Raw genomic sequence first — 113,700 nt, forward strand, 5'->3', positions numbered from 1 at the left:
GGCTGATTGGCGTGCCGATGATCAGATAGGTGAAGGTATTGCGGAAAACTTTCCAGAACTGCGGGTCATTATAAAGTTTCACGTAATTGGCGACGCCGATAAATTTTGGCGGCTTCATCAGATTCCAATTGGTGAAGGACAGGTAGAAGGCCTGCAGCGTCGGATAGAAGCGGATCACGCAGTAAAACAGGATCGGCAGGGCGAGGAATGTCCAGACCCAGACGAGGCGCTTCTGGCGCATCGTCAGCCGATCCCAGAACGATCCGGCGGGACGGCTGATAGCCGTCCCCTCCGTATTCGCGGGTGCGGAGCTCATGGCCGTCCCTTATTTGCTCTTGGCGTTGTCGATGATTTCCTGCTCGGCGGTTGCGGCCTGAGCAAGGGAATCCTCGGGCGACTGACCTTCCAGAAGAACTCGGTTGACCATATCGATGGCGTTCTGGCGCTGGCCGGCTTCATCCACGAAGAGCGAGGTGTGGGAATAAGCGAGGGCCTTCAGGAAGGGCGCATAGATCGGGTTCTTGAGGTTTTCATCGGTCAGAGCTGCTTCGCGACGTGCCGGCAGTTCGCCGACGGTGCCAAGCCAGATCTTCATGGCTTCCGGCGAAGTCACGTAAGCGAGAAACTTCTTGGCAGCTTCCAGCTTTTCGCCGGAGACCTTGGCGCCGATACCATTGGCGAAATAGCTCGCATAGTTGGAGCGCATGCCGTCAGCATTGGCCGGAAGCTCAGTGACGCCCCACTCGAAATCCTTGATGCTGCCGAAGGAGCCGAGACGGAAGGTGCCGTCGATCGTCATCGCTGCCTTGCCGCCGCGGAAGGCAGCCTGGCCTTCATCCATGAAACCGGTCTGGCCGACCTTCTTTTCCGTCTGCAGGCTGGTGTAGAATTTCAGCGCCTTCAGGCCGGCATCGCTGTTATAGGTCACCTTGGAATAATCGGCGGTGTAAGGCTCGCCGCCATACTGGCGGATCAGCACTTCGCGCCACCACTGGTGATCCTGGCCACCCATATCGAGCGTCGTGCCTTCGACGGCAATGTTGCCGGCGGCATCGCGCTTGACCGTCTTTTCGGCGGCAGCCACGAATTCGTCGATCGTCTGCGGCGGCTTGTTCGGGTCGAGGCCGGCCTCCTGGAAGAGCTTCTTGTTGTAGAAGAGCGCCAGCGAACGGACGGCGGTCGGCAGGCCGTAATAATCGTCGCCGCGCTTCATGGCGGTCACGATCGGGAAGAAATCCTTCTCGATCTGATCATGCGGGAAAGCGTCTGTCGGCAGCGGTTGCAGCAGCCCGCCGGCGATGAACTGGTCGAGCCAACCGTAGAAAAGCTGCATCACGTCAGGGCCATTGCCGGCAAGATTGGCGGCAACGACGCGTGTCTGATAGTCGGCGTAAGGAAAGGTCGTCTGCTTGACGGTAATGTCGGGATTGGCCTTCTCGAAATTGGCGATGAGTTGATCCATCGCCTTGACGCGCGTGTCGTAGACATACTGCCAATATTCGATTTCGACGGCCTGGGCGCTGTTGACCGCAACCATGCTGATGCCAGCAAACAGCCCGGCAAATAAGATTCCGCGACGCATATTATCCCTCCATTGCCGAGCCAGCCTTCATGCCGCTCGCGCTCATCCAGTTCCCCAGGGCATCCCGCAGATCAGCGGCGCCCCGATTTGATTGGCTCGGGAAGATGGAACTGAGGCTCCTCCTTCCTCGGCATCGCATTGCGACCCCTTCAGGCTGGTTCGGACAGGGCGTTTTGTCAATAAGATAATTTAGTTTAATTATTGTATTGCTCATTTCGTGATATTGGCGCTATCCATATCGGCAGAGGCGAGGGCGGAGAGATGACACGGCAATCCGGCAAGCAGCAGATCGCGATGGGGAAGAATCCCGAGCGCAGCCGCGATCACAATCGCCGTGTGGTGCTCGATGTCGTGCGCATGCACGGTTCGCTTGGCCGCATGCATATCGCCAAGCTCACGCATCTGACTGCACAGGCCGTCGCCAATATCGTCGACGAACTCGTCAGCGAGCAGTTGCTGATGGAGATTGGCCGGCTGCGCTCCGGCCGCGGCCAGCCACCGATCCAGTTTGCAGTCAATCCTGACGGCGCCGTAACCATCGGCGTCGAAATCGCTGCCGACCATATGGTAACGACGGTGCTCGACCTCTCCGGCAAGGTGCGCTCCGAGACCATCATGCCGGTGGAGAATACCAGCCCTGAACATATCGTTCCGCTCTTTGCCGGCGAGGTGAAGAAGGTCCGAAAGCGTTTCCCTTCCAAGTTGCTTGGCATTGGCGTTGTCATGCCCGGCCCTTTCGAAATCGAGGGCATGAGCTCGGTCGGTCCCACCACCCTGCCCGGCTGGAGCCGTATCAGTCCGGCTGATGTGCTGAGTGACGCCAGCGGCGAAACCGTGATCGTCGAAAACGATGCGAATGCGGCCGCCGTCGGCGAAAGGCTGTTTGGGGCGGGACGCGCGATCTCCAATTTCTGCATGATCTATTTCGGCGTCGGCGTCGGTCTCGGCCTCATCCATGATGGCGCGCCCTTCCGCGGCGCATTCGGCAATGCCGGCGAAATCGGCCATGTGGTCGTCGCCCCGCGCGGAAAACCCTGCCCCTGCGGCCAGCGCGGCTGCCTGGAACGTTACGCCTCACTACATGCGCTGAAGGAAAAGCTTGCCGAGGCCGGTTATGAGAATGCCGATTTTGCGGCGATCGAAGAGCTGCACCGGAACGGCAATCCTGTCGTGAAGGAATGGATCGCAGAGACGGCCGACTATCTTTCGCCGATGGTGGGGATGCTGGAAAACGTCCTCGATCCGGAAACCGTCATCCTTGGCGGTGCGCTCCCTGATGCGGTCATTGACGAGATCGTCGCCGCCATGCAGGCGCTTCCGGTTTCCGTGGCCAGCCGGCGTACGCGTGCGCTTCCCCGTGTCATTCGCGGCCAGACGGGCCAGCTGACCGCCGCACTCGGCGCGGCTGCCCTGCCGCTCTTCGAAGCCGTCACCCCAAAACTCGACATTTCACCGACCGCCGTCGCCGATAACGCAGCCTAAGAAAGCGCGCCGCCCGGTCCGCCCCAATGGAGGAACCATGCTGACCGATCGAGATCGTATTGAGAAACAGAAGCAGAGCCTTTCGCTCGTGCGGCTGCATCGAGCGCTGTCGCGTCTGACCTCGACCGTCACCATGATGAACACCGGCGCGCATCCGGACGACGAGCATAACGGCCTGCTCGCCTATCTGCGCCTCGGCCTTGGCATGCGCGTCATCGTTGCCTGCTCGACACGCGGCGAAGGCGGGCAGAATGCGCTCGGACCAGAGCGGCTCGGCGCACTCGGCATTGTGCGCAGCCGGGAGATGGAGGAAGCGGCGCGCGAGCTCGATGCCGATATCCACTGGCTCGGCCACGGTCCTGAAGATCCGATCCATGATTTCGGCTTCTCGAAGAATGGCGACCGGACGTTTGACCGCTGGGGCGAAAAGCGTATTGTCGAGCGGCTGGTGCGCGCCTATCGCGCAGAACGTCCCGATATCGTGTTGCCGACCTTCCTCGATGTTCCGGGCCAGCATGGGCACCACCGTGCCATGACGCGTGCGGCGGAAACCGCGATCCATCTTGCCGCTGATCCCGTCGCCTTTTCTGAACATTTCGGCGAGGGGCTGACACCCTGGCAGGTGGCAAAATTCTACCTGCCGGCATGGCCAGGCGGCGGCGATACCTACGATGACGAAGTGCCGCCTCCGGCCACGACGCTGCCACTCGACGCCGCGGGCCTCGAATCCGTCAGCGGCGTCAGCTACGCGCACATCGGCGAATGGTCGCGCTATTACCATGCCTCACAGGGCATGGGCCGCTGGCATGATATTGGCGACAATGAATGGCCGCTGCATCTGAAGCTCAGCGCCAGAGGCTCCGTTACGGAGACGTCCATCCTCGAATCTCTTCCCTCGACGCTCGCCGATCTTGCACGGGAGGCGGACCTGCGGCAAACCGTCGTCGATGCACTGATGAGAGCAGATGGCGCGATCAGCAAGGCGATCGAGCGTTTCCCGGAAAGATCCGCCATCGTGGATGCGCTCTTGAAGGCGGCTGCGGAAATTGAAAGAGCTCTCGCAGAGGCGCCTGCAGCATTCCTCGATGCACACGGCCATCGTCTGCGGCGCAAGCTCGTAGAAATCGATGTAGCACTTTGCGAGGCCGAGCACGTCTTCGTCCGGGCTGTTGCCGACCCCGCGGACCTTTCGCCGGGCTCAATCGGGAAACTGACGCTGCACCTCAGCGGCGATGCATGCACTGCGATATCAGATGCAGATATGAGATTGCCAGAGGGCGTTTCGGCGAGCCTGAAGGAAACCTCGCCGCACCGGATCGTTTACGAACTGAAATCGGCGGCAGATGCCCCCCTCACCCGGCAATTTCTGCCGGTATGGTCGAGCCTCGGCGGCAACGGCAATGCGTTCGTCGCTGTCAGGGCTCAAATCGGCAGCCGTCTGGCAGAGGTGGCTGTTGATCTCGAGGAACTACTTGTCGTCGCACCGCAGCACTCGCTGAGCCTTCAGCCCAATGCCTTCATTGTTCCCGTTGAAGGCGACAGGCAAGAGCTGCTGGTCAAGGCGGCATCAGCAGGACGCATCGGCTTTTCCGCTCCCGCCGGCTGGACGATCAAGGAAGAAAACGGTCTCCTCAGGTTATCGCCTCCGGCAATGATAACAGCTGGCCTCGTCGCGATCACACCGCTTGTAGACGGTCAACCGGCCATGCGGACATCGCCGATCGCCTATCCGCATATCGGTCGCACCAGCTTTCGCGAGCCGGAATTGCTGCGCGTTCTGGCGCTCGATCTTAAACTGCCTGATGGAGCGAAGATCGGCTATGTTGGTGGCGGCGCCGATCGCGTTGGCCTCTGGCTTGATCGTATGGGGCTCGATGTCACCGAGCTCGATGCACAGACTTTGTCGGGCGATCTCTCTCGCTTTACGACAATCGTCATCGGTATATTTGCCTTCGGCATCCGTAAGGATCTCGCCGCCGCGACAGCCCGCCTGCATCGCTTCGTCGAAGAAGGCGGACATCTGCTGACGCTCTATCATCGCCCGAGTGACGGCTGGCGGCCGGATGCCACACCGCCGCGGCGGATCGATATCGGCTCACCCTCTCTCCGCTGGCGCGTGACCGATCCGACATCGGAGGTCACCGTCCTGGAGCCCACGCACCCGCTGCTGCAAGGGCCGAACAGGATCACATCCGCAGATTGGGATGGCTGGGACAAGGAGCGCGGCCTCTATTTCGCCGCCCGCTGGGACGATGCCTATGTCCCGCTCGTTGCCATGCACGACCCCGAGGAGCAGCCGCTCAAGGGGGCGCTTTTATCCGCCGAAATCGGCAAGGGCCGGCATACGCATACGAGCCTCGTGCTGCATCACCAGCTCGACAAGCTGACATCGGGCGCCTTCCGGCTGATTGCCAATCTCGTGCAGCCCGCTTGAGGCAATCGAAATGGATCGCTCTGTCGCAGCCAGGGACAGCCATTTCGGCATCGTCTGGCTGCTTTCCGATACGACGCTAGTGACTGGCATGACAGTGCTGGTGAAGATGCAGGGCGCATCCTATCCGGCCATCCAGCTCGTCTTCGTTCGCGCGCTGATCGGGCTGATGCTCATCCTGCCGTTGATCTGGCGCCATCGCCGGCAGCTTGCCAGTTCCAGAGATCCGTTGCGCAACATCATGCGCATCAGCTGCAATGCGGTTGCGCTGACCAGCAATTTCGTCGCGCTCCCGATGCTGCCGCTGGTGCTGGTTAATGCGCTCGGCTTCACGCGACCGCTGGTCTCTATGCTAATGGCGGTCGTCATGCTCGGCGAGAGGGTCAGCGGCTGGCGGTGGATCGGCGCGGTGTTCGCCTTTGTCGGCGTGCTGATCATGCTGGCGCCAGATACGTTCGCGTGGAACATCGGGCTGATGGCAGTGCTGCTCTCGATCGTCTTCGGGTCATTGGCGACGATCCAGACGCGGATGCTGCATTACGAGAATACCACCGTCATGATGGTCTTCTACACGGCTGGCCTGACTGTCATCACCTTCATTCCTGCCCTCTTCGTCTGGCAACCCGTGCGCAGCGAAGACTGGCCCGCCCTGCTCGGCATCGGCCTTCTGGCGCAGCTTGGACAATTCTGTTTCCTGCGGGCCTATCAAGTTGCGAGCGCCAGCCTGCTTGCCCCGTTCGGCTATCTGTCGATCGTCTTTGCGACCGCCAGCGGCTACATCTTCTTCGATGAGGTGCCCGATCTTCGAACGCTTTTCGGCATCGCCGTGATCATCACCACCTTACAAGCGGTCGCTCTATTGGAGCGGCGCCGGCGCTAGCGCCTTTCGTCTATTTAGCGCAGCGTCATATCCAGCCAGTCGCCGACCAGGGATACCGAAAGCGTGGTGACGACGATGATGATAACTGCCGGCACCAGCACGATGCAGGGTTCGGACGCCGATCGTCGGACGAGCGGATCAAGGCTGTCGCCTGGGCTTCCGGCGCGCCAAGCGATCCACAAATCGTTATCTTTACTGCGGCGAAAAGAAAGGGAGTTATGGTGAGAGCGTCGGGGTTCGAACCCGAGACCTACTGATTAAAAGTCAGTTGCTCTACCGGCTGAGCTACGCTCTCCCGCTCCGCAGGTGCGAAGCACCCCGGCTGGAAGTGCGCGGAACATATGCAGGCGACCTATCGCGGTCAACCGAAAAATTTTTTCGTTCATTGTATTGGACACATTTCTTTGGCAGACATTTTCACAACCCGCATTCCTAACCCATCTCGATAAAGCGCACGGGCGATTATCGCTAGTGCGCACGTACGAAACGTTCTGTATCGCTGTCTTTGTGAGAATGATGCACCTTTCGGTGCTGGAGATTGAAATGACGAAAAAGACTAGAGAACCGAAACTCGAGCACTCCGATTTCTCCGGCGAGTTCGAAGACGGCGGCGTAACCGTGCTAGTCGATATATTTCGGCCGGCGGGCACCAATGGAGATTGGACCCTTGAAGTCATCTCCCAAACCGAAGTCGTAACGATCTGGGAAGATAAATTCGCCACAGATCTGGATGCATGGGAAGAGTTTCTGGCCACCGCTGAACGAGATGGCGTGCGAAGCTTTCTCGAAGAGGACGAGAATGAGCCGCAGCTGCACTGATAGCCGCTGCCGGGCTGCAAATGAGCGAGACGATGTTTTACGCGGCTCGCCGCAATCCCAGCAGGTCGATGTTTTGTCCGGTTACCATCAATAGCTGCAGGAACGGCCATCATTCGGCCTGAAGCCATCCCTGCAAGCGAGGTTCATCGAATCTCCCGGCACGTATCCCGATGCGGAGCCGTATGAATTCGGGGGAGTTGCACATGCCGTCAACACCGAAATACCAATCAGCGCTCCGGCTGCCACAAATGCCCGAAATCTGCTCATAAATACATCTCCTTATGGATCTCCGACGGCAATCTATCACGCGATCACCGCAACTTAATGCGCTTTATACCGGAAAAGTCTTACAGCCAATTCCTCGGCGCTGACCCCTGTGACCATTACGTATTTGCACCCCATGGCCGGGCACCGGAACTGCCAGTCGCAACTTCCAGCTTCACATCGTTAGTAGCGCCAGTAACGGGCTGGCGGCGCAGCGGGAGATCCGGCATCGGCCTCTCGCATACCTGGCCGGACCTCCCGGCATTTGCGGTGGGGTGTTCGCAAATGCCCGGCCATACCAGCGAGAGCGCCCGAGTCGATCCATAGACAGTGCCCGTTATGGTTTATGCCCAGTTAATATCCACATGTTCTGTCCCGCTTCGGATCGTACAGAGCCGCCGGCCAGCTCCGATCAGCGCAAAAAGGTGATTGGCAATCCCCCCGCTGCGGCGTTAGGAACATCACTCGATTGCTGCCGGAGAGAATGCGTGTCGATTGCCGATATTTCCCTTTGGAGCGCACTGCTTGCCGGGGCGCTTTCCTTCCTCTCGCCTTGCGTGCTTCCACTCGTTCCGCCTTACCTCTGTTATATGGCGGGAATTTCCGTCGAGCAGTTCCGCGGCGGCGGTGCCGTTGCCGCTGCTCCGGATGTCCGGCGCGGCGTACTTTTTTCAGCACTTTTCTTCACACTCGGCTTTGCGACTGTCTTCGTGGCGCTCGGCGCCGGCGCTTCCACAATCGGAATGGTGCTGCGCCAGCATCTCGACCTGCTTGCCAAGATCGGCGGCCTCATCATCATCATTATGGGTCTCAATTTCCTCGGGCTTTTCCGTATCGGCATCCTGGCGCGGGAGGCCCGCTTCCAGGGCAGCTGCAAGCCGGCGACGGTGACGGGCGCCTACGTCATGGGGCTGGCCTTCGCATTCGGCTGGACGCCGTGCATCGGGCCCGTGCTCGGGGCGATCCTCGGTGTCGCGGCATCGCGTGAAACTGTCGGCTCCGGCGCTGGGCTTCTTGCGGTCTATTCGCTCGGCCTTGCCGTGCCCTTCTGGATTGCGGCCGGCTTTTCAGGGGCCTTCATGCGCTTCCTGGCTCGCTTCCGCCGCTATCTCGGCACGGTAGAGAAGATTATGGGCGTCTTCCTCGTGCTGACAGGCCTCGCCTTCCTGCTCGGTTGGGTGAGCTATGTCGCAATCTGGTTCCAGCAGACTTTTCCGATCCTGATGCAAATCGGCTAGGGGTAAGTCTCTCCGCTCCGCGAAATGCCTAAGGTAGTGAGCAGGAACCTGCCGCGGCTACGAGCTCCCATCTGCCGCGGTACTCCGGCTGCGATAAAATCAGGCTTTCTTTCGCTTAAAGTATCCCGTGATCGCATCGGGAATGTCGCGAAAGCCTTGGCCCGGCTGGATGCCTTCGCGCATGACGATATTGCGCAGCGGCGGAACGACCGAGAGGACATGCAGGCCAGCGGCGCGCAGCATCTGCATCGGCAGGAAATCGGACAACAGAGATCGATTGAGGAGATCGACGCTAGCAGTGCGCGTCATGATGTCGGCGCGGCGCTTACGATCGAAGCTGCTGCCGGCGTCGGCAGGAATGGGCAATTCGGCTCGCGCGCACAAAAGGTCGGTCAACGCCATGATGTCGCGCAGGCTAAGATTGAGGCCTTGCGCCCCAATGGGCGGAAAGACGTGGGCAGCCTCACCGATCAGCGCGATGCGCCCCTTGCCGAAACGATGGGCCATCGTGCCTGACAGCGGCCAGATCTGTACGCCCTCCTCAACCTCGACCTTGCCGAGAATGGACTGCATGCGCTCTTCCACGACATTGCCGAGCTCGGCGAGCGAAAGCTCTATACGCGCCGTCGCATCTGACGGATTCTGCACCCAGACGAGGCTGGATCGGTTTCCCGGCAAGGGCACCTGCGTGAACGGGCCGTGCTCCGTGTGGAACTCTGTGGAGGTATTTTGGTGCGGCAATGTATGGGCGAAATTCAGCACCATGGCTGACTGCGGATAGGACCAGGTGCGCACATCTATGCCGGCGGTTTCCCTGAGCTTGGATTTGCGGCCGTCGGCACCGACAGCGAAATCGGCGCTGATCTCTTCGCCACCGGCAAGCATGATCGTCACGCCTTCTGAGGCGATGTCGATCGCTTCAGCCATGCCGGTGAAACAGGTGATATTGCTTTCGGCCGCGACTGCTGACTCAAGCACGTCCATCAATGCCTTGTTCGGAAAGTTATAGCCGAAAGCATCGAGTCCAACTTCTGTGGAGCGGAAGGTCGTGGTCGGCGCACGCAACAGGCGGTTGGTGCCGTCGATGATGCGCATGCTGGCGAGCGGTGCGGCTGCGGGACGCAGCTTTTCCCAGAGTGTGAGGCGATCCAGGAATCGAATCGACTGGTCCATCAAGGCCGTGGTGCGGCGATCTTCCTTGGGAGATGGAGGGGCGACCAGCGCCACGTCGCGACCGCCGCGTGCCAGGGCGACCGCAGCGATCATACCGGCGAGACCGCCGCCGATCACCGCCACTTCGAATTTGCTCATGCTATCATTCCGTCATCAAAAAGACGGCAACCCGGCAGCCTCAGGCAGCCGGCTTTGCCTGACGGCGCCAACTATAGCCCTTGCCGGCTTCGGCGTCACGCACCGCCGGCTGATAATGATGCGGAATGGACGGCAGGCGCTTTTCCGACAGACGGCGGATCGCCGTCTCGTTGGTGACAGCGAAACTGTCGATACCGACGCGCAACATCAGTGGCACCTGGTCGATCAAAACGTCGCCGACTGCGCGCAATTCGTTGGTGTAACCAAGGCGCTGACGCAGCAGCGAAGCATGGCTGAAGGCACGGCCATCGTTGAAGGCCGGGAACGCCACGGCTACGATTTCAAGGCGATAGAGATAGGGCTCGAGCTTCAGAATATTGTCGGCCGGCTTGATCAGCACACCAAAGCCACCATCATTGCTTTCATCGGCCTTGGCGATCAGTTCGTCGAGCGTCAGAAGCGGCTTCTGATCGCCCGTCGCCTTCACCTCGTCCGTCTCGATTACCCAGGGATCGTTCTCGACAAAACCGGTTTCTCTCCAAATCTTCGTCATCATCCCCTCCTTATGCCGCTTCCGCTGCCGAGCCATAGAGCGCATCCTTGAAAGGCTGCGGCCCGACGCGGCGATAGGCGGCGAGGAAGCTTTCTGACGGATCGAGGCGCAGGCCGAGATAGGTATCGACGATCGTCTCGATCGCATCTGTCACCTTGTCCGGCTCGAAGCCTCGACCGACGATTTCACCGATCGACGTATGTTCGTCACCAGAACCGCCGAGCGTTATCTGGTAGAGTTCGGCACCCTTTTTCTCAACACCCAGAAGCCCAATATGGCCGACATGGTGGTGGCCGCAGGCATTGATGCAGCCGGAGATCTTGATCTTCAGTTCGCCGATCTCGGCCTGGCGGGCCGGATCGCCAAAGCGGCGGGAGATTTCCTGCGCGACGGGAATGGAGCGCGCATTGGCGAGCGCGCAATAGTCCAGACCCGGACAGGCAATGATATCGGTGATGAGACCGGCATTGGCCTCGGCAAGACCAATAGCAACGAGGCCGCGATAGACGGCTTCGAGATCGGCGAGCGCGACGTGCGGCAGGATGAGATTCTGCTCATGGCTGACGCGAATCTCGTCAAAAGCATATTCCTCGGCGATATCGGCAACGGCGTCCATCTGCGCATCGGACGCATCACCCGGAATACCGCCGATCGGTTTCAGCGAAATCGTCACCATGCCGTAATCGGGGTTCTTGTGCGGCTGGACATTCTGCTGGACCCAGCGAGCGAATGCCGGGTCTGCCTTCTTCCAACGCGCCAGATTTTCCCAGCCCTCGGCACGCTCCGGCAGTGCCGGCGGCGCGAAGTAGGCGGCAATCGCCTGCACGTCCTCTTCGGGCAGCTTCAGCTCGGAATCCTTCAGCTGTGCGAACTCGGCCTCGACCTGGCGGGCGAGCTCTTCGGCACCGGTCTCATGAACGAGGATCTTAATGCGCGCCTTGTACTTGTTGTCGCGGCGGCCATGCAGATTGTACACGCGCACGATGGCGGTCGTATACGAGAGCAGGTCCTCCTCGGGCAGAAAATCCCGGATCAGCTTGGCAATCATCGGCGTGCGGCCCTGACCACCGCCGACATAGACGGCAAAGCCGATTTCGCCCTTGTCGTTCTTCTTCAGATGCAGGCCGATATCGTGAACCTGGATAGCGGCGCGGTCGCGCTCTGCGCCGGTCACGGCAATCTTGAACTTGCGCGGCAGGAAAGAGAATTCCGGGTGAACGGACGACCATTGGCGCAGAATTTCGGCGTAAGGACGCGGATCGGCAACTTCATCGGCAGCGGCGCCGGCGAAGTGATCGGCTGTCACATTTCTGATGCAGTTGCCCGAGGTCTGAAGGGCATGCATCTCAACGGTCGCGAGGTCGGCAAGCGCATCGGGTATTTCGGACAGCTTCGGCCAGTTGAATTGCAAGTTCTGACGCGTGGTGAAGTGGCCATAACCCCGGTCATACGTGCGGGCAATATGGGCGAGCATGCGCACTTGGCGCGAGCTCAGCGTGCCGTAGGGAATAGCGATGCGCAGCATATAAGCATGGAGTTGCAGGTAGACACCGTTCATCAGCCGCAGCGGCTTGAATGCATCCTCAGTCAGTTCGCCGGAAAGGCGGCGCTGGACCTGGTCGCGAAACTGCTCGACGCGCTCGGCGACAAAGGCGTGGTCAAATTCGTCGTAACGGTACATCGTCTTCCTCAGACTGCAATGAATTCTGGATCAGCCGGCTTGTAGCCCGGCGCATATTCCATGGTCGGCCCCTGGGCGCGGATGCGCTCGCGCAGGCGCAGCGGCCAGAGCTGACCGTTGGTTTCCTGGACGTCGACGACTGCAACGTCGACGACCTTGTTGTCGGCGTAGGATTTCTTGCCGATCTCCTCCAAGGCCGCAACGGCTTCGGCATGGCGAGCGACGAGCGCCTCCTGCAACGAGAGTACCCACTCGCCGTTGGCATTCAGCCAGACGGCAACACCGTCCGTCAGGCGGTTGGCGGTCAGAACCTTGTCTACCATGTCAGCTCCTTGCAAGTTCATCGAACCGGACGCGTTCTCGCACCAGCGGTTCGGACAGTTCGAAATTGGCGCCTGCGACTGCATCGCCGATAATGACCATGACCGGTCCGGTCAACTCGTCGCGATGTTGCAGGTCGGGAAGATCGCGGAGAGTACCGTGCAGCAGCCGACGATCGGCGCGGCTGGCATTCTCGATGACGGCAACCGTGGTTTCGGCGGGAATGCCCGCCTGCATCAGCCGCTCGGCGACGGAGGCCGCGACTGTTCGGCCCATATAGACAGCTATCGTGGCACCGGACACAGCAAGGCTTGCCCAATCCGGCAGAACGTCGCCGGTCAGATCGTGACCAGTCGTGAAGACCAGCGAGGAGGCAACACCGCGCAGCGTCAGCGGCAGCTCGAAATCGGCGGCAGCCGCAAAGGCAGAGGTAATACCAGGCACGATCTCATAGCAGATGCCGGCGGCGCGCAAAGCGGCCATTTCTTCCCCTGCCCGGCCATAAACAAGCGGATCACCGCTCTTCAGGCGCACGACGCGCTTGCCCTGGCGGCCGAGATCGACCAGGAGATCGTTGATCTCTTCCTGGGACTTCGAATGGCAGCCCTTGCGCTTGCCGACCGAAAGACGCTCGGCGTCGCGGCGGCCCATATCGACGATCGCCTGCGGCACCAGCGCATCATAGACAATGACATCGGCTTCCATCATCACGCGCTGGGCGCGCAAGGTCAAAAGATCCTCGGCACCGGGGCCGGCACCGACGAGCCAGACATGGCCTTCGACGCGATCCAGTGAGCGCAGCAGGCCATTAGCAGATCGGCGGGCCTGCGGGAGATTGCCGTTGGCAACGGCATCAGCGACCGGGCCGGAAAAGAAACGACGCCAGAAGATGCGGCGGGAAACACCGCGCGGAACGAGATGCTCGACCGTCTTGCGATAGCTGGTCGCAAGCGTTGCGAGGCGCCCCAGGGACGGCGACAGAAGCTGATCTATCTGGGCGCGGATCATCTGGGCGAGCACGGGACCCGCACCTTCCGTACCGATCGCAACAGCAACAGGCGCCCGATTGACGAGAGCCGGTGTATAGAAATCGCAATAATCGGGCTGGTCGACGGCGTTGACCGGAATCCGCGCGGCGCGCGCAGCTTCGACAATTCGGCGGTCCTGCTCAGCCTCACCAGTCGCGGCGAATACCAGTGCCGCGCCTTCGACCTGTTCGGGCGCGAACACTTCGCGGACGGTCTCGATGCGGTTAGCTATCAGAAACGCGTGGTAATCGGCTTCCGGGCTATCGGCATGCACGACGATACGCGCCTTCGTGTTCAACAGCAGGCGAACCTTGGCGAAAGCTTCATCGCCATTGCCGAAAACGGCCGCGATCTGACCTTCCACGCGAAAGAAGGCGGGAAACACCGAAAGCTGTTCAGTCCTGGAGGGCATTCTCAATCCACTTCGAAGATGGCCGAATATGCATTCTCCAGGCAAGCGAATGAAGAAACAGAATTCCAAAGGCCGGCCAGCGGCGTATTCTTTTACCCGGTTGATCAATGATTTGAGAAAACTGACCCGTGCGACGCAAAAAGCACATATCTTGAGGCCGCCGCGCCGGTTTCCCGAGAGGAACCTCGACCGCGAAGGGGATAAAGCCTGTGGCAAATTTCCGAGTGCCGGACTTATGCATTCCGCTTCATTCCAGACGGCGATAGGATGGACAAAACAGGAGATTTTCATGCCGGAAAAGACAATCGCCAACCGCCTCCTGCAGGTTATGGAAGACAATATCCTGCCAATGACAGAACTCGGCGTCGCCTCCGGCAACAAGGTGTTCGGCGCCGCAATCCTGCGCAAGTCCGATCTGGCGCTCATCGTTGCCGAAACCAATAACGAACTCGAAAATCCGCTCTGGCATGGAGAAGTGCATACGCTGAAGCGCTTCTACGAGCTTAACGACAAGCCGGCGACGAAGGACCTGATCTTTCTTTCGACGCACGAACCCTGCACCATGTGCATGTCGGCGATTACCTGGGCCGGCTTCGATAATTTCTACTATTTCTTCAGTCACGAGGATTCGCGTGACAGCTTCGCGATCCCGCACGATCTAAAAATCCTGAAGGAAGTCTTCGGGCTCGAACCCGGCGGCTACCGGCGGCAGAACGCCTTCTGGAAGAGCTTTGCAATCGCCGATCTGGTCGAGACCGAGGATGAACGGCTCAAAGCCGAACTCAAGGAGCAGACGGCGCGGATCAAGTCGCGCTATGCCGCCCTTTCCAACACCTATCAGGCCACCAAGAGCGCCAACGACATTCCGCTGAACTGAGAGACCATGGAACCTTCGAACGACATTTCGCGCCTGATCGAGATCATGGCGGCACTTCGCAATCCTGTGACCGGCTGTCCGTGGGACATCGAGCAGGACTTCGAGAGCATCAAACCCTACACGATCGAAGAAGCCTATGAGGTTGCTGACGCGATCGAACGCAAAGATATGGACGATCTTTGCGATGAGCTGGGCGATCTGCTGCTGCAGGTCGTCTTTCACGCGCGCATGGCCGAAGAGGCCGGCGAGTTCTCCTTCGGGGATGTCGTGGAGGCGATCACCCGCAAGATGATCCGCCGGCATCCGCATGTCTTTGCGCGTTCGGATGCGGACACGCCCGATGCCGTCAAAAAGCAGTGGGACGAGATCAAGCAGGCTGAAAAACGCGAGCGCTCGGAGCGCCGGGCACGCCGCGGCATCAGTGAAGATTTCAAGGCCGGTTTCCTCGGCTCGGTGCAGCGTAGTTTTCCGGCCCTGACCGAAGCACTCAAGCTTCAGGAACGGGCAGCCAAGGTTGGCTTCGACTGGTCGGCGCCCGAACCTATCCTCGACAAGATCGAGGAAGAGGTCGGTGAGCTGCGGGTTGCGCTGCGCGAAGGCGATAAGTCAAAGGTCAGCGATGAACTCGGCGACCTGATCTTCGCTGTGGTCAATATCGGGCGGCATGTCAAGGCCGATCCGGAACAGGCGTTGCGTGGCACGAATACGAAATTCAGGCGCCGATTCAACCTTATCGAGACGGTTCTTGACGCGGAAGGCGAGAGTCTCGAGGCAGCAAGCCTGGAGCGGATGGAAGAGATCTGGCAGGCAGCAAAAGCGATCGAGCGCGCCGTCGTAGCCGGGGCGGAATAACTCCGCCCAAACGGGCTTATCGCTCCCAATCTTCCTTTGCGGGCTTCGGACCGTTGCCGATGCGACGCTCAAGTTCGGCAGCCTCGGTTTCCGACAAACGCAGGTCCAGGGTCACCGAGCCGTCCTCGTTGTCCTCACGGCCGTCGACAACAGCGTGGTCGTAGAGCCATGGCAGCAGCGCCAGCTTATCGACGGGCAGCGTAATCGTCGTTTCCGTCATAACGCCGGAGAGACGACGGCTGATCTCGTCCATCAGCCTGTCCACGCCCTCGCCGCTGATGGCGGAAACGGCGATGACATTCTGTGTGCCCGAAGCCTTCTGCACGATGGCGTCATGGCTTTCCGGCTCCAGCCGGTCGATCTTGTTCCAGACTTCGAGAATACGACGCTGGCCTTCGGCTTCATCGATGCCGAGGTCGTTCAAGATGCGCAACACGTCGGCGCTCTGAGCCTGATTGTCCACATCGGACATGTCGCGCACATGCAGGATAAGATCGGCTTCCAACACCTCTTCGAGCGTCGCTCGGAAGGCGGCGACCAGATGGGTCGGCAGATCGGAAATGAAGCCGACGGTATCGGACAGGATGACGGTGCGGCCATGAGGCAGCTTCATGCGGCGCAGCGTCGGGTCGAGCGTCGCAAAGAGCATGTCCTCCGCAAGAACCCCTGCCCCGGTGATGCGATTAAAGAGCGTCGACTTGCCGGCGTTCGTATAGCCGACGAGCGCCACGATCGGATGCGGCACCTTCCTGCGCTTGGCGCGGTGAAGTTGCCGGGTACGGACCACCTGCTCAAGCTCGCGCTCCAGCTTGATGATACGATCCTGCAGCAGGCGCCGGTCGGCTTCGATCTGGGTTTCGCCCGGGCCACCCATGAAGCCACCGCCGCCACGCTGGCGCTCAAGGTGGGTCCAGCTTCGGACCAGCCGACCCTTCTGGTAGTTCAGATGCGCAAGATCGACCTGCAGCGTTCCTTCTTTCGTGGAGGCGCGGCGGCCGAAGATCTCGAGGATCAGGCCCGTCCGGTCAATAACCTTGGCGTTCCACTCCTTTTCCAGATTGCGCTGCTGCACCGGCGTCAGCGGATGATCGACAATGACCAGACCGGAATCGCGCTCATCGAGCAGGTGCTTAATCTCCTCGATCTTGCCTGTACCGAGAAGCGTTGCAGGACGCGGATCGTTGACCGGCACGATGGATGCATTGACGACGTCGAGGTCGATCGCCTGCGCAAGACCTGTCGCTTCGTCGAGACGGCTTTCAGGTGTACGGGTCGATGCCGACTCGGTCTGTCCACCGCGCGAGCGTGACTTTAGCACCGGCACGACGACTGTCGCGCGCATGTCATCCCTGTGCTTGGCGGCTTCAGGGATGATGGAATCGTTTTTTGTATCGCGTGTCGAAATGACGGCTGACCTTACTTAGGACGCAGCTTCTTCACTCTCGAACATCTGCATCGGCTGGCCTGGCATGATAGTCGAGATCGCATGCTTATACACCAGCTGCGAATGGCCGTCACGGCGAAGCAAAACACAGAAATTGTCAAAGGAGGTGACAACACCCGTCAGCTTTACACCGTTAATCAGAAAGATTGTCAGGGAAATCTTTTGCTTGCGTACAGTATTGAGAAATAAGTCCTGCAGATTCTGAGAACGTTCCGCCATCGCGCCGCTTCTTTCTTTATTGCCGACCTGATCAAGCCGGTAGAATATCAATCAACCTCTCCAGCAAGGCAGGTGGCACCCTCATTCCTCCAGCCCAGCAAATCTTGGTATCAAATCGCAATCTTTTCCGCAACGTCGAAAAAGGCTTCCCGAATATTCTGTGACAAGCTTCCCGGATGACCGTTGGCAATGGCCTGTCCGTCAATGGAAACCACTGGAAAACAAATGCTTGTGGCCGCGGTGATGAAGACCTCTCGGGCGGCCATCATCTCCGAAACGGAGAACTTCCGCTCGACGATTTTCACCCCCAGTTTGGCCGCAACATCGATGAGAGTGGTCCGCGTGATGCCGCGCAGGATGCCATGTTCGGCAGGCCGCGTTACCAGTGTACCATCAGCATCGACGATCCAGACATTGGTCGCCGCCCCCTCCTTCACCATGCCATCGACATCGATATAGATCGCTTCCTGAGCGCCGGCTTCCTTCGCCTGCTGGCGCGCAAGGGCGTTCGACAGCAGGCCGACGGACTTGATGTCGACACGGTCCCAGCGATTGTCGGGAACGGTGATTGCCTTGATGCCGGTGGCGTTCTTCCTGGCGATGACTGAGGGATCGGTGCTTTTGGCGGTCACGACGACCGAAGGCGGCGTGCCTTCGGCCGGAAAGACATGGTCGCGGCGGGCAACGCCGCGCGTCACCTGCAAATAGAAGAGACCGTTGCGGACATGGTTGCGGCGCAGCGTCTCGCGAATCACCTGCGTCAGAGCCGCACGGCTCATCGGCCAGGCGATGCGCAATTCACCCAGGGAACGATCGAGGCGGTTCAGATGCCGGGTGAGATCAACAATCTGGCCGTGGCGGACCTCGCATACCTCATAAACGCCATCGGCAAACTGATAGCCGCGATCCTCGACATGCACCATGGCGTCTGAATGCGGCAAGTAACGTCCATTCACATAGGCAATTCTTGGCATTGAAACCCTGTTTGGAAAACCTGCTTGGGGCAAAAGGAGGAGCCTGCGCGGCCGACCGCGCCGGAGAAAGTCAGACGCCGAGCGACTTCAGCTTGCGGTGCAGCGCCGAGCGCTCCATGCCGACGAATTCGGCCGTGCGGGAGATGTTGCCGCCAAAGCGGTTGATCTGGGCGATCAGGTAATCCTTCTCGAACATCTCGCGAGCCTCGCGCAGCGGCAGCGTCATGATGTGGTAATCGTTCTTGGCTGAAACCTTCGGCAGCATGTCGCCGAGATCGGTCGGCAACATATCTGCCGTGATCGGCGCATCCGGGCCGTCGGTGCGGGCAAGAATCATCAGCCGCTCGATATTGTTGCGAAGCTGGCGGATATTGCCCGGCCAATCATGGGCCTGCAGCACCGCCATGGCGTCATCGCCGATGCGGCGCGGCCGGATGCCTGCCTGTTCCGAAATCTGGCGCATAAGCTGATCGACGAGGAAAGGGATATCTTCGCGGCGCTCGGCAAGCTGGGGCACGCGCACCGGCACGACCGCAAGACGATGATAGAGATCTTCGCGGAACCAGCCCTCGGCGATGCGGCTTTCCAGATTATAGGCGGTTGAAGAGATGATGCGCACATCGACCTTTACGCGCTTGGAACCGCCCACACGCTCGAACTGCTGATCGACCAGCACGCGCAGGATCTTGTTCTGCGTCTCCCGCGGCATCTCGCCGACTTCATCGAGATAAAGGATACCACGATGGGCCTCTTCGAGGGCACCGATCTTGCGCGCCTGTCCTGGCCCGCCTTCCGTGCCAAAAAGCGCCACTTCCATACGGTCAGGTGTAATGTTGGCGGCATTCAGCGCCACGAAGGGACCGTTGGCACGAGCCGACTTCTTGTGGATCATGCGCGCCACCAGCTCCTTGCCGGAGCCGGATGCGCCGAAGATCATGATGCGGCTGTTGGTGGGGGCAACCTTTTCGATCGTCTGGCGCAGCTGCGAAACGGCAACCGACGTGCCGATCAGTTCCAGAGCATCACCGGTCCGGCGCTTCAGCTCGGTATTTTCACGCTTCAGCTTGGAATTCTCCAGCGCCCTTTCGGCGATCAGGATCAGACGGTCGGCCTTGAACGGTTTTTCGATGAAGTCAAAAGCGCCGCGCTTTATGGCGGAGACAGCCGTCTCGATATTGCCGTGACCGGAAATCATGACAACCGGAAGGTCGGGATGGCGCGTCTTGATCTCGTCCAGCAGCGAGAGCCCGTCGAGCTTGCTGCCCTGCATCCAAATATCGAGGAAGACGAGACGCGGCACGCGGTCAGAAATTGCCGCTAACGCGCTGTCGCTGTCATGCGCCATGCGGGTTTCGTGGCCCTCATCCGACAGGATACCGGCGACGATCTCGCGAATGTCATGTTCATCGTCGACGACGAGAATATCAGAGGCCATAAACGCTTTCCTTGTCACTAGCTGACGGGGTAGAGGAAGTCACATCCCGGCGCGGCAGATGCACGCGGATCATGGCCCCTCTTCCCTGGTCAAAATCTGCGGGCGCATCATGCAGTTCGAGCTGCCCGCCATGTTCCTCGATGATCTTCTTGACGATGGCGAGGCCGAGGCCGGTGCCCTTCTCGCGCATCGTCATGTACGGCTCCAGAATGCTATGGCGATTCTCGACCGGCAGGCCGCGGCCGTTGTCGATGATATCGACCGTGAAGCGGTCGCGCGCTTCATCCTTGGACGTGCGGACGAGGATCTTGCGCTCTTCGCGCTCCTCACTCGGCACGGCTTCGATCGCCTCCACAGAATTCTTGATCAGATTGCCAAATGCTTGCCCCAGCATGCGGCTGTCGAACAAACCTTCCAGCCGCTCTTCGCCAAGTTCCTGCAGGAAGGTGATATGGTTATTGCCCATCTCGCGCAGGAAGATTGCATCATGAAGAATGGCGCGCAGGTCGCTCGGCTCCTTCGTCGGCTTCGGCATGCGCGCAAAGGCCGAGAATTCATCGACCATGCGGCCGATATCGCCAACCTGTCGGATGATGGTGTCAGTGCACTGGTCGAAGACGGCGCGATCGTTCTGGTCGATCTGCTTGCCGTAACGACGGCGGATGCGTTCGGCCGAAAGCTGGATCGGCGTCAGCGGATTCTTGATCTCGTGGGCGATGCGGCGCGCAACATCGCCCCAGGCGGTGGAGCGCTGGGCAATGACGAGATCGGTAATGTCGTCGAGCGTAATCACATAGGATTCGCTGAGATCGCGCACTTCCTCGCGGGTCACCTGGACGCTCAGCGTGCGAACGGTGCCGCCACGCACCAGCGCTATCTGCTTGCGGAAATCACCGCGATAGCGTGAGGCAGCTTCCGTCAGCACCTGATCCACTTCGGGGGCGATTTCCGACAGCTGCTTGCCGAGCATTTCGTCGGCCTTCAGCGCCATCAGCGTCTCGGCCGAACTGTTGACGATGGTAATGCGCCGATCCTGCTCGACGCCGATGACGGCAGCCGTCACGCCCGACAGCACGGCCTCGATGAAGCGGCGGCGGTCATCCACTTCGTCCTTGGCCTCGAGGATCTCGTCGCGCTGCGTACGAATTTCCGAGATCATCTTGTTGAAGGTGCGCGACAAGCTGGCAACGTCACCGTCGACGGCATGGACGGGCACAACGATATCCATATTGCCCGATGCAACGCTGTCGGCAGCGGTAATCAGCAGGCGAATCGGCCGCACGATACGGTCGGCGACGGCAATCGCGGTCCAGATCGCCGCCAGCAGCACGATCAGCGCAAAACCGATATAGAGAACCGCAAAGGCGATCTGCAGCGAGACGCGACCGGCCTCCATCGAACGGTATTCTGTGGCGTTCTCCTCCATCATACGCATGGCGTTCATGACCTTGGGGTCGACTGCACGCACCGTATAGAGGAACGTTCCGGGGATCGCTTCGAGCCGGATAATGGCGCCGACAAGGTTGGTCACGCCGGGCGGAATCAGCGTCGGCTGACCGGCCGCGGCCTTTTCCAGCGCATCCTGCGGAATGGCGGGCAGCGGCTTTTCCGTCGTGATGTCGGCCTGAACATTGACCGAGCCGTCGCGCTCGACAAGGAAGGCGCCGAGCAGACCACGGCCCCTTGCCTGGCGCGTCATCAAGTCGGCAAAGCCGGTCTTGTCGAGGCTGTAGAGCGCGCGGTTGCGCTCCAGATCATTTGCCATCGAAACCGTCTGGCCCTGCAGATAGCTGGCATTTTCCAGCATGTAGGCCTGGCCGATATTGCGGGACGAGCTGACGATCGCCTGGGTTCTCAGCGCAAACCAGCGATCGAGACCGGCATTCAGCGTGATACTGGCAAAGATCGCCACCAGGATCGCCGGCGTAATTGCGACGATCGAGAAAAGCACGACGATACGAATGTGAAGGCGTGCTGCGGCGCGGCCACGTGTGCGGGCCTTGAAAAGCCGCGCGACCTCGCGACCGATCAGCGCGATCAGCCCGAGCACGAAAAAGGAATTGATGACGACGGAGCCGATGACGACATGCGACGTCGGCGCGATCGGTGTGACGCCGAGCAACACGAAGAGCGTGACGGTCGCGCAGACCAATGCGCCGCCGGCAAGCACCAGGCCAGGTACGGCAAACAGGGCACGACGGTCGGTCACCGTTGTCACCGCCTCGTTCGCCGATTCTGGCGATAGCCCTTCTTCGTCCATTCAGCCTCTCTTCGAACGGCATTTCTGCCGCCGCGCCCAACGGGAAATCGAACGGCATCGGCTTACGAAAACCGGCGTCCAAACGACTCGATCGTGGGCGAATGTCCAAACCTTATGCGTGACCTTTAAGCAACGCATTGTGGCGAAAATGCAACGCGGTCTGCCACAATGTCAAGGTCGAAGGTCAGGCAGTGCGCGAGCTTCTGTAGACGGAAACACCGAGTTCTCGGATCTTTTTGCGCAGCGTATTGCGGTTCAGACCGAGCAAATCGGCAGCCTTGATCTGATTGCCGCGGGTGGCCGTCAACGCCGCAAGTATTAACGGATATTCCATTTCCGTCAGCACTCGATCGTACAGGCCAGGCGGCGGTAGATTTTCGCCGAAACTTGCGAAATAGGTGCGCATATTTTCTTCGACCGCCTGGGCAATCGTCATCGTTCCGCTGCGGATCGGGCCCTTGTCGATCGGGCTGTCGGGAACGTCGGAGCGCAGCTCGGCATCGATGATTTCGCGGGTGATGACATCCTGTGGATAAAGCGCCATCAGGCGGCGGATGAGGTTTTCGAGCTCACGCACGTTGCCCGGCCAAGCATAGGCCTTCATCAGTTCCAGCGCTTCCTGATCGAAGCGCTTGGAGCCAAGACCCTCCTTCTCTGCCTGCTGGACGAAATGGCGAACGAGATCCGGGATGTCCTCGGCGCGGTCGCGCAGCGGCGGCAGACGCAGCGGCACGACATTGAGGCGATAGTAGAGGTCTTCGCGGAAGAGACCTTGATTGATCGCCTGCTTCAGATCCTTGTTGGTCGCCGCAACGATGCGCACATCGGTGCGGATGGGGGTGCGCCCGCCGACAGTCGTATATTCGCCCTGCTGCAGCACGCGCAGAAGGCGCGTCTGGGCGTCCATCGGCATGTCGCCGATTTCATCGAGGAAGAGCGTGCCGCCTTCAGCCTGTTCGAAACGGCCGGTCGAGCGGGTCTGCGCACCAGTGAAGGCGCCCTTCTCGTGGCCGAAGAGTTCGGATTCGATAAGGTCACGCGGGATGGCGGCCATGTTGATGGCGACGAACGGCCCGTTGCGGCGCTTGCCGTAGTCGTGCAGCGCGCGGGCGACAAGCTCCTTGCCGGTGCCGGACTCGCCAGTGATCATCAATGTCAGATCGGTCTGCATCAGGCGGGCGAGAACGCGGTAGATTTCCTGCATGGCGGCCGAGCGGCCGACGAGCGGCATGCCATCCTGCATGTCCTCGTCGAGCTTTGCAGGCTTCTTCTTCGGCTCGGCGAGCGCCCGGCCGATGATGCCGATCAGCTCCGTCAGGTCGAAAGGCTTCGGCAGATAGTCATAGGCACCTTTTTCAGAAGCCTTGATCGCCGTCATGAAGGTGTTCTGCGCGCTCATGACGAGAACCGGCAGTTCCGGCCGCGCCTTCTTGATGCGGGGCAGAAGATCGAAAGCATTCTCATCGGGCATGACAACGTCGGTCACGACGAGATCGCCCTCGCCGGCCGAAACCCAACGCCACAGCGTAGCGGCATTGGAGGTAATGCGCACATCATAACCGGCGCGGCTCAAGGCCTGATTGAGCACCGTGCGGATGGCCGCATCGTCATCTGCAACGAGGATCGTGGCTGTCATCTATTGGGTCCTGTCGAGCTTGCAATACCAGCATCATCAAGCGAGGCATCCTTGGAGGCCGGCATGAGGACGCGAAAAATCGTGCGGTTGTTCTGGCTGTCGCATTCGATGATGCCGCCATGATCGCCGATGATCTTGGCAACGAGGGCAAGGCCGAGGCCGCTGCCATTCGTCTTTGTGGTGATGAAGGGGTCGAAAAGATGCGGCAGAAGGTCCATCGGCACGCCGGGACCATTGTCGATGACGCAGAATTCCAGCGGCAGCGAGATCTTCTCGCGCGTACCGGCAACGGACAGCCGGATGCCCGGACGATAGGCCGTCGTCAGGATGATCTCGCCGTCCGGCCGGTCGCCGACGGCTTCGGCTGCGTTCTTCACCAGATTGAGGAAAACCTGTACGAGCTGATCGCGATTGGCATAAACAGCCGGCAGCGACGGGTCGTAATTCTCCGTCATACGGATATTGCGGGCGAAGCCTGCCTTGGCAACGGCCTTCACATGGTCGAGCACGGAATGGATATTGACAGGCACGCGATCGACCGGGCGCTCGTCGGAAAAGACTTCCATGCGATCGACCAGCGAGACGATGCGGTCCGTTTCGTCGCAGATCAGCCGGGTCAGGGCGCGGTCATCGTCAACTACGGATTGTTCGAGAAGCTGCGCAGCGCCGCGGATGCCGGAGAGCGGGTTCTTGATCTCATGTGCCAGCATGGAGGCCAGGCCCGTCACTGAACGAGCAGCCGCCCGATGCGTGAGCTGCCGGTCGATCTTGTCGGCCATCGACCGTTCCTGGAAGACCACAACGACCGAGCCTGGTTCGGTAATGACGGGGGCGACATAGATATCGACGAGCTTGTCCTGGCCGAGACGCGGCGAGCTCAGGTCCACGCGATATTCATTGACCGGTGCCTTGCGTTCGCGCACCTGGTCGATCAATGCCAGAAGCGGGCTGCCGAAGGGAATGAAGGTTGAAATGCGATAGCGGGAAAGGTGTGCGGCGCTGGCGCCGAAGAAGGCTTCGGCTTCCCAGTTGGCAAAGGCGATAAAGCCACCCTCATCCACCATGACAACAGGGTTCTGGATAGCGTTCAGCACCGACATTGCGACGGCATTGACTGCGCCCTCGGAAGAAGATGTGCCGTCCGTGCTCATGCTGCCTCCCGCTGTTCCCCTGTACCTGCCGCCATTGCATCGCCGAAGCGGGCAATCACATCGTCAGGATCGCGCGATGTCATGATGGCAGCCTTATGTTCGCCCGACAGGTCCGGCGCAAAGCGCTCCAGATACCAGCCGAGATGTTTGCGGGCGTGCCTGACGGCAACGGTCTCGCCGTAAAATTCCAACATCATGCGGTAATGCTCGATGGCAATTGCGACGATCTCCGAGCGCAACGGTTTGCGAGCGCCGGCAAGAACACCGGCATGCCACGGCCTGCCCTGACAACCGCGGCCAATCATGACCGCATTGGCGCCTGAACGGCGCAGGATCTCTTGCGCATCATCAGCCGTTTCTACATCTCCATTGGCGATCAGCGGCACGGAAATGACGTCGCGCACGGGACGGATTGCATCCCAGTCCGCCCTGCCCGTATAGAATTGCATGCGGGTGCGGCCATGGATTGTGATGAGCTGAATGCCCGCCTCTTCCGCGCGCTTGGCAATATGCGGAGCGTTAAGGGTGTTCTCGTCCCAGCCAAGGCGCATCTTCAGTGTCACCGGGATATCGACCGCCTTGACGGTTGCCTCGATCAACTCGAGTGCATGATCGGGATCGCGCATCAGGGCCGAACCAGAATAGCCACCGATGACCTTCTTGGCCGGGCAGCCCATATTAATATCGATGATGTCGGCGCCATTATCGGCGGCGATTTTCGCAGCTTCCGCCATCCAGTAAGCCTCGCGGCCGGCGAGTTGCACCATATGCGGACGGAAACCAGCGGCGCGCAGGCGCGCCCAGGATTCGGCGGTATCGTTTACCAATTCCCGGCTTGCCACCATTTCGGTGACGACGAGCCCGGCGCCATGGCGCCAGGCAAGTTCGCGGAACGGCATGTCCGTCACGCCGGACATCGGTGCAAGCACAACGCGGTTGCGCACGGATACGGATCCGATTCGAAAAGGCGTTGCGAGGTCCTTGGATATCAAATGATTATCTTTCAGGCACACGATGTAACTGCATTATTTTTAGCCATAGATCCATGACTTGCCAAGAGGGTCGGGCTCGAATTGATATTTTTTGGGCAGATGCTGGAAAAGGGCCGAGCAAGACGATAGAGCAACTGACATCCATTCCGCATATTTCAGGGATTTATGCTGCAAATGCATAGTAAGCAACCGATATCGGCTGGAATTGTTGTCGTTGCGGCGGGCCGCGGCGAACGCGCCGGATCGCCCGAAGAAGGCCCTAAGCAATACCGGATGGTCGGCGGCAAACCGGTTATCGTCCATACGCTTGAAAACTTCATGACATGGGAGCCGGCAACTCGCATCGTTGTGGTCATCCACCCGGATGATGAGACGCTCTTTGCCAGAGCCTCCCGGCACATCATCTCAGCAATCCCGATCGACACCGTCCATGGCGGTCCCACGCGCCAGCAATCGGTGCTCGCGGGGCTGAGGCATCTCAAGGATAAAGGCATCAGCCATGTGCTGATCCATGATGCGGTGCGCCCCTTCTTCGATCACCAGCTTCTTGATCGGATCGCCGATACGCTTTCGGCGGGCGCACCCGCAGTCCTGCCTGCAGTCCCGGTGGCCGATACGCTGAAACAGGCCGGCAGCGATGGAACCGTGATCAAGACCATTCCGCGCAGTCAGCTCTACGCGGCCCAGACGCCGCAATCCTTCGATTTCCGCACCATTCTCGCAGCTCATGAAAAGGCAGCCGCCAGCGGCCGGACGGATTTCACCGATGATGCCTCGATCGCCGAATGGCTCGATATCCCCGTTGTTATCGTCGAGGGTGCTGCAACAAACGTGAAGCTGACGGTCAGGAGCGATATTGCCATGGCAGACGACAAGCTCTCGGGCGCCCGTATTCCCGATGTGCGCACCGGCAACGGCTATGACGTGCATCAACTCGAGCCCGGCGACGGCGTGACCCTCTGCGGCGTCTTCATTCCGCATGACCAGAAGCTCAAGGGCCATTCGGATGCCGACGTAGCGCTGCATGCGCTGACGGATGCGCTGCTCGCCACTTGTGGCGCCGGCGATATCGGCGACCATTTTCCGCCATCCGATCCGCAATGGAAGGGTGCGGCTTCTCGCATCTTCATCGAACATGCGGCAAAGATCGTGCGTGAGCACGGCGGCACGATTACCAACGCCGATATTTCGCTGATCGCGGAGGCACCAAAAGTCGGGCCGCACCGCGAGGCTATGCGCGCCAATCTGTCCGAATTCCTCGGCATCGATATCGAACGCTGCTCCGTCAAAGCGACCACCAACGAGAAGATCGGTTTCGTGGGCCGACGCGAAGGGATCGCCGCGATCGCGACCGCAACCGTCGTCTATGGAGGCATGAAGCGATGAGCCTATTCCCCGCAGATATCACTGCGACGGCGGAGAGCATCATCCGCGACTTCACGGCTGCGGGTCTGATGGTCTCGACGGCAGAATCCTGCACTGGAGGGCTGATCGCCGGAGCGCTGACGGAAATCTCCGGATCGTCTGCCGTCGTCGACTGCGGCTTCGTGACCTATACGAATACCGCTAAGATGCAGATGCTCGGCGTGCAGGAAGAAACGCTTGCCCGATTTGGGGCGGTTTCGGAGGAAACGGCGCGCCAGATGGTGCATGGCGCCCTCTTCCGCTCACGGGCTGATCTTGCGGTTGCCGTCACCGGCATTGCCGGTCCTGGCGGCGGATCGACGGATAAACCTGTCGGCCTGGTGCATCTTGCAGCGAAATCACGCTCAGGTAAGCTCGTACACAGCAAGATGCATTACGGAGACATCGGTCGCACAGAAGTGCGGCTGGCGACAATCCGGACGGCACTTCAAATGCTTATTAGAATCGCGTGAGATAGGGTAAAGAAATATAAGGCAGAAATTCCGATTTCTGCTCCGTCTAAAGCAAGATCCGGTTTGGGGACCATTCAGATGAAATATCTTGCATGCATCGGTGTTGTACTTAGCCTCGCCTGCGTATCGGCAGCAGAAGCCCCCTCCAATTATCAGGTCCGTGGCGGCGTCCGGGTGGATTCCGATCCGGTTCTGCTGCGCAAGTATGACCACGCACTCGGCCGCTGCGAGCCGGAAGCCATGGGCAAGCGCGGTTCGCCTGACACGAACGGTCTGATCTACAACGCCGCGCTCAGAGGCTGCCTCTATCGCCACGGCTTCACCGATCGTGGCGCCTTCGCTTATCCCGCGAACCGTGTCTTCGATCATTTCTTCGATCGCTGACCATCAACTGTAGATCGTCGCCGCCCGCTTTTCGAAGGCTTCCGTGAACATGCGGAAAGCCCTATCGAACATTGATCCCATAAGCGCACCGAGAATGCGGCTCTTGAACTCATAGTCGATGAAAAAATCGACCGTACAGCCGCCACCCTCTGCCTCGACGAACCGCCAGCGGTTATCAAGGTAGCGGAACGGGCCGTCGATATATTTGACGTCGATGATACGCTCCGCCCTGTTCAGCAGAACCTGGGTCGTGAAGGTTTCGCGGATCGCCTTGTAACCGACGGTCATGTCGGCAATCAGTAGTTCTTTGCCGTCGCGCTCCTTGCGGCTCTTCACGACAAGGGCCTCGCACAATGGCAGAAACTGCGGATAACGTTCGACGTCGGACACTAGGTCGAACATCTGGTCGGGCGTGTGCGGGACGGAGCGATGCGTTTCGAATTGCGGCATGAAGCGCAGTTAAGCCGGCACACCGAGAAGATCAAGAAGCGCGCGCATCTGGCGGCGGCATTTCACCTGCAAAACCGGCACCTGCGGCCCGTGGGCAGCAATCGCGGCAGTGATGCGCGGCGTAAATTTTTTCTCGAAAGTCCAGATGAACTCCAGAAACTGCCAGTCGACTTTTTCGACGCAGCCGAGTGCCATCTCCGGACGCGTGCGGCCAAGATGCTTCAGCCAGCGCGTCAGCACGCCCCAAACGCAAAGCAGGCGCGGCATTCGCACCCAAATGACGATATCCGTGCGCGGCAGGCGGATATCGAACGTGGACGTATTGGTGCCATCCATAATCCAGCGCTCATCGGCAATCCTATCAATGATACGCTGGCGCTGTTCCTCTTTGCTGCGTTGGACCCAGCCCGGCAGCCACAGGATGTCGCGGTCAATGGACAGGTAAGTCAGGCTGAAATGGCTTGCCAGCTTCTGGGCAAGCGTCGACTTGCCGCCGCCCGAACAGCCGATGACCATGATACGCTCGGCATGTGGAATGATATCGGCAGCCTCGGCAACAGAGACCGCACGAATGGGTTCAGGCGACGTCGTCACTTGATGCATGGCAGGCTCGCTTTCGACAGGATCGCCTTCGCGGACTGATCTATTTGCGAAGAGCGGCGTGCTGGCTAGCTGCTTCGCATGACCTAATGATGACAGTGAAGCGCACAAAGAAAAACCGCGGCGAAAATCGCCGCGGTCCTGTTAAAAACTGGGGGTAAGCTTTTACTCGGCTGCCATCAGCAGCTTCTTCTCGCGCGCAGCCTTCAGGCGGGCGAAATCGTCGCCGGCATGGTGCGAGGAGCGGGTCAACGGGCTGGAGGCCACCATCAGGAAGCCCTTGGTGTAGGCAACTGTCTCGTAGGACTTGAACTCTTCCGGCGTGACGAAGCTCATGACCGCATGATGCTTGCGGGTCGGCTGCAGGTACTGGCCGATCGTCAGGAAGTCGACATCGGCGGTGCGCAGGTCGTCCATCAGTTGCAGGACTTCGTTCCGCTCCTCACCGAGACCGACCATGATGCCCGATTTGGTGAACATAGTGGGATCGAGTTCCTTCACGCGCTGCAGCAGGCGGATGGAGTGGAAGTAGCGAGCACCGGGGCGAACCGTCAGATAGTTGCCGGCGACCGTTTCCAGATTGTGGTTGAAGACGTCGGGCTTGGCAGCAACGACCCGTTCCAGCGCGCCAGGCTTCTTCAGAAAGTCGGGGGTCAGGATTTCGATGGTCGTCATCGGCGAGGCGGCACGGATCGCCCAGATCACCTTCTCGAAATGCTCGGCGCCGCCATCTTCCAGATCGTCACGGTCGACGGAGGTGATGACGACATGCGACAGGCCCATTTCCTTGACGGCCTTGGCAACATTTTCAGGCTCTGCCATGTCGAGCGCATTCGGTTTGCCGGTGGCGACATTGCAGAAGGCGCAGGCGCGGGTACAAATCTCGCCCATGATCATGAAGGTGGCGTGTTTCTTGTCCCAGCACTCGCCGATATTCGGGCAGCCTGCTTCTTCGCAGACGGTGACAAGCTTGTGCTCCTTCACGATCGAGCGGGTTTCGGCGTAGCCTTTCGATGTCGGCGCCTTCACCCGGATCCAGTCCGGTTTTCGCAAGACTTCCGTATCGGGGCGATGCGCCTTTTCCGGATGCCGCACGCGCTTAACATCGGGATTGATCGTGTCGAGAATGGTGACCATGTCAGTTCAACTTTCCGCCGCCCCATGCGGCCCGGCTTCTCATATTGCGCATCGTCCCTTAATTCAAATCTTCGATCCGGAGGGATGCGCGCTATCTTCGCACTTCATCTTCGAACGAGCCGTGCAAAGAATATAAGCAGGCAGGCGCCGATGAAGCCCGTCACGAAATAGCCGAACCTTCCGCCGGCGACCTCGATATGGAACTGCGCCAGGATAGCGGTAGCGACAACCGAACCGACAATGCCGAGCACAATGTTCAGCAAGACGCCGTAACGCGCTTCCATCAGCTTGCCCGCAAGCCAGCCTGCAAGTCCGCCGATGATGATTGCCGAAATCCAGCCGACGCCTTCCATCCTATCTCTTGCCCTACGCTATCGCCCTTGCAATCAGCACCACGACAATGGCGCCGACTGTTGCATGGATGATCTGAACCACCAATGCATTTTCAATGCCCAGCGATATCCCCAGCGCATTGAACAGAAACCCGCCCACGAACGCGCCGATGATGCCGCTCAGGAGGCATCGTATCAACCCACCCCCGCCGACGACCAGGCTTGCGAGAAAGCCCGCGACCAGGCCGATCAGCAGAAAGATGAGAAGCGACTGCGTGCCCATAGACATGATGATTTCCTCTCGTTTTTTCCAGCCCGGGAAGGGATCGATTTCTCACCCCGGGCAGCGGCTTTCCGCCCCGCCCGGATAGAGGGCAGCTTAGGAAATTATCAAGCGTTCAGCACGCGGCCGTAAGCATCGAGCACGCTTTCCTTCATCGTCTCTGAAATTGTCGGATGCGGGAAGATCGTGTGCATCAGTTCTTCTTCGGTCGTCTCCAGATTCATGGCGACCACGAAGCCCTGAATGAGTTCGGTGACTTCAGCGCCAACCATATGGGCGCCGAGCAGTTCGCCGGTCTTCTTGTCGAAGATCGTCTTGACCAGCCCCTGATCCTCGCCGAGCGCGACAGCCTTGCCGTTGGCGCTGAAAGGGAAACGGCCCACGCGGATATCGCGGCCTTGCTCCTTGGCCTTGGCCTCCGTCAGTCCGACGGAAGCCACCTGCGGGTTGCAATAGGTGCAGCCCGGGATCTTCAGCTTGTCCATCGGATGAACATTCGGCAGACCGGCGATCTTTTCGACGCAGATGACGCCTTCATGCTCGGCCTTATGAGCCAGAAGCGGCGGGCCGGCAACGTCGCCGATCGCATAGATTCCGGGTACGTTGGTCTTGCCATAACCGTCGACGGCGATGAAACCGCGATCGGTCTTCACGCCAATAGCTTCAAGGCCGATGCCTTCGACGTTGGCCTGTACGCCAACGGCCGAGATCATGCGGTCGGCAGTGATCGTCTCGGTCGTGCCATCCTTCTTCTCGATGGTGGCGGTGATCGAGTTTGCCCCCTTCTCCACCTTGGCGACCTTGGCTTCCAGATGAATCTTCAGATCCTGGCGCTCGAACTGCTTCTTGGCGAAGGCAGAGATTTCCGCATCCTCGACCGGCATGACCTGGCTCATGATTTCGACCACGGTGACGTCGACGCCCATGGTGCGGTAGAAGCTTGCGAATTCGATGCCGATTGCGCCCGAGCCCATGACGAGCAGGGACTTCGGCAATTCGTCAGCCTTCATCGCTTCGAAGTAGGTCCAGATCAGCTTTCCATCCGGCTCGATGCCCGGCAGGGCACGCGGACGGGCACCGGTCGCGACGATGATGTGCTTTGCGGTGTAGGTGCCTTCGCCCAGCGCATTCTTCGGCACCGGACCCATCGGCTCCATCGGCTTCTTCGTCGTCTTGGAAACGACGATCTCGCCGGGTTTGGTGATCTTGGCTTCGCCCCAGATGACATCGACCTTGTTCTTCTTGAACAGGAAGCCGACGCCATTGTTCATGCGATGTGCGATGCCGCGCGAACGGGCGACGATCGCCTTGATATCAGGCCTGATCGTGCCTTCAAGCGTCAGACCGTAATCCTTGCCGTGTTGTGCGGCATGCAGGACGTCTGCGGAGCGCAGCAATGCCTTGGTCGGGATGCAGCCCCAGTTGGAGCAGATGCCGGCAAGATGTTCGCGCTCGACGCAGGCGACCTTGAGGCCGAGTTGTGCGGCGCGGATGGCGGCGATATAACCGCCGGGACCGGAACCGATGACGATGACGTCGTAGGATTGAGCCATTGCTTCCCTGCCTTTGTTACGCTCCCGCGCGGGTCATCAGAACCCAGGCGTGCTTCTTGCTGTTATCGAAGAACGGCACAGCGTCCATGCGCGCCGCTTCCGAAAATCCGTTTCTTCCGTAAAGCGACAGAGCCGCTTCATTATTATCGGAGGTGATCAGGCTGACCGGCAGCCCACTTGCCCTCTCTATCTGGTCCCCAAGCAATCTCTTGCCGATGCCGATACCGCGCATATGGCGATAGACCGCGAGACTGCCAATAAACCAGTGTCCAATCACCGATCTCTGCATCGCCAGCATCGGCGCTATGGCCGGATGCCGCGCTTCGAGATCGCGGATGCCTTCATCCACTTCATAACCGATCGCCATTCCGGCGATCTCGTCATAGGCCTCGCCGATGACCGCATTCTTCCAGCCGCCCAGCGCCTCGTCGCTCATCTTCAGCCGGCCCCGCTCGAGCGGCGTATCGCTCATGCCGCTTGCAACATCGGCAAACCAGAGCCACGAGGCAAAGCCATGTGAGGCAATGTCCGCCAGGATCGCCAGCTCCGAGGCATCCCTTCGGGAAGCTGTTCGGAGGGCGAGGAAGGCCACCACCGTCAGAGACCCAGCATCATCCGAACGATTGGCTCGAGACCGCGACCGAGCGCACGCGTATTCTCGGCATCGAGGTGGATACCGTCGAGCGGCGTGGTCCTTGCGACGGAATTGCCGTCGAAGAAGCCACATCCGAGTTCGTCGGCAAGGTCACGGTAAAGCGTCGGAAGCTTTGCCGATTCCTCGATGCCGCCGGGAAATGATGCTGCGAAGGGCACGTTGCCCGTCTCGCAGATCGCCGGCGGCGCCACGATCAGGATCTCCGGCCCGTCGAATTCGAAGGGCCAGGCATGGTTGCGGATCAGACGCACCAGACGACCGATGCCCTGGCATGCGGCAAAGGCGGAGCCGGCGACGACCGGCTTCATGTCATTGGTGCCGAGCAGCAGGATGACGAGATCGAGCGGCGCATGCGTCTGCAGTATAGTCGGCAGGATGCGTGCGCCGTTGCGATCACAATCGGCAAGATGGTCATCGAAAGCAGTGGTGCGGCCATTCAGGCCTTCCGCGATGACGCGAGCCTCGCTTCCGAGCGTTGCCTGAAGCACGCTCGGCCAGCGGTTCTCGTAGGCATGACGGCCGATCGTGTCGGCGTCATAGCCCCAGGTCAGCGAATCACCATAGCAAAGAACAGTCTTCGTCATGTCCGCCCTCCCGCGTCTTGCTTAGACCAGCATGCCCATCGGATTTTCGATGTAGCCCTTGAAAGCCTGCAGCAGCTCGGCGCCGAGAGCGCCGTCGACGCAGCGATGGTCGGTCGAGAGCGTCACGGTCATGACCGTTGCAATCGCCATTTCGCCATTCTTGACAATGACGCGCTGTTCGCCTGCGCCGACTGCGAGGATTGTCGCATGCGGCGGGTTGATGACGGCTGCGAAGTTCTTCACGCCCATCATGCCCATGTTGGAGACCGAAGTCGTACCGCCCTGATATTCCTCAGGTTTCAGCTTGCGGTCCTTCGCTCGTTTGCCGAGATCGCGCATCTCGTTGGAGATGGTCGACAGCGTCTTCTCCTCGGCCTTGCGGACGATCGGCGTGATCAAGCCGCCGGGGATCGAGACAGCCACACCGACATCGGCGTGCCTGTGCTTGACCATGGCGCTTTCGGTCCACGAAACGTTGGCGTCCGGAACATCGCGTAGCGCCAGGGCCATGGCCTTGATGACCATGTCATTGACCGAGAGCTTGTAGGCCGGAGCACCGTCCTTGCGGGGAGCGGCATCGTTCAACTGGGCACGCAGAGCCATCAGTGCATCGAGCTCGCAATCGACCGACACATAGAAATGCGGAACGGTCTGCTTGGATTCCACGAGGCGGCGGGCGATCGTCTTGCGCATACCGTCATGCGGTACGAGTTCGTAAGAACCTTGCTCGAAGAGCTTGAGGACGGCTTCGTCCGAAGCGCCCTTCGGAGCGGCAGCGGCCGGAGCCGGTGCAGCGGCCTGCGGGGCAGCCGCAGCAGCGGCGGCCGGGGCGGGCTTGGCTCCGCCGGCAACGGCGGCTTCGATATCGCTCTTGACGACACGTCCATGGGGACCAGTGCCGGCAACAGCGGAAAGATCGATCCCGGCTTCCTTGGCGAGACGACGGGCAAGCGGCGACGAGAAAGTGCGCGCGCCGCTGGACGAAACGGCAGCCGGTGCCGGAGCAGTTGTCGGAGCCGATTGCGCCGGCGCAGGTGCTGCCTCAGCCTTCGGCGCCTCGGCCTGCACCGGAGCAGCTTCTGCTTTCGGCGCAGGGGCGGCCGAACCAGCACCGCTTGCAGCAGCGGCGACATCTTCGCCTTCGCCTGCCAGAACGGCGATCAGGGCATTGACCTTGACGCCTTCGGTGCCAGCGGGAACGACGAGCTTGGCAACAGTGCCTTCGTCGACAGCTTCGACTTCCATCGTCGCCTTGTCGGTCTCGATCTCGGCGATCACATCACCAGATTTGACCGTATCGCCTTCCTTGACCAGCCACTTGGCCAGGTTGCCTTCTTCCATGGTCGGAGAGAGGGCGGGCATCGTGATATTGATCGGCATCGAAAGGCCCTCCCCTTATTTGTAGCAAACGGCTTTCACCGCATCGACCACTTCGCCGACATTCGGAAGCGCGAGCTTCTCGAGGTTGGCGGCGTAAGGCATCGGAACATCCTTGCCGGCAATCGTCAGGATCGGCGCATCGAGGTAATCGAAGGCCTGCTGCATGACCCGCGTGGCGATTTCCGTGCCGACCGACGACTGCGGATAGCCTTCCTCGACGGTGACCAGACGGCCGGTCTTCTTGACCGACTCGATGACCGTCGGAAGGTCCATCGGGCGGATGGTGCGAAGGTCGATCAGTTCGACGTCGATGCCGATCTTTTCGAGCTCGGCAACCGCCTTCGTCGCATAGGTCATGCCGATGCCGAAGGAAACGACCGTGACATCTTTGCCCGGACGGTGGATGCGGGCCTTGCCGATAGGCAGGACGAAATTGTCGAGCTTCGGGACATCGAAATGCTGGCCGTAGAGAATTTCGTTCTCGAGGAAGATGACCGGGTTCGGATCACGGATAGCAGCCTTGAGAAGGCCCTTAGCGTCGGATGCCGTGTAAGGCATGACGACCTTGAGACCCGGGACATGGCTGTACCATGCGGCGTAATCCTGGCTGTGCTGGGCCGCAACGCGAGCAGCAGCGCCGTTCGGACCGCGGAAGACGATCGGAGCACCCATCTGGCCGCCGGACATATAGAGCGTTTTGGCAGCGGAGTTGATGATCTGGTCGATCGCCTGCATGGCGAAGTTGAAGGTCATGAATTCGACGATCGGCTTCAGGCCGGCCATAGCCGCACCGACGCCGACGCCGGCAAAACCATGCTCGGTGATAGGCGTATCGACGACGCGGCGTGCACCGAATTCCTGCAGCAGGCCCTGGGTCACCTTATAGGCGCCCTGGTATTCGGCGACTTCTTCACCCATGACGAAAACGCTTTCGTCTGCGCGCATTTCTTCGGCCATGGCATCGCGAAGCGCCTCACGAACCGTGGTCGAGACCATCTCGGTGCCAGCCGGAATTTCCGGATCGTTCGGTACGAATGCCTTGGGCTCAGCCGGGACGGGAGCAGCGGCCGAACCGGTGTTGGTCGGCTTCTCTTCCTGGGCAACCTGTGGGGCAGCGGCCGGAGCCGGCTGAGCGGCAGCCGGCGCGGCGGAAATCGCGTCGGCGGATTCGCCGTCCTGCAGCAAGACGGCGATCTTGGCATTGACCTTTACGTTTTCGGTACCGGCCGGAACCAGGAGCTTGCCGATGATGCCTTCATCGACGGCTTCAACTTCCATCGTCGCCTTGTCGGTTTCGATTTCGGCAATCACGTCACCTGATGTGACCTTGTCACCTTCCTTCTTGAGCCACTTGGACAGCGTGCCTTCTTCCATCGTCGGAGAGAGGGCGGGCATGAGGATATCGATAGGCATGGGTTCCCTCCCCGATTAGAGCAGAATGTCGGTGTAGAGTTCGGATGCATCCGGTTCTGGATCGGCCTGGGCGAAATCGGCGCTGTCGGCGACAATATCGCGGACTTCCTTGTCGATCGCCTTCAGATCGTCTTCGGTCGCCCAGCCCTTTTCCATGACGCGCACGCGCACCTGCTCGATTGGATCCTGCTCGGAGCGCATCTTCTGCACTTCTTCCTTCGTACGGTATTTCGCCGGGTCGGACATGGAGTGACCGCGATAACGATAGGTCAGCATTTCCAGGATGATCGGGCCCTTACCGGAGCGGCAATGCTCAAGTGCTTCGTCGGCAGCCGCCTTGACGGCGCGAACGTCCATGCCGTCGACCTGAACGCCGGGAATGCCGAAGCCGGAACCGCGCAGCGAGTAGTTCGATTGCGCGGTGGCACGGGCCGTCGAGGTACCCATGGCGTAGCGGTTGTTTTCGACGATATAGACGATCGGCAGCTTCCAGAGAGCAGCCATGTTGAAGCTCTCGTAGACCTGCCCCTGGTTGGCCGCACCGTCACCGAAATAGGCGACAGCGACTGAATTGTTGCCACGATACTTGTTGGCGAAGGCGAGACCGGTGCCGAGCGACACCTGCGCACCAACGATACCGTGACCGCCGTAGAAATGCTTCTCCTTGGAGAACATGTGCATCGAGCCGCCCTTGCCGCGCGAATAACCGCTGCGACGGCCGGTCAGCTCTGCCATGACGCCGCGGGCTTCCATGCCGGTAGCCAGCATATGACCGTGGTCGCGATAGGCCGTGATGACCTGATCGCCTTCCTTCTGCGCCATCTGCATGCCGACGACGACAGCTTCCTGGCCGATATAAAGGTGACAGAAACCACCGATGAAACCCATGCCGTACAGCTGGCCCGCCTTTTCTTCGAAACGGCGGATGAGCAGCATCTCGCGATAGGCCTTCAGCTCCTCATCGCGATCGAAATCGGCGATGGGACCGCCATTCGACGCCTTGGCTGCAGATTTCGCACTGGTTTTGCGGCTGGAAACGGTCGCGGTTTTGCGCAACGCCATTCAACCCTCCCTATGGATTTATCGGTTCTCAGGTGGCGCGTACCATAGGGAAGAAAAATGACCACAGCAATGCCATAATTGCATGGCTCATATTCACCAGTAAATTATTGATAAAAAACAAAAATATTAAATTAACTTGAATTCGGTTAATTGCGGTAATGATTGTAAATGACAATCTCGTCCGCGCGCGACATATTGAGCTGATACCGGGCCTTTTCGTCAAGCATATCCTTGTCCAGCGAGCCGTCACTGAGCAACGCCACCTGCGCCTCCAGATGCTCGCGTTTGGCCTTTAACACGGCCAATTCCTTCTCGCGCGCGATACGCTGGCGCTCGAACGCCTCCGTCGCACGCAGACCATAGTCACCATGGATACAATGATAGCCGAAATAGGAGAGGAAGGCGACCGTCATGGCCGGAATGACGAAGCGACCGGTCTTTCTCTTCTTATGATGCTTTGTCCACATACACGCATGCTCTAACGCATTACCAATCATCTCAATTTAACGCGCAGAGATTAACCGTTCGTTGACTCTGAAGCTCTCCGGCACAGACTCAACAAAAAACCCGCGCCGGAGCGCGGGTTCCAAATCCCTGATTTAACAGTTCGTATTAGCCGCGGATGATGGAACGGCCGGCATACTGTGCCTGCGGACCAAGACCTTCTTCGATGCGGATAAGCTGGTTGTATTTGGCAAGACGATCCGAGCGCGACAGCGAGCCGGTTTTGATCTGGCCGCAGTTGGTGGCAACTGCGAGATCGGCGATCGTGGAGTCCTCGGTTTCGCCCGAACGATGCGACATGACGGCGGTGTAGGCAGCCTTGTGCGCGGTGTTGACCGCATCGAGCGTTTCCGTCAGCGAGCCGATCTGGTTGACCTTGACGAGGATCGAGTTTGCGACGCCCATGCGGATACCGTCGCGCAGACGCGCCGAGTTGGTGACGAAGAGGTCGTCGCCGACGAGCTGGCAATTCTTGCCGGCGAGATCGGTCAACGTCTTCCAGCCTTCCCAATCGTCTTCGGCCATACCGTCTTCGATGGAGATGATCGGATATTTGGCAACGAGTTCGGCAAGGTATTCAGCCATGGCGCCGGATTCGAGCGTGCGGCCTTCACCTTCCAGCACATACTTGCCGTCCTTGAAGAATTCCGTCGAGGCGCAGTCGAGGCCGAGGCAGATGTCATCACCCGGCTTGTAGCCGGCTTTCTCGACCGACTTCATGATGAAGTCGAGAGCCTCCGGAGCGCTCTTCAGGCCCGGCGCGAAACCGCCTTCGTCGCCGACGTTGGTATTGTGACCCTGGGCAGCCAGTTCCTTCTTGAGCGTATGGAAAACTTCCGAACCCATGCGGACAGCTTCGCGGAGCGAATCTGCGCCGACCGGCAGAATCATGAATTCCTGGAAGTCGATCGGGTTGTCGGCATGCGCACCACCGTTGATGATGTTCATCATCGGAACCGGCAAGACGCTTGCGGAAGCGCCGCCAACGTAACGATAGAGCGGCAGGCCGGCAGCCTGCGCGGCAGCCTTGGCGACGGCGAGCGAAACGCCGAGGATGGCGTTGGCGCCAAGGCGCGACTTGTTCGGCGTGCCGTCGAGTTCGATCATGATCTTGTCGATCTGGATCTGGTTTTCAGCGTCGATACCGCCGATCGCATCGAAGATTTCCGTGTTGGCGGCTTCCACAGCCTTTTCGACACCCTTGCCGAGATAGCGCTTGCCGCCATCGCGCACTTCGACGGCTTCATGCGCCCCCGTCGACGCACCCGAGGGAACAGCTGCACGGCCCATGCTACCGTCTTCGAGATAGACATCGACCTCGACGGTGGGGTTACCACGGCTATCGAGAATCTCGCGGGCGATGATATCGGTAATTGCAGTCATGGTTTTTTCCTGCTCGGTGGGTGGATAAATCGTTTGAAACCGTCTTAATCGAAGGTGCGCAAATTACAATGGCGGTTTGCGACACGTTCGACCTGCATCTCTGATCGTCGCTATAGCACGATCATGTCAGGCTTTTGACTGTCAGCGCTTGGCAACCGCGTCGAAGGCCAGGAGCTTTTCCAGAAGCCGCGGCATGTCCCTGAGGTAGACCATGTTGGGGCCGTCGCAGGGCGCATTGTCGGGATCCTGATGGGTTTCGATGAAGACGCCGGCGACGCCGACAGCCACGGCCGCACGTGCCAGCGTTTCCACGAATTGCCGCTCTCCCCCGGACGTTTCCCCCTGCCCGCCCGGCTGCTGGACCGAGTGCGTGGCGTCGAAGATGACCGGCGCACTCGTTGCTGCCATGATCGGCAGGGAACGCATGTCGGAGACCAGCGTATTATAGCCGAAGGACGCGCCGCGTTCGCAGAGCAGGATGTTGGGATTGCCGCTCTGGTTCAGCTTGCCAAGGACGTTCTTCATATCCCAGGGCGCCAGAAACTGGCCCTTCTTGACATTGATAACGCGGCCGGTCTTGGCGGCGGCCACCAAAAGATCCGTCTGGCGGGACAGGAAGGCGGGTATCTGCAGAATATCGACGACCTTGGCCACTTCGACGCATTGTTCTTCATTATGGATGTCAGTCAGAACCGGAATGCCGAGTTCCTTCTTCAGATCGGCAAAGATTTCCAGCCCTTTCTCAAGGCCGACGCCGCGCTTGCTCGACAGGGACGAGCGGTTCGCCTTGTCGAAAGAGGTCTTGTAGACGAGGCCGATGCCGAGCTTGGCGCAAAGCTCCTTCAGGGTCCCGGCAACCATGAACGCGTGATCGCGGCTTTCCAGTTCGCAGGCACCAGCGATCAGCGACAGGCGGCCGGTGTTGGAGAAGGTGACCTTGCCGGCACCCTCGCCGACCGTCACCACGGAATTGGTATTGGTGCTCATGATGTTTCCTCGAAAGCGAAGAGCACGCCCTGGCCGGGCGCGGGCTCCACCAGAATACGGTTGCCCTTGCGTGTATAGGTCACCCCGTTAGCAGCCAAATGCGCTTCTGTCACTGTCCGATCGCCGACAGCAAAGAGGATCGCCCGGCCACGCAGGCCGCGATCCGTATCCGGCGTGACCAAATCGAAATAGGCCTCCAACCCCTCCGGGGTCATCAGACTGATCTTTGCGTTATCGGTGGACACGTCGAGCCCAAAACTCGTTTCCTCGACAGAGGTGGCTTTTACCGTCGCAGTAACGAATTCGCTGAAGGCCGTAGGCTCCGGCGCCCCAAGCACAATTTCGGCAATGCCGGTCACGCCGTTGGCATGCGCCTCCAGCGCACCCCGGTCGGCTGGCAGCGGGTTGATGCGTTCAACGGCGAAGAGGAAGAAATCCGGCGCCCTGAGATCGCCGGCGAAGGCAAGCCGGAAGCCAGCAACGCTTTCGGCATCATCAGGCATTTTTACGGGGCGCTCGAACTGCAACACGGATCCGGCACTGACGCCGCCCTTAACGAATCGAGCATGATCGTGCTTGGCATCCCTTGTACTGAAGGCGATGGCAGACAGTCCCTCGCTGCCGCACCGGAAGCGAAAAGCCTGGTTGCGGGCGGTGAAGACGTTGCCTCTCCGCGCCGTCCTCTCGCTCTCTTCGACACTCGCAACGCCCAACGGCTCGAGGTAGGTTTTGTCCGCGAAGAAAACGCAGGCATTTTCCGTGCCGAAGGGATGACGTGCATCCGGCGCGACGGTGAAGCCCAGTTTGCCCAGCCTTTCGCGTGCGAGCGCAATGTCGGTAACCGGCAAAACGAGATGATCGATCGGATACGTGTCTTGGGTCATCAGCTGCTCTCCTGCCATCGTCAGGATGATGTGCTTCGACAGGCGTTCCGAAGCAAGGCCGGATGGCTTTTCCGGCGATAAAAATAAAATTCTCAGCAGAATGAACAGAAGTTTTACGAAAATTTAGCCACTTGCGGAACACATATGGAACATATAGTGTCTGTTCTGGATTTGTTTCAATACTGGGGTATACGCCATGCTCACGCGCAAACAACAGGAACTTCTTCTTTTCATTCATGAAAGGATGAAGGAATCCGGCGTTCCGCCATCTTTCGACGAGATGAAGGATGCCCTGGATCTGGCATCGAAATCCGGCATTCACCGGCTGATCACCGCGCTCGAAGAACGCGGCTTCATTCGCCGGCTTCCGAACCGGGCGCGTGCGCTCGAAGTCATCAAATTGCCGGAAGCCTATAACCCGAGCCTGCAGCCGCGGCGCGGCTTTTCGCCAAGCGTCATAGAAGGCAGCCTTGGCAAGCCGCAGCATGTTGCGCCTCCCGCTCCGGCAAAGCCGGCACCTGTTGCCGACAATGGCAATGCCGTCTCCGTGCCGGTCATGGGTCGGATCGCTGCCGGCGTGCCGATCTCGGCAATCCAGAACAACACACACGACATTACCGTTTCCTCCGACATGCTGGGCTCGGGCGAACATTATGCGCTCGAAGTTCGCGGCGACTCGATGATCGAAGCCGGCATCTTCGATGGCGACACGGTCATCATCCGCAACGGCAGCACAGCCAATCCAGGCGATATCGTCGTGGCACTCGTCGATGACGAGGAAGCGACGCTCAAGCGCTTCCGCCGCAAGGGCGCATCGATTGCACTCGAAGCTGCAAACCCTGCCTACGAGACACGCATCTTCCCGCCGGATCGCGTCAAGGTACAGGGCAAACTCGTTGGGCTTATTCGCCGCTATCACTGATCGGTGACGGTCTGTCGTCAGCAAATGTATCGCTGCGCCAATCATAGGCGCGGTGGCGCATCCAGGGTCGCAGTAAGGTATCGAATGCGGTTGCTACCTGCAGCCCCTTATCAGTGAAACGAAGTTCAACTGAACCCGTTTTGCGCAGCGTCTCGCCGGTGAAAAGCATTGCGCCGGAGCGGCAGCGGTCAAACCGCAGGTGAACAGGCGTGACGACGATATCCGCCGTATCGCAGGCAGGTCCGAGATAGGCTGCGTTATTGATGACCGTTAGTTGCTTCCCATTCTTGAGCGAGACTGTACACCAGGCACCCTTCAGGCAGGTGAAGCGCAACGGCGGGCCGGTGGCCACAGCCTGTATCATCACCTCTCTGGATTCATCCAGCTGATCTGGCGAGAACTTCAATCTTTTGCCTTCCGGCGCAGCGGGCGCGTTGGCATCCGTGATCATGATCGGCTTCTGGTGCTCCTCGATCGCAAGTGCCCGCTGCCATTGCTGAAAGATGAAGGAAGGCGGTTTTTCGCGGTTCGAAGCCATCGCCTCACCATCAACGACAGCGACCAAACCGCCGTCTTCGGCGATGGCGACATCAGGTGCAGAGTTTCCCGGCAGCAGCGCAACAGTTAGCGTTGAGGCCGCGACGATCGCCGTTCCGGCGTGCCGCAGCCGGCTTTTGAGCAGCGTCAACAGCAGGAAGCCGAAGACTGCCGTCGGGAAGTACCAGCCGGGCAAACGGCCTACATCTATGTTGCCGCCCCAATCCGATACCGTCTTTGCGATCTTGATCACAAGATCGAGACCGAATCCCGTGATCTGCCAAAGCGGACCGTCGAGGCCGAAGGGCATCAGCAGCATCGCCATCATGCCGGACGGCATGACAATGAAGGAAATGACTGGCATGGCCGCAAGGTTTGCGGGTAATCCGTAAGTGCTCAGCCGATGGAAATGTTCGATCGAGAATAGTGCGGTCGAGAAGCCGCCAATCAGCGAGGTCAGAAAGATGCCGCCAAAAAAGCCCCCGATCATGAAAAGAGGTTTCATGATCGGCAATTTGGCGAGGGCATTCTCTCGCATTGGCCGCCCTTTCCAGAGATCGTAGCCGGCAACCAGGGCAAGCGTTGCGGCAAAGGACATCTGGAAGCTTGGCCCGAGCACTTCAGATGGCGAGACTGCAAGAATTACGAGAGCGGATAGGGCTACGTTTCTGAGGCTGATCGACGGCCGATCAAAAAAGACGGCAATCAGCATGATCGCCATCATGATGAAGGCGCGTTCGGCGGATACGGCAAAGCCAGAGATCAGATAATAGGCCGTCACTGCGGCAAGCGCACCGGCTGCGGCGATCTTCTTCGTCGGCCAGGCCTGGGCAACGCTCGCAAACAGGCTGAGAATGACGCGCAGACCGACATAGAAGATTCCGGCCGACAACGCCATGTTGAGGCCGGAAATTGCAACGATATGGGCAAGCCCCGATTGCCGCAGCGCCTCGGTCGTTTCATCGGAGATTGCGCGTCGCTCATCGGTAACAAGAGAGGCAGCAAAGGCGCCGGTATCGCCGGGCAGGACGGAACGGATGCGATCGCCAATGCCACTTCTGAGACGAAAGAGCCATTCAAGGACGACCTCACCAACCGATCCCTCTTGCACCGGTTGCGATGCAACCTCCTTCGGCGCACCGTAGAAAAAGCCGTTGGCACCTATCCCATCGTAGTAGGCGCCGAAGGCAAAGTCATATAGCTGCGGGAGGGCTGGTCCCGCCGGAGGCGTCAGGCGTGCCCGGCCCTCGATAACGGCGCCGAGCTCGAAAGCCTCTTTGGCACCGCGTACGAGCACCGAAATGCGTTCAGGCGGACGCTTGACCTCAGGGGCATCCGTTCGGCTGACGCCAAGAATATAACGCCAGCGCCCCGGCCCATCACCTTCGCGGCGTTCGACACGGCCAGTGACGGTCGTCGTCACCGCGGAATCGAGGATGACTGTCCGAGCCCGCCAAGTTTCGATCTGTGCCGAAAGCATTCCTCCAACAAAGAGAAGGACGGCCATCAGCGTCGCCTGTAGCTTTGGGCGCTCATATCCGCAGAGCGTAACAGCAATGACGAGAACAAGCAGGCAGAGCAAAGCCGACGTGGCCGGAAAATCCGCAGCCATCAAAAACCAGGTTGCGGCACCTGCCCCGAGAAAGACCGGCGAGAACAGGACAAGGCGGCCATGCCCCGCCTCTTCCGACACCATCCGCATCGACGACTCGACGCATCGTTTCGCAGCGGCTGACAATCGCCATCGAAACGGGACTGATGCCTGCGTCCGCGCCGGTTGCGTGACAATGGCGCGCGGACCGACAGCAACAAAATCCATCTTTTCATCGATGGACTGGGCCTGCCGTTCTCTTGTCTCGAACCCCGTCATAATCGTCTGGACCCGCCCCCGGATACCAGCAGAATGCAACCTGGGATGAAAACGCGCAAACAATAATCGATTGAAATAGGAGGAAAATTCTGCTGGAGCAAAAAAACCAGCCAAATCATAGTGTTCTGATATGCATGCAGATCATCGCTGCAGTGCCTAAAAGATGATGCCGCGATGCACAAAATGGCATCAGGGTAACTTGGCATTAGCTTCCCGATCATATAGCTATCGGTTAGGACGCTTAACCCTTATGGCGCTTTTGCGGCGCCAACCGCCACCCCGGAGGATCAGCATGACGGATCAAAGCGCTACAATCAAAATCGGTGACAAATCAGTCGACCTCGCCGTTCGAAAAGGCACGGTCGGGCCCGACGTCATCGACATCGGTGCACTCTACAAGAACACAGCCTCCTTCACGTACGACCCGGGTTTTACGTCGACCGCATCCTGTGAATCGAAGATCACCTATATCGACGGTGACGAGGGCGTTCTGCTGCATCGTGGCTATCCGATCGAGCAACTTGCCGAGCACGGCGACTTCCTGGAAGTCTGCTATCTGCTGCTCTACGGCGAACTGCCGACGGCCGCTCAGAAGAAGGACTTTGACTACCGGGTCACGCACCACACGATGGTGCACGAACAGATGAGCCGCTTCTTCACCGGCTTCCGCCGCGACGCGCATCCGATGGCTGTCATGTGTGGCTGTGTCGGCGCGCTCTCGGCATTCTATCATGACTCGACAGACATCACCGATCCGCACCAGCGCATGGTTGCCAGCCTGCGCATGATCGCCAAGATGCCGACGCTTGCCGCTATGGCCTATAAATACCATATCGGCCAGCCCTTCGTTTATCCGAAGAACGATCTGGATTACGCATCTAACTTCCTGCGCATGTGCTTTGCCGTCCCTTGCGAAGAATATGTCGTCAATCCGGTGCTTGCGCGGGCCATGGACCGCATCTTCATCCTGCATGCCGACCATGAGCAGAACGCGTCGACCTCGACGGTCCGTCTCGCTGGTTCGTCGGGTGCAAACCCGTTCGCCTGCATTGCCGCAGGTATTGCCTGCCTCTGGGGCCCGGCTCACGGCGGCGCCAATGAAGCAGCCCTCAACATGCTGACGGAAATTGGCTCGGTTGACCGCATTCCGGAATATATCGCCCGCGCTAAGGACAAGAATGATCCCTTCCGCCTGATGGGCTTCGGTCATCGCGTCTATAAGAACTACGATCCGCGCGCCAAGATCATGCAGAAGACGACGCATGAAGTTCTCGGCGAACTCGGCATCAAGGACGATCCGCTTCTCGAAGTCGCAATGGAACTGGAGCGCATCGCTCTGACCGATGAATATTTCATCGAGAAGAAGCTCTATCCGAATATCGACTTCTACTCCGGCATCACCCTGAAGGCCCTTGGCTTCCCCACGACCATGTTCACCGTACTCTTTGCTCTGGCCCGCACCGTCGGCTGGATCGCACAGTGGAACGAAATGATCGAAGATCCGGAACAGCGTATCGGCCGTCCGCGCCAGCTCTATATCGGCGAACCGAAGCGCGATTACGTGCCGGTTTCCAAGCGCTAGGCGCTGCGACAAAGCAAAAAGAAAACCCGGTCAGTTCAGAAATGGCCGGGTTTTTTGTTGGCTAGAACATCGAGGAGGATCTGCGCCGCGTGTTCGCCAGGCGGCCTCTCAGTCTGCATGCGCTGCCAGATGAGCTCGTAGCCTTCCTTCATCGCTTTGAGCTGGTAGGTGTCGGCCGACAGTCGTTCCATCCAACGCGCAAGGCTTGCGCCGCGAACAATATCGTTCAGATATTCCGGCACGACCGCGTAGTCGGCAATCAGGTTCGGCAGCGCGCCAGTCCAGGTCTTGATGCCCGATGTCAGCATGCGCATGATCCAGTCCACCTTGTAGGCAGAAACGACGGGTACATCGGCAAGCGCCAGTTCGAGGATAACGGTGCCGGATGCCGCCATGGCCGCATCGGCTTCTGCGAAAGCTTTCCACTTCGCCTCGGCACCGACGACGATGTCAGGCTTGACCGTCCATCCCGCCGTTATTTCTCGCACAAGGGCTTCCTTGTGCGCCACGGTCGGCAGAATGAACCGCATCGGGCCATTGCGGGCGACGAGTTCCTGGGCTGCAACCTCGAAATAGGGCAGAAGCTTCTTGATTTCAGAGGAACGCGAGCCGGGAAGAAGCAGGATCGTGCCGTTGCCGGGCTGCCGACCGTCACGCAGGCGACGCGTCTCCAGAAGGGCTGGATCAGCAATCAGGCGATGTCCGACATAAGTGGTCGCCGGTCCATTGAGGCGCTGCATTGCTGCTGGCTCAAACGGGAGCACCGCCAGCACATGATCGACATAAGCGAGCATGCGCTGGGCCCGATATTCCTTCCATGCCCAGACACTCGGACAGACATAGTTGACGACGGGCAAGTCAGGCAGTGCCGTGCGCACGCGCCTTGCAACCCGATGGGTAAAATCGGGGCTGTCGATGATGAGGAGGATATCCGGCTTCGCCGCAATGATCGCGGCCGTCGTCTGGCGAATGAGCGACCAGAGCTTCGGCAGCTTTGCCAGCACCTGCGTGATGCCCATGATAGAAAGCTCGGAAAAATCGAAGAGCGATTTCAATCCTTGACTTTGCAGACCCTCGCCGCCGACACCAACCAGCTCTATCGATCCGGGGCGGATTCTCTTGAGCCCGGCAATGAGATCAGCGCCTAAGAGATCGCCGGAGACTTCGCCGGCAATGACGGCAATCTTCAGCGGTCTGTCATTCATTGAAGTCCCCATCCCGGTAAGCCCTTGTCGATACCGCAGACAAAAAGAGCGTTCTCGTCCGCCGCCTTGATGAGAGCGTCGCGATCGAGCACCAACGACCGACCGGCTTCGATTGCCACGCCTGCAAGCCCTGCGGCTTTGGCATTGAGCACGGTGGACACACCGATCGCCGGCAAATCAGCTCGGATATCCTGCTGCGGCTTGCAAAGCTTGACCAGCACGCCGCGCCGGCGTGGCGAAATACGGCCTGCTGCTCTGAGCATCGCTACGCGGTCAAGCATGCCGTCTGTGCCCTCGACGCCCTCGACTGCGACGATGCGTCCGCCTATCGAGACCGCGCCCTGGCCAATATCCAGACCACCAAGCACCTCCGCCGCATTGGCTGCGCGTTCTATATCACGACGATCCTCTTCGTTCGGCGAAACAGCGCCAAGGGGACCTGCAGCTGCCAGCAAATCCGGTGCAATCTCATGGGCACCGACGACGCGCAAACCTCGTCCCTCTATCAGCTTGATCACCATCTGCAGAACGGTATCGTCGCCTCCGGAAAGCAGCGTGCGGATGGCTGCTGGTACTTTGGCCAGTATGCGCAGCGTCGGCCGTACCTCACGCCATTCGGGCCGGCGGCGCACGCTGCCCGACATGACGACGCGGTCTATGCGATATTTCTTGAAAAGCCCGTCCAGGGCGGCGAAATCACCAATACCGATCGTGGCGTGGTCAAAGCCATCCCAGCGACGATCGCCTTCGTCCTTCAGAACGACGATGACAGGGTTTTCGCCAGCTGAACGTGCAGCCTCGGCGACATAGGACGGGAGAAGACCACCCCCGGCAATGATCGCCAGCCGGCCTTCAGCGGAGTCGCCAGCGGAAGCCACAGATCAGCCCTTCTGCCCCCGGCTCGGCGAAGACAGCGCGCGATCGCTTTCGGCGGCGATGAAATCAAGGATCTCGATCACCTGCTCGCAATCGGCATACTCATCGCGAATCTGGGCAGCATTCTCGCGGATCGAACCGGCACCCTCAAAGATCGCCTTATAGGCGCGGCGAACCGTATGAATGACAGCCCGATCAATGCCGGCACGCGTCATTCCGACAACGTTGAGACCGCCGAGGATACCAGGGTTGCCGTTCAGCATGCCATAGGGGATGACATCGTAACTGACGGCGGAAAGGCCACCGACGAAAGCGTATTTGCCGACGCGGGTAAACTGATGCACGGCCGCGCCACCGCTGATGATCGCGTGGTCGCCAATGGTCACGTGGCCAGCCAGCATGACGTTATTCGACATGATGACATGGTTGCCGACCCGGCAATCATGCGCGACATGCGAATAGGCAAGGAACAGGCTGTTGTCGCCGACAATGGTAGAGCCACCATGTTCAACGGTGCCGGTATTCATCGTAACGCCTTCGCGGATGGTGCAGTTACGCCCGATGATCAACGTCGTATCGACGTGGCTATGGCGAGCGCTCTGCGAGTCGCCGCCGATCACAGCCGAAGGAAATATCCGCGTGCCGGCGCCGACGGTCGTCACGCCGAGAACAACCACGTGGCTGATCAGTTCGACATTGTCGTGAAGCGTAACCTTGGGACCAACATGGCAGAACGGGCCGATGACCACGCCTTCACCGATCGTCGCGCCGTCCTCGACCACGGCCATCGGGTGAATTCTGGCGCTTTCGGCAATCATGCTCATGCGTTGTCCTTACGTACGATCATCGCGCCAATATCAGCCTCGGCGACAAGCGCGCCATCGACCTTTGCGTCGCAATGGAATTTCCAGATATTACCGCGTTGTTTGATTTTCTGAACGTGAAATTCAACGCGGTCGCCCGGCACGACCGGCTTACGAAAGCGGGCGTTGTCGATCGTCATGAAGTAAACGAGATTGCCGGTCTGACCTTCCTTCTTGGCACAAATCGCACCCGCAGTTTGTGCCATGCCTTCGACCAGCAGAACACCCGGCATAATCGGCGCTTCCGGGAAGTGGCCGGTGAAATGCGGCTCGTTGACTGTCACATTTTTGATACCCACAGCGGCGTTGTCGCCGTCGATGTCAATGATCTTGTCGACCATCAGAAACGGATAGCGATGCGGCAGCAGCTTCATGATCTCCATGATGTCCGCCGAAGAAAGCGTGCTGGCTGTTTCCTCAGTCATTCTTGCTCCCCTTTTTTCCGCGCGCTCCGGATTTTGCCATGAGCTGGGCGACTTCTTTCAAATATTCATTTAGAGGACGTGCAGGTATTCCGCCATAGCGGCCACCCGCAGCAAGGTCTGTCATCACACCACTTTTTGCAGCGATCTGCACGCCGTCGCCAATGGTGATATGGCCCTTCAGGCCGACCTGACCACCGATCTGCACGCCATCGCCGACAATCGTGCTACCAGCAAGACCGACCTGTGAAACGATGGCGCAATGACGGCCGATGCGCACGTTGTGTCCGACCTGAACCTGATTGTCGATCTTGGTCCCCTCGCCAATGACGGTGTCGTCCATAGCACCGCGATCGATTGTCGTATTGGCGCCGATCTCGACATTGTCCTGAATGATCACGCGACCGATCTGCACGATCTTGATCATGCCACGCGGACCCGGCGCATAGCCGAACCCGTCCTGGCCAATCCGAACGCCGTTATGGATGATCACACCATTGCCGATGAGTGCGCAGAGGATGCTTACACCCGTTGCAATCGATCCATTGCGGCCGATCTTGACATTGGGGCCGATGATCGACTGAGCGCCGATACGCGTGCCTTCCCCGATCTCAGCACCGGGGCCGATAATCGCCATCGGCTCGACAATCACGCCCTTCTCAAGTCGCGCGGTCGGATCGACGATGGCACTGGGTGCAATTTCCGTCTCCCCGGACGAAAAGGTCACCGGCTTCAGAGCGGCGGGATAAAGATACCCGCCGGCCATCGCGAAGGCCGCATGCGGATTGGAGGAAATCAGCACAGGGATATGCGATGGCACCAACTCCGCCAGTGCCTTGTCGCAGATCACGGCCGAAGCTTCACAACTCAACAACTCGTCACGGTTGCGACGAGAGAGGATATAACAGATATCGCCCTTCCGCGCTCTCGCTATCGGAGAGACAGAGCGGATGATGACATCGCCATGTGAGGAATTGCCAAGCTCTGCCCCAAGAAATTGTGCTAGCTCAACAAGCTTCACACCTTCATGGGGCAGAAAAAAACTATTTTGCTCCATCGGCAAAACTCCAGAACGGAATTGAAATTTACAGTTCCGGACTGCCGATATCAGAATTGATTGTTAATGCCAAACTTGAAGCGCTGGGTCTTGTCGAAGTCTTCCTTCACGACCGGGATGGCGTAATCGACACGCAGAGCACCGAAGGGCGACTGCCAGATCAGGCCAAGACCGACAGAAGCACGCAGCTGCGCGTCCGTACCCTCTGCAGTATCCGAACCAAGAAGCTCGACATCGTTGCCGAACAGCGTGCCGGCATCCGCGAAGACGGCGCCGCGCAGGTTGAAGTCGCGCGGGAAGCCCGGCATCGGGAACGTCGCTTCAGCAGACGCCGTGAAGTAAGTCGTACCGCCCAGCGGATCGTCCGGGTTGGTGATGCGTGGGCCGATGCCCTTGTTCTCGAAGCCGCGGATATCGGAATTGGTCAGCGTAAACTGGTCAAAGACATTCAGGTGATCGCCGAAGCCCACGACGTAACCCGCCGATGCGGAGAGCGAACCGATAATGTCGGCGTCGTCAGCGAGCAGATGGTAATAACGGGCTTTACCATAAATCTTGTAATATTGGGAGTCGCCGCCAAGGCCGGCAATTTCCTGCGTCGCGGTAGCGTAGATACCCTCACGCGGCAAGACGGTGTCATCCAGTGTGTTGTAAGTCAGCGTCTGAGACACCGACGAACGAGTCCACGGGCTGTCCTCGACCAAGTTTTGATACGTAGCGGACAGATCGCTCAGATCGCCGCTGGAATCATACTTCATCTGTTTGTAGTTATAGCGGAACGTCGTCGCCAGATCTTCCGTGATCGGCGCCGTTACGCGCAGGACCACGCTGGTTTCCTGATAGTCGTAGTTGTCGTTGCTCGACGTTTCACTGTGATTGACGTCGAAACCGGCGGCGAGGCGATAACCGAGGAAGTAGGGCTCGGTGAAGTTAATACCGTAAGCACGGGAACCTTCCTCACCACCACCGGCGGAAACACGGATATACTGGCCGCGGCCGAGGAAGTTCTTTTCTTCGATCGAAGCTTCGAGAAGCAGACCGTCGCCGCCCGCTGCATAACCGGCACCAATACCGAACGAGCCGGTCGACTGATCCTGCACATCGACAACGATGACGACACGGTCAGGCGAACTGCCGGGCTGGGTCGAGATATTGACCGAGGAGAAGTAGCCGAGCGCTTCGAGGCGGCGCTTTGCGCGGGTGATCATCTGCTGGTTGAAGGCATCGCCTTCGCTGAGATCGAACTCGCGGCGGATAACGTAGTCGCGCGTGCGGCTGTTGCCGCGGATTTCGATACGTTCGACATAGGCGCGCTCGCCCTGATCGACGAGATATTCGACACCGATCGTATTGTTATTCAGGTCGCGGTTGCCGCGTGGCGTGACGCGCGCGAAGGGATAACCGGCCGAAGCAACCTGATCCGAAATCGCCTCGATGGACTTCTGGACTTCCTTGGCGCTGTAGACCTGACCTTCGCGAGTCTTGACGAGCGACTGCAGCTGCTGGGCATCGACACCTTCAACAGTCGACTGGACGCTGACCGCGCCAAAATCGTAACGCGGGCCTTCCTCAATATTAAAGGTCAGCGTGTACTTGTTCGTCGCTTCGTCGAAAGCGGCATCGGAAGAGACGATGCGCATGTCGGCATAACCGCGATTGTAATAGAACTGGCGCAGCGCGTCTTCGTCAGCGTGCAGCTTGTCCTCGTTATAAACGTCCTTGCGGGTAAGGAACGAGAGGAAGTTCGAACGCTTGGTCTGGATGACGGCGGCAAGACGGCCGGCACTGTAGGCATGATTGCCGACGAAATTGATAGCATCAATCTTGGTGCGGTCGCCTTCATTGATGACGAAAGCAAGATTGACGCGGCCTTCACCGAGCGGAACGACCTGCGTCGTCACTTCGACTTCACTGCGGCCGGTCGCGGCATAGGCTTCCTTGATGGCGGCGATGTCGGACTGGATCTGCGCATCGCTATAAGGACCGGCGGCATGCGTCTTGACGACAGCTGCCAGCTTGTCGTCCTTGACCTTGCGGTTGCCGTTGAAGACCACCTGATTAACGAGCTGCGCTTCCTGAACGTTGACGACGAGCGTGCTACCGGAAACCGAAATCTTGACGTCGGAGAAATAACCGGTGCCGTAAAGCTGCTTCACCGAGTCATCGATATCGGTATTGGAGAAGCTCTTGCCGGGGGTAATGGTAAGGTTCGACCGAACAGCTTCGGCACCGACGCGATTTGCACCATGGACGTCAATCCGCTGAATGACAGCAGCTTCCGCAGCCGTAGCCGAAACGAAAGTCAGAGCACCTGCGCCAGAAACAACAACACCAGCAGACAGCGCAATCGCCGATACTGCGTTCAAAAACCTTGAACCAGCCTTCATTTCACCCATTACCTTTTTCCCTCGTCTCCGGTCTCGGGGAGCCCCGATTCCGGCCACGTGTGTCGTTTTACCCGCTTTTGACATACAAGCAAGGGAGCCAGTTAATTTCTGTTTACTTCATTTCGAAGCGTGACCCATTCGCCACTACAGCTTTGAAACATCGTAAATAAACAGTAATTTTCTCTCACTCTTACGCGCTAGCCGATGAGCGCGCTAATGTCATTCCAGGTCGCAAAAACCATTAATGTAAGCACCATGGCCAGGCCAATGCGAAACGCAATTTCCTGAGCCGAAGAACCAAGCGGCCTTCCCCTGACCGCTTCCACCGCATAGAACATCAGGTGGCCGCCATCAAGTACCGGAACCGGCATCAAATTCAGCAATCCAATCGAAACCGACAAAACCGCTGCAAGCTGCAGTAACGCGCCTATTCCAAGCGTAGCCATCTGGCCCGAAGCTTGCGCCACGCGGATCGGACCACCCAATTGATCGGCTTTCATCGATCCAGTGAGCAGATTGCCGATATATTTGAAGGTGCCGGTCACGATGTGCCAGGTCTGAGTCACACCCTCATGCAGCGCTTCAAGCGGCGTGAAGGTCTGTAGACGGAAGTGCCCCACCTCTTCGTTCGTGACGATTCCGATCAGGCCGACCTCGATCTTGTTGCCGAACTGGTCGGTGATATCGGTGCGCTGCGGCACCATCGGCAAATCCATCTTTTCGCCGTTGCGCTCGACAGTCACGACGATGTTCTGGTTCGGACGGATGCTGACATAACGACGCACATCGTCGAAGGTCTGAACCTTGGTACCGTCGATCGAGACGAGGAGGTCGCCCGGAAGTACGCCGGCTGCCGCCGCGGCACTATCCGGCTTCACTTCGGCGACGACAGGATCTGACACCGTGCGGCCATAGATCGCGAAAAGGACCGTGAAGATGGCAATGGCGAGGATAAAATTGGCAATCGGACCGGCTGCGACGGTTGCGGCACGTTTCCACAGCTTTGCGCCGGCGAAGGAACGCTCGCGCTCCTCGTCCGTCATCGCGGCGAGCCTGTCCGTATCCGGCTTGCTGGAGGCATCCTCGTCGCCGAAAAAACGCACGTAGCCGCCGAGCGGAATGGCTGAGATCTTCCAGCGCGTTCCGTGGCGATCGGTGAAACCGGCAATCTCCGGGCCGAAGCCGACCGAGAAGGCGAGGATACGGATGCCGCTCCAGCGCCCGACGAGATAGTGGCCCATCTCATGCACGAAGACGAGCAGTGACAGCACAATGACGAAGGGGACGATGTAACCCGTCAAAAAACCGAATATGCCGGTCACCGCTTCCATGAGTTCCTTCTTCTATCTGGCCGTAATGATCAAAGGCCGAACAATGCCGCACCGAGCGACGTCGCTCCACTCCCCTTTATCAGCGAAAAAAGGCCAGCAAGCAAGAACGCTGAAAAACAGGCGAAAATCAGTCCATCGACACGGTCCATGACGCCACCATGCCCCGGAATGAGACGGCTGGAGTCCTTCACGCCGAATTTTCGCTTGATGAAGCTTTCGAAGAGATCGCCCGACTGACTGAAAGCGGACAGAATGAGCGCGATCACCGCGGCGCGATCCAAGGCTTGCGGAATCAGGAAATGGACGAGGATGGCTCCGGCAATTACGGCCGAAATGGCGCCACCCACCGCCCCCGACCAGGTCTTGCCGGGCGATATGCGCGGAGCAAGCTTTGGCCCGCCAACCGCGCGCCCGACAAAATAGGCGAGAATATCGGTCGCCCAGACCACGGCGAAGATGAAGAGCATCGCATAGAGGCCAACGATATCATCACCGCGGATTGCGGCAAGCGCCAGCCCGGTGCCGCCGGCATATAAAAGCCCCGGCGCGAACCACCGGCTGGCACGGTGCAGGAAGATCATGGCGATGCCGACCGCGGTCAGAGCAATCAGCATCCCCAACGCATATTCGAACACGCCGGCCAGAACGAGCAGGGCGACCAGCACCTCACCCGCCCAGCCGAGCACGTTTGTGGCCGGGTCGCGCGCGATGCCTGTGATCGTCGACCATTCGTAATAGATCAGAAGCGCGATCACTGCCGCCAGGATGCGAAAAACGAAGCCGCCATACCAGGTGGCGGCAAGAACGATGATCGCGAGAATCAGGCCTGAAACGATGCGGAGCTTCAGTTCCTGCTTCATCAGGTGTTCACTGCGGCAGCCTGCGCGGACAGCCCGCCGAAACGGCGATCACGCGAGGCGAATTTCTCAAGCGCCGAAAGGAAGAGCTCCCGGCTGAAATCCGGCCAATATTCTGGCAGAAAAACGAATTCCGAATAGGCAGCCTGCCACAGCAGGAAATTTGAGAGCCGCTCCTCGCCGCTGGTGCGGATGATGAGATCGGGATCGGGGATGCCGGCCGTATCGAGCCGGGCGTTGATCAGCGCCGGCGTAATATCCTGCGATCTGAGACGCCCCGCCTCCACATCATTGGCGAGACTCACCATGGCGCGGGCGATCTCGTCGCGGGAGCCGTAGTTGAAGGCGATGACGAGTGTCAGCGCCGTATTGGCCTTGGTCGTCTCCTCGGCTTCGAGCAGAAGCTTGAGGATGTCGCTGCGCAGGTTGACACGGTCGCCGATCACCTTGATGCGCACATTCTGCCGATGCAGTTCGGCGAGATCGCTGCGGATGAAGGCCTTCAGCAGGCCGAGAAGATCACTGACCTCGGCCTCCGGACGACGCCAGTTCTCTGACGAAAAGGCAAAAAGCGTCAGATACTTGATGCCAAGATCGCCGGCCGTGCGTACGGTCTGGCGAACGGTCTCGACCGCCCTGCGGTGTCCCATCGTCCGCGGCAGGCCGCGCTGCTTTGCCCAACGACCGTTGCCATCCATAATGATCGCAACATGTTCTGGCGCAGTCAAAAATGAGGTTTCCGACATTTTCCGTCCGGTCTTTCTTGGCGGGGACGCAAGTATACTAGACTTGCATGATTTCCTTTTCTTTCTCGCCAAGCAAGCGGTCGATTTCCAAAATCGTCTCATCCGTCATTTTCTGGACGCGGTCCGACTGTGCCCGGCTTTCGTCCTGACCGATTACGCCATCCTTTTCGGCTTTCTTAAGGCCGTCCATGCCGTCGCGACGAACATGGCGAATCGCAACCTTGCTCTTTTCAGCATAGTCGTGCGCCACCTTAACGAGCGACTTGCGGCGCTCCTCGTTGAGCTCCGGCAGCGGAATGCGAAGGTTCTGGCCGTCGACGATCGGATTCAGGCCGAGATTCGATTCGCGGATCGCTCGGTCTACGGCGCCGACCATGCTCTTGTCCCAGACGGATACCGTCAGCATGCGCGGCTCGGGCACGGTAATATTGGCAACCTGATTCAGCGGCATGCGCGAACCATAGGCTTCGATCGTCACCGGATCGAGAATATTTGCCGAAGCTCGGCCAGTGCGCAGCGATGCAATGTCGCTCTTGAACGCGGAAACGGCACCGTCCATGCGGCGCTTCAGTTCCTTGACGTCGATACCTTCACTCATGTCTATGCTCCCGTCTCAGAGGATTTGCGCCTGCAGCGGCACAGCCCCCTATCAGTTGTCGGATACGATGGTCTTGAGACCACCGCCCGTCAAGATTTCACCAAAACGCCCCTTCTCGTGGATCGAGAAAACAATGATCGGAATGGAATTTTCTCGCGCCAGCGCAACGGCTGCGACATCCATCACGGCAAGGCCCCTGTCCAGAACTTCCTTATGGCTCAAGTGGTCGAAACGAGTCGCAGTCGGATCCTTCTTCGGGTCGGCGGTATAAATGCCATCCACCTGCGTGCCCTTGAAGATCGCCTCAGCGCCCATTTCGGCGGCGCGAAGTGCCGCAGCAGAATCAGTTGTGAAGAAGGGATTGCCAGTGCCGCCTGCGAAGATCACCACCCGGCCAAGCGACAGGTGATAGAGCGTGGCGCGCTGCGAGAAGCTTTCGCAAATTTCCGGCATGGAGATTGCCGACAGAACCACCGTGTCAATGTTCAGCTTGCGCAGCGATGTTGCCAGCGCCAGCGCGTTGATGACGGTGCCGAGCATGCCCATGTGATCGCCAGTGACGCGATCGCCGCCCTTGGATGCAACGGCCACGCCGCGAAAGATGTTACCGCCGCCGATAACCACGCCGACTTCGACGCCCATCTGCCTTGCATCGGCAATGTCAGACGCAATACGGTCTGCCACCGCAACATCGATCCCGAAACCCTGGGCACCCATCATGGCTTCCCCGGAAGCCTTGAGTAGAACACGTTTATAGATTGGTTCCGACGTCATGTTGGCTCCTCGTAAATTGCCGCAAATGCCCGATACACGAAGGGCATCGCGTTGTCACGCGATGCCCTTCGGTTTTCCCAAATATGGCTGAAGGATCAGCCCTTGGCGACAGCCGCGACTTCGGCTGCGAAGTCGGACTCTTCCTTCTCGACACCTTCGCCGAGAAGCAGGCGAGCCATGCCGACGACCTCGATTGCAGCGCCGGCTTCCTTTTCGGCTGCCTTGATGGCAGCTCCAACCGTCAGGTCCGGGTTGATGACGAAAGACTGCGAGAGAAGAGCGACTTCCTCGAAGAACTTGCGCATCCGGCCCTCGACCATCTTCTCGATAATGGCTTCCGGCTTGCCGGATTCGCGGGACTGCTCAATGAAGACGTTGCGTTCGCGTTCAGCGACGGCAGCATCGACTTCTTCAGCACGGATCGCCAGCGGGTTGGTCGCAGCAATGTGCATGGCAACCTGGCGGCCGATCGAGCTCAGAACAGCCTTGTCACCGACCGACTTCAGCGCGACGAGAACGCCGAGCTTGCCGATGCCGTCGCCGGCAGCGTTATGGATATAGGTCGCCACGACGCCGTGCTCGACTTCCAGCTTGGCCGCGCGACGAAGCGTCATGTTCTCGCCAATGGTTGCGATCGCTTCCTTGATGGTGTCGGCGACCGGCTTGCCGGATGCCGGATAGGTCGCAGCCGAAATGGCTTCGACCGTGCCGTCGGTGGAGAGCGCAACTTCGGCAATGCCGCGAGCGAGATCCTGGAAGGCATCGTTACGGGCAACGAAGTCGGTTTCGGAGTTGAGTTCGATGACAACAGCCTTGTGACCGGCGCCGGCGATGGCAACCAGGCCTTCAGCGGCGGCGCGGCCGGATTTCTTGTCGGCCTTGGAGATCCCCTTGGCGCGCAGCCAGTCGATCGCTGCTTCGATATCGCCGTTCGTTTCGGTCAGCGCCTTCTTGCAGTCCATCATACCTGCGCCGGACTTTTCGCGCAGTTCCTTCACCAGTGCAGCCGTAATCTCGGTCATAAGCTTCCTCTTGTCGGTTTATACGGTGGCCCGCAGAACGCGGTGCGGCACCGGATTGAGGCACGAAATGTACCTGTATGTATGACAGCGTTATGAAGACGCGTCATAACAGAACTCACGTCGGCAAAAGCAGTCACAGCTTCCGCCTGAAACAGGCAAGGCCGCCGAACTTCTGAGAGTCGCGAGCGGCCTTCCCCAATCTCTGCAAGCTTGGGCGGAGCTTTGCTCCACCCGCTTTTATCAGGCTTCGGCTGCCTCATCGAGCGCCGGCTCGAACGGAACTTCCGTCGATGCGCCGAGGTCGCGGCCAGATCCGCTCTGCTGACGAGCAATACCATCGATCGCAGCGCGGGCGATGAGATCGCAGTAGAGAGCGATGGCGCGCGAAGCGTCGTCGTTGCCCGGGATCGGATAGTCGATCAGGTCCGGATCGCAGTTCGAGTCGATGATGGCGACGACCGGGATGCCGAGGCGCTTGGCTTCGTCGATCGCGATCTTTTCCTTGTTGGTGTCGATGATGAACATCAGGTCCGGCGTGCCGCCCATGTCCTTGATACCGCCGAGAGCCTTGTCGAGCTTTTCGCGCTCGCGCTCGAGGTTCAGGCGCTCCTTCTTGGAGTAGCCGGACTGCTCGGAGGCGAGGATTTCGTCGAGTTTGCGCAAGCGCTGGATCGAGTTGGAGATCGTCTTCCAGTTCGTCATCATGCCGCCGAGCCAACGCGAGTTGACGTAGTACTGGGCAGAACGCTTGGCCGAGTCAGCGATCAGCTCGGAAGCCTGGCGCTTGGTGCCGACGAAAAGAACGCGGCCGCCACGGGCAACGGTGTCGGAGACGACCTGCAGGGCGCGCGACAGCATCGGAACGGTCTGAGCCAGGTCGATGATGTGGATGTTGTTACGATCGCCGAAAATGTACGGCTTCATCTTCGGGTTCCAGCGGTGCGTCTGGTGACCGAAGTGGACGCCTGCCTCAAGCAGCTGGCGCATAGAAAAATCAGGCAATGCCATGCCTTGTTACTCCTTTTCCGGTTGAACCTCCGCAAGGCGAACAGCATCCTCTTCGAAGATGCCACCGGGCGGAAAAGCCGGATTTCTCCCGGACGATCCCATGCCTTACGTGTGGAATGCGCGTGGCCTTACATTCGATTTTCTGCAAAAGCAAGGCTTGCGGCAAAAAATCTGCCTGGATCCGTGTGGCAACTATATAGACGCTAGCGCCTCAACTTGCCAGCATGTTCAATAGCGACAGCATCACGCCTACATCCGGAATCGGCAGCACGGCATCGATCTCGACCGGCAGGGAAGCATTCTGGACAGTTGCGAGATCGGTACCGCTCGTCTTTCTCGGCTTGTGGCGCAATTAGTCTAACGAATTACAAACCCATTGTCGGAGCAAATGGGCCTTCCACTATGCAGGACCGGAAAGGCAGATTTCCACAAAGGCCGGCCCGCGAAGACTCATCTGCGGGGCGACAGCTTAGCTGACCTAGAAATACTGTTTTATAACAGGTGCTTAAGCTTATCGCAGAAGCTGCCTTACTGGCAGGTCGGCGCGGGCTTTTTGTCGAGGAGCTCGAGTTTCGAGAGCTTGCCAGTCAAGACGAAATCGCCGTAATCCATCGTCAGATCCCGCGTAATGCCATTCTCATAGAGCTTGAAAGACATGCGGTAGACGGGCAGCGTATCGGATTTGGCGTTCTCGTTGAAATAGGAAATCGTCACCGGCCAGAATGCCGTCTTGGAGAACTGGCCGGCATTGCCGGCATCGGCCTCATCCGTAACCGGGGTTTCCAGCTTGCCGACGATGGTCGTGGTCACCAGGGATTTGTCGCCATCGTCGGAACCGTCGAAAACGCGAGCCTCGAAGAAGCGCTTGCCGTCCTTGGCGTTCTGGATGACATCGAGCATGTGCTCCGTCGGAAAGCGGCTTTCGGCGAGCTGCAGTTCGCGATTGGCCGGCTGCGTGAGATCGACCTTCACACCCTCCGGCTTGTCCTCGGCTGCGCCGTTGACTTCCTTGTCGAGTTGGTCGTCGGTGAAGGACTTGGTATCGAAGGTGAACTTGCCATCCTTCAGGCTTTCGAAAGTCTTTGTCTGCTGATCACTGACGCGCACGCTATCGCCGGTGTCAATTTGGGTGACGAAGCGGAAATTGGTGGTGAAGCCTTCGCAGTAGTTGCCGTCGAACTCATAGACCATGCGGCCGTACATGGCGGAAATGCCGGAGCGCTCCGAAGCGTCCTTCAGCTCCAGGTCATAGACGGCGCGGTGAGCGACGAGCCCGGTCGCGATCGCAGCACTCGTCGCCGGCGCGGCCGCCGATGCATTGGCGTAAACGCTTGCGAGGAGAAGAGCGGCAAGTGACGATCGGAACATTCATTAACTCCTGTTGAACTCGTCCGCGATGTTATAAGAACTGTTTCGGCCAAATCGAGGCGGCCAAGTCGAGGCTCGAAACTGTCACATTAAAGATTCTAGTCTTGATGCCTAATTTTTGAAGAATTGACAACAAAAGCGGAGACGAAAATGTCCGATCAAATCGCCGCGCGACTGTCGGAAATGGGGATAACCCTGCCCGAAGCTGCAGCACCTGCCGCCAACTATGTCCCCTATGTCATCAGCGGCAATCTTCTGACCATTTCCGGCCAGCTGCCGCTCGAAGCCGGCAAGGTCGCCGTGTCGGGCCATCTCGGCAAGGATGTCGATGTTGCTGCCGGCCAACGCGCCGCCGAGCTTTGCGCCATCAACATTCTCGCGCAGGCAAAGGCAGCGCTTGGCGGCGACCTCGGCCGCATCCGCCGCGTTATCAAGCTCAACGGCTTCGTCGCCTCGGCGCCTGAATTCATCGAGCAGCACCTTGTCATCAACGGTGCCTCGAACCTGATCGCCGGCGTGCTCGGCGAAGCCGGCAAACATGCCCGCGCCGCGGTCGGCATGGCAGCCCTGCCGCTCGGTGCCGCAGTCGAAATCGATGCTATCATGGAAATCGCATAATGACGAATGCCGCATGGATCAAAGAGCTGCCGATTGCACATCGCGGCTACCACGACCTCAACAATGCCATCTGGGAAAATACGCTGTCGGCTTTTTCACGCGCCGTCGAAGCGGGCTTTGCCATCGAATGCGACTTGCATTACGCCTCTGACGGCGTTCCGGTCATTTTTCACGATGAAGATTTGGAACGTCTCTGCAATCTCAAGGGGGACGTACGTGAGCGGACTTCTGGGGAGCTCGGACTGATCGCCGTCGGCGGCACCAAGGACAAGGTGCCGACGCTGAAGCAGCTCCTCGATCTCGTCCAGGGCAAGGTCCCGCTGGTGCTGGAACTCAAGGGGCGTGATGCCGACGATGAAGGCTTTGCCGAAACCGTTTTGGAAGTGCTTGAGGGCTATGAAGGCAAAGTCGCGCTGATGAGCTTCGACCATTGGCTGCTGAAGGACCTCAAGGATCTCAACGCGCCCTACCCGGTCGGTCTGACGGCCAACGGCAATACGCCGGAGGAATATGCCACGCATGAGAAGGCGATGAGGCTCGGTCTCGACTTCATCTCCTATTACTATGGCGACCTGCCGAACCCGTTCATCACCACTCAGCGCGATTGCGGCGTTCCGGTTATCACATGGACGGTGCGCGACGAAGAGGCACGCAAGCGGACTTTCGACCACGCCGACCAGATGACTTTCGAAGGCTTCGATCCGCGCGCGGCAGTTTGACGCTCGCTTTTTCGACAAGATCATGCGCAGACTAGGGAGGGAGCCCGCTCCCTCCTCCCAACGGCTTCGCATTGCTTCATGACAGACGAATCGTCAGACGAACTTTCCATTCGCATCGAGCGATCATTCACCGAAATCTCTCCCGAGCGCTGGTCCAGGCTTTCGGGGGCGTCGAGGGGCTGCGATACCATCGCGTATAACCCCTTCGTTTCGCATGCCTTTCTCTCGTCGCTGGAAGAATCCGGCTCGGCCACTGCGCAGACCGGCTGGCTCGGCCATCATATGCTTCTGGAGACGGGCAAGGGTGAACTGGTCGGTGCCCTGCCCGGCTATCTCAAGAACCACAGCCAGGGCGAATATGTCTTCGACCACGGCTGGGCCGACGCCTTTGAACGCGCCGGCGGCAGCTATTATCCGAAGCTGCAATGCTCGATCCCCTTCACGCCCGCAACCGGCCCTCGCCTGCTCGTGGCAGAAGGCTTTGCGCGCCTTCCGCTTCAGAATGCCATGGCGGAAAGCCTTAAGGAGGTCGTGCGCCGCCTCGATATTTCCTCGGCCCATATCACCTTCGTGCCCAAGGAGGAGATGTCGGTCTTCGAAACCGACGGCTATCTGCATCGCACGGACAAGCAGTTCCATTTCATCAATGAAGGGTACGCTAATCACGACGCGTTCCTGGAAACGCTGGCCTCCCGCAAGCGCAAGGCGCTGCGCAAGGAGCGGCGGGCAGCCGTCGAAAACGGCATTACCATCGATTGGTTGACGGGCAAGGATTTGACTGAAGGCATCTGGGACCAGTTCTTCGCCTTCTACATGGATACGGGAGGCCGCAAATGGGGCCGGCCGTATCTGACGCGTAAATTCTATTCGCTGATCGGCGAACGCATGGCCGACGACGTCCTGCTGGTGATGGCTAAACGCGATGGCCGTTATATAGCCGGCGCCATTAACTTCATCGGCGGCGATACGCTCTACGGACGGCACTGGGGCTGCATCGAGGATCACCCTTTCCTGCATTTCGAGGTCTGCTACCATCAGGCGATCGATTTCGCCCTTGAAAAAGGCCTGAAGAGGGTGGAGGCGGGGGCGCAGGGCGAACATAAGCTTGCGCGTGGTTACCTGCCGGTGACAACACATTCGGCGCACTATATTGCCCATGCGGGGTTGCGCCGCGCAGTTGCCGACTATCTTAAGCGTGAGCGCGAGGATGTCGAATATATGAATGAGATGCTGAGCGAGCATACACCTTTCCGCAAGGGCAAGCGTCTGCAGGAGGATTGACGCGATTGCCCCCGCCGCGCTACGCGATCAAGGCAAACACGAGGAGATTTCGCCATGACCAGCGCCGCCTATGACGACAACAACATCTTCGCCAAGATTCTGCGCGGCGAGATCCCGTCGCATCGCGTCTACGAAGACGACAAGACCCTTGTCTTCATGGATGTGATGCCGCAGGCGCCGGGCCATGTTCTGGTGCTGCCGAAGGCGCCTTCCCGCAATATCTTCGATGCCGACCCGGCCTCCCTTTCCCATACGATCACGGTCGTCCAGAAAGTCGCGAATGCGGTGAAGGACGCCTTCGACGCCGATGGCGTCTTCATCGCACAATTCAACGAGCCGGCAGCAGGTCAGACAGTCTTCCATCTGCACTTCCATGTCATTCCACGGCATGAGGGCGTGGCGCTGAAGCCTCATTCCGGCAGGATGGAAGATGGCGCAGTGCTGGCGGCCAATGCCGAGAAGATCAAGGCCGAACTCGCGTAACGCAGATACCGCCAGATTTGCGCGATATGTTTTAACGCAAATAAAAAAGGCCGCTTTCAACGGCCTTTTTTATTCTCTAGCGTCGAAGGCTTACTTCTTGCGCGGGACCTTCGGAACCGTCGAGCCCTTCTTGGGGGCGTCGCGAACTTCCGGTTCAGGCCGTGGCACGGTCTTGGCCTTTGTCTTCTTGACCGGCTTGGTCTTCAGCTCACCATCTTCATCGACCGCTTCCGGATGAACCAGTTCGGCTTCCGGCTTCGGCTTGATAGGCGCCGTATCCGGAATCGCTTCCAGGATGAGGCCAGGCTTGCCGTCTTCCTTCGGACCAACGGTGACGTTGACGACGCCGCCCTTCTTCAGCTTGCCAAAGAGGATTTCGTTCGCCAGCGGCTTCTTGATGTTTTCCTGGATCACACGGGATAGCGGGCGGGCGCCCATCTTCTCGTCGTAACCCTTTTCAGACAGCCAGGCGATCGCATCCTCGTGCAGGTCGAAGGTGACGTTGCGTTCGGAAAGCTGAGCTTCCAGCTGCATGATGAACTTCTGCACGACCTTGTGGATGACGGCCGTCGGCAGCGCCGCGAACGGGATGATCGCGTCGAGGCGGTTGCGGAACTCCGGTGTGAACAGGCGAGTCAGAGCCTCTTCGTCCTCACCGGTGCGCTTGGACGAACCGAAGCCGATGGCGGCCTTAGCCATTTCCGAAGCACCCGCGTTGGTCGTCATGATCAGGATGACGTTACGGAAATCGATCTTCTTGCCATTGTGGTCGGTCAGCGTGCCATGGTCCATAACCTGCAGCAGGATATTATAAATATCCGGATGCGCTTTCTCGATTTCGTCGAGCAGGACCACGCAATGCGGATGCTGGTCGACGCCATCGGTCAAGAGGCCGCCCTGGTCGAAGCCGACATAGCCGGGAGGTGCACCGAGCAGACGGGAAACCGTATGCCGCTCCATGTATTCCGACATATCGAAGCGGAGTATTTCGACTCCGAGCGAGGCAGCAAGCTGCTTGGCGACCTCCGTCTTGCCGACGCCGGTCGGGCCGGAGAAGACATAGGCGCCGATCGGCTTGTTCGGCTCGCGAAGACCCGCACGCGCCAGCTTGATCGAGGTGGACAGGGCTTCGATTGCCACATCCTGACCATAGACCACCGAGCGCAATTCCTGCTCGAGATTGGCAAGAACGGCTTCGTCGTCCTTCGAGACGGTTTTCGCCGGAATGCGCGCCATCGTCGCGATCGTCGCTTCGATCTCCTTTTCGGTGATCAGCTTGCGGCGCCTGGACGGCGGGAGCAGCATCTGGGCGGCACCGGTCTCATCGATGACGTCGATGGCCTTGTCCGGGAGCTTGCGGTCCGAAATGTAACGGGCCGAAAGCTCGACGGCAGTCTTGATCGCCTCGTTCGAGTAGCGCAGATGATGGTATTCTTCGAAATAGGGCTTCAGGCCCTTCATAATCTCGATCGCATCATCGATGGACGGCTCGTTGACGTCGATCTTCTGGAAGCGGCGGACCAGAGCCCGGTCCTTCTCGAAGAACTGGCGGTATTCCTTATAGGTGGTCGAACCGATGCAGCGGATCGCACCCGAAGACAGAGCCGGCTTCAACAGGTTCGAGGCATCCATTGCGCCGCCAGACGTCGCTCCGGCACCGATGACGGTGTGGATCTCGTCGATGAAGAGCACGGCACCCGGATATTCTTCCAGTTCCTTGACGACCTGCTTCAGACGCTCTTCGAAGTCACCGCGATAGCGGGTGCCAGCGAGCAGCGTGCCCATGTCGAGCGAGAAGATCGTTGCGTCGGCCAAAGCCTCGGGTACCTTGCCTTCGACAATGCGCTTGGCGAGGCCTTCGGCAATAGCCGTCTTGCCGACGCCGGGATCACCAACATAAAGCGGGTTGTTCTTGGAGCGGCGGCACAGGATCTGGATGGTACGGTTCACCTCTGCATTGCGGCCGATCAGCGGGTCGATCTTGCCGCCTTTGGCCTTTTCGTTGAGGTTCACGCAGTAAGCCTTCAGCGCATCCTGCTGCTTCTTCGACCCGCCTTCCTCCTCGTTGCCACGTGCGGTCGGCTTGGATTCGGACTCTTCTTCCGCACCGCGCGGCGGACGACTTTCGGAGGCGCCGGGGCGCTTGCCGATGCCGTGGGAGATGTAGTTGACCGCGTCGTAGCGGGTCATTTCCTGCTCCTGCAGGAAATAAGCAGCATGGCTTTCGCGCTCGGCGAAGATCGCGACGAGCACGTTGGCGCCGGTCACTTCCTCGCGGCCGGAAGACTGGACGTGGATCACCGCGCGCTGGATGACGCGCTGGAAGCCGGAAGTCGGCTTGGAGTCCTCGTCATAACCGGTGACCAGGTTGGAGAGTTCGTTATCGACGTATTCCAGGAGTGTTTTACGGAGTGCGTCGAGGTCGACATTGCAAGCACCCATGACCGCGGCCGCATCGGCATCGTCGATCAGGGCGAGCAGCAGATGCTCGAGCGTCGCATATTCGTGATGCCGCTCGTTGGCAAAAGTCAGTGCCTGATGGAGCGCCTTCTCAAGACTAGGCGAAAATGTTGGCACGTTCAGTTCCTCACTTCTTTTCCATGACGCATTGCAGCGGATGCTGGTGCTGCCTGGCAAAATCCATCACCTGACTCACCTTTGTTTCCGCTACCTCGTATGTGAATATTCCGCATTCGCCGACGCCGTGGTTGTGGACATGCAGCATGATGCGGGTGGCACTTTCTCGATCCTTCTGAAAAAAACGCTCCAGGATATGGATGACGAATTCCATTGGGGTGTAGTCGTCATTCAAGAGCAGTACGCGATAGAGATTAGGTTTCTTGGTCTTCGGCTTGGTGCGTGTGATGACCGAGGTTCCGCGATTTCCGTTGTCCCCGTTCCTTTCGCTATCGTTCTGCATCCGGATCGGTCTGGCGATCATTGTCATTCATTCCTCAATCAATCCGGCAGGCAGCATGGGAGGTGTGCTTTCCCGCCGAATATCTGAAACACTAAGGTAGTTCATAATGGAGCGATTTTAAGCCCCTTGTTTTTGACTGCAATCACAATTCCGCAGGACTTGACGCAAAGGCCAAAAAAGTCTGCGTAAAAACCGGGAGTGCTTCAGGAAACAAAAAAGACCGGCCGCAAATGCGGTGCCGGTCTTTGATTTTCAATAGGCGGCGCGCAGTGCGCCACAAGATTTATGCGGCTGCGGGGGTTACCGGAGCGGCCTTCGAAACTTTTGCCGCAGCAGCGGCCATCGGTGCTTCGTAGGGCTTATAAGCATTTTTGGCAAGGTCGGCATACATTTCGCCGAGCTTGGTCGCCTCGGCAACGAAAGCCTCATAGGACGACTTTGCATAGTTGCTCTGCAGTTCGAAGGCAGCCTCGAAGCTCTTTACGCCCGACAGCGTCTCGAAATGGGTGACAGCATCCTGGAAGGACTTCTTGGAATAATCGGCGGCCTCAGAGGCGATCGCCTGGAACCCCTTGGCGGTATCAGAATAGGTTTTGAGCATGGTATCCACTGCTTCCTTGCTCTTCCGGTTTGCGTCTTCGAAATTGAACATGGCCACACCATCCTCCAGTTGGCTGTTGTGAGCAAAGGGTAGCTGCAACGCACAAAGAGTCAAGTAGTCTTGTGCGACGCAAAACATCCAGTAGTTGCGCCAAGCATCGGCGTGAAAGACCGGTTTTCCGGGCACGTTCGTCTTTTATTGATTTTGCTAAAATATATCAGGTGGCTGCAACCAGAAGATTATCAGAAATTTTAACACCGGGATGGATTAGCATTCCATAACGCTAAAAAAGCCGGACATCAGCTAGCGATGCCCGGCTTTTCGATGAGGTCATAAATGGTCAGAGATCGACGTCGAGGATAGCCATCGAGAAATTGTAGGACCGGTCGCCGTCTTCATCATCGATATAGATGACGCCGAGAAATTCTTCGCCGAGATAGACTTCCGCGGAGTCATTTTTGCGCGGACGCGCCTTCACCACCATCTGCGGGTTCAGCGTGCGTTTGAAATAGGCGTCGAGTTTCTTGATTTCTTCAGGCTTCACTCTTTCATCTCCGTAAGCGATCTCGTTGGCCGCTTCTTGCACAGGTAAAGCAGCGCTGTAAAGGTTGCGAGATCGTATTAGCAACCACGCTCCCTGCCAGGATTTAGGCAGTTTTTCCCATTTTTCCAATGAAAGTTCAGATATCGGCGCCGATTACCTGATCCATGATGCGCGCTGGTTCTGAGCAGCCCGCCTCACCGACGACCTTGGCAGGCACGCCTGCTACCGTGGTCTTCGGAGGAACCGGCTTCAGCACGACGGAACCGGCGGCAACGCGCGAGCAGAAGCCGATCTCGATATTGCCAAGTATCTTTGCGCCTGCGCCAATCAGCACGCCCGTGCCGATCTTCGGATGACGGTCAGCGCCTTCCTTACCGGTACCGCCGAGCGTCACGCCGTGCAGGATGGACACATTGTCGCCAATGACGGCCGTTTCGCCGACGACGAGGCCGGTCGCGTGGTCGAGGAAGATGCCCTTGCCGATGCGGGCGGCGGGGTTGATGTCCGTCTGGAAGACGCTGGAGGAACGGCTCTGCAAGTAAAGTGCAAAATCGCGACGGCCGCGGTTCAGCAACCAATGTGCCAGCCGATGCGTTTGCAGCGCGTGGAAACCCTTGAAGTAGAGAACGGCTTCCATGAAGCGCAAGCAGGCGGGGTCGCGGTCATAAACTGCTTGGATGTCCACGCGCAGGATCGAGCCCCATTCCGGCCAATCCTCAAGCATTTCCTCGAAGGTCTGGCGCAGGAGATTTGCCTGCATATCGGGATGGTCGAGACGCTCGCATATGCGGTGAATGACGCATTCTTCGAGCGAGCGATGATTGATCACCGTCGAATAGAGGAAGGCGGCCAGCACCGGATCGCTTTCCGCGGCAAGGCGCGCTTCTTCGCGCAGGCTATCCCAGATGGGATCCATCACCTTCAGCGGATGGGCTGCGTCCAGCGTGCGGATATCCGTCTTCGCGACCATTGCCGGTCTCCTCATTTCCCGTTGGAATGCGATTATATAGAGGAAAACGCCGATAACATAAATGGGTGCCTCGGGCACGCAAGTTTAGCGCGTTTTTCCTGAAATCACGTTTATGTCACCTGCCGGTGACATCAGCCAACGGCAACCCTGGCGTAGAACTCCAGCACCGCCTTCTTGAATACTCGGTCACCGACGGCGAGCATGTGGTCACGGCCCGGAATATCCAACGCTTCGGCATCCGGCATCAGCGCCGCAAGCTCCTGAGGAGAACCGGCAATGTCGTCTTTCGTTCCAACGCCGATCAGCGTGGGCACGTCGATCTTGCCCATGTCGGCGCGGGCAACCAGATCGCGCGAACCCTTGATGCAGGCGGCAAGCGCCTGGCGATCACTCTTCGTCTGGTCGGCAAAGGCGCGGAACATCTGGCCGCGCTGATGGGTGACGTCGGCCAGCGAGGGCGCAAGCAGCGCATCGGCGATCGGGTCCCAGTCACCCACCCCGTCCGTCATGCCGATACCGAGACCGCCGAGCACCAGCGAACGAACGCGATGCGGATGGGCGAGCGCTGCAAAGACGGAGATGCGCGCGCCCATGGAATAACCCATCAGATTGGCTTCGGGAATGCCGAGATGATCAAGCAGAGCGATCGCATCGCCTGCCATCAACCACGGCCTATAAGCTTCGGCGTCGCGCGGCTTGTCGCTGGCGCCATGCCCCCTGTTGTCGATGGCGATTACGCGATAGCCGGCGTCGCCGAGCGTCTTCAGCCAGCCCGGATGAACCCAGTTGACATTGGCCGAGGAGGCAAAACCGTGGATCAGCAACACCGGCGGGCCGGATGGATCGCCTTCATCGAAAAAGGCGAGTTTTAATCCATCGTGAGTGAAGCTTGAAAATGCAGGCGTATTAAGGTTCATTGGGCCGTCCTTTTTGCGGCGACCATAGTCGAGCGGCCTTTCAGCGTGAAGCCAAAAACTCGCAACTGAGCCATGCTTTGGCACTACACTTTTGCTTCGAAGGCCTATAAGGTCCGCGCAGAATTTCAAAGCATTCGGAGACAGACATGGCCGGCCATAGCATTCCCCACTTCCAGAACGACGGCGGTCACCGGGTTATCGAAGTCGGTGTCAAGGAATTCATGTGCACCGGCGCATCCGCTCCCTTCGACCATCCACATATCTTCATCGATATGGGTGATGACAACGAGAAGGTTTGCTCTTACTGCTCGACCCTTTATCGCTACAATGCTTCGCTGAAGTCCAACCAGACCAACCCGCCCGGCTGCGTCTTCCACGTCAAGGCAGCGTAAAGTCGCCTCGTTAGATCGGACGTCCAATGCCGGTCGAACATGCCGCCATCATCGGCGCTGGAATTGCGGGCCTGACGGCCGCTCTTGCGCTCGCAAGACGCGGCATCAGCTCCGATATTTTTGAACAGGCGCCTGAGCTTGCCGAAGTCGGCGCCGGCTTGCAGATTTCCCCCAACGCATCGCGCGTGCTTTCCGAGCTTGGCGTGCTCGAAGGGCTGACGAGTCTCTGGCTCGAGCCGCAATCCATCCGGCTGATGTCCGGCAGCTCTCTGCGTGAGCTCGCGGCAGTGCCTGTGGGAAGTTTCGCCCGGAATCGCTGGGGAGCGCCCTACGGCGTCCTGCACCGTAAGACGCTTCAGAAGGCCCTTTTGGATGCAGTTTTCGCCAATCCGCTGTGCACGCTGCATCTCGGCACGCGTTTCGAATCGGATCTGCCGTTGGGTCGACGCCCGGCCGATGTGATTGTCGGTGCGGATGGCGTCTGGTCGAGATTACGGCAGGCAATAGCGGGCGCCCCTGCCCCCCGCTTTTCCGGAAATATCGCCTTCCGCTTCACTATCGCGGAGGCCGCGGCACCGGGCCTTGTCGACAGGGCGAGCGTTTCAGCGCTGCTCGGCTCCTCGGCGCATATGGTCTGCTACCCGCTCAAGGAAACCGGCGGCTTCAATATGGTGGCGATCACCGCCGGCAATATCGCGCCGGAGGCCTGGCAGGGTCAGCCGACGCTGGCGCAGCAGGAGCTTCTGCAGTCCCGCTTCCGGCGCTGGCACCCAGCGATTGTGGAGTTATTGAGAGACCGGAATGACATTACCTTCTGGCCGCTCTTCGAGGCGACACCAGGCAGATGGCAGGATGGAGACAAAACCGTGCTGATCGGCGATGCTGCGCATGCAATGATGCCCTTTGCAGCGCAGGGCGCGGCGATGGCGATCGAGGATGCCTTCGAGCTTGCGGCCTTCCTTGCCACCCGCCCGGTTTCGGAAGCCATTTCTGTCTTCGAAAGACATCGCACGCCGCGCATCACGAAGCTGCGTCAACGGGGCGCCTTCAATCGCTTTGCCTATCATGCGCGCGGCCCGATCCGTCTCGGCCGTGACATCGTGCTGTCGCTGAAACCACCGCAGAGCCTCGCGGCGGATCTCGACTGGATCTACGGTTACCGCCCGATCGGCTGACCAGATGGCGGCTAATCAGACGGCGTTGGCGGCGGCAAAACCGCGCTCGATATCGGCCTTGAGGTCAACGATATCTTCGAGCCCGATCTGCAGGCGAATAACCGGACCTTCGGCAGGCGCCTTGGCGATTTTCCGGTCCGAGAGATTGACCAGCACGGCAAGGCTTTCATAGCCACCCCAGGAATAGCCCAGTCCAAAATAGGAAAGCGCATCGAGGAAGGCGTGCGCCTTCGGCTTGGCCTTCTGCGCATCACCGGCCTTGAGCACGAAAGAGAAGATGCCGCTGGCACCCTTGAAGTCGCGCTTCCAGATGTGGTGCGACGGGAAGCTCGGCAGGGCCGGATGTAGGACGCGGGCAACTTCTTCGCGATTTTCCAGCCAGGTAGCGATCGCCAGTGCGCTTTCGTAGTGGCGCTCCAGCCGGATGCCCATGGTGCGAAGGCCGCGCAGGATCTGGTAGGAATCATCTGGCGCTCCACAGAGGCCGAGCGTGCCATGCGCGTCGATCAGTCGCGGCCAGTGTTCGGCGTTGGCGGAGATGGTCCCCATCAGAATGTCGGAATGACCCGATGGATATTTAGTCGAGGCATGGATGGAGACATCGACGCCGTGATCCAGCGGGCGGAAATAAAGAGGCGTGGCCCAGGTATTGTCCATCAGCACGACGGCATTGTGCTTGTGTGCCACAGCCGCGATGGCCGGGATGTCTTGCATTTCGAAGGTATTGGAGCCAGGAGCCTCGGTCAGCACGACCGTGGTATTCGGCTTGATCAGCGTTTCGATTGAAGCGCCGATCGCCGGATCGAAGTAGTCAACCTCGACACCCATACGCTTCAACATCGTATCGCAGAAATGACGTGTCGGGCCGTAGACGGAATCGACCACGAGCATATGATCGCCCGTCGCCGCATAGGCAAGCACTGCGACCGTGACGGCGGCAAGGCCGGAGGGCACCAGCACCGTGCCGGCAGAGCCTTCGAGCGCGTTGATCGCTTCGGCAAGGGCATCGGTCGTCGGCGTACCGCGCGTGCCGTAGGTATACTTCTTGTCGCGCGTCTCCATGGACTTGGCATTGGGAAAGAGCACTGTAGAAGCGCGCACCACCGGCGGGTTGACGAATCCGTGGTAATCGGTGGGATCGTAGCCGATGTGGGAAAGACGGGTGTTTACGCCGGCGCCCGGCAGGAGACTGTCTAGATCTTTCATGTGGGAAATGGCCTTTTGGCGAGGGTATGCAAAGGCCGAACTTTTGAACCCCGTCGCCATCGGGGTCAACCCCTACAACTTGACGTCATATTTCACCCTATGAAACCGGCGGCCTTTATTTCGGGATTTCCGCGCTATTTTTCGTCACCTTGGCGCTCAATTTCTAGCCAAATGCTCGTGCGTACGGCGTAATCTACCAAAATGCTGAAATTTCCCGCAATTATCGGCCGCGACACTTGACCATAGTGACATTTGCGACTGTGATAGACCCACTCGCGCCGGGAGGGTTGCGGGGAAACGGGGAGGTAAGCGGGTAATTTTAAGCCGGCCACTCCCCGAAAAGATAAAGATAAGACAACGGAAAAAGGTTGGGAAAAATGAAGTACAAGCTCCTGTCCGCAGCAGTCGGCGCAGCAGTTTTCGTTCTTGGCGCTTCGGCCGCTTCGGCCACGACTCTCGCAGACGTAAAGGCAAAAGGTTTCATCCAATGCGGCGTCAACACCGGTCTCGCCGGCTTTGCTGCCCCTGACGCGTCCGGCAACTGGTCGGGCTTCGACGTCGATTTCTGCCGCGCAATTTCCGCTGCAGTCTTCGGTGACCCCAACAAGGTGAAGTTCACCCCCCTCAGCGCTGCAAACCGCTTCCCGGCCCTTCAGTCGGGCGAAATCGACGTGCTCGCTCGTAACACGACGTGGTCAATCAACCGCGACACCGCTCTCGGCCTGAACTTCCGCTACGTCAACTACTATGACGGCCAGGGCTTCATGGTTCGCAAGAGCCTGAACGTGAAGTCGGCGCTCGAACTCTCCGGCGCATCCGTCTGCGTTCAGTCGGGCACCACGACCGAACTCAACCTCGCCGACTACTTCAAGGCCAACAACCTGCAGTACAACCCGGTGGTCTTCGAGAAGCTTGACGAAGTCAACGCCGCCTACGACTCCGGCCGTTGCGACGTCTACACGACCGACCAGTCGGGCCTCTACTCGCTGCGTCTGACGCTGAAAAACCCCGACGAACACATGATCCTGCCGGAAATCATCTCCAAGGAGCCGCTCGCTCCGGCCGTTCGCCAGGGTGACGACCAGTGGTTCGATATTGTCAGCTGGGTCGGCTATGCGATGATCAACGCCGAAGAGTTCGGCATCACAAAGGCCAATGTCGACGAGATGAAGAACTCACCCAACCCGGATATCAAGCGCTTCCTCGGCGTTGAAGCCGATACGAAGATCGGTACCGACCTCGGCCTGACGAACGACTGGGCCTACAATATCGTCAAGAACGTCGGCAACTATGGCGAAGTCTTCGAGAAGAACATCGGCCAGGGCAGCCCGCTGAAGATCGCACGCGGCCTCAATGCTCTTTGGAATAAGGGCGGCATTCAGTACGCTCCGCCGGTTCGCTAGTCGGCGCGACGCATGAAAAGCCGGAAAGGCGGGCGACCGCCTTTCCTCCTCTATAAAAAAGCTCCGAAAAGGAGCGCATAACGTGGGGAATTGGCCAGGCATGACGCATCAGGTTGCGGATCGAACACCTATACCCAAGAGCGGCTGGAGTTTTCAGTCCGCCCTTTACGACCCGAACGTTCGGGGCATCTTCTTCCAAGCTCTTACCATCATATTGCTGGTTGCCTTCATTTGGTCTGTTGCACACAACACGGCCGTCAATCTTGCACGCGCCAACATCGCATCGGGTTTCGGCTTTCTGAATGGCCGCGCCGGTTTTGAAGTCGGCCAGTCGCTGATCGCCTATTCGAGCGATTCGACCTATGGCCGCGCGCTTCTCGTCGGCTTCCTGAACACGCTGCTGATCGCGGTCACCGGCATCATCACTGCGACGATCATCGGCTTCATCGTCGGTATCGGCCGCCTGTCACGGAACTGGCTGATCGCCAAGCTCTGCACCGTTTACGTGGAGGTCTTCCGCAATATTCCGCCGCTGCTTGTGATTTTCTTCTGGTATTCTGGCGTTCTGGCGGTCCTGCCCAATGCCCGTGAATCGCTGCATCTGCCCTTCGGCTCGTACCTCAACAATCGCGGTCTTTCCTTCCCGAAACCGATCTTCGGAGAGAACTTCTGGTTCGTGGGTATTGCCTTCATCATTGCGATCATCGCCACAATCGTGATTGCCCGCTGGGCACATCGCCGGCAGGCTGCGACCGGCCAGCCGTTCCACACGATCTGGGCCTCGGTCGGCCTCATCATCGGCCTGCCGCTCATTGCCTTCCTGCTCGCAGGTGCGCCGCTTTCCTTCGATTTTCCAGTCGCCGGCAAGTTCAATCTGAGCGGCGGTTCCGTGGTCGGCCCAGAATTCATGTCGCTGTTCCTGGCGCTTTCCTTCTACACGGCTGCCTTCATCGCCGAAATTGTGCGCTCTGGTATCCGAGGCGTGCCGAAAGGCCAGACGGAGGCAGCAGCCGCACTTGGCCTGCATCCTTCATCGATCACACGGCTGGTGGTCATTCCGCAGGCCTTCCGTATCATTATTCCGCCGCTGAGCAGTCAGTATCTGAACCTCACCAAGAACTCGTCGCTGGCGATCGCCATCGGTTTTGCCGATCTCGTTGCCGTCGGCAGCACGACGCTGAACCAGACCGGTCAGGCCGTCGAAGTGATTCTCATCTGGATGGTCATCTATCTCGCCATCAGCATCGTGACCTCGCTGCTGATGAACTGGTTCAACGCCAAGATGGCATTGGTGGAGAGATAAGATGAGCGACAGTTTCGTCAGAACCACCATGCTGGCACAGGAACCGCCTCCCCCGGGCGAAAAGGGAGCGGGCGCCTGGATACGCCGCAACCTGCTTGCGACGCCGAAGGATATCATCTTCACCATTTTGGCACTGGCCTTCCTCGGCTGGGCGCTGCCGCATGCGATCAACTGGTTGTTCGTGCAGGCGGTCTGGAGCGGTCCGGACCGCACCTTCTGCGCCACGACTGTACAGGGTGGTATCCAACCGGATGGCTGGAGCGGGGCCTGTTGGGCCTTCGTCAACGCCAAGTTCGACCAATTCATGTATGGGCGGTATCCGCTCAACGAGCGCTGGCGGCCGACATTGGTCGGCATTCTCTTTGTGCTGTTGCTCGTGCCGATGCTCATCCCATCGGTGCCGCGCAAGGGCCTGAACGCCGTCCTGCTTTTCATCGTGTTGCCGATCGTCTCCTTCGTCCTGCTCTACGGCGGCTTTGGCCTCGAAACCGTGGAGACCCCGCTCTGGGGCGGACTAATGGTAACGCTGGTGCTTTCCTTCGTCGGGATCGTCGTGTCCTTCCCGGTCGGCATTTTGCTGGCGCTTGGACGACGCTCGAAAATGCCGGTCATCCGCATGGTCTGCGTCATCTTCATCGAAGTCGTGCGCGGGGTGCCGCTCATCACCGTACTGTTCATGGCAAGCGTCGTGCTGCCGCTGTTCCTGCCGGCGGGCTGGACGGTGGACAAGCTGCTGCGTGCGATCGTGGGTGTATCGATCTTCGCCTCCGCCTATATGGCCGAGGTCATTCGTGGCGGACTTCAAGCCATTCCGAAGGGTCAGTTCGAGGGCGCAGATTCGCTCGGCCTCGGCTACTGGCAGAAGATACGGCTGATCATCATGCCGCAGGCGATCAAGCTGGTCATCCCCGGCATCGTCAACACCTTTATCGGCATGTTCAAGGACACCTCGCTGGTGTCGATCATCAGCATGTTCGACCTGCTCGGCATCGTTCGCCTCAATTTTACTGATGCGAACTGGGCAACCGCTGTGACGCCGCTGTCCGGGCTGATTTTCGCCGGCTTTACCTTCTGGCTTTTCTGCTTCGGCATGTCGCGCTATTCAGCATTCATGGAACGTCATCTCGACACCGGCCACAAACGATAAGAACAGGAACACGCAATGGCAGAAGCCCAGACAAAGAAGTTGACCGTGTCGACGACCGAAGTTGCCGTCGAGATCATCAACATGAACAAGTGGTACGGGGATTTCCACGTTCTTCGTGACATCAACCTGAAGGTCATGCGCGGCGAGCGCATCGTCATTGCCGGTCCGTCGGGTTCGGGCAAGTCGACGATGATCCGCTGCATCAACCGTCTGGAAGAGCATCAGAAAGGCCAGATCATCGTCGACGGCACGGAGCTTACCAACGACCTCAAGAAGATCGACGAAGTGCGCCGCGAAGTCGGCATGGTGTTCCAGCACTTCAACCTCTTCCCGCATCTGACGATCCTGGAAAACTGCACGCTCGCGCCGATCTGGGTGCGCAAGATGCCGAAGAAGCAGGCGGAAGAAATCGCCATGCATTTCCTGAAACGCGTCAAGATCCCCGAGCAGGCTAATAAATATCCGGGCCAGCTGTCGGGTGGTCAGCAGCAGCGCGTCGCGATTGCACGCTCGCTCTGTATGAACCCGAAGATCATGCTGTTCGACGAGCCGACCTCGGCACTCGATCCGGAAATGATCAAGGAAGTATTGGACACGATGGTGGGCCTTGCCGAGGAAGGCATGACCATGCTTTGCGTCACGCACGAAATGGGCTTTGCCCGTCAGGTCGCGAACCGGGTTATCTTCATGGATCAGGGCCAGATCGTCGAGCAGAATTCGCCGGCCGAGTTCTTCGACAATCCGCAGCACGAACGCACAAAGCTATTCCTCAGCCAGATCCTGCACTGATCGAACATATATGGAATAAAGCCCGCCGGCTGATGGCCGGCGGAAGCTAAGAGCGTGGCAGCTACGGCTTCCTGAAGCGGCTGCGACGGTCACAAGCATCTCTGTCAGTTGCTTCCGTCATTCGCACGGGACTTCCGCGCCTCGGTACTACTGGAAGAGGCTGTTTTTCCGTCCGGCTGCTGGCCGAAATAAGTCCCGCCAAGGTGTCCTCCGGCACTGGTATTCTCCACCTGCCGCTCCGAGCGCTTGCGGATGTCGTCTACATTGGTCTTGCTCATTCCGATCTCCATTGTTTGAAATGGACATCTGGACAACCGATGCAGGCGGATACGGTTCCATCAAAGATGCCAGCGGCAGCGTCGCACAGGCAACAGCTGGAACCAAAATGAAGGCAGATAATTTACCGCCTTGGTTATGACAAAGCCGGCGCTATATCTTTCGTGCCATATCCAAAGGAGACGGAAATGAAAAAGATGATCGCGACCACAATCGCAGCAGCTTCGTTGCTTCAGGCATTCGCGATGAGCGCCAGTGCAGCGGATCTGGTACGGAGGAGCCCGCCTATCGAGCCTGATGTGAGCGGGGGCGTCAAGATCGGCTACCTCGCTTGCGATATCGGCGGCGGCATCGGTTATGTGCTCGGCTCCGCCAAGCAGATCGATTGCGTCTTTCAGCCGACGAGCAATAGCGAAGCGCCTGAACATTACACCGGCGCGCTGCGGAAGTTTGGCGTCGATCTCGGCTTCACCACGCGTGGTCGCCTGCTCTGGGCGGTCTTTGCACCGACAGCCGGCTATCATCGCGGCTCGCTGGCCGGTCTCTACCAGGGCGCAACCGCGGAAGCCACGCTGGTTGGCGGCATCGGCACCAACGTGCTATTCGGCGGCACCTCCGGATCGATCCATCTGCAGGTCATCAGCGTCACCGGCCAGCTCGGTGTCAATGTTGCCGCAACAGGCACGTCCTTGACGCTTACACCCGCAAGCTAAGTCGGCAAGGTTGGAGAACCGCAGGCTGGCCGCACGATATAGTGATCGTGCGGCCAGCCGTCATTTATTCCCGAAATCGTCTCCCGCCGCGAAGAGAAATCCGCAGCTCATATTCAGGAAACTGCAAACTTTTGAGTGCCCGGCCTGAGAGATAGGTGACGATTTGTACCGGAGACATGGGTAACACTTTTCGTTTTTTGCGGGAGGTGTTGATGCCGTGGAGAGAGACTTCGGTCATGGATGAGCGTCTTCGATTTGTCGCCCGGTTGCTGGAGGGCGAAGAGATGAGCGAGGTTTGCCGGTCGTTCGGGATCTCGCGCAAGACCGGCTACAAGATCTTCAATCGCTACAAGGAGGACGGGCTGGAGGCCCTGACGGACCGGTCGCGGCGACCGGTGCGCTATGCCAATCAATTGCCCGAGCCGGTTGAGGCGATGATCGTGCGCTGCAGACAAGACAAGCCGCACTGAGGCGCGCGCAAGATCCGCGAGCTCCTGGTCCGCCGTCTGGCCGGCGACGTGCGCATCCCGGCCAGAAGCACGGTGCACGCGGTGCTCGACCGATACGGCCTTGTGAGCCAGGCCCGCAAGAGGAACCGGGCGCACGACGCTCTCGATAGCCGTCGGCCCCAACGATCTTTGGTGCGCCGACTTCAAGGGCGAGTTCAAGCTGGGCGACGGCAGATATTGTTACCCCCTGACGATCACCGACCAGGCTTCGCGCTATCTCCTGTGCTGCGAGGCCTTCGAGACAACCCACGAACGCGGCGTCTTCGATGCCTTCCGGCGAGTCTTTGCCGAGCGTGGGCTTCCGCTTGCCATTCGTTCCGACAACGGCCTGCCATTCGCCAGCCCCAAAGGGCTCTACAATCTCTCGAAATTGTCGGTCTGGTGGCTCAGGCTCGGTGTCGCCTTCGAACGCATTCGCCCCGGCCACCCGCAGGAGAATGGCCGCCATGAACGCATGCATCTGACGCTGAAGAAAGAAGCCACCCGTCCGCCAGGACGCAATATTCTCCAGCAGCAAATGCGCTTCGACGCGTTCGTCAGCGAATTCAACACCGAAAGACCGCATGAGGCCCTGTCGATGAAGGTCCCGGCCGACGTCTACAAGGCTTCGCCGCGACCCTATGAGGGGCTGCCCGAGACCAGCTATCCCTTCCACGACCGCGATGCCATCGTCACCAACTGCGGCCGTCTGTGCATCCATCGCAAGAAGATCAACATCTCAACCGTCATGGCCGGTCAGAGGCTCGGCCTCAAGGAGGTCGACGACGGCATTTGGCTCGTCAGCTTCTTGCGCTATGATCTCGGATATATCGATCTGGAACAGAGGACATTGCAAACCATCGACAACCCGTTCGGCACGAGGTTGTCACCCATGTCTTAGGGACAATCTGTTACCTATGTCTCCGGGTCGGACAGAGGAACGGTGGCGACCCCTGCAGGACTCGAACCTGCGACCTGCTGCTTAGAAGGCAGCTGCTCTATCCAGTTGAGCTAAGGGGCCATCTGCATGTCGCCTAATTGCGACATCGGTATTTCTATCTCGAATCCGCAGGCGGATTAGTGCGTCCAGGGCTGGGTACGGGTATAGCGGAAATTGTCTGGATACGCGACGACCTGGCGTGCGGGATCCTTCGGTGCGATTACGCGATATTCGATGCCGTTGCGCTTGGCATAGGCTTCGGCAAGTTCCTGCGATTCGAAGGTCAGCTTCAGCTGCTGGCGCATATCGCCCGAAGACGTGTAGCCCATGATGGGATCGATCTTTCGCGGCTGCTCCTGATCGAATTCCAGCACCCAGAGATGGGTCTTTGCCTTACCGGACTGCATTGCGGTCTTGGCCGGACGATAGATCTTAGCAGACATGACTGCAGTGCCTCCGATATGCGGGCAACGCCCGCTTGTGCTATACTCAGCCTGGGTATGGCTTGCTTCCATACCAAAGATGGCAGCGGGAAGTGAATTTTTGCTTATCCGCGAATCCCCGTTTTTTCAAGGAAAAAGCGCCACTCAGGCAGCGTCGGCCGATAGGGAAACCGAATGCTGCACCGCGCGTTATTATACGCAAAGCGCGTAAGGCGCAGCCCTATCGCAGCCGGGTGCGGATAAGCGGGCAATCCTGTCGCACACTCCGAAATGTTTCGGATTGTTGCATGTTTTGATTGCCTTCCAATTGTTATGACCGGTATAGGCGACTAGGGTGTCGGCCAACCGTTATGACACGGGTGCAAGCTATGAGATCCTCTGCAGAATTCCATGCCATCATGATAGGAGCAAGCATCACTGCGTTTTTCTACGCAGCGATCAGCTATGCTCAATATCTCGGCCTGCTTGCCCAAGGCTGAATCACGCCTTTGCAGGCGTGTTTTGCGGCGTGAACGGCTACGAATCTTCCTGACCGAAAAGCTTCCTGAGCAAAAAAACGTCCCGTAAGCAGAAGGCACGACGAGCGGCAAAGCCAATCTCAAATTGCGGAAGATATCGGGAAAATGGTCGGAGTGGAGAGATTCGAACTCCCGACCCTCTGGTCCCAAACCAGATGCGCTACCAGACTGCGCTACACTCCGAGCCTTTGATGGCAGCGGGAATACACGCTTCCCTCTGCCCTAGCAACCCCATAAATCCACCTTGGCCGGCAGTTTTCACAGGCTTATTTCGCCTTTTTTGTCGTGGTGGCGCTAACAATGCGATCACCGGGGCGGATATTCAGCTTGCGGGCAATACCGGCGTTCAGTTCGACCACATAGCGAACCTCACCCATCGAATCGATGATGTCGCGGGAAAAGGGCGTGGCGTCTTCCTTGATATGGGTGATAACGCCTCGATCGTCGGCAAAGAGCATATCGAGCGGCAGTACGGTATTTTCCATCCACATGGTGACGCGCCGCGATATGCCAAAATCGAAAATCATGCCGGCGTCTTCGGCCATCGCCTTGCGAAACATCAGGCCATGGGCTCGCTGGTCATCCGTGGCGGCGATCTCTACGCTAAAATGCAGCATCCTGCCGGCAGCCGTCTGGATAATCAGCGGCTCTCTATTGAAGTGCATATCCTGCTGGGCGAATGCCGGCAGGGCGACCATGAAAAAAAGCGCCATCAAGGCGCTTCTGATTATCGCAACAGAGAATAGGCCGCTCATCAGTGAGACCGACCCACCGGACTCGGAACGTCAGGATGAATCTCGGCGGCCATCAGGCCCTTTTCGCCATCGCCGAAGCGCACCAGCACCACCTGCCCGGGGCGCAGTTCGGTAAGGCCGAAACGGCGGAGCGTTTCCATGTGTACGAAGATATCTTCCGTGCCCTCGCCGCGCGTCAGAAAGCCGAAGCCCTTGGTGCGGTTGAACCATTTCACCAGTGCGCGCTCGAGGCCACTGGTGGCCGTGACCTGTACATGGGTGCGGACCGGCGGCATCTGCGAGGGATGGACGGCCGTCGACTGATCCATCGAAAGAATTTTGAAGGCCTGGTAGCCGCGCTCACGACGTTGGATAAGAGCGACGATGCGGGTGCCTTCGAGAATGGTCTGGTAGCCGTCGCGGCGCAGGCAGGTAACGTGCAGCAAGACATCCTGCATGCCGTTGTCGGGAACGATGAAGCCAAAACCCTTGGCAACATCGAACCATTTCACCACGCCGGTGATTTCAACGAGGTCGACCGGTTCCCCCGACAATTCCTCAAGGTCGGTAAAGCCGTTCGATGAAATCCTGTCAGCCATGTCGCCAGCCCCTCAATACGCGTCACACTGTTACGGTTAACTGATTCTTGAAATCAAGATTAACATCTTGGTAACGGATAAGCGCAAGTCCTAGTTTTCGGTTATTCCCAACTGTACATTTTATCGCGATGACTTGCCCGAAACTGGCGTCTATTACCCAGACGGGCTAGCCTGAAAAGAGAGAGGAAACAAAATGCGTTATCTCCACACCATGGTTCGCGTCAAAGATCTCGACGCCTCCCTCCATTTTTACTGCACCCTGTTCGGTCTCGAGGAAATCCGCCGCCATGATAACGAAAAGGGCCGCTTCACGCTCGTTTTCCTGGCTGCTCGGGACGATATCGACCGTGCCCGTAGCGAAAAGACTCCCTGCCTCGAACTCACCTACAACTGGGACGCGGAAGATTATACTGGAGGACGCAATTTCGGTCACCTCGCCTATGAGGTGGATGATATCTACGCGATCTGTCAGAAGTTGATGGACAACGGTATTACGATTAACCGCCCTCCGCGCGACGGCAACATGGCTTTTGTGCGCTCACCTGATGGCATCTCGATCGAGATCCTGCAGAAGGGCGAGAAATTGGCTCCGGCCGAACCCTGGCTCTCCATGGCCAATACCGGCTCCTGGTAAGCCAAGCTGCAGGCAAGCTTCACAGGGCATTCTCCGGCTCTGTCTTAACGGAAGCGCGCATTCTTGCGCCTTCCGCATTCACCGGAGATTTCTCGGTTGACCAGAAATAATAAGCGGATTGCCCTTCCGAGCCGGCAGGCTGTCGGTGCTTTGCTGATCGCCGGCTCTGTCCTGGCGCTTTCCAGTTGCGTTTCCGACAAGAAGGCACTTGATTCGGCCGCGGTCGCCACGCCCGCCGCATCAGCGGAACAGCCAGCGCCGCGCCTGGCAGCGGCAATGCCAGCCGCATCCTCCACCATGTCGAAACAACCCTATCGCGACCCGATGCTGACGAATGTCTCCGGTGTCGATCCGCAGGTCGCAGCGCAGGATCCGAATGCGGCTCCTGCGGCCGCGCCCGCCGATCCGGCCATGCAACCGCAACAGCCGGCCAATATCGGCGGACTCGTCATGCAGTCGACGCGAATCAACGCGCAGGCGATGAGCATCTTTTCCGATCATCAGCCGATGCCGCAGAACAATTCCACCTCGACGGTCATTCAGCCGAGTGCTTATGCACCGCAGGGTGCCGGCCCAAGATCGAGCGTGTTCAGCATGCCTCCACAGCCACAGCAAGGCGAGATGCCGCCGCAGCAATCATCAGAGAATACAAGCACGAAAGCTGCGCCCTTGCAGACCGCCTCGCTTGCCGGCGAAAACATTCCGGGATCGACGACGAATGCACTCTACAGCGCGCCCAAGCAGAACCTGCTCAGCAGCCTTTCCGGGCTCCTGCAGAAGGCATCACTGCCGGGTATGACACGTATTGCACCGAATGGCCTGCACGTGCAGAACGACAGCGTCCAGGTTGGCTGCTTCAAGCCCGACCTCATGCGGATCATCAAAACAGTCGAGACTCATTTCGGCAAGCCGGTCGTCGTGACATCGGGCTACCGCGATCCGCAGCATAACCGTGAAGTCGGCGGCGCCGAAGAATCGATGCACAAGAGCTGCGAAGCCGCCGATATCCAGATCGACGGCGTCAGCAAATGGGATATCGCCCAATATATTCGCTCCCTGCCGGACCGTGGCGGCGTTGGCACCTATTGTCATACGGATTCGGTCCATCTGGACACCGGCAATGTCCGCGACTGGAACTGGGGCTGCGGCCGCAAGAGCACGCCGATTGCTTCGGCAAGGGCCATTTGACTTTCAGCTCTTGAACAGCATGACGTAAGGGAAACGGCTGGCACCTGATTTTCAATGGTGGCCACAGCCCTTTGATTTGGCTGCAATAATCTTTATTCTCCACAAGCGAGAACGGACTGTCATTTTTTTGAAAAATTTCGAATTTGCCGCTTGCGGGATCGGAAGTGCCTGACTATAAGGGCGCCACCACAGCACGCGCCCTTCGTCTATCGGTTAGGACGACAGATTTTCATTCTGTAAAGAGGGGTTCGACTCCCCTAGGGCGTGCCACTCCTTCCCATCCAGTCAGACGTTATATCAGCGGCTTGCGGACCATGCTTCTCGTTCCTATCTGAGCTAGAGCGTGCGCCCTTCGTCTATCGGTTAGGACGACAGATTCTCATTCTGTAAAGAGGGGTTCGACTCCCCTAGGGCGTACCAACATCAGCCGCTGACGGCACCGTGAAGGACAATAAGGCGACTGTCTTCGGCTTTTCCACAAGCTCAGAAAAAAACTGCATAATCCCATAAAAAATTCTCATTTTGCCGCTTGCGGCGCACAAAGGTGCTGACTATAAGGGCGCCACCACAGAGCACGCGCCCTTCGTCTATCGGTTAGGACGACAGATTTTCATTCTGTAAAGAGGGGTTCGACTCCCCTAGGGCGTGCCACTCTCCTTCATTATATCCCTGTCTTTTCATAAAGTTGTTTAGTGGCGCCCATTATTGTGCCATGCGAATAGATGAGCGGAGGTCGTGAGCCGACCTACATCAGGCACCGTTTCCGCAGCGCGAAAATCCGCACCTTCCCCCGCACCGTTTCGGAAGGTCCAGGTTTGAGGGCTGGTTACTCGCCTTCGCAGAAAAGCGCCCCTTTCCCGGCCACCACCGGCCTGATCTCTGTTCAGGCCAAGGATTCTTCGCCGGTCACTTGGCCGGGGCGCCGTCGCTGATACGCAGCTGGATGCGGCGCGAGCCCTGGTAATGCTCGGCACCGAGCGAGCCTGCAACATGCAGGTTGGCGCCGCGAGAATTGAGAAGCAGGTTGCCGAGCGGGGTTTCGGCGGCCCTGAAGGCGATGCCGTCGAGACGCGCGCCATCCATGGCTTCAAGGGTCACCTTCACATGCCGCTCGCCGACGAGGCGGGAATCACGCACACGATGCGCCGGCACGGCAAAGACCGGCTGGGAATGTCCAGAACCATAGGGACCGGCTGTTTCCAGACGGTCGATGAGCTCGATCGTTGCGCCGCTTGCGGCGATGGCACCATCGATTTTCAGCGTTTCGTTGGCGACAAGGGCGGCCACCGTCTTCTGCGCCTTCTCGGTGAAGAAAGCCCGTAGCAGGCCGAGCTTGCCACGCTCAACGGTCAGGCCGGCCGCCATGGCATGGCCACCGCCTTTGATGAGCAATCCTTCATCGACTGCCGATCGTACCATCCTGCCCATGTCGAAGCCATTGATCGAGCGGCCTGAACCGGTGCCCCTGCCCGACGGATCGAAGGCGATGGCGAACGCGGGACGCTTGAACTTCTCTTTGAGACGCGCAGCAATCAGGCCAACGATGCCAGGGTGCCATTTCTCATGCGCGGTGACGATGACGGAAGCGCCCTCGCCGTCTCCATATTCGGCAAGCGCTTCGGCCTCAGCCTCCTGCAGCATGATGGCTTCCATAGCCTGGCGCTCGCGATTGAGCTCGTCGAGACGCTGGGCGATGTCTTCGGCCTGCGCAGCGTCATCCAGCGTGAGCAGGCGGCTTCCGAGTGCCGCGTCGCCGATTCGCCCGCCGGCGTTGATGCGCGGGCCGATCAGGAAGCCGAAATGATAGGGTGTCACCGGCCCTGCCAGACCCGCTTTGCGGAAGAGTGCCGCAAGACCGGCATTGCTCTGGTGACGCGCAGCGACCAACCCCTTGACCACATAGGCGCGGTTGAGCCCTTTGAGAGGCACGACATCGCAGACAGTCGCGAGGGCAACGATATCCAGCCACTGAAGGAGATCGATCGCGAGAATGCGCTTGTCGCCAGCTTCGCGCAGCAGGCGCAGCGTCGCCACGAGCACCATGAAGACGACACCCGCCGCGCAGAGATGCCCCAGTCCGGAAAGATCGTCTTCGCGGTTTGGATTGACGAGGGAATGGCAGGGCGGCAGCTCGTGCGCCACCTGGTGGTGATCAATGACAACGACGTCGATGCTGCGATCCGCGGCAGCCGCCAGCGCCTCATGACTGGTGGAGCCGCAATCGACCGTTACGATCAGCCTCGCGCCGTTATCGATCAGCTGATTGATGGCAGTCGGATTGGGGCCATAACCTTCGAAGATGCGGTCGGGGATGTAGATATGCGCCTTGACGCCGAAATGCGTCAGGAAGCGATACATAAGCGCCGAGGATGCAGCGCCATCGACGTCGTAATCACCGAAAATCGCCACAGGTCCGCCCGCACGGATCGCTTCTGCAAGGCGCCTCGCAGCCTTTTCGCAGTCGGTTAGCCTGTGGGGATCGGGCATAAGGCTACGGATCGTCGGATCGAGGAATTCGACAGCCTCATCCACCGTCACGCCGCGCCCGGCGAGCACGCGGGCGATCAGGTCCGGCAGTCCGTGCATTTGCGACATGGCGAGCGCCCGGTTCTGCCCCGCCTGGTCGAGACGTGAAACCCAGCGATTGTCGAGTACGGATTTTTCGACCCCCAGAAAGGCGCGCGGTACCGGATCGACCAGATCTGCCATGCCAAACTCCGCTTTCATCATCTGCCCTTTTTACAGATGCGGACCGGATAGCAAAGCGGTGATTTCAGGCCTGTGGATTACCAGAAAATGGCCCAGATGACGAAGCCGATGATAAGCACCTGGACGAAGACGATCGAGAGCAGGATCAGGAGTGTCGCCCAATTCCGCCCCCGCTGCCCCTCGCACTCAAGGGCTGCTCTAAGCGCCGGATCAGCCGTGGGCAAGCCGGCTCGCGGACTCTCGATCTCCGTTCGAACATGATCATGCGTATGCTCTATATTCCTCAACCCACGACTCCAGCCGCTCCCAGGTTGAATATATCTATATCTGCACAGCTGTTAATATATTTTTTGGCAAAGTGCTTTGATTAACAACAGAAAACCTGTCCGGCCGACTCCAGATGGGCTTACCTGCTCCACACTGAAACAAAGCGTCAGGTTTCTTCCTTCGGGCGTTCGATGCGGATGACCTGCGGCTCTCCAACGAGGTAGCCCTCTTCCTTGATTGCGGCGACAGCCTTGCGCACGGAATCCTCCATCGTCGCATGGGTGACGAGGATGATCGTCTGGTGGTGCGACGGCGCCAGATGCTGTTTGGAACGCTGGACGATCGATTCCAGCGAAATGTGGTTTTCCGCCATGCGCGTGGCGACACTGGCGAAAACGCCAGTGCGGTCGAGAACGGTCAGGCGGATGAAATAGCCTCCCTCGTGGCTCTGGATCTGTGCCTTGCGATAAGGCTCCAGCGATTTCGCCGGATGGCCGAGGGCGGGAACGCGCTGGGCGCCGGGCTGGCTCTTGGCGATGTCGGCGATATCACCCAGCACCGAGGATGCTGTGGCATTGCCGCCGGCTCCCGGGCCAACCATCAGGAGTTCACCGAGGATATCAGATTCGATTGCGACCGCATTTGTGACACCATCGACCTGGGCGATGACCGAATCGACGGGCACCATGGTCGGATGCACGCGCTGCTCGATGCCGGTATCCGTGCGCTGGGCAACACCAAGCAGCTTGATGCGGTAGCCGAGATCAGCTGCCGCGCGGATATCCTCGATCGAAATATTGGTGATGCCTTCGAGATAGATATCGTCTGCAGCGATCCTGTTGCCGAAGGCGAGCGTCGTGAGGATCGAAAGCTTGTGGGCGGTGTCATTGCCTTCGATGTCGAAGGCCGGATCAGCCTCGGCGTAACCGAGACGCTGGGCTTCCTTCAGGCAATCGGCAAAAGACAGGCCTTCCTTCTCCATCTTGGTGAGGATGTAGTTGCAGGTGCCGTTCATGATACCGTAGACGCGCGAGATCGTGTTGCCCGTCAGCGATTCACGCAGCGCCTTGATAACAGGGATACCGCCGGCGACAGCCGCTTCGAAGTTCAGGAGCGAACCCTTTTCCTCGGCGATCGTTGCGAGATCGACGCCGTGATAGGCAAGCAGCGCCTTGTTGGCAGTCACCACATGGAGACCGCGGGAAAGAGCCGTGCGAACGGCGATGTTGGCAGCACCTTCAGCGCCGCCGATCAGCTCGACGAAAACGTCGATATCGGCCTTCTCGGCCAGTTCTTCAGGACGCTCGTACCAGGTGATGCCGGTCAGATCGATGCCACGGTCCTTCGTGCGGTCGCGCGCCGAAACTGCCGTAATCATCATCGGGCGGCCGCAGGTGACTGCAAGTTCGTTGCTCTTCTGCTCGATGATGCGAACAAGCGAGGCACCAACGGTACCCAAGCCCGCAATGCCGATTTTGAGGGCATCTGCCATGGATCGATCCTGAAATGTCTGGTGAGAGACAGCCGCAGATTCTGCGGCTGTCTTCAAGGTTGGAATTAACGGTGGGCGTTGAGCGAGATGACGTTGTGCATCGTCTCGTCTGCCGTCGACATGAACTTCTTGATGTTGCGCGCAGCCTGACGGATGCGGTGTTCGTTCTCGACAAGCGCCAGACGGACGTAGTCGTCACCCTGCTCGCCGAAGCCGATACCGGGGGCCACGGCGACGTCGGCCTTCTCGACCAAGAGCTTCGAAAATTCCAGCGAGCCGAGATGACGGAACTTCTCCGGGATCTTCGCCCAGGCGAACATGGTGGCAGCCGGCGGTGGTACTTCGAAACCAGCCTTGCCGAAGCTTTCGACCATGACATCCCGACGGCGCTTGTACACGTTGCGGACTTCCGCAATGTCGGATCCGTCGCCGTTCAGAGCGTGGGTCGCCGCAACCTGAATCGGGGTGAAGGCACCATAATCGAGGTAGGACTTCACGCGCGTCAGCGCCGCAATCAAGCGTTCGTTGCCGACTGCGAAGCCCATGCGCCAGCCGGGCATGGAGAAGGTCTTGGACATGGAGGTGAATTCAACCGTCACATCCATTGCGCCCGGAACCTGCAGAACCGACGGTGGCGGCTCGCCATCGAAATAGATTTCCGAGTAAGCGAGGTCCGAAAGCACGATGATGTCGTGCTTCTTCGCGAAGGCCACGACCTCCTTGTAGAAGTCGAGGGTTGCCACGAAAGCCGTCGGGTTCGACGGATAGTTCAGGATGAGCGCCAGCGGCTTCGGGATCGAATGACGTACGGCGCGCTCGAGCGGCGGGAAAAAGCTTTCGTCCGGCTCGACCGACATCGAACGGATCACGCCGCCGGCCATCAGGAAGCCGAAGGCATGGATCGGATAGGTCGGGTTCGGGCAGAGAATGACGTCGCCCGGCGCGGTGATCGCCTGCGCCATATTGGCGAAGCCTTCCTTGGAGCCGAGAGTGGCGACCACCTGCGTGTCCGGATTCAGCTTCACGCCGAATCGACGGGCATAATAGGCAGCTTGGGCACGGCGCAGGCCGGGAATGCCCTTGGAAGACGAATAGCGATGGGTGCGCGGGTCCTGGACGACTTCGCAGAGCTTGTCGACGATCGCCTGGGGCGTCGGAAGGTCAGGGTTCCCCATGCCGAGATCGATGATATCGGCCCCGCCCGCTCGCGCGCTCGCTTTCAAACGGTTGACCTGTTCGAAAACGTAAGGCGGCAAACGCCGGACTTTGTGAAACTCTTCCATCTCTTTCCCCATGGAAATGCGGCTAGTCGACCGCGTCGAAGCTCGTTCCGTCTCCCGGCATCTGCGATACGAGCTTCAGACTCGCAGCGCCGTATTCCTCTTGAACTCAAGCTGCGCGGCAAATCTTTGACGGAGAGGCCGCGCGTGAAGCGCATTATCGGGAAAATTGAATCTTCCGATCCATCCGGAAGGCTTTGCGTCCAAATCGCCTTAAAGGCAAGGCTTATTTGGTGATTTCAGAGAGCGTGTCGGCCCCATGCTCGGCGGCCAGCTTTCGCATCTCGGCAACGCGGCGCTGATATTCCGCTTCCGAGATGGTGCCTGCCCGACGCTTGGCGCTAAGGGCCGTCAGCTGATGCTGAAGTTCGGCCGCCTGCTCGTCGCTCATCTGCACGTTGGCGGCCGTCAGCGGAGCGCCGAATGTCGGATAACCATCCGGCGCCTTGTTGAGACCGCCTTCGACGGGTTCGCCCTTGGAGGCCGGCATGACAACTGCAGTCGGCGCAGCCATACGCTGGGCGAAAGCCTTCTTCTCCTCGGCGGTCTTGTTGCACCCGGCAAGCGCGAAGGCCGTGGCCGCGGCCGCCGCGCAGATTGCTGCGGTGCGGGTGAAGGTCGCGATTTGCCCAATGCCTGTCGTCGTCATGCCTGATGATCCAATCCTGCCTGCTTCGACTGTTAAATTCGTCGCAGCGACAAAGCAATAGCATGAGAGCGGGCGAGCGGAACTTGTTTTCTTCAACGCAGCAGATGTACAACGAATAAACAATGGGTGCTGCCGCCGGAGGAAATGCGTGACCGACAGCAAACAGGAGAATGGTGCCAAGCTGGGTTTCGACGCCAAGGATCTCGATCCCTATCTCCTGAAGGATCCTGAGGCCATGGCAATGAACTTCGCCCGCGCTCTCGAAAACCTCGGCAAGGCAGCTTCGGCGTGGCTCGCCCCACGCGAGCGCGGCGAAATCTCCGATACGGTCGTCGAGCCCGTCACCGACATGGTGAAGACGCTCTCCAGGGTGACGGAATACTGGATCTCCGATCCACGCCGCACGTTCGAAGCGCAGACGCAGCTCATGACCTCCTTCTTCGGCATCTGGATGCGCTCGATGCAGCGCATCCAGGGCGAGACGGTCGAACGGGAGGTCGAGCGCAAGGACAAGCGCTTTGCCGATGAGGACTGGCAGAAGAACCCCTTCTTCGAATTTCTAAAGCAGGTTTATTTCGTCACCGCTGACTGGGCTGAAAAGCTCGTTGCCGAAACCGAGGGACTGGACGAGCACACGAAGCACAAGGCCGGCTTCTATGTGAAACAGATCACAGCCGCGCTCTCGCCCACGAATTTCGTGATCACCAATCCGCAGGTCTACCGCGAGACCATAGCGACCAGCGGCGAGAATCTCGTGCGCGGCATGAAGATGCTGACCGAAGATATCATTGCCGGCCACGGCGAATTGCGGCTACGCCAGACCGATATGACCAAATTTGCCGTCGGCCGCGATATGGCGCTGACGCCGGGCAAGGTAATTGCTCAGAATGAGATCTGCCAGATCATCCAGTATGAGCCGTCAACGGAAACTGTGCTGAAGCGGCCGTTGCTGATCTGCCCGCCGTGGATCAACAAGTTTTATATTCTCGATCTCAACCCAGAGAAATCCTTCATCAAATGGTGCGTGGATCAGGGACATACCGTCTTCGTTATCTCCTGGGTCAATCCCGATAGCCGTCATGCTCTCAAAGACTGGACTGCTTACGCAAGGGAAGGCGTCGATTTCGCGTTGGAGACGGTGGAGAAGTCGACCGGTGAGAAAGAGGTCAACGCCATCGGCTACTGCGTCGGCGGCACGCTACTCGCTGCCACGCTGGCCCTGCATGCGCAAGAGAAGAACAAGCGTATCAAGAGCGCGACGCTCTTTACCACGCAGGTCGATTTCACCCATGCTGGCGACCTCAAGGTCTTCGTCGACGAGGAGCAGCTTCAGGCATTGGAAGCGCATATGCAAGAGCTCGGCTATCTCGACGGGTCGCGCATGTCGACGGCCTTCAATATGCTCCGGGCGAGCGAGCTCATCTGGCCCTATTTCGTCAACAATTATCTGAAGGGCCAGGAACCCCTGCCCTTCGACTTGCTGTTTTGGAATGCCGATTCTACGCGCATGGCAGCGGCCAATCATGCCTTCTACCTGCGCAACTGCTATCTCAGGAATGCGCTGACAAGGGATGAGATGGTCCTCGACGGCAAGACCATCTCGCTGAAAAACGTCAAAATCCCGATCTACAACCTTGCGACGCGCGAGGATCATATTGCGCCGGCCAAGTCTGTCTTCCTCGGCAGCCAGTTCTTCGGCGGTAAGGTGCAGTTCGTCGTCGCTGGCTCCGGCCATATTGCAGGCGTCGTCAACCCGCCCGACAAGAACAAGTACCAGTTCTGGACCGGTGGTCCGGCCAAGGGCGACTATGACGCCTGGCTTGCCAAGGCAAAGGAAACGACAGGCTCCTGGTGGCCGCACTGGCATGCCTGGATCGAAGCGCAGGAAAACAAGCGCGTTGCGGCGCGCAATCCCGGCGGCACTGCGCTCAATGCCATCGAGGAAGCTCCCGGCAGCTATGTGATGGCGCGGAGCTGACACCGAATCGCCTCTCACCGAGCGACGATAATCGGGCAGCTGCCCGCCTTTGAAAAATAGCTTTTGCTAAAATATTCCGTCTCTTTTTGCGACAATCGAAGCCGAACGCCGCGCCTGTAAACCAATTGGAAACCATAGTTCGTCATCCTTAAGAAACGGTCGCATGCCGCGGAAAGGCCCAAATTCGGCCTTTTTGGGCAGTTAGCGGCTCCGGCATTGATCAGTTGTCAGTGTTGCCGGCCTGCGTAGCGAGTTCTGGAAGACGAGTAGAGTATGGCGTTTGCAGTAGGGACGTTCAATGACGTCGCCCCTTTTGGCGGATCCGCTGTTCGTTTGGGCAGATCTCGCAGCTTTCTTACCGGCATCGCAATCGCCGGACTTTTGACCTCCACGTGGCTTATCGGCACTGTTGCAACGATGCAATCCGTGTCGGTGCCGTTCTCCTCACAAAAGGAGATTGCTCGCGTCACGGCGGCACCGAGGGCAACACCTGTTGCCGTCGTGCATAAGCGCCTGATCCACGTGAACAAAGCGTCACGCCTGGCGGCATTCGATGCCAAGCCGGTTGTGCCTCTGACGGCACAGTTGATCCAGTCGCATGCCGAGAAGACATCGGCTGCCTCGAATGCAGCCCTGGCGCTTGCGAAGACCAACCGTCTGCCCGTTGCCGTCGCGCAACTTCAGCCGGTTGCCGTCTCCGATAATCCGCGCTTCCACAAGGAAGACACGCTAAAGGCGCCGGCAACCGTCGTCGAGACCGCTTCTGCCGACGATGATGCCGACCGGATCATCATTCCGTCCAAGGAAGCTGTCGCTGCCGCAGAAATGCCGGCCATGCTCGCCCTTGCCGAAGCCGGACCCCGTGTAATGCCTGCTCCCATCGAGCCGACGCCGGTCAACCGCGCTGCCGCTCCTACCGCCGATAAACCGACAGAGGTGGAAGTTGCCGAGGCAGACGGCAGTCCACAGCCTTTCGATTTGGTTCTTGCACCCGATGAGGATTCCGTACCGCTGCCGATGGCGCGGCCTGACGGCCTCGTCGGCAAACCGGCGCCGGCCTCCAGGGGTTCTCAGCGCGCGGCTGAGCCTGTGCTTGCCTATGCCAAGCCGAATTCGCCGATCGAGGATGACGACGACGATGCCGTGCCGCGCTATGACAAGCCGGTCTTTTCACCGCGCCTGCGCGCCGGTGTCGCGATATACGACATCGAAAACGCTACCGTCTATTTGCCGAACGGCGAGCGGCTGGAGGCCCATTCTGGTCTGGGAAAGATGCGTGACAATCCGCGCTATATTGATCAGAAGATGCGCGGACCGACGCCGCCGCACACCTATAACCTGACGATGCGTGAAGCTCTGTTCCATGGCGTCGCGGCCATTCGTCTAACACCGGTGCAGGGTTCGGACGCGATCTTCAACCGCGTCGGTCTGTTGGCGCACACCTACATGCTTGGCAAGAACGGCGATTCCAACGGCTGCGTTTCCTTCAAGGATTATAAGCGCTTCCTCGCCGCCTACAGGCGCGGCGAAATCCGCCAGCTCGTCGTTGTGCCGCGGATGAACAACAAGCCGGCTTCGACACTCGCTTCGCTCTTCTCCTCGCGCTCCTAAAGATTGTCCGCGAGGAAATCGGCAAGCGATCGGCTCTCCGCCGAGAGGCGCAGCTTTCCCCTGACAAGCGCAAGTTCGGAGGCCGGTTGCGGATCGAACCCGTCGACCGCGGCAAGCTGGCGATGTTCCGGCAGGACCGCATCCGACGGCAGCAGGCTTATGCCAAGGCCGGAAGCAACTGCGGCCTGAACGCCCATCAAACCCTGGCTCGTATAGGCGATGCGCCAACGCCGACCACTGCGCTCGATGAAGCGGATCGCCCGTTCACGATAGATGCATCCCACAGGAAAAACCGCAAGCGGCACCGTCGCATCCTTGATGGGCCGGCTCATGCTCTCGACCCAGACCAGCTCCTCCGTCCAGCTGGCCAGACAGGCGCCATCGCCAGGTTCTCGTTTGATCAGTGCCAGATCGATGTCACCGGCGTCGAGAAGGCGGCGAAGCGCTATGCTCCATCCGCTGACGGTGTCGAGCCTTATGTGCGGCGAGGCAGCCGAAAAGCCGGAGAGAAGATCGATAAGCCTGCGGCCGGCAAAGTCCTCGGGAACACCAAGGCGCACGGTCTTGGGTGCAGAGGGCTTACGCATGACGTCCATCGCCTCTTCCGCCGTCGCCAACAGACGCCGCGCATAACTCAAGAGCACTTCACCCTCTTCCGTCGTCTGGACGCCGCCGGTCGACTTGTCCCGCAAGAGCAGGCTGTGGCCGATATTAGCCTCAAGTTTCTTGATCTGCTGACTGACAGTGGACTGGGTCAGATGAATGCGCTCTGCCGCACGCGTAAAGCCGCCGGAGTCGACCACGACCGCGAAGGTGCGAAGAAGATCGAGGTCGAAAGCGAAGCTCATTCGATTTTCCAATGCCAATGATTTCGACATTTAATTTCTCAATGAGCTGCATCTTTGTCAACATGAGGCAAATCATGGAGACGAGAGATGACACTTCCCGGAAACCGGCCGACCTGGCTGACCTTCGATTGTTACGGTACGCTGATCCAATGGGATGAAGGGCTGCTCGCCGCCATGGATGCGATCCTGTCCGCCAAGGGTGGCGACATCGACCAGACCGCCTTCATCGCCGTCTATGATCGCCATGAACACGAGTTGGAAGAGCAGAAGCCGCACCGGTCCTTCAAGCAGGTGGCAGCGCTTGCGCTCGAGTTGGCAATGAGAGAATTCGGACTGCCGTTCGATCCTGCCGATGCCGATCTTTTGACGTCCTCGATTGGCGGGATGCCACCCTTCCCCGAAGTCGTCGCTACGCTCGGCAAGTTGAAAGGGGCCGGTTTCCGCCTTGCCATCATTTCCAATACCGACGACGCGATCATTGCCGGCAATGTCGCCCAGCTCGGCGGCTTTGTTGACCGGGTGATCACCGCGGAACGGGCTGAAGCCTACAAGCCGTCGCCACAGATCTTCCGGCATGCCTGGAAGACGCTCGGCATTGGCATGGATGATCTCGTGCATATCTGCGCGAGCCCGCATCTTGACCTTGCCGCGGCGCGCGAACTCGGTTTTCGTACGATCTGGGTGGATCGCGGCACCGGCCGCAAGCCGCTCAGCGACTACCGCCCCAACGAAATCGTGCCGACGCTCGACAAGGTACCTGGCCTATTTGCCGCAAACGGCTGGATGTAATTGACGCTATTGGAGACAAGACATGGCCCATGAACTGAACCTGGCGACGGGACATCAGACGACCCTGCGAAACCTGCCGCTCGATACGGAAGAAATCTGGCAGGCACGTGTCGAGCTGGCAGCGTGCCTCAGGATGGCTGCGCGGCTCGGGCTCGAGGAAGGCATCTGCAATCATTTCTCCGCCGTCGTGCCAGGCCATTCAGATCTCTTCCTGGTCAACAGGCTTGGCTGGGCCTTTCAGGAGGCCACCGCCTCGTCGCTGTTGATCTGCGATTTCGAAGGCAATGTCGTCGCTGGCGACGGTGTGCCTGAAGCAACCGCCTTCTTCATTCATGCCCGCCTGCACAAGATGTCTCCACGCGTCGGTGCAGCGTTCCATACCCACATGCCGAATGCCACAGCGCTCAGCATGGTCGAAGGTGACCCCTTCGTCTGGGCCGGACAGACGGCCCTGAAATTTTACGGCCGTGTCGCCGTCGATGAAAACTATAACGGACTGGCGCTCGATGAGCGCGAAGGCGACAGGATTGCCACGGTACTCGGTGACAAGGACATCCTGTTCATGAAGAACCATGGCGTGATGGTCTGCGCACCCAATATCGCCGAGGCCTGGGACGACCTCTACTACCTGGAGCGTGCCGCGGAGGTTCAACTTAAGGCGATGAGCACCGGGCGGTCGCTGATCTCCGTGCCGACCGAAATTGCCGAACAGGCGGCCAGGCAGATGCGCGAAGGCGATCCTGAAAGTGCGCGCCTGCATCTCGAAAGCGTCAGACGCGTCCTCGACCGGCAAGCGCCGGAATATCGGACCTGAATCGTGCCTATTTCAGCCAGGCGCCGATGCGCTCCAACGCCTCGGCGATCTCGGCCTCCGAACCAGCGTAAGACATACGCAGGGTGCGCGGCCCTTCAACCGGGTCGAAATCGAGGCCAGGCGTGGCGGCGACATTGATCTCCGCCAACATGCGCCGTGCGAAGTCCATGCTGTCATTGGTGAAGCGCGAGACATCGACATAGGCGTAGAATGCACCGTCCATCGGTGACGCGGTCGCAAGGCCCATCTTCGGCAGGCGGTCGAGCAGCAGGTCGCGGTTGGCGGCATAACTTGCCTTGACGCCATCCAGCTCGTGGCTGGCACCAAGCGCGGCGGTAGCGGCGATCTGCGAAAGCTCCGGCGGAGAGATATAGAGGCTCTGGGCGACACGCTCGATCGGACGCGACAGCCGCTCAGGCAGCACCATCCAACCGATGCGCCAACCGGTCATGCAGTAATATTTGGAGAATGAGTTGATGACGATCGCCTCATCCGTCAGCTCCAGCGCGCTCGTCTCTTCCCCGGCAAAGGTCAGGCCGTGATAAATCTCATCCGAGATGAAGGCGATGTCGTTGGCGTCGCAGTAGATAGCAAGTGCTTTCAGGCCTTCGCGGCCGGTCACCGTGCCGGTGGGATTTGCCGGGCTTGCAAGCAGCACGCCCTTCAGCTTGACGCCCTTTTGCGCCTGGATCGCTTCGAGGCTTTCTGGCGTCAATGTGAAATGCGTTTCTGATGTGACGGGCACTTCGACCACATCAAGGCCAAGGGCACCGAGGATGTTGCGGTAGGCGGGATAGCCCGGCCGGGCGATCGCGACGGCATCGCCAGCGTCGAAAAGCGACAGGAAGGCGAGATTGAAAGCAGCCGACGAACCGGTGGTGATCGCAATACGCGCAGGATCGATCTCAAGACCGTGGCGGTCGCGATAGTGCTTGGCAAGCCCGTGTTTCAACTGGGCTGTGCCGAGCGCATCCGTGTAACCGAGCCTCCCTTCGACAAGCGCGGCGCGGGCGGCTTCAAGGGCTGCTTGAGGTGCTGGATGCGAGGGCTGGCCGACTGCCATGGAAATGACAGGGTGACCGGCCGCTCGTCGTTTCGTCGCTTCGGCCAGAACATCCATGGCGTGGAACGGTTCGACTTCGCTGCGTTTCGAGATGGAAAACAAGATCACTTCCTGAGTAGCTCAAACTAACGGCCAGACAATTGCCGCAATAATCGGCTCATCACAATCCCGCGAGGGCTTGGATCGGAGGAAAATTCCTGTTTGATGGCGGCCCGACGCGCCGTACTTTGATCCGACGCATCCAAGCCCATTAACCCGGCGATGGTATTTCCGCTTCGAGAATCCATCAGCCGACGACGAGGATACCATGGCCTTCTTCTCCAAAACGCTCACTGCGCTCGCGCTTGCAGCCTCCATCGTCCTTCCAGCTCAAGCGTTCGCATTCGATGATCAGCAGAAGAAGGAACTTGGCGAATTCATCAAGCAGTATCTGATCGAAAATCCGGAGATCATGCTCGACGTGCAGGACGCGCTGCAGAAGAAGCAGCAGATGGCCCAGCAGGTGAAGGCCACCATGGCGATCGAGAACAACACCGACGGCATCTTCGATTCCAAATATGACGTGACGCTCGGCAACCCGAAGGGCGATGTCACGGTCGTCGAGTTCTTCGATTATAACTGCACCTATTGCCGCCACGCCCTGCCCGACATGCAGGCGCTGTTGAAGCAGGACAAGAATGTCCGCTTCGTGCTGAAGGAATTCCCGATCCTCGGCCCGGATTCGGTTGCCGCGCACCGCGTGGCCGATGCTTTCCGCCGGCTTGCGCCGGAAAAATACGGTGATTTCCACGTCGCACTGCTCGGCAGCGATGGCCGCGCCTCCGAAGACACCGCAATGCAGGTCGCCTCTTCCCTTGGCGTCAGCGAAGACAAGATCCGCGCTGAGATGAAAAAGAACCCGAACGACGATATCGTACAGACGACCTATCAGCTTGCGGCGAATCTCGGCATCAGCGGCACACCGTCCTATGTGATCGGCACCGAAATGGTGCCCGGCGCCGTCGGCCTCGACGATCTCGAAGCCAAGGTGAAGAACATGCGGGCCTGCGGCAAGACGAGTTGCTAACCGCCTGATCGCGCGGAGCGTGAATTGCGGCTCCAGCCAGCACCCGATCAGTATGTATAACCTCCTGAACGGCATTACGCAGAACTCTCACGTTCTGCGGACGGAAGACTTCGGCTTGTCCAAAGCTGGCCGAGGTTTTCGGTCACAACTCGGTTGGGGCTTTGAAACAAGTAATCGCCTGAAAGCTAGTTGAAAGCTTCAACCCCATAGAAAAAGGCAGCATCGTGGAGGAGACACGGTCAAGGTGACGAGACGACGATGCATTTGGATCATCAGGAGGAGATTTCCATGCGTTCTTCACGCAGCCTTTTTCACACCGTCGCTTTTTCCGCTCTTCTTGCCGCGTCATCCTTTGTTGCGAGCGGCGCAAACGCAGCCGACAAGATCACCATCATGGTCGGCGGCTATGAGAAGCAGATCTATCTGCCCGCCAAGCTCGCCGAATCGCTCGGCTACTTCAAGGACGAAGGACTCGATGTCGAGCTGCTGAACGAAGCGGCCGGCGTCGATGCCGAAAACCAGCTTCTGGCCGGCGCCGTCCAGGGCGTCGTCGGCTTCTACGATCATTGCGTTGACCTGCAGGCCAAGGGCAAGTTCGTCGAATCCATCGTCCAGTTCAGCCAGGCACCGGGCGAAGTAGAGATGGTCTCGAGCAAGCATCCCGAGATCAAGTCGCCGGCCGATTTCAAGGGCAAGAGTCTCGGCGTCACCGGTCTCGGCTCGTCTACCAACTTTCTCACTCTCTTCATGGCGTCCAAGGCTGGCCTGCAGCCGGGCGACGTCGTCACCGTCCCGGTCGGCGCCGGCGGCACCTTCATCGCCGCCATGCAGCAAGACCAGATCCAGGCCGGCATGACGACCGAGCCGACGATCTCGCGCATGGTCAAGACCGGCGAGGCAAACGTTCTCGTCGACATGCGCACCGTGGAAGCGACCCGCCAGGCACTCGGCGGCACCTACCCGGCCGCCTCGCTCTATATGGAAACCGCCTGGGTCGATGCGCATAAGGACGAGGCTCAGAAACTCGCCAATGCCTTCGTCAAGACACTGAAATACATCAACACGCATTCTGCCGCCGATATCGCCGACAAGATGCCGAAAGATTTCTACGTCGGTGACAAGGACGGCTATATCAAGGCTCTCGACGAGGGCAAGGGCATGTTCACGCCAGACGGCGTCATGCCGGAAGATGGTCCAAAGACCGTGCTTGCCGTGCTCTCGGAGTTCTCCAAGAACGTGAAAGGCAAGCAGATCGACCTTTCCAAGACCTATACGACGGAATTCGTCAAGAACGTCAAGTAAGGCCGTCGCGCTGCTTCCGGCTCAAATCGGAAGCGGCGTCCGTTCGATCATGGGCATCGCGTGCACGCGCCCTGAAAGCACGCCTCAGGTTTCACCATGCAACAGGACAACAACCAGATTCCGGCGATCGAGCTGATCAATGTCAGCCGTCGTTTCGTCTCGCCAACCGGCAAGTCGCTGACAGCCTTGCGTGATTTCAACATGACAGTTGCCCGTGGCGAGTTCGTCGCCGTCGTAGGCCCGACCGGCTGCGGCAAATCGACGACGCTCAATCTCGTGACAGGCCTCGCCCGCCCCTCGGCCGGCGAAGTTCGCCTCATGGGCGGACCGATCACCGGCATCGACCCGCGTGTCGGCTTTGCCTTCCAGACGGATGCGCTCTTTCCCTGGAAGAACGTCATCGAGAACGTCATGGCCGGCCCGCTGTTTCGCGGCAAGTCGCGCACCGAGGCAGAAAAAAGCGCCCGCGATTGGCTCGCCCGCGTCGGTCTTTCGAAGTTCCTCCATCACTACCCCCATCAGCTGTCAGGCGGCATGCGCAAGCGGGTCTCGCTGGCGCAGACCTTTATCAATGAGCCGGAAATCCTACTGATGGACGAGCCCTTCTCGGCGCTCGACGTGCAGACCCGCACGGTCATGCATGAAGAACTGCTGAAGCTCTGGGCCGAACGCAAGGCTTCCGTGGTCTTCGTCACCCACGACCTCGAAGAGGCCGTGGCGCTTGCTGACAAGGTCTATGTACTCACTGCTGGCCCTGCCACGGTCAAGTCGGTCTACCCGATCGATCTTCCCCGCCCACGCGTCGTTTCGGAGATCCGCTACGAGCAGAGCTTCATCGACTACTGCAAGACGATTTGGGAGGACCTGCGCGAAGAGGTCGAAACCAGCTACCGCCGCGCAAGCGAAGCGGCTTGACGGGAGGATATCATGGCACACACGACTTTCGAGGCCGGTTCGGCCACCCTGTTTCGCCCGGGCACCTCAGATGCCGAGATCGAAGCCTCCGCAATGAAAGCGATACGCCGGCGCAACACGCTCGTGCGCTTCTGGCAGATCGCTATCCTGGTCTTCGTCATCGGCATGTGGGAGCTCTCTTCCAACATGCAGTGGATCGATCCGTTCTTCTATTCCAGCCCAAGCGGCGTGCTTCAACGCCTTTACGAATGGGCGACCGAAGGCACGACGGAAGGCTCACTCTGGTATAATCTTTGGGTGACGATGGAAGAGGCGCTGATCGGCTTCTTCGCGGGCTCGATCACCGGCGTCTTCGTCGGTATCGGCCTCGGCCGCAACCGTTTCCTGTCGGATATCTTCTCCGTCTACATCAAGGCCATCAACTCGATCCCGCGCGTCGTGCTTGCGCCGATTTTCATCATGATCATGGGTCTGGGCCTGCCGTCCAAGGTGGCGCTCGCCTTCATCATGGTCTTTTTCGTCGTCTTTGCGAACGCCTTCCAGGGCGTGCGAGAAGCCGACCGCAACATGATCGCCAATGCACGAATCCTTGGTGCTTCCGACTGGCAGGTCACGCGTACGGTCGTCATTCCCTCGGCGATGAGCTGGATATTTGCAAGCCTGCACGTTTCTTTCGGCTTCGCCATCATCGGCGCAATCGTCGGCGAATTCGTCGGTGCCCGCTTCGGCATCGGCCAGCTCATCTCGATCGCCAAGGGCACGTTCGACGCGGCCGGCATGTTCGCAGCGATCCTACTTGTCATGGTCGTCACGCTCTTTGCCGAGTTCATCATGACGCTGATCGAGAACCGTCTTGCGAAATGGCGTCCGCAACAACACATAGACACGCAGTAAAACGATCGTCGTCCTCCCAAGGCAGATCGAACGAAGCGAAGGCCGGGCTAGTAGTTGCCCGGCCTTCTTTCATTTCTGACTCGGTTGTTTTTCAGGCTTGGCTTCATTTGATCGGGAGTCGCACGGTAACGACGAGACCGCCGCCGTCGGCTTCCGAGAGCGTGACATTACCGCCAGCACCATCGACAACTTCGCGAACGATGGAAAGACCGAGACCGCTCCCCTCGGCTTCTGTCCCGATGATCCGGTAGAATCGCTCGAAGACCTGCGCACGCTCGGCCTCCGGAATGCCCGGTCCATTGTCTTCGACCGTGACGATCGCCTGCCCGTCCGCCTGTCTCACCGCAACGGTGACCCGGCCGTTCGGGCGAGTATACCGGATCGCATTGTCGATGAGGTTGACCAGCATTTCGCGCAACATCGTCCCGTCGCCTTCAACGACGACAGGGCCGTCTGCTTCGAGACCTACATCGATATAACGCCTCAGCGCCTCCTCGGCATACACCTCCAGGATTTCGCGAGCCGCCCTGCTCAAATCGGTCGCGTCGGCCCGCGGCCGGCGGCTTCCCGGTTCTGCGCGCGACAAGGTCAGAAGCTGGCTTGCGAGACGCGAAATCTGCCTGGTGCTATCGCGCAGGGCGGCAAGCGCCTCATCGCGGCGATCGGCATCCTTCTCGCGTGCGGCAACACTTGCCTGCGTCGATATCAGCGCGAGAGGTGTACGCAGCTGATGAGCGGCATTCGACACGAACCGGCGTTGCGCCGCCATTTGGCCCTGGACGCGCTCCATATGATCGTTCAACGCGTGGACCAGCGGTTGGAGCTCCGTCTGCACCATCTCGGGCGGCAGGGGATCAAGGCGATTGCGGCCGCGCTCGCGCACGGCATCCCTTAGCCTGAGGGCCGGGGCAAGGCCCCTTTGAAGCCCGAGTATGGTGACGAGGCTCGCGACGAAGACGAGGATGAACTGTTTCGAGAAATCGGAAAGCCAGAGCTGCCGTCGCATGGCGTACTGGCTATTGTGCGTGACCGCGACCGTAACGGAGATTGCGCCATCGCCCGGCAGGCCGACGACCGGATGGTCGAGCATCATGATACGGACGTCGGCGCCGTGGAATATTCGATCCTCGCCGACACGCTGGATAGCCGGCAACGGCATGTCGGGAAAGCCGCTCACCAGGCTGCCCCATGGCGTTATGACCTGATAGAAAACACGATCGCCAAAGCCGGTATCGAACATTTCGAGCGCGGCAGGCGGTACGTCCACCTGCGTGTTCCCACCCTCATCGACACGGACAGCCTCTGCGATCGCGCGGGCCGAAGCCAGGAGCGTCCGATCTGTAACGAGCTTTGCCGTCGCATCCGCCGTCCAGAAGCTGTCGTAGAGATTGAAACCAATAGCTCCGAACAAGGTGAGCAGAACCCAGCAGAGCAGTTGCACCCGAAGACTTTTGCTGAGTTGAACGACGGTCGCACCGACCTTCTGGAGCAAGCTACTGGACATATCTGAGCAAGTAACCAAGCCCGCGCAAAGTTGCGATCTGAACCGAGCTGCCTTCAAGCTTTTTTCGAAGCCTATGGACGTATATCTCGATGGCGCTCGGGTCAGCCTCATCATCGAAACCGAACACGCCTTCGGACAGAGCGGCTTTGGAAACGGTAGTACCTGCCTTCATCACAAGCTGTTCAAGGACGCCATATTCCCGCGGCGTCAGTTGCAAAGGCTCGCCCGCGACGAAAAACTGCCGCGTGCCTCCCGAGAAAAGCAAATCGCCGATGACGATCTCGGACGATGCCCGGTCCTGCCCGCGGCGTACGACCGCACGGATCCGTGCTTCAAGCTCCGCGATCTCGAAAGGCTTGGCGAGATAATCGTCGGCGCCGCTGTCCAACCCACTCACACGGCCATCCAGGCTCGCATTCGCCGTGAGGATAATGACCGGCAACTTGCTGCCTGATTGCCTCAGCCTTTTCAAGAGCGTCAGTCCGTCAAGCTTCGGCAGCGAAAGATCGAGGATCATCGCGGAGTATTCGGCCACCTTCAGCATATGCTCGGCGTCCTCGCCGTCATGGGCAATATCGACCGCATACTGTGCCTGCCGCAGGGCTTTACCCAGCCAGGCCGCAAGATCCTTGTTGTCCTCCACCACGAGCAGTCTCATTCGTTCTCCTTAGCACGCGGAAGCAGTGTGCTGAAGCTCGGAGCTTCGCCGTTCGAACCGGATGCACGATTGCCTCGCCGCCAGGAAGTATCCGGCGATGGCCCCTCCCACCCAGTTCAACAGATCGCATTGCCAAACCTCTCCCAACGAACGCTTCGGGGAGCGCTCATCAATTCGCCTGAATCGAAGCGTTTCAGCCATGTGGACAAACATAGCCCGAGGTTTGCTGCCGATTCTGTAAGGGCTTTCAATAAGCCCGCGCGGAGTCTATAGGTGGCGCTCGCGCATTCCCGTGCCTTTGCCGCCGAGAGGCTGCCACAGGGCACGATGAATACAGTGAACCGCGTGACGGTTGCCTGATCCAGAGAGGATCCAGAGCCGGTGCGCCAAACGGAACATTCGATGACGCAAACGATTTTTGTCCTGAACGGGCCCAACCTGAATATGCTGGGCAAACGAGAACCTGGCATATATGGCGGCAAGACGCTCAAGGACATTGAGACGGACTGCAAGGCCGCAGGCCGCGAACTCGGTTTCGACATCGATTTCCGCCAAAGCAATCACGAGGGCACGCTTGTGGACTGGTTCCACGAAGCGGATGAAAAGGCCGTCGGCGTTGCCATCAATGCGGGCGCCTATACGCACACGTCGGTCGCGCTACATGATGCTATCCGCGCCATTTCCATTCCCGTCATCGAGCTGCATATATCGAACGTGCATGCTCGGGAGGAATTCCGCCACAAGTCAATGATCGCGCCGGCGTGCAAGGGCGTAATCTGCGGCTTTGGGCCTTACAGCTACATCCTGGCGCTCAACGCGCTGAAGAACATCACAGCATAAAAAGAAGACAGGGCAACACTCATGGCTGAAAAGAAATCCGGTATCGATCAGGCACTGATCCGCGATCTTGCCAACATCCTGAAGGACACGGATCTAACTGAGATCGAGGTCGAGCAGGAAGATCTGCGTATCCGCGTTTCGCGTGCAGGCACGACCCAGTATATCCAGGCGCCGATCGCAGGCCCTGCCTATGCAGCGCCGGCTGCGGTTGCAGCAGCTCCGGCTACGGCGGCTGCCCCGGCTGCGACGGCAGGCCGTAACCCGGCGAACACGGTCAACGCGCCGATGGTCGGCACAGCCTATATGGCACCGGCTCCCGGCGCGAGCCCGTTCATCGAAGTCGGCGCCACGGTCAAGGAGGGCCAGACGCTGATCATCATCGAAGCGATGAAGACGATGAACCAGATCCCCTCGCCGAAGTCCGGCAAGGTCACGGAAATCCTCGTCGAAGACGGTTCGCCCGTCGAATACGGCCAGCCGCTCGTCGTCATCGAATAAGGCTTCAGCCATGATCTCGAAGATCCTCATAGCCAACCGCGGCGAGATCGCCCTTCGCGTGCTGCGCGCCTGCAAGGAGCTCGGCATTGCAAGCGTGGCCGTGCATTCGACGGCCGATGCAGATGCCATGCATGTGCGCCTTGCCGACGAAAGTGTGTGCATCGGCCCGCCGCCGTCGCGCGAAAGCTATCTCAACATCCATCAGATCGTCGCGGCGTGCGAAATCACCGGCGCTGACGCCGTGCATCCGGGCTACGGGTTCCTGTCGGAAAATGCCAAGTTCGCCGATATTCTCGAAGCCCACGGCATCACCTTCATCGGCCCGACGGCTGAACATATCCGCATCATGGGCGACAAAATCACTGCCAAGACCACCGCGTTGGAACTCGGCATTCCAGTCGTTCCGGGCTCCGACGGTGAAGTGAAGACCGAGGAGGATGCGCTGAAGACGGCTGCTCTGATCGGCTATCCGGTGCTGATCAAGGCGACGGCCGGCGGTGGCGGGCGCGGCATGAAGGTTGCCAAGACCGAAGCAGATCTGATCGTGGCCTGGTCGACGGCCCGCACGGAAGCGCTTGCCGCTTTCGGCAATGACGCCGTGTATATGGAAAAGTACCTCGAAAAGCCCCGCCATATCGAAATCCAGGTATTCGGCGATGGCGAGGGCAATGCGATCCATCTCGGCGAACGCGACTGCTCGCTCCAGCGCCGTCACCAGAAGGTCTGGGAAGAGGCAAATTCTCCTGCCCTCAATGTTGAACAGCGCATGAAGATTGGCCAGATCTGCGCCGACGCCATGAAGAAATTGAAATATCGCGGTGCCGGGACTATCGAATTCCTCTATGAAAATGGCGAGTTCTATTTCATCGAAATGAACACCCGTCTGCAGGTGGAGCATCCAGTAACGGAAGCGATCACCGGCATCGATCTCGTGCATGAGCAGATCCGTGTCGCCTCCGGCGGCGGTCTTTCGGTCACGCAGGATGAAGTAAACTTCCATGGCCATGCCATCGAATGCCGTATCAATGCCGAGGATGCACGCACCTTCGTGCCCTCGCCCGGCACGATCACACATTTCCACGCACCGGGTGGCCTTGGCGTACGCATCGATTCGGGCGCCTATCAGGGCTATAAGATTCCGCCTTATTACGACAGCCTCATCGGCAAGCTGATCGTCCATGGTCGTACACGCGTCGAATGCATGATGCGACTACGCCGTGCGCTCGATGAATTTGTCGTTGACGGGATCAAGACAACGCTGCCACTGTTCCAGGATCTCGTTTCCAACCAAGATATCGCCAATGGCGACTACGATATCCATTGGCTGGAAAAGTATCTCGAGGACAGCAAGCCGGCGGCATAGGACAGGAATGGCGGGAGTGCGCAGGAAATCACCGGGCATTACCCCTGAGATTCTCCTGCGCGCCTATTCGATTGGCCTCTTCCCAATGGCCGAATCCGCAGACGACCCTGAGATCTTCTGGGTCGAACCTGATGTCCGCGGTGTCTTGCCGCTCGACGAGCGTTTTCACGTTTCCAAAAGCCTTCGAAAGACGATCCGTCGGAAGCCATTCGATATCCGCTTCAACAGCGATTTCGATGCTGTCATTGTTGCTTGCGCACAGGAGACATCCGATCGTCCGAGCACCTGGATCAACGAAACCATCAAGACCCTCTATTCTGCCCTGCATCGAATGGGGCACGCCCATTCGGTCGAAGCCTGGGACGATGAAGAACTCGTCGGCGGGCTCTACGGCGTTTCGCTTGGTTCGGCTTTCTTCGGAGAGAGCATGTTTTCACGGCGAACCGATGCTTCGAAGATCTGTCTCGTTCATCTGGTAGAGCGTCTGCGAGAAAAGCACTTCACGCTGCTCGACACGCAATTCACGACAGAGCATCTGAAGACGTTCGGAGCAATCGACGTGCCCAAGGCGGATTATGCTCTGCTGCTCGCCGAGGCGATGGAATCACCGCACCTGCAGTTTTAAGGTTGAATATTTCATCCTTACGTTGATTTTTCGGTCGAACTGATTAAGGTCGAAATACATTGGAGGATGGAATTTTGAAGCGATATTTTGCGGCAGCACTGCTTTTCGCCCTGGTTGCCAGCGTGGCCAATGCCCGCCCCTACCGGGAAATGTTTCCGAACAAGACCGATTTTTCCGATGAGGAAAAGCAGGTTCTGGGAAAGCTCGATTTCCAGCAAGGAGCGATCAGGCTGCCGGCTGCCAAGGCGACACTGAACGTCCCCGCTGGCTTTTATTACCTCAGCTCCGAAGATACGAAGACGGTGCTCGTCGATATCTGGGGAAACCCTCCGGGGTCGGCTGCTGATGCGCTCGGTATGTTATTTCCTGCACAATATGCCCCGACTGAGGCTGGCGCATGGGGTTCGGTGATCGAATACAGCGCAGATGGCTACGTGTCGGATGCCGACGCACAGACGATCGATTATGATGAGCTGCTGCAGAACATCAAGGATTCGATCGCCGAGAAAAATGCCGAGCGACAGAAGCAGGGCTTTCCCACAGTTACCCTCTTCGGGTGGGCCTCTGCCCCGCATTACGACCAGTCCGCGCATGCCTTGCACTGGGCGCGCGATCTGCTGTTCAATGAGAACGGAAACGCGCAGCATACGCTGAACTATTCCGTTCGCACGCTGGGCCGTGAAGGCGTATTTCAGTTCGATTTCGTTGCGGGCCTCGAACAGCTGAAAGAGATCGAGACTGCCATTCCTTCCGTGACGAAGCTCGTGCAGTTTGACAAGGGAATGGCCTATAACGATCACGTGGATGGCGACAAGATCGCTGCCTACGGGATGGCGGGGATGATCGCAGCAGGCGCCGGTGCCAAGGTTGCAGCAAAGGTCGGTCTGCTGGCAATCGCTGCTGCCTTCCTCAAAAAGGCGTGGATCCTGGTATTTGTGGTATTCGGCGGCGCGGTGAGCTTTGTGAAGAGGCTCTTTACGGGCAAGAAAACGCCCAACGCATAAATTACAGCCTGTGGTGTGTCGCATTGAACAGGTGTCGTGCGAAACGCGGCCCGCCGATCATCTCGCCGAAATATCTTGGGCCGAAAGTGGCTGATGCCGCGCCTCCGCTTTTACTTTACGCCGGCGCTATCCGGCGGAGGGACATCTGAGTTCTGCTTGCAATCCTTCAGCCACACGTCGTAGATCGGATGCTCGACGGCGTTAAGGCCGGGGCTGTCGGCAAACATCCAGCCCGTAAAGATTCGGCGGATCTTGCGGTCCAGCGTGATCTCATCGACTTCGACGAAACCGTCAATCTTCTGGGCTTCCGACTGGTCGCGCGAATAACAGGCCTTCGGCGTCACCTGCAGGGCGCCGAACTGGACCGTTTCGTTGACATAGACGTCGAAGGTTGTGATACGCCCAGTGATCTTGTCCAGGCCGGAGAAGACTGCGACTGGATTGTCGATGCGAGCCGCGTTTGCCGGAGTGGAAAGAAGCCCGGCGGAAAGCGCCAACAGCGATACAGTTCCCGCAGCCGGCAGGACCATGTTTCGCAGGGAAAGCTTCATATCTACCCGTCTCCAGCACGTATCAGGTTCATGGCCGCAGCAATTGCGGCCACCCTGCGGGTAAAGGTCAATTGTGGCCAAAGCGCGGGGCGGGCCCCCGCAATCCAATGCTTGATGCTCAGTTGCCCGGCGTCCACGCGTCGTAGTCGCCGGTTACGCGCGGACGTTCGCCGGTCGCAGCCAGAGAACCCGGAGGGCGGTAAGCCTGCGGCGAACCCGTCGGGTTCGCGCGGTGCGGCTTCTGCCATTCCCTGGCAACGTAATTTTCCTTCGACGGCGGAACGTCGGTGCGGTGATGCATCCAGCCATGCCAGCCCGGAGGAATGGCGGAGGCCTCCGCATAACCCTTGTAGATCACCCAACGCTTCGGCAGGCCGTAAGAGGAAAGACCGCCTTCATAATAGACATTGCCGAACTCGTCTTCACCGACGCGCTTGAAACCGCGAAGGGCGAACAGCGTGCCAAAAGTGTAGTTGTTCCACCAGGTGAAGGTGTGCAGAAGGAACTTCATCATGTCTTTATCCTCGTGGCCGCAGGACGCGGACGAAAGCAGATAGGCTTTTCCGCTTATGCCGCCGCCAAGCCGAATTGTCCAGTGATTCCCGCCTAAACTCGGGTCATTTCAGAGCCATCTTGAAACCGAGATGCGACGGTTTGAAACCCAGCCTTTCATAGAAACGATGGGCGTCCTTACGCACTGCATTCGATGTCAGCTGGACGAGCCGCACGCCGCGACTTTTCGCCTCGGCAATGGCAAATTCGATCATCTGAGCACCGATGCCCTGCCCCCGCATATCAGCCCGGGTCTGCACGGCCTCGATGATCATGGCGGATGAACCGCGCGCGTTGAGCGAGGTGGTGACAATTGTCTGAAAGGTGCCGACGACATCACCATCCCGTTCGGCGACATAAAGCATCCGATCGGGCGAGGCTGCGATCGCCGCAAAGGCGCGGGCGTATTCCGGATAGGCCTCTGGATCGGTCGTATCCCCATGGCCACCGAGCGGATCGGCAGCAAACATGGCGATCAAAGCCTGCAGATCGGCTTCACGCGCCTGGCGGATGATGATGTCACCGAATGTCATATCAGTGGAGCTCGAGCGCCTTTTCGAAAACCAGCGTCGGAATACCGGATTGGCCGGGACCGCTGTTCTCGTTGCGGCCGGCTTCGACGAAACCGAGCCGTGTGTAGAAATGGACGGCTTCGTGATTCTGAACCTCCACTTCCAGCCGCATGATCTCGGCATCCGGAAAGCAGGTTTCGAGCTCGGCGAAGATATCGCGGCCGATGCCCTGGCGCTGCAAATCCGGCTTCACATAGAGAAGGTGCAGCATGACTGTCTTCGTCATCTCGGATGACATCGCTGCATAACCCATGCCGCCGATATCCCGGCCGTCGTCGGCAACGAGGAATTCGGCATTTTTCTTCGTGAGCCGCGCCTTCAGAGCCGCCGGCGAAAAGAGATTGGCAACGAGTTCGTTAACTTTTGCGACGCCATGGCCGGCGTCATAGACAGCATGGAAACTCTCGACCAGCAGGGCGCGGACTTTTTCCAGATCGCGCTCGCTGGCCGTACGGACGAAATAAACCAAGACCTTCTCCTTGCGGCATCAGTATCCCGAAACCGCTTCGCGCCGTTCAACCGAGCGGTCGTCGACTATTCTTCCTCGATACCGAGCTTGGCCTTGACGAGGGCCTGCACCGCCTGCGGGTTGGCCTTGCCGCCGGTCGCCTTCATGACCTGACCGACGAACCAGCCGGCAAGCGTCGGTTTCGCCTTGACCTTGGCGACCTGATCCGGGTTGGCCGCGATGATCTCGTCGACGGCCTTTTCGATCGCGCCTGTATCCGTCACCTGCTTCAGGCCGCGGCTTTCGACGATCTCCGCAGGGTCACCGCATTCGTTGAGAATGATCTCGAAAACATCTTTGGCGATCTTGCCGGAGATGGTCTCGGCCTTGATGAGGTCGATGATGGCACCGAGCTGGGCCGGAGAAACCGGCGTTTCCTCGATATCCTTTCCGGTTCGATTCAGGGCGCCGAGCAAATCGTTGATGACCCAGTTGGCAGCCGTCTTGCCGTCGCGACCTTCGGCAACGGCCTCGAAGTAATCGGCAATCGCCTTTTCCGAGACGAGCACGGAGGCATCGTAGATCGAGAGTCCGAGCTCGCGAACGAAACGCTCCTTCTTGTCGTCAGGCAGTTCCGGCAGATGCTGGGCGAGATCGCTGATGAAGGCGTCATCGAATTCGAGCGGCAGAAGGTCCGGATCGGGGAAATAGCGATAGTCATGCGCATCTTCCTTGGTACGCATGGAACGCGTCTCGCCCTTGTTTGCGTCGAACAGGCGGGTTTCCTGATCGATCGTGCCCCCATCCTCGAGAATACCAATCTGCCGACGGGCTTCGAATTCGATCGCCTGACCGATGAAGCGGATAGAGTTGACGTTCTTGATTTCGCAGCGCGTGCCGAAAGGCTCGCCCGGGCGGCGCACCGAGACGTTGACGTCGGCGCGCATGGAGCCCTCGTCCATGTTACCGTCGCAGGTGCCGAGATACCGCACGATGGAGCGCAGCTTCGTCATGTAGGCCTTGGCCTCGTCGGAGCTGCGCATATCCGGCTTGGAGACGATTTCCATCAGTGCCACGCCGGAACGATTGAGATCCACATAGGACATGGTCGGATGCTGGTCGTGCATCGACTTGCCGGCATCCTGTTCCAGATGCAGGCGCTCGATGCCGATTTCGATATCCTCGAACTGGCCCTGACGATCCGGGCCGAGCGAGATCACAATCTTGCCTTCGCCGACGATCGGGTCCTTATACTGGGAGATCTGGTAGCCCTGCGGCAGGTCCGGATAGAAATAGTTCTTACGATCGAAGACTGAGCGCTTGTTGATCTGCGCCTTCAGACCGAGGCCGGTGCGCACTGCCTGCTTGACACATTCCTCGTTAATGACGGGCAGCATGCCGGGCATGGCAGCGTCGACGAGCGATACGTTCGAATTCTGCGGCCGACCGAATTCCGTCGAAGCGCCGGAAAACAGCTTGGAATTGGAGAGCACCTGGGCATGGACTTCCATACCGATGATGACTTCCCAATCGCCGGTGGCGCCGGGGATATAACGTTTCGGATCAGGCGTGCGAACGTCGACAATGGTCATGAGATGCTCTTCGAAGGCTGTTCTTTTCAACTGGTGAGGTAAAGGAAATGGCTTGCCGGTGCAAGGCTTTCAGCGGTTAGAAACCGGGACCATAGGCTTCCGGTTCCTGCGGGCCGAGATGTTTCGTGAGCCCTACAGAGGGCACGTCACGGTCCAGCTTCGGATTGTAGGCGACCGAGAGCCAGTGGATCGCGTAACCATGCTTCTGGAAGAAGGCGATTGCCTCGGAATTTCCCGAATGGGTCTGCATCGCCGCTTTCTCGAAACCTTGCTCGAAAATATCGGTCTCGATGCGCTCCAGCAGCGCAGTGCCCAGCCCCTGTCGGTTGAAGGTCGGGTCGATCCAGAAATCGGAAATCGTCTCGTCCAGCCCTTCGCGCGCAGCCCAACCGGCAACCTGTCCGTTCTGCTCGATGACGGTGACGGTCAGCCAATTATTGTCCACAAAGGTCCGGAAAGCGCTGCGGGCTCCGTCCGTCATGGCGTCCGATTCACCGATCAATGCCATCGCTCTTTGCCAGGCTCGCAAGCCGATTTCACTCAAGAGTTCCGTTTCGCCTTCGCGGGCATTGCGAATGTGGATCAATGGCATCTCCGCTCTACAACAGGGAGTAGACCATTGAGTCGGGCAACTTTCCAGTCCCTCCAATGAGATATCGAGCCAAAGCGCATTTATCCGCGGCTTTTCAAATCCTGCCTTCCGCTTGACCGGACTGCGGCTGATGATAAAAACCACGCCAGAGGTGTTTTATGTCTAACCTGTCTGAGTCCCGGTAAAGGCCCTGCCCGCGAGCACAGCCTCGCGTGCATGGGCCTGAAAAACGAAGCCGCGGCGTATCGGCTAAGCCCGATCGCCAAATCGTTTTCGTGCGCCTCCATGGAGGCGCGTTTCCGGATCAACAGCAATGGACATCTCGCGCGCAGAACAGCGCATCCTGCACCTTATGGCCCAGGGTGGCCGTATCGAAATTACCCGCGACGACAACAAGAAGATTGAAACGGTGAGCTGCTTCACCCGTGATGGCTGGGTCTATCCTGGCTTCGGTCTGGAGCTTTTCCGCAGGCTGAAGCGGCTGAAGGCGATCAAGTCATCTGCCGGCCAGCCTTATCGGATTACCGAAAGAGGGCTGCAGCTGGTCAGGTCGCAACTCGATAATCGATAGAATGACAAGAACCTGGCCGCGTGACGAAATCGTTGCGCGGCCAAGGCGATTTCAAAGCTTTTCCGAAAGTTCTGTGCGCATCGCTGCCCACTCTTCCGCGATCGTGCCGGTGCCGATCGTCTTGCCGGCGCGGCGATACCAGTAGCCGGCATTCCAGTCGTCACCTTCGACCCGATGACAGAGTGCATGCCCCCAGTCGAACCGCTGTTCGCCCTCGTGGTTCTGGCAGATCTCATGAACTGCCTCCCACTCCGCACCCATTTTGAAACCTTTGGCCGCGAGGCGATCAAAGGCCTCGATCAACCGCGCAAGATCCTGTTTCGGCATGAGGCCCTCCCTGCAAAGTCCTCATTCTATAACAGTCGCCGCCTCGAAATCCGAGACGGCGCCCGCTTTTCTTCAGTCGCGGAGATTGATGATGTCGTTCATCAATCCGCCGTGTTGAGAAGCGAACGCGTAGCGTTCATCAGCAGAATCAACAACGCCGACCATCTTCTGGTCGGCGTCAGCAATCTCTACGGATCGTTAGGCTTGCTACCACCACTTGGCCGGCGTAAACTTGCCAGCCGCCTGTTCGATAACATGGGCAGTCTTGAAGAGCGTCTCCTCGTCGAAAGCCTTGCCGATGAGCTGCAAGCCGAGCGGCAGACCCTTGTGATCGAGGCCGGCGGGAACGGCAATGCCGGGCAGCCCGGCCATGTTGACCGTGACTGTGAAGATGTCGTTCAGGTACATCTTCACCGGATCGGAAGCCAGGTTCTCGTCGGCAACGCCGAAAGCAGACGATGGGGTCGCCGGAGTCAGGATGGCGTCGACACCGGCATCGAAGGCGAGTTCGAAGTCGCGCTTGATTAGGGTGCGCACCTTCTGGGCGCGCAGGTAATAGGCGTCGTAGTAACCGGCGGACAGAACATAGG

At 59.0% G+C, this 113,700-nt stretch carries 113 protein-coding genes, 6 tRNA genes and 1 pseudogene (2 of these 120 only partly in view); 43 read left to right on the plus strand and 77 right to left on the minus strand.

All coding sequences use genetic code 11. The annotated features are described in order from the left end of the window. Both FHX08_RS08165 and FHX08_RS08170 read right to left on the minus strand, forming a co-directional pair. Positions 1–241 carry the 5' end (the start) of a carbohydrate ABC transporter permease gene (locus FHX08_RS08165; RefSeq protein WP_165911844.1) on the minus strand. Its footprint begins 632 nt before the window's first position, so the window shows 241 of its 873 coding nt (coding positions 1–241); it begins with the start codon at positions 239–241; its stop codon lies off the left edge, out of view. Positions 242–325: 84 nt separating this feature from the next. Then, positions 326–1,582 (minus strand): extracellular solute-binding protein, encoded by a 1,257-nt coding sequence (locus tag FHX08_RS08170; protein WP_132651443.1) that lies wholly within the window; start codon positions 1,580–1,582, stop codon positions 326–328. Positions 1,583–1,843: 261 nt separating this feature from the next. Here FHX08_RS08170 and FHX08_RS08175 point away from each other — a divergent pair, with 261 nt between their 5' ends. The 3 genes from FHX08_RS08175 to FHX08_RS08185 are packed head-to-tail and all read left to right on the plus strand — an operon-like array spanning position 1,844 to position 6,375. Beyond that, a complete protein-coding gene (locus tag FHX08_RS08175; RefSeq protein ID WP_132651442.1) occupies positions 1,844–3,064 on the plus strand; it encodes an ROK family protein in 1,221 nt (406 codons plus the stop codon). Between the two features lie 37 nt (positions 3,065–3,101). Further along, positions 3,102–5,498 carry a PIG-L family deacetylase gene (locus tag FHX08_RS08180; RefSeq protein ID WP_184327079.1) on the plus strand — a complete coding sequence of 799 codons (2,397 nt, stop codon included), beginning with the start codon at positions 3,102–3,104 and terminating at the stop codon, positions 5,496–5,498. A gap of 10 nt (positions 5,499–5,508) precedes the next feature. Next, on the plus strand, positions 5,509–6,375 hold the full coding sequence (locus FHX08_RS08185; RefSeq protein ID WP_132651440.1) for a DMT family transporter: 867 nt from the start codon (positions 5,509–5,511) through the stop codon (positions 6,373–6,375). Positions 6,376–6,389: 14 nt separating this feature from the next. On the opposite strand, the gene FHX08_RS08190 is transcribed toward FHX08_RS08185, so the two are convergent. Then, positions 6,390–6,557, minus strand: coding sequence for a hypothetical protein (locus FHX08_RS08190; protein WP_165911827.1), 168 nt, complete (start codon positions 6,555–6,557; stop codon positions 6,390–6,392). A 37-nt stretch (positions 6,558–6,594) separates the two neighbouring features. After that, a tRNA-Lys gene (locus tag FHX08_RS08195) sits at positions 6,595–6,670 on the minus strand. 248 nt (positions 6,671–6,918) lie between these two features. Between FHX08_RS08195 and FHX08_RS08200 the strand changes: the two genes are divergently transcribed. Beyond that, positions 6,919–7,194 carry a hypothetical protein gene (locus tag FHX08_RS08200; protein ID WP_132651439.1) on the plus strand — a complete coding sequence of 92 codons (276 nt, stop codon included), beginning with the start codon at positions 6,919–6,921 and terminating at the stop codon, positions 7,192–7,194. 87 nt (positions 7,195–7,281) lie between these two features. Here the strand turns inward: FHX08_RS08200 and FHX08_RS31380 are convergent, their stop codons facing one another. After that, on the minus strand, positions 7,282–7,461 hold the full coding sequence (locus tag FHX08_RS31380) for a hypothetical protein (RefSeq protein WP_132651438.1): 180 nt from the start codon (positions 7,459–7,461) through the stop codon (positions 7,282–7,284). Between the two features lie 485 nt (positions 7,462–7,946). On the opposite strand from FHX08_RS31380, the gene FHX08_RS08205 reads away from it, so the two are divergent. Beyond that, entirely contained in the window at positions 7,947–8,696 is a 750-nt protein-coding gene (locus FHX08_RS08205) for a cytochrome c biogenesis CcdA family protein (protein ID WP_132651437.1), read from the plus strand. Between the two features lie 99 nt (positions 8,697–8,795). Here the strand turns inward: FHX08_RS08205 and FHX08_RS08210 are convergent, their stop codons facing one another. Genes FHX08_RS08210 through cysG form a run of 5 tightly spaced genes read right to left on the minus strand, consistent with a single transcriptional unit; the run spans position 8,796 to position 14,002 of the window. Next, positions 8,796–10,007 (minus strand): UbiH/UbiF family hydroxylase, encoded by a 1,212-nt coding sequence (locus FHX08_RS08210; protein ID WP_132651436.1) that lies wholly within the window; start codon positions 10,005–10,007, stop codon positions 8,796–8,798. Between the two features lie 40 nt (positions 10,008–10,047). Next, complete coding sequence (locus FHX08_RS08215) at positions 10,048–10,560, minus strand: DUF934 domain-containing protein (RefSeq protein WP_132651986.1); 513 nt, start codon at positions 10,558–10,560, stop codon at positions 10,048–10,050. A gap of 10 nt (positions 10,561–10,570) precedes the next feature. Then, entirely contained in the window at positions 10,571–12,241 is a 1,671-nt protein-coding gene (locus FHX08_RS08220) for a nitrite/sulfite reductase (protein WP_184327080.1), read from the minus strand. An 8-nt stretch (positions 12,242–12,249) separates the two neighbouring features. Continuing rightward, a complete protein-coding gene (locus FHX08_RS08225) occupies positions 12,250–12,564 on the minus strand; it encodes a DUF2849 domain-containing protein (RefSeq protein WP_132651434.1) in 315 nt (104 codons plus the stop codon). A 1-nt stretch (position 12,565) separates the two neighbouring features. Then, complete coding sequence (cysG, locus tag FHX08_RS08230) at positions 12,566–14,002, minus strand: siroheme synthase CysG (RefSeq protein WP_132651433.1); 1,437 nt, start codon at positions 14,000–14,002, stop codon at positions 12,566–12,568. Between the two features lie 289 nt (positions 14,003–14,291). Here cysG and FHX08_RS08235 point away from each other — a divergent pair, with 289 nt between their 5' ends. After that, complete coding sequence (locus tag FHX08_RS08235; RefSeq protein WP_132651432.1) at positions 14,292–14,879, plus strand: nucleoside deaminase; 588 nt, start codon at positions 14,292–14,294, stop codon at positions 14,877–14,879. Positions 14,880–14,885: 6 nt separating this feature from the next. Then, the gene (gene mazG, locus FHX08_RS08240; RefSeq protein WP_132651431.1) at positions 14,886–15,731 is read left to right on the plus strand and encodes a nucleoside triphosphate pyrophosphohydrolase; all 846 of its coding nucleotides are present in this window, start codon (positions 14,886–14,888) and stop codon (positions 15,729–15,731) included. Positions 15,732–15,747: 16 nt separating this feature from the next. Here mazG and hflX read toward each other — a convergent pair whose 3' ends face one another. The 8 genes from hflX to dusB all read right to left on the minus strand — a co-directional run bounded on the left by hflX (position 15,748) and on the right by dusB (position 25,863). Next, positions 15,748–17,073, minus strand: coding sequence for a GTPase HflX (gene hflX, locus FHX08_RS08245; RefSeq protein ID WP_132651430.1), 1,326 nt, complete (start codon positions 17,071–17,073; stop codon positions 15,748–15,750). 78 nt (positions 17,074–17,151) lie between these two features. After that, the gene (hfq, locus tag FHX08_RS08250) at positions 17,152–17,394 is read right to left on the minus strand and encodes an RNA chaperone Hfq (protein WP_003539403.1); all 243 of its coding nucleotides are present in this window, start codon (positions 17,392–17,394) and stop codon (positions 17,152–17,154) included. 110 nt (positions 17,395–17,504) lie between these two features. Beyond that, positions 17,505–18,368: a D-amino-acid transaminase gene (locus tag FHX08_RS08255; RefSeq protein WP_132651429.1), complete on the minus strand. Its 864-nt coding sequence runs from the start codon at positions 18,366–18,368 to the stop codon at positions 17,505–17,507. Positions 18,369–18,438: 70 nt separating this feature from the next. After that, positions 18,439–19,803: a sigma-54 dependent transcriptional regulator gene (locus FHX08_RS08260; protein ID WP_132651428.1), complete on the minus strand. Its 1,365-nt coding sequence runs from the start codon at positions 19,801–19,803 to the stop codon at positions 18,439–18,441. Beyond that, entirely contained in the window at positions 19,793–22,063 is a 2,271-nt protein-coding gene (locus tag FHX08_RS08265) for a sensor histidine kinase NtrY-like (RefSeq protein ID WP_132651427.1), read from the minus strand. Before FHX08_RS08265 ends, FHX08_RS08260 begins: the two co-directional genes overlap by 11 nt. Positions 22,064–22,247: 184 nt before the next feature. Continuing rightward, positions 22,248–23,699 (minus strand): nitrogen regulation protein NR(I), encoded by a 1,452-nt coding sequence (gene ntrC, locus FHX08_RS08270; protein ID WP_132651426.1) that lies wholly within the window; start codon positions 23,697–23,699, stop codon positions 22,248–22,250. Continuing rightward, positions 23,696–24,850 (minus strand): nitrogen regulation protein NR(II), encoded by a 1,155-nt coding sequence (locus FHX08_RS08275; protein ID WP_132651425.1) that lies wholly within the window; start codon positions 24,848–24,850, stop codon positions 23,696–23,698. Before FHX08_RS08275 ends, ntrC begins: the two co-directional genes overlap by 4 nt. Then, a complete protein-coding gene (gene dusB / locus FHX08_RS08280) occupies positions 24,847–25,863 on the minus strand; it encodes a tRNA dihydrouridine synthase DusB (protein WP_184327081.1) in 1,017 nt (338 codons plus the stop codon). The genes FHX08_RS08275 and dusB overlap by 4 nt, the downstream gene beginning before the upstream one ends. A 144-nt stretch (positions 25,864–26,007) precedes the next feature. Between dusB and FHX08_RS08285 the strand changes: the two genes are divergently transcribed. The 3 genes from FHX08_RS08285 (at position 26,008) to FHX08_RS08295 (ending at position 28,103) form a co-directional block, all read left to right on the plus strand. Continuing rightward, on the plus strand, positions 26,008–27,228 hold the full coding sequence (locus FHX08_RS08285; protein ID WP_132651423.1) for a bifunctional 2-C-methyl-D-erythritol 4-phosphate cytidylyltransferase/2-C-methyl-D-erythritol 2,4-cyclodiphosphate synthase: 1,221 nt from the start codon (positions 26,008–26,010) through the stop codon (positions 27,226–27,228). Further along, positions 27,225–27,719 (plus strand): CinA family protein, encoded by a 495-nt coding sequence (locus tag FHX08_RS08290; protein ID WP_132651422.1) that lies wholly within the window; start codon positions 27,225–27,227, stop codon positions 27,717–27,719. The genes FHX08_RS08285 and FHX08_RS08290 overlap by 4 nt, the downstream gene beginning before the upstream one ends. Before the next feature lie 78 nt (positions 27,720–27,797). After that, on the plus strand, positions 27,798–28,103 hold the full coding sequence (locus FHX08_RS08295) for a hypothetical protein (RefSeq protein WP_132651421.1): 306 nt from the start codon (positions 27,798–27,800) through the stop codon (positions 28,101–28,103). A 3-nt stretch (positions 28,104–28,106) separates the two neighbouring features. Here the strand turns inward: FHX08_RS08295 and FHX08_RS08300 are convergent, their stop codons facing one another. The 15 genes from FHX08_RS08300 to FHX08_RS08370 all read right to left on the minus strand — a co-directional run bounded on the left by FHX08_RS08300 (position 28,107) and on the right by FHX08_RS08370 (position 41,310). Continuing rightward, a complete protein-coding gene (locus FHX08_RS08300; protein WP_132651420.1) occupies positions 28,107–28,553 on the minus strand; it encodes a type II toxin-antitoxin system RatA family toxin in 447 nt (148 codons plus the stop codon). A 9-nt stretch (positions 28,554–28,562) separates the two neighbouring features. Then, positions 28,563–29,156, minus strand: coding sequence for an AAA family ATPase (locus FHX08_RS08305; protein WP_132651419.1), 594 nt, complete (start codon positions 29,154–29,156; stop codon positions 28,563–28,565). Between the two features lie 162 nt (positions 29,157–29,318). Next, positions 29,319–30,290 (minus strand): lipoyl synthase, encoded by a 972-nt coding sequence (lipA, locus tag FHX08_RS08310; protein WP_132651418.1) that lies wholly within the window; start codon positions 30,288–30,290, stop codon positions 29,319–29,321. 104 nt (positions 30,291–30,394) lie between these two features. Next, complete coding sequence (locus FHX08_RS08315; protein WP_112547158.1) at positions 30,395–30,643, minus strand: GlsB/YeaQ/YmgE family stress response membrane protein; 249 nt, start codon at positions 30,641–30,643, stop codon at positions 30,395–30,397. Positions 30,644–30,656: 13 nt separating this feature from the next. Continuing rightward, the gene (locus tag FHX08_RS08320; RefSeq protein ID WP_007822459.1) at positions 30,657–30,911 is read right to left on the minus strand and encodes a GlsB/YeaQ/YmgE family stress response membrane protein; all 255 of its coding nucleotides are present in this window, start codon (positions 30,909–30,911) and stop codon (positions 30,657–30,659) included. 101 nt (positions 30,912–31,012) lie between these two features. Further along, entirely contained in the window at positions 31,013–32,458 is a 1,446-nt protein-coding gene (lpdA, locus tag FHX08_RS08325) for a dihydrolipoyl dehydrogenase (protein ID WP_132651417.1), read from the minus strand. A 16-nt stretch (positions 32,459–32,474) separates the two neighbouring features. After that, positions 32,475–33,053 (minus strand): GNAT family N-acetyltransferase, encoded by a 579-nt coding sequence (locus FHX08_RS08330; RefSeq protein WP_132651416.1) that lies wholly within the window; start codon positions 33,051–33,053, stop codon positions 32,475–32,477. 2 nt (positions 33,054–33,055) lie between these two features. Further along, positions 33,056–33,697 carry an SGNH/GDSL hydrolase family protein gene (locus FHX08_RS08335; protein WP_132651415.1) on the minus strand — a complete coding sequence of 214 codons (642 nt, stop codon included), beginning with the start codon at positions 33,695–33,697 and terminating at the stop codon, positions 33,056–33,058. A 21-nt stretch (positions 33,698–33,718) separates the two neighbouring features. Continuing rightward, a complete protein-coding gene (locus FHX08_RS08340) occupies positions 33,719–35,077 on the minus strand; it encodes a pyruvate dehydrogenase complex dihydrolipoamide acetyltransferase (protein ID WP_132651414.1) in 1,359 nt (452 codons plus the stop codon). 15 nt (positions 35,078–35,092) lie between these two features. Then, entirely contained in the window at positions 35,093–36,490 is a 1,398-nt protein-coding gene (locus tag FHX08_RS08345) for a pyruvate dehydrogenase complex E1 component subunit beta (RefSeq protein WP_132651413.1), read from the minus strand. Between the two features lie 15 nt (positions 36,491–36,505). Next, positions 36,506–37,552 (minus strand): pyruvate dehydrogenase (acetyl-transferring) E1 component subunit alpha, encoded by a 1,047-nt coding sequence (gene pdhA / locus FHX08_RS08350; RefSeq protein ID WP_132651412.1) that lies wholly within the window; start codon positions 37,550–37,552, stop codon positions 36,506–36,508. A 146-nt stretch (positions 37,553–37,698) separates the two neighbouring features. After that, positions 37,699–38,019 (minus strand): FtsB family cell division protein, encoded by a 321-nt coding sequence (locus FHX08_RS08355; RefSeq protein WP_132651411.1) that lies wholly within the window; start codon positions 38,017–38,019, stop codon positions 37,699–37,701. Positions 38,020–38,164: 145 nt separating this feature from the next. Then, the gene (gene eno / locus FHX08_RS08360; RefSeq protein ID WP_132651410.1) at positions 38,165–39,439 is read right to left on the minus strand and encodes a phosphopyruvate hydratase; all 1,275 of its coding nucleotides are present in this window, start codon (positions 39,437–39,439) and stop codon (positions 38,165–38,167) included. Between the two features lie 141 nt (positions 39,440–39,580). Beyond that, positions 39,581–40,426 (minus strand): 3-deoxy-8-phosphooctulonate synthase, encoded by an 846-nt coding sequence (gene kdsA / locus FHX08_RS08365; protein WP_132651409.1) that lies wholly within the window; start codon positions 40,424–40,426, stop codon positions 39,581–39,583. Continuing rightward, positions 40,423–41,310, minus strand: coding sequence for a VOC family protein (locus tag FHX08_RS08370; protein ID WP_132651408.1), 888 nt, complete (start codon positions 41,308–41,310; stop codon positions 40,423–40,425). Before FHX08_RS08370 ends, kdsA begins: the two co-directional genes overlap by 4 nt. Before the next feature lie 196 nt (positions 41,311–41,506). On the opposite strand from FHX08_RS08370, the gene lexA reads away from it, so the two are divergent. Then, complete coding sequence (gene lexA / locus FHX08_RS08375) at positions 41,507–42,232, plus strand: transcriptional repressor LexA (RefSeq protein ID WP_132651407.1); 726 nt, start codon at positions 41,507–41,509, stop codon at positions 42,230–42,232. Here the strand turns inward: lexA and FHX08_RS08380 are convergent. Further along, complete coding sequence (locus FHX08_RS08380; protein ID WP_132651406.1) at positions 42,213–44,639, minus strand: ComEC/Rec2 family competence protein; 2,427 nt, start codon at positions 44,637–44,639, stop codon at positions 42,213–42,215. The two genes, lexA and FHX08_RS08380, sit on opposite strands and share 20 nt — an antisense overlap. A gap of 292 nt (positions 44,640–44,931) precedes the next feature. On the opposite strand from FHX08_RS08380, the gene gltA reads away from it, so the two are divergent. Further along, positions 44,932–46,221, plus strand: a complete 1,290-nt coding sequence (gltA, locus tag FHX08_RS08385) for a citrate synthase (protein ID WP_132651405.1) — start codon at positions 44,932–44,934, stop codon at positions 46,219–46,221. Between the two features lie 35 nt (positions 46,222–46,256). On the opposite strand, the gene lpxB is transcribed toward gltA, so the two are convergent. The 14 genes from lpxB to FHX08_RS08455 form a co-directional block, all read right to left on the minus strand. After that, on the minus strand, positions 46,257–47,426 hold the full coding sequence (gene lpxB / locus FHX08_RS08390; RefSeq protein ID WP_132651404.1) for a lipid-A-disaccharide synthase: 1,170 nt from the start codon (positions 47,424–47,426) through the stop codon (positions 46,257–46,259). Then, positions 47,423–48,304 (minus strand): LpxI family protein, encoded by an 882-nt coding sequence (locus tag FHX08_RS08395; protein WP_132651403.1) that lies wholly within the window; start codon positions 48,302–48,304, stop codon positions 47,423–47,425. The genes lpxB and FHX08_RS08395 overlap by 4 nt, the downstream gene beginning before the upstream one ends. A 3-nt stretch (positions 48,305–48,307) precedes the next feature. Beyond that, positions 48,308–49,126: an acyl-ACP--UDP-N-acetylglucosamine O-acyltransferase gene (gene lpxA / locus FHX08_RS08400; RefSeq protein WP_165911826.1), complete on the minus strand. Its 819-nt coding sequence runs from the start codon at positions 49,124–49,126 to the stop codon at positions 48,308–48,310. Beyond that, positions 49,123–49,590 carry a 3-hydroxyacyl-ACP dehydratase FabZ gene (gene fabZ, locus FHX08_RS08405; RefSeq protein WP_132651402.1) on the minus strand — a complete coding sequence of 156 codons (468 nt, stop codon included), beginning with the start codon at positions 49,588–49,590 and terminating at the stop codon, positions 49,123–49,125. The genes lpxA and fabZ overlap by 4 nt, the downstream gene beginning before the upstream one ends. Beyond that, a complete protein-coding gene (gene lpxD / locus FHX08_RS08410) occupies positions 49,583–50,644 on the minus strand; it encodes a UDP-3-O-(3-hydroxymyristoyl)glucosamine N-acyltransferase (protein WP_132651401.1) in 1,062 nt (353 codons plus the stop codon). The genes fabZ and lpxD overlap by 8 nt, the downstream gene beginning before the upstream one ends. Positions 50,645–50,694: 50 nt before the next feature. Further along, positions 50,695–53,031, minus strand: a complete 2,337-nt coding sequence (gene bamA, locus FHX08_RS08415; protein ID WP_132651984.1) for an outer membrane protein assembly factor BamA — start codon at positions 53,029–53,031, stop codon at positions 50,695–50,697. 197 nt (positions 53,032–53,228) lie between these two features. Next, positions 53,229–54,362 carry an RIP metalloprotease RseP gene (rseP, locus tag FHX08_RS08420; protein ID WP_132651400.1) on the minus strand — a complete coding sequence of 378 codons (1,134 nt, stop codon included), beginning with the start codon at positions 54,360–54,362 and terminating at the stop codon, positions 53,229–53,231. Positions 54,363–54,391: 29 nt separating this feature from the next. Continuing rightward, the gene (locus FHX08_RS08425) at positions 54,392–55,222 is read right to left on the minus strand and encodes a phosphatidate cytidylyltransferase (protein ID WP_132651399.1); all 831 of its coding nucleotides are present in this window, start codon (positions 55,220–55,222) and stop codon (positions 54,392–54,394) included. Then, positions 55,222–55,965 (minus strand): isoprenyl transferase, encoded by a 744-nt coding sequence (locus FHX08_RS08430; protein WP_132651398.1) that lies wholly within the window; start codon positions 55,963–55,965, stop codon positions 55,222–55,224. Before FHX08_RS08430 ends, FHX08_RS08425 begins: the two co-directional genes overlap by 1 nt. Before the next feature lie 37 nt (positions 55,966–56,002). Further along, the gene (frr, locus tag FHX08_RS08435) at positions 56,003–56,563 is read right to left on the minus strand and encodes a ribosome recycling factor (protein ID WP_132651397.1); all 561 of its coding nucleotides are present in this window, start codon (positions 56,561–56,563) and stop codon (positions 56,003–56,005) included. Between the two features lie 51 nt (positions 56,564–56,614). Further along, complete coding sequence (pyrH, locus tag FHX08_RS08440; protein WP_132651396.1) at positions 56,615–57,337, minus strand: UMP kinase; 723 nt, start codon at positions 57,335–57,337, stop codon at positions 56,615–56,617. Between the two features lie 95 nt (positions 57,338–57,432). Next, a complete protein-coding gene (gene tsf / locus FHX08_RS08445) occupies positions 57,433–58,359 on the minus strand; it encodes a translation elongation factor Ts (protein WP_132651395.1) in 927 nt (308 codons plus the stop codon). Between the two features lie 240 nt (positions 58,360–58,599). Next, the gene (gene rpsB / locus FHX08_RS08450; protein WP_132651394.1) at positions 58,600–59,367 is read right to left on the minus strand and encodes a 30S ribosomal protein S2; all 768 of its coding nucleotides are present in this window, start codon (positions 59,365–59,367) and stop codon (positions 58,600–58,602) included. 528 nt (positions 59,368–59,895) lie between these two features. Continuing rightward, the gene (locus FHX08_RS08455) at positions 59,896–60,735 is read right to left on the minus strand and encodes a cell envelope integrity EipB family protein (protein WP_132651393.1); all 840 of its coding nucleotides are present in this window, start codon (positions 60,733–60,735) and stop codon (positions 59,896–59,898) included. Positions 60,736–60,885: 150 nt separating this feature from the next. On the opposite strand from FHX08_RS08455, the gene FHX08_RS08460 reads away from it, so the two are divergent. The 4 genes from FHX08_RS08460 to FHX08_RS08475 all read left to right on the plus strand — a co-directional run bounded on the left by FHX08_RS08460 (position 60,886) and on the right by FHX08_RS08475 (position 63,836). Further along, the gene (locus tag FHX08_RS08460; RefSeq protein ID WP_132651392.1) at positions 60,886–61,353 is read left to right on the plus strand and encodes a RidA family protein; all 468 of its coding nucleotides are present in this window, start codon (positions 60,886–60,888) and stop codon (positions 61,351–61,353) included. Beyond that, positions 61,353–62,072 carry a glycerophosphodiester phosphodiesterase gene (locus FHX08_RS08465; RefSeq protein ID WP_132651391.1) on the plus strand — a complete coding sequence of 240 codons (720 nt, stop codon included), beginning with the start codon at positions 61,353–61,355 and terminating at the stop codon, positions 62,070–62,072. Before FHX08_RS08460 ends, FHX08_RS08465 begins: the two co-directional genes overlap by 1 nt. 78 nt (positions 62,073–62,150) lie before the next feature. Continuing rightward, complete coding sequence (locus tag FHX08_RS08470; RefSeq protein ID WP_132651390.1) at positions 62,151–63,353, plus strand: GNAT family N-acetyltransferase; 1,203 nt, start codon at positions 62,151–62,153, stop codon at positions 63,351–63,353. 54 nt (positions 63,354–63,407) lie between these two features. Further along, entirely contained in the window at positions 63,408–63,836 is a 429-nt protein-coding gene (locus tag FHX08_RS08475; RefSeq protein WP_132651389.1) for an HIT family protein, read from the plus strand. Positions 63,837–63,926: 90 nt separating this feature from the next. Here the strand turns inward: FHX08_RS08475 and clpA are convergent, their stop codons facing one another. The 6 genes from clpA to FHX08_RS08505 all read right to left on the minus strand — a co-directional run bounded on the left by clpA (position 63,927) and on the right by FHX08_RS08505 (position 69,788). Next, positions 63,927–66,413, minus strand: coding sequence for an ATP-dependent Clp protease ATP-binding subunit ClpA (gene clpA / locus FHX08_RS08480; RefSeq protein WP_132651388.1), 2,487 nt, complete (start codon positions 66,411–66,413; stop codon positions 63,927–63,929). 10 nt (positions 66,414–66,423) lie between these two features. Next, the gene (clpS, locus tag FHX08_RS08485; protein ID WP_112568291.1) at positions 66,424–66,777 is read right to left on the minus strand and encodes an ATP-dependent Clp protease adapter ClpS; all 354 of its coding nucleotides are present in this window, start codon (positions 66,775–66,777) and stop codon (positions 66,424–66,426) included. Positions 66,778–67,039: 262 nt separating this feature from the next. Then, positions 67,040–67,408 (minus strand): phasin family protein, encoded by a 369-nt coding sequence (locus tag FHX08_RS08490; protein WP_132651387.1) that lies wholly within the window; start codon positions 67,406–67,408, stop codon positions 67,040–67,042. Between the two features lie 289 nt (positions 67,409–67,697). Then, positions 67,698–67,901: a DUF3126 family protein gene (locus tag FHX08_RS08495; RefSeq protein WP_132651386.1), complete on the minus strand. Its 204-nt coding sequence runs from the start codon at positions 67,899–67,901 to the stop codon at positions 67,698–67,700. A gap of 136 nt (positions 67,902–68,037) precedes the next feature. Continuing rightward, a complete protein-coding gene (cysE, locus tag FHX08_RS08500) occupies positions 68,038–68,871 on the minus strand; it encodes a serine O-acetyltransferase (protein WP_132651385.1) in 834 nt (277 codons plus the stop codon). 131 nt (positions 68,872–69,002) lie between these two features. Then, the gene (locus FHX08_RS08505) at positions 69,003–69,788 is read right to left on the minus strand and encodes an alpha/beta fold hydrolase (RefSeq protein ID WP_132651384.1); all 786 of its coding nucleotides are present in this window, start codon (positions 69,786–69,788) and stop codon (positions 69,003–69,005) included. Between the two features lie 146 nt (positions 69,789–69,934). On the opposite strand from FHX08_RS08505, the gene FHX08_RS08510 reads away from it, so the two are divergent. Then, positions 69,935–70,180: a zinc-finger domain-containing protein gene (locus FHX08_RS08510; RefSeq protein ID WP_007827409.1), complete on the plus strand. Its 246-nt coding sequence runs from the start codon at positions 69,935–69,937 to the stop codon at positions 70,178–70,180. A gap of 26 nt (positions 70,181–70,206) precedes the next feature. Next, positions 70,207–71,355: an FAD-dependent monooxygenase gene (locus FHX08_RS08515; protein ID WP_132651383.1), complete on the plus strand. Its 1,149-nt coding sequence runs from the start codon at positions 70,207–70,209 to the stop codon at positions 71,353–71,355. Positions 71,356–71,370: 15 nt separating this feature from the next. On the opposite strand, the gene FHX08_RS08520 is transcribed toward FHX08_RS08515, so the two are convergent. Beyond that, positions 71,371–72,561, minus strand: coding sequence for a cystathionine beta-lyase (locus tag FHX08_RS08520; RefSeq protein WP_132651382.1), 1,191 nt, complete (start codon positions 72,559–72,561; stop codon positions 71,371–71,373). Positions 72,562–72,938: 377 nt separating this feature from the next. On the opposite strand from FHX08_RS08520, the gene FHX08_RS08525 reads away from it, so the two are divergent. From FHX08_RS08525 to FHX08_RS08540, 4 genes are all read left to right on the plus strand, one after another. After that, positions 72,939–73,964 carry an amino acid ABC transporter substrate-binding protein gene (locus FHX08_RS08525; protein WP_132651381.1) on the plus strand — a complete coding sequence of 342 codons (1,026 nt, stop codon included), beginning with the start codon at positions 72,939–72,941 and terminating at the stop codon, positions 73,962–73,964. Between the two features lie 100 nt (positions 73,965–74,064). Then, the gene (locus FHX08_RS08530; protein ID WP_132651983.1) at positions 74,065–75,267 is read left to right on the plus strand and encodes an amino acid ABC transporter permease; all 1,203 of its coding nucleotides are present in this window, start codon (positions 74,065–74,067) and stop codon (positions 75,265–75,267) included. A gap of 1 nt (position 75,268) precedes the next feature. Further along, complete coding sequence (locus FHX08_RS08535; protein WP_132651380.1) at positions 75,269–76,414, plus strand: amino acid ABC transporter permease; 1,146 nt, start codon at positions 75,269–75,271, stop codon at positions 76,412–76,414. A gap of 15 nt (positions 76,415–76,429) precedes the next feature. Continuing rightward, entirely contained in the window at positions 76,430–77,203 is a 774-nt protein-coding gene (locus tag FHX08_RS08540; protein WP_132651379.1) for an amino acid ABC transporter ATP-binding protein, read from the plus strand. 104 nt (positions 77,204–77,307) lie between these two features. Here the strand turns inward: FHX08_RS08540 and FHX08_RS08545 are convergent, their stop codons facing one another. Beyond that, positions 77,308–77,481, minus strand: a complete 174-nt coding sequence (locus FHX08_RS08545) for a hypothetical protein (RefSeq protein WP_165911825.1) — start codon at positions 77,479–77,481, stop codon at positions 77,308–77,310. Positions 77,482–77,667: 186 nt separating this feature from the next. Between FHX08_RS08545 and FHX08_RS08550 the strand changes: the two genes are divergently transcribed. Beyond that, positions 77,668–78,192 carry a DUF992 domain-containing protein gene (locus FHX08_RS08550; protein WP_132651378.1) on the plus strand — a complete coding sequence of 175 codons (525 nt, stop codon included), beginning with the start codon at positions 77,668–77,670 and terminating at the stop codon, positions 78,190–78,192. A 212-nt stretch (positions 78,193–78,404) separates the two neighbouring features. Further along, positions 78,405–79,581: pseudogene (locus tag FHX08_RS08555) on the plus strand (IS481 family transposase). Positions 79,582–79,624: 43 nt separating this feature from the next. Here the strand turns inward: FHX08_RS08555 and FHX08_RS08560 are convergent. The 5 genes from FHX08_RS08560 to FHX08_RS08580 form a co-directional block, all read right to left on the minus strand. After that, a tRNA-Arg gene (locus FHX08_RS08560) sits at positions 79,625–79,701 on the minus strand. Between the two features lie 56 nt (positions 79,702–79,757). Then, complete coding sequence (locus FHX08_RS08565) at positions 79,758–80,063, minus strand: ETC complex I subunit (RefSeq protein WP_132651377.1); 306 nt, start codon at positions 80,061–80,063, stop codon at positions 79,758–79,760. Positions 80,064–80,687: 624 nt separating this feature from the next. After that, positions 80,688–80,764, minus strand: a tRNA-Pro gene (locus FHX08_RS08570). A gap of 83 nt (positions 80,765–80,847) precedes the next feature. Then, a complete protein-coding gene (locus tag FHX08_RS08575) occupies positions 80,848–81,336 on the minus strand; it encodes a DUF192 domain-containing protein (protein WP_132651376.1) in 489 nt (162 codons plus the stop codon). After that, a complete protein-coding gene (locus tag FHX08_RS08580; RefSeq protein ID WP_132651375.1) occupies positions 81,336–81,914 on the minus strand; it encodes a cold-shock protein in 579 nt (192 codons plus the stop codon). Before FHX08_RS08580 ends, FHX08_RS08575 begins: the two co-directional genes overlap by 1 nt. Positions 81,915–82,107: 193 nt before the next feature. Between FHX08_RS08580 and gloA the strand changes: the two genes are divergently transcribed. From gloA to FHX08_RS08605, 5 genes are all read left to right on the plus strand, one after another. Next, the gene (gloA, locus tag FHX08_RS08585) at positions 82,108–82,548 is read left to right on the plus strand and encodes a lactoylglutathione lyase (protein ID WP_132651374.1); all 441 of its coding nucleotides are present in this window, start codon (positions 82,108–82,110) and stop codon (positions 82,546–82,548) included. Positions 82,549–82,644: 96 nt separating this feature from the next. Further along, complete coding sequence (locus FHX08_RS08590; protein WP_245508205.1) at positions 82,645–83,736, plus strand: YcbK family protein; 1,092 nt, start codon at positions 82,645–82,647, stop codon at positions 83,734–83,736. Between the two features lie 195 nt (positions 83,737–83,931). Then, a tRNA-Glu gene (locus FHX08_RS08595) sits at positions 83,932–84,006 on the plus strand. Positions 84,007–84,081: 75 nt separating this feature from the next. Then, positions 84,082–84,156, plus strand: a tRNA-Glu gene (locus FHX08_RS08600). Between the two features lie 156 nt (positions 84,157–84,312). After that, positions 84,313–84,387: transfer RNA gene (locus FHX08_RS08605), tRNA-Glu, on the plus strand. Between the two features lie 255 nt (positions 84,388–84,642). On the opposite strand, the gene recJ is transcribed toward FHX08_RS08605, so the two are convergent. From recJ to FHX08_RS08625, 4 genes are all read right to left on the minus strand, one after another. Continuing rightward, complete coding sequence (gene recJ, locus FHX08_RS08610; protein ID WP_132651373.1) at positions 84,643–86,445, minus strand: single-stranded-DNA-specific exonuclease RecJ; 1,803 nt, start codon at positions 86,443–86,445, stop codon at positions 84,643–84,645. Between the two features lie 433 nt (positions 86,446–86,878). Beyond that, positions 86,879–88,204, minus strand: a complete 1,326-nt coding sequence (locus FHX08_RS08615; RefSeq protein ID WP_132651372.1) for a homoserine dehydrogenase — start codon at positions 88,202–88,204, stop codon at positions 86,879–86,881. Between the two features lie 65 nt (positions 88,205–88,269). Next, on the minus strand, positions 88,270–89,487 hold the full coding sequence (locus tag FHX08_RS08620) for an LL-diaminopimelate aminotransferase (RefSeq protein WP_132651371.1): 1,218 nt from the start codon (positions 89,485–89,487) through the stop codon (positions 88,270–88,272). Positions 89,488–89,710: 223 nt separating this feature from the next. Beyond that, the gene (locus FHX08_RS08625) at positions 89,711–90,133 is read right to left on the minus strand and encodes a hypothetical protein (protein WP_132651370.1); all 423 of its coding nucleotides are present in this window, start codon (positions 90,131–90,133) and stop codon (positions 89,711–89,713) included. Between the two features lie 148 nt (positions 90,134–90,281). On the opposite strand from FHX08_RS08625, the gene phaC reads away from it, so the two are divergent. Both phaC and FHX08_RS08635 read left to right on the plus strand, forming a co-directional pair. Then, complete coding sequence (phaC, locus tag FHX08_RS08630; protein ID WP_132651369.1) at positions 90,282–92,111, plus strand: class I poly(R)-hydroxyalkanoic acid synthase; 1,830 nt, start codon at positions 90,282–90,284, stop codon at positions 92,109–92,111. A 273-nt stretch (positions 92,112–92,384) separates the two neighbouring features. Continuing rightward, entirely contained in the window at positions 92,385–93,722 is a 1,338-nt protein-coding gene (locus tag FHX08_RS08635) for a tlde1 domain-containing protein (RefSeq protein WP_132651368.1), read from the plus strand. Here FHX08_RS08635 and FHX08_RS08640 read toward each other — a convergent pair. Further along, on the minus strand, positions 93,719–94,570 hold the full coding sequence (locus tag FHX08_RS08640; RefSeq protein WP_132651367.1) for a LysR family transcriptional regulator: 852 nt from the start codon (positions 94,568–94,570) through the stop codon (positions 93,719–93,721). The genes FHX08_RS08635 and FHX08_RS08640 overlap by 4 nt on opposite strands. 87 nt (positions 94,571–94,657) lie before the next feature. Between FHX08_RS08640 and FHX08_RS08645 the strand changes: the two genes are divergently transcribed. Both FHX08_RS08645 and FHX08_RS08650 read left to right on the plus strand, forming a co-directional pair. Further along, positions 94,658–95,359, plus strand: a complete 702-nt coding sequence (locus tag FHX08_RS08645; RefSeq protein WP_132651366.1) for a haloacid dehalogenase type II — start codon at positions 94,658–94,660, stop codon at positions 95,357–95,359. Positions 95,360–95,381: 22 nt separating this feature from the next. Further along, positions 95,382–96,173 (plus strand): aldolase, encoded by a 792-nt coding sequence (locus FHX08_RS08650; protein WP_132651365.1) that lies wholly within the window; start codon positions 95,382–95,384, stop codon positions 96,171–96,173. A gap of 7 nt (positions 96,174–96,180) precedes the next feature. Here the strand turns inward: FHX08_RS08650 and FHX08_RS08655 are convergent, their stop codons facing one another. Continuing rightward, positions 96,181–97,338: a pyridoxal phosphate-dependent aminotransferase gene (locus tag FHX08_RS08655; RefSeq protein ID WP_132651364.1), complete on the minus strand. Its 1,158-nt coding sequence runs from the start codon at positions 97,336–97,338 to the stop codon at positions 96,181–96,183. 205 nt (positions 97,339–97,543) lie between these two features. On the opposite strand from FHX08_RS08655, the gene FHX08_RS08660 reads away from it, so the two are divergent. The 4 genes from FHX08_RS08660 to FHX08_RS08675 all read left to right on the plus strand — a co-directional run bounded on the left by FHX08_RS08660 (position 97,544) and on the right by FHX08_RS08675 (position 101,413). Beyond that, positions 97,544–98,302 carry a DsbA family protein gene (locus tag FHX08_RS08660; protein WP_132651363.1) on the plus strand — a complete coding sequence of 253 codons (759 nt, stop codon included), beginning with the start codon at positions 97,544–97,546 and terminating at the stop codon, positions 98,300–98,302. A 288-nt stretch (positions 98,303–98,590) separates the two neighbouring features. After that, complete coding sequence (locus FHX08_RS08665) at positions 98,591–99,604, plus strand: ABC transporter substrate-binding protein (protein WP_132651362.1); 1,014 nt, start codon at positions 98,591–98,593, stop codon at positions 99,602–99,604. Between the two features lie 96 nt (positions 99,605–99,700). Continuing rightward, positions 99,701–100,519 carry an ABC transporter ATP-binding protein gene (locus FHX08_RS08670; protein ID WP_132651361.1) on the plus strand — a complete coding sequence of 273 codons (819 nt, stop codon included), beginning with the start codon at positions 99,701–99,703 and terminating at the stop codon, positions 100,517–100,519. Between the two features lie 12 nt (positions 100,520–100,531). After that, positions 100,532–101,413, plus strand: coding sequence for an ABC transporter permease (locus tag FHX08_RS08675; protein ID WP_132651360.1), 882 nt, complete (start codon positions 100,532–100,534; stop codon positions 101,411–101,413). Positions 101,414–101,516: 103 nt separating this feature from the next. Here the strand turns inward: FHX08_RS08675 and FHX08_RS08680 are convergent, their stop codons facing one another. Further along, a complete protein-coding gene (locus FHX08_RS08680; RefSeq protein ID WP_132651359.1) occupies positions 101,517–102,917 on the minus strand; it encodes a sensor histidine kinase in 1,401 nt (466 codons plus the stop codon). Beyond that, entirely contained in the window at positions 102,907–103,575 is a 669-nt protein-coding gene (locus FHX08_RS08685) for a response regulator (RefSeq protein ID WP_132651358.1), read from the minus strand. The genes FHX08_RS08680 and FHX08_RS08685 overlap by 11 nt, the downstream gene beginning before the upstream one ends. A 402-nt stretch (positions 103,576–103,977) precedes the next feature. Between FHX08_RS08685 and aroQ the strand changes: the two genes are divergently transcribed. From aroQ to FHX08_RS08710, 5 genes are all read left to right on the plus strand, one after another. Further along, on the plus strand, positions 103,978–104,415 hold the full coding sequence (gene aroQ, locus FHX08_RS08690) for a type II 3-dehydroquinate dehydratase (RefSeq protein ID WP_132651357.1): 438 nt from the start codon (positions 103,978–103,980) through the stop codon (positions 104,413–104,415). A gap of 21 nt (positions 104,416–104,436) precedes the next feature. After that, on the plus strand, positions 104,437–104,913 hold the full coding sequence (gene accB / locus FHX08_RS08695) for an acetyl-CoA carboxylase biotin carboxyl carrier protein (RefSeq protein WP_132651356.1): 477 nt from the start codon (positions 104,437–104,439) through the stop codon (positions 104,911–104,913). Positions 104,914–104,923: 10 nt separating this feature from the next. Then, complete coding sequence (accC, locus tag FHX08_RS08700) at positions 104,924–106,276, plus strand: acetyl-CoA carboxylase biotin carboxylase subunit (protein WP_132651355.1); 1,353 nt, start codon at positions 104,924–104,926, stop codon at positions 106,274–106,276. A gap of 7 nt (positions 106,277–106,283) precedes the next feature. Continuing rightward, a complete protein-coding gene (gene aat, locus FHX08_RS08705; RefSeq protein ID WP_132651354.1) occupies positions 106,284–106,901 on the plus strand; it encodes a leucyl/phenylalanyl-tRNA--protein transferase in 618 nt (205 codons plus the stop codon). A 74-nt stretch (positions 106,902–106,975) separates the two neighbouring features. Continuing rightward, on the plus strand, positions 106,976–107,905 hold the full coding sequence (locus FHX08_RS08710; RefSeq protein ID WP_132651353.1) for a DUF2167 domain-containing protein: 930 nt from the start codon (positions 106,976–106,978) through the stop codon (positions 107,903–107,905). 110 nt (positions 107,906–108,015) lie between these two features. Here FHX08_RS08710 and FHX08_RS08715 read toward each other — a convergent pair whose 3' ends face one another. From FHX08_RS08715 to FHX08_RS08740, 6 genes are all read right to left on the minus strand, one after another. Then, the gene (locus tag FHX08_RS08715; RefSeq protein ID WP_132651352.1) at positions 108,016–108,456 is read right to left on the minus strand and encodes a DUF2155 domain-containing protein; all 441 of its coding nucleotides are present in this window, start codon (positions 108,454–108,456) and stop codon (positions 108,016–108,018) included. A 118-nt stretch (positions 108,457–108,574) separates the two neighbouring features. After that, complete coding sequence (locus FHX08_RS08720) at positions 108,575–108,970, minus strand: NADH:ubiquinone oxidoreductase subunit NDUFA12 (protein WP_132651351.1); 396 nt, start codon at positions 108,968–108,970, stop codon at positions 108,575–108,577. A gap of 103 nt (positions 108,971–109,073) precedes the next feature. Beyond that, complete coding sequence (locus tag FHX08_RS08725) at positions 109,074–109,541, minus strand: GNAT family N-acetyltransferase (RefSeq protein WP_184327082.1); 468 nt, start codon at positions 109,539–109,541, stop codon at positions 109,074–109,076. Between the two features lies 1 nt (position 109,542). Further along, entirely contained in the window at positions 109,543–110,049 is a 507-nt protein-coding gene (locus FHX08_RS08730; RefSeq protein WP_132651349.1) for a GNAT family N-acetyltransferase, read from the minus strand. Between the two features lie 65 nt (positions 110,050–110,114). Continuing rightward, positions 110,115–111,620 (minus strand): Asp-tRNA(Asn)/Glu-tRNA(Gln) amidotransferase subunit GatB, encoded by a 1,506-nt coding sequence (gatB, locus tag FHX08_RS08735; RefSeq protein ID WP_132651348.1) that lies wholly within the window; start codon positions 111,618–111,620, stop codon positions 110,115–110,117. 76 nt (positions 111,621–111,696) lie between these two features. Beyond that, positions 111,697–112,206, minus strand: coding sequence for a GNAT family N-acetyltransferase (locus FHX08_RS08740; protein WP_132651347.1), 510 nt, complete (start codon positions 112,204–112,206; stop codon positions 111,697–111,699). 319 nt (positions 112,207–112,525) lie between these two features. Here FHX08_RS08740 and FHX08_RS08745 point away from each other — a divergent pair, with 319 nt between their 5' ends. Continuing rightward, positions 112,526–112,783, plus strand: coding sequence for a YjhX family toxin (locus FHX08_RS08745; RefSeq protein WP_132651346.1), 258 nt, complete (start codon positions 112,526–112,528; stop codon positions 112,781–112,783). A gap of 51 nt (positions 112,784–112,834) precedes the next feature. On the opposite strand, the gene FHX08_RS08750 is transcribed toward FHX08_RS08745, so the two are convergent. Together FHX08_RS08750 and gatA are read right to left on the minus strand one after the other, a co-directional pair. Next, positions 112,835–113,110, minus strand: coding sequence for a hypothetical protein (locus FHX08_RS08750; RefSeq protein ID WP_132651345.1), 276 nt, complete (start codon positions 113,108–113,110; stop codon positions 112,835–112,837). 207 nt (positions 113,111–113,317) lie between these two features. Further along, positions 113,318–113,700, minus strand: partial view of an Asp-tRNA(Asn)/Glu-tRNA(Gln) amidotransferase subunit GatA gene (gatA, locus tag FHX08_RS08755; protein WP_132651344.1) — the 3' end only. Its footprint extends 1,099 nt past the window's final position; the window shows 383 of its 1,482 coding nt (coding positions 1,100–1,482); its start codon lies off the right edge, out of view; its stop codon occupies positions 113,318–113,320.

Source organism: Rhizobium sp. BK529 (assembly GCF_014194105.1).
Taxonomy (GTDB): domain Bacteria; phylum Pseudomonadota; class Alphaproteobacteria; order Rhizobiales; family Rhizobiaceae; genus Rhizobium.

Bases quoted from the DNA above. Each gene is read 5' to 3' on its own strand.
- FHX08_RS08650 (WP_132651365.1), top strand. From the start codon at position 95,382: ATGGCCCATGAACTGAACCTGGCGACGGGACATCAGACGACCCTGCGA.
- FHX08_RS08295 (WP_132651421.1), top strand. From the start codon at position 27,798: ATGAAATATCTTGCATGCATCGGTGTTGTACTTAGCCTCGCCTGCGTA.
- FHX08_RS08255 (WP_132651429.1), bottom strand. From the start codon at position 18,368: ATGCCAAGAATTGCCTATGTGAATGGACGTTACTTGCCGCATTCAGAC.
- FHX08_RS08335 (WP_132651415.1), bottom strand. From the start codon at position 33,697: ATGACGAAGACTGTTCTTTGCTATGGTGATTCGCTGACCTGGGGCTAT.
- FHX08_RS08460 (WP_132651392.1), top strand. From the start codon at position 60,886: ATGTCCGATCAAATCGCCGCGCGACTGTCGGAAATGGGGATAACCCTG.
- FHX08_RS08670 (WP_132651361.1), top strand. From the start codon at position 99,701: ATGCAACAGGACAACAACCAGATTCCGGCGATCGAGCTGATCAATGTC.
- FHX08_RS08640 (WP_132651367.1), bottom strand. From the start codon at position 94,570: ATGAGCTTCGCTTTCGACCTCGATCTTCTTCGCACCTTCGCGGTCGTG.
- FHX08_RS08550 (WP_132651378.1), top strand. From the start codon at position 77,668: ATGAAAAAGATGATCGCGACCACAATCGCAGCAGCTTCGTTGCTTCAG.
- eno (WP_132651410.1), bottom strand. From the start codon at position 39,439: ATGACTGCAATTACCGATATCATCGCCCGCGAGATTCTCGATAGCCGT.
- aat (WP_132651354.1), top strand. From the start codon at position 106,284: ATGGCGGGAGTGCGCAGGAAATCACCGGGCATTACCCCTGAGATTCTC.
- FHX08_RS08665 (WP_132651362.1), top strand. From the start codon at position 98,591: ATGCGTTCTTCACGCAGCCTTTTTCACACCGTCGCTTTTTCCGCTCTT.
- FHX08_RS08315 (WP_112547158.1), bottom strand. From the start codon at position 30,643: ATGGAAGGCGTCGGCTGGATTTCGGCAATCATCATCGGCGGACTTGCA.
- ntrC (WP_132651426.1), bottom strand. From the start codon at position 23,699: ATGACAGCCACGATCCTCGTTGCAGATGACGATGCGGCCATCCGCACG.
- FHX08_RS08565 (WP_132651377.1), bottom strand. From the start codon at position 80,063: ATGTCTGCTAAGATCTATCGTCCGGCCAAGACCGCAATGCAGTCCGGT.
- FHX08_RS08615 (WP_132651372.1), bottom strand. From the start codon at position 88,204: ATGGCAGATGCCCTCAAAATCGGCATTGCGGGCTTGGGTACCGTTGGT.
- FHX08_RS08510 (WP_007827409.1), top strand. From the start codon at position 69,935: ATGGCCGGCCATAGCATTCCCCACTTCCAGAACGACGGCGGTCACCGG.
- lexA (WP_132651407.1), top strand. From the start codon at position 41,507: ATGCTCACGCGCAAACAACAGGAACTTCTTCTTTTCATTCATGAAAGG.
- FHX08_RS08490 (WP_132651387.1), bottom strand. From the start codon at position 67,408: ATGTTCAATTTCGAAGACGCAAACCGGAAGAGCAAGGAAGCAGTGGAT.
- FHX08_RS08540 (WP_132651379.1), top strand. From the start codon at position 76,430: ATGGCAGAAGCCCAGACAAAGAAGTTGACCGTGTCGACGACCGAAGTT.
- FHX08_RS08185 (WP_132651440.1), top strand. From the start codon at position 5,509: ATGGATCGCTCTGTCGCAGCCAGGGACAGCCATTTCGGCATCGTCTGG.
- FHX08_RS08425 (WP_132651399.1), bottom strand. From the start codon at position 55,222: ATGAAGCAGGAACTGAAGCTCCGCATCGTTTCAGGCCTGATTCTCGCG.
- FHX08_RS08625 (WP_132651370.1), bottom strand. From the start codon at position 90,133: ATGACGACGACAGGCATTGGGCAAATCGCGACCTTCACCCGCACCGCA.
- FHX08_RS08275 (WP_132651425.1), bottom strand. From the start codon at position 24,850: ATGAGCACGGACGGCACATCTTCTTCCGAGGGCGCAGTCAATGCCGTC.
- lpxD (WP_132651401.1), bottom strand. From the start codon at position 50,644: ATGGAGCAAAATAGTTTTTTTCTGCCCCATGAAGGTGTGAAGCTTGTT.
- pdhA (WP_132651412.1), bottom strand. From the start codon at position 37,552: ATGGCGTTGCGCAAAACCGCGACCGTTTCCAGCCGCAAAACCAGTGCG.
- kdsA (WP_132651409.1), bottom strand. From the start codon at position 40,426: ATGAGCACCAATACCAATTCCGTGGTGACGGTCGGCGAGGGTGCCGGC.
- FHX08_RS08525 (WP_132651381.1), top strand. From the start codon at position 72,939: ATGAAGTACAAGCTCCTGTCCGCAGCAGTCGGCGCAGCAGTTTTCGTT.
- FHX08_RS08200 (WP_132651439.1), top strand. From the start codon at position 6,919: ATGACGAAAAAGACTAGAGAACCGAAACTCGAGCACTCCGATTTCTCC.
- cysG (WP_132651433.1), bottom strand. From the start codon at position 14,002: ATGCCCTCCAGGACTGAACAGCTTTCGGTGTTTCCCGCCTTCTTTCGC.
- FHX08_RS08320 (WP_007822459.1), bottom strand. From the start codon at position 30,911: ATGTCTATGGGCACGCAGTCGCTTCTCATCTTTCTGCTGATCGGCCTG.
- FHX08_RS08515 (WP_132651383.1), top strand. From the start codon at position 70,207: ATGCCGGTCGAACATGCCGCCATCATCGGCGCTGGAATTGCGGGCCTG.
- FHX08_RS08430 (WP_132651398.1), bottom strand. From the start codon at position 55,965: ATGTCGGAAACCTCATTTTTGACTGCGCCAGAACATGTTGCGATCATT.
- FHX08_RS08715 (WP_132651352.1), bottom strand. From the start codon at position 108,456: ATGAAGCTTTCCCTGCGAAACATGGTCCTGCCGGCTGCGGGAACTGTA.
- gatB (WP_132651348.1), bottom strand. From the start codon at position 111,620: ATGACCATTGTCGACGTTCGCACGCCTGATCCGAAACGTTATATCCCC.
- rseP (WP_132651400.1), bottom strand. From the start codon at position 54,362: ATGGAAGCGGTGACCGGCATATTCGGTTTTTTGACGGGTTACATCGTC.
- pyrH (WP_132651396.1), bottom strand. From the start codon at position 57,337: ATGACGTCGGAACCAATCTATAAACGTGTTCTACTCAAGGCTTCCGGG.
- tsf (WP_132651395.1), bottom strand. From the start codon at position 58,359: ATGACCGAGATTACGGCTGCACTGGTGAAGGAACTGCGCGAAAAGTCC.
- FHX08_RS08520 (WP_132651382.1), bottom strand. From the start codon at position 72,561: ATGAAAGATCTAGACAGTCTCCTGCCGGGCGCCGGCGTAAACACCCGT.
- FHX08_RS08545 (WP_165911825.1), bottom strand. From the start codon at position 77,481: ATGAGCAAGACCAATGTAGACGACATCCGCAAGCGCTCGGAGCGGCAG.
- FHX08_RS08685 (WP_132651358.1), bottom strand. From the start codon at position 103,575: ATGAGACTGCTCGTGGTGGAGGACAACAAGGATCTTGCGGCCTGGCTG.
- FHX08_RS08580 (WP_132651375.1), bottom strand. From the start codon at position 81,914: ATGGCTGACAGGATTTCATCGAACGGCTTTACCGACCTTGAGGAATTG.
- FHX08_RS08260 (WP_132651428.1), bottom strand. From the start codon at position 19,803: ATGGCCTCTGATATTCTCGTCGTCGACGATGAACATGACATTCGCGAG.
- FHX08_RS08535 (WP_132651380.1), top strand. From the start codon at position 75,269: ATGAGCGACAGTTTCGTCAGAACCACCATGCTGGCACAGGAACCGCCT.
- FHX08_RS08660 (WP_132651363.1), top strand. From the start codon at position 97,544: ATGGCCTTCTTCTCCAAAACGCTCACTGCGCTCGCGCTTGCAGCCTCC.
- gloA (WP_132651374.1), top strand. From the start codon at position 82,108: ATGCGTTATCTCCACACCATGGTTCGCGTCAAAGATCTCGACGCCTCC.
- FHX08_RS08370 (WP_132651408.1), bottom strand. From the start codon at position 41,310: ATGACCCAAGACACGTATCCGATCGATCATCTCGTTTTGCCGGTTACC.
- FHX08_RS08210 (WP_132651436.1), bottom strand. From the start codon at position 10,007: ATGAGCAAATTCGAAGTGGCGGTGATCGGCGGCGGTCTCGCCGGTATG.
- recJ (WP_132651373.1), bottom strand. From the start codon at position 86,445: ATGGCAGATCTGGTCGATCCGGTACCGCGCGCCTTTCTGGGGGTCGAA.
- FHX08_RS08750 (WP_132651345.1), bottom strand. From the start codon at position 113,110: ATGCCGAAACAGGATCTTGCGCGGTTGATCGAGGCCTTTGATCGCCTC.
- lipA (WP_132651418.1), bottom strand. From the start codon at position 30,290: ATGGTCACCATTCTCGACACGATCAATCCCGATGTTAAGCGCGTGCGG.
- accC (WP_132651355.1), top strand. From the start codon at position 104,924: ATGATCTCGAAGATCCTCATAGCCAACCGCGGCGAGATCGCCCTTCGC.
- FHX08_RS08505 (WP_132651384.1), bottom strand. From the start codon at position 69,788: ATGAACCTTAATACGCCTGCATTTTCAAGCTTCACTCACGATGGATTA.
- FHX08_RS08380 (WP_132651406.1), bottom strand. From the start codon at position 44,639: ATGACGGGGTTCGAGACAAGAGAACGGCAGGCCCAGTCCATCGATGAA.
- FHX08_RS08725 (WP_184327082.1), bottom strand. From the start codon at position 109,541: ATGACATTCGGTGACATCATCATCCGCCAGGCGCGTGAAGCCGATCTG.
- bamA (WP_132651984.1), bottom strand. From the start codon at position 53,031: ATGAAGGCTGGTTCAAGGTTTTTGAACGCAGTATCGGCGATTGCGCTG.
- FHX08_RS08645 (WP_132651366.1), top strand. From the start codon at position 94,658: ATGACACTTCCCGGAAACCGGCCGACCTGGCTGACCTTCGATTGTTAC.
- FHX08_RS08675 (WP_132651360.1), top strand. From the start codon at position 100,532: ATGGCACACACGACTTTCGAGGCCGGTTCGGCCACCCTGTTTCGCCCG.
- FHX08_RS08530 (WP_132651983.1), top strand. From the start codon at position 74,065: ATGACGCATCAGGTTGCGGATCGAACACCTATACCCAAGAGCGGCTGG.
- FHX08_RS08345 (WP_132651413.1), bottom strand. From the start codon at position 36,490: ATGCCTATCGATATCCTCATGCCCGCCCTCTCTCCGACGATGGAAGAA.
- FHX08_RS08225 (WP_132651434.1), bottom strand. From the start codon at position 12,564: ATGGTAGACAAGGTTCTGACCGCCAACCGCCTGACGGACGGTGTTGCC.
- cysE (WP_132651385.1), bottom strand. From the start codon at position 68,871: ATGGTCGCGAAGACGGATATCCGCACGCTGGACGCAGCCCATCCGCTG.
- clpS (WP_112568291.1), bottom strand. From the start codon at position 66,777: ATGATCGCCAGACCGATCCGGATGCAGAACGATAGCGAAAGGAACGGG.
- fabZ (WP_132651402.1), bottom strand. From the start codon at position 49,590: ATGACTGAGGAAACAGCCAGCACGCTTTCTTCGGCGGACATCATGGAG.
- FHX08_RS08745 (WP_132651346.1), top strand. From the start codon at position 112,526: ATGGACATCTCGCGCGCAGAACAGCGCATCCTGCACCTTATGGCCCAG.
- FHX08_RS08465 (WP_132651391.1), top strand. From the start codon at position 61,353: ATGACGAATGCCGCATGGATCAAAGAGCTGCCGATTGCACATCGCGGC.
- FHX08_RS08220 (WP_184327080.1), bottom strand. From the start codon at position 12,241: ATGTACCGTTACGACGAATTTGACCACGCCTTTGTCGCCGAGCGCGTC.
- FHX08_RS08455 (WP_132651393.1), bottom strand. From the start codon at position 60,735: ATGTTCCGATCGTCACTTGCCGCTCTTCTCCTCGCAAGCGTTTACGCC.
- mazG (WP_132651431.1), top strand. From the start codon at position 14,886: ATGGAACCTTCGAACGACATTTCGCGCCTGATCGAGATCATGGCGGCA.
- FHX08_RS08340 (WP_132651414.1), bottom strand. From the start codon at position 35,077: ATGCCGATCAATATCACGATGCCCGCCCTCTCTCCGACCATGGAAGAA.
- FHX08_RS08470 (WP_132651390.1), top strand. From the start codon at position 62,151: ATGACAGACGAATCGTCAGACGAACTTTCCATTCGCATCGAGCGATCA.
- FHX08_RS08475 (WP_132651389.1), top strand. From the start codon at position 63,408: ATGACCAGCGCCGCCTATGACGACAACAACATCTTCGCCAAGATTCTG.
- FHX08_RS08170 (WP_132651443.1), bottom strand. From the start codon at position 1,582: ATGCGTCGCGGAATCTTATTTGCCGGGCTGTTTGCTGGCATCAGCATG.
- lpxA (WP_165911826.1), bottom strand. From the start codon at position 49,126: ATGAGCATGATTGCCGAAAGCGCCAGAATTCACCCGATGGCCGTGGTC.
- FHX08_RS08305 (WP_132651419.1), bottom strand. From the start codon at position 29,156: ATGCATCAAGTGACGACGTCGCCTGAACCCATTCGTGCGGTCTCTGTT.
- hfq (WP_003539403.1), bottom strand. From the start codon at position 17,394: ATGGCGGAACGTTCTCAGAATCTGCAGGACTTATTTCTCAATACTGTA.
- FHX08_RS08215 (WP_132651986.1), bottom strand. From the start codon at position 10,560: ATGACGAAGATTTGGAGAGAAACCGGTTTTGTCGAGAACGATCCCTGG.
- rpsB (WP_132651394.1), bottom strand. From the start codon at position 59,367: ATGGCATTGCCTGATTTTTCTATGCGCCAGCTGCTTGAGGCAGGCGTC.
- FHX08_RS08575 (WP_132651376.1), bottom strand. From the start codon at position 81,336: ATGAGCGGCCTATTCTCTGTTGCGATAATCAGAAGCGCCTTGATGGCG.
- FHX08_RS08285 (WP_132651423.1), top strand. From the start codon at position 26,008: ATGCTGCAAATGCATAGTAAGCAACCGATATCGGCTGGAATTGTTGTC.
- FHX08_RS08300 (WP_132651420.1), bottom strand. From the start codon at position 28,553: ATGCCGCAATTCGAAACGCATCGCTCCGTCCCGCACACGCCCGACCAG.
- accB (WP_132651356.1), top strand. From the start codon at position 104,437: ATGGCTGAAAAGAAATCCGGTATCGATCAGGCACTGATCCGCGATCTT.
- FHX08_RS08355 (WP_132651411.1), bottom strand. From the start codon at position 38,019: ATGTGGACAAAGCATCATAAGAAGAGAAAGACCGGTCGCTTCGTCATT.
- lpdA (WP_132651417.1), bottom strand. From the start codon at position 32,458: ATGGCTCAATCCTACGACGTCATCGTCATCGGTTCCGGTCCCGGCGGT.
- FHX08_RS08175 (WP_132651442.1), top strand. From the start codon at position 1,844: ATGACACGGCAATCCGGCAAGCAGCAGATCGCGATGGGGAAGAATCCC.
- frr (WP_132651397.1), bottom strand. From the start codon at position 56,563: ATGAGTGAAGGTATCGACGTCAAGGAACTGAAGCGCCGCATGGACGGT.
- aroQ (WP_132651357.1), top strand. From the start codon at position 103,978: ATGACGCAAACGATTTTTGTCCTGAACGGGCCCAACCTGAATATGCTG.
- FHX08_RS08235 (WP_132651432.1), top strand. From the start codon at position 14,292: ATGCCGGAAAAGACAATCGCCAACCGCCTCCTGCAGGTTATGGAAGAC.
- FHX08_RS08290 (WP_132651422.1), top strand. From the start codon at position 27,225: ATGAGCCTATTCCCCGCAGATATCACTGCGACGGCGGAGAGCATCATC.
- FHX08_RS08635 (WP_132651368.1), top strand. From the start codon at position 92,385: ATGGCGTTTGCAGTAGGGACGTTCAATGACGTCGCCCCTTTTGGCGGA.
- FHX08_RS31380 (WP_132651438.1), bottom strand. From the start codon at position 7,461: ATGAGCAGATTTCGGGCATTTGTGGCAGCCGGAGCGCTGATTGGTATT.
- hflX (WP_132651430.1), bottom strand. From the start codon at position 17,073: ATGCGCGCGACAGTCGTCGTGCCGGTGCTAAAGTCACGCTCGCGCGGT.
- gltA (WP_132651405.1), top strand. From the start codon at position 44,932: ATGACGGATCAAAGCGCTACAATCAAAATCGGTGACAAATCAGTCGAC.
- FHX08_RS08180 (WP_184327079.1), top strand. From the start codon at position 3,102: ATGCTGACCGATCGAGATCGTATTGAGAAACAGAAGCAGAGCCTTTCG.
- FHX08_RS08720 (WP_132651351.1), bottom strand. From the start codon at position 108,970: ATGATGAAGTTCCTTCTGCACACCTTCACCTGGTGGAACAACTACACT.
- FHX08_RS08265 (WP_132651427.1), bottom strand. From the start codon at position 22,063: ATGGACGAAGAAGGGCTATCGCCAGAATCGGCGAACGAGGCGGTGACA.
- FHX08_RS08680 (WP_132651359.1), bottom strand. From the start codon at position 102,917: ATGTCCAGTAGCTTGCTCCAGAAGGTCGGTGCGACCGTCGTTCAACTC.
- lpxB (WP_132651404.1), bottom strand. From the start codon at position 47,426: ATGAATGACAGACCGCTGAAGATTGCCGTCATTGCCGGCGAAGTCTCC.
- FHX08_RS08620 (WP_132651371.1), bottom strand. From the start codon at position 89,487: ATGGAAGAGTTTCACAAAGTCCGGCGTTTGCCGCCTTACGTTTTCGAA.